This window comes from Streptomyces spinoverrucosus (genome assembly GCF_006539505.1).
In the GTDB taxonomy this organism is placed as follows: domain Bacteria; phylum Actinomycetota; class Actinomycetes; order Streptomycetales; family Streptomycetaceae; genus Streptomyces; species Streptomyces spinoverrucosus.
Window position 1 is genome coordinate 1 of record NZ_BJND01000025.1, and the last position, 115,343, is coordinate 115,343.

Annotated in this window: 84 protein-coding genes and 4 pseudogenes (1 of these 88 running past the window's edge); 53 read left to right on the plus strand and 35 right to left on the minus strand. The window is 70.4% G+C overall.

The annotated features are described in order from the left end of the window. Positions 1-105 precede the first annotated feature (105 nt). From SSP24_RS18360 to SSP24_RS18385, 5 genes are all read left to right on the plus strand, one after another. Positions 106-2,292, plus strand: a complete 2,187-nt coding sequence (locus SSP24_RS18360; RefSeq protein ID WP_141310722.1) for a trypsin-like peptidase domain-containing protein — start codon at positions 106-108, stop codon at positions 2,290-2,292. Between the two features lie 62 nt (positions 2,293-2,354). Continuing rightward, entirely contained in the window at positions 2,355-2,651 is a 297-nt protein-coding gene (locus tag SSP24_RS18365; RefSeq protein WP_141310723.1) for a hypothetical protein, read from the plus strand. A 50-nt stretch (positions 2,652-2,701) separates the two neighbouring features. Then, positions 2,702-2,926 carry a hypothetical protein gene (locus SSP24_RS18370; RefSeq protein WP_141310724.1) on the plus strand — a complete coding sequence of 75 codons (225 nt, stop codon included), beginning with the start codon at positions 2,702-2,704 and terminating at the stop codon, positions 2,924-2,926. Positions 2,927-3,245: 319 nt separating this feature from the next. Beyond that, entirely contained in the window at positions 3,246-4,673 is a 1,428-nt protein-coding gene (locus SSP24_RS18380; RefSeq protein WP_189986360.1) for a hypothetical protein, read from the plus strand. Continuing rightward, positions 4,670-5,818 (plus strand): hypothetical protein, encoded by a 1,149-nt coding sequence (locus SSP24_RS18385; RefSeq protein ID WP_141310727.1) that lies wholly within the window; start codon positions 4,670-4,672, stop codon positions 5,816-5,818. The genes SSP24_RS18380 and SSP24_RS18385 overlap by 4 nt, the downstream gene beginning before the upstream one ends. 280 nt (positions 5,819-6,098) lie before the next feature. Here SSP24_RS18385 and SSP24_RS18390 read toward each other — a convergent pair whose 3' ends face one another. The 4 genes from SSP24_RS18390 to SSP24_RS18405 all read right to left on the minus strand — a co-directional run bounded on the left by SSP24_RS18390 (position 6,099) and on the right by SSP24_RS18405 (position 13,987). Next, positions 6,099-8,453 carry a VPS10 domain-containing protein gene (locus tag SSP24_RS18390; protein WP_141310728.1) on the minus strand — a complete coding sequence of 785 codons (2,355 nt, stop codon included), beginning with the start codon at positions 8,451-8,453 and terminating at the stop codon, positions 6,099-6,101. Positions 8,454-9,180: 727 nt separating this feature from the next. Then, positions 9,181-10,692, minus strand: a complete 1,512-nt coding sequence (locus SSP24_RS18395; RefSeq protein WP_141310729.1) for a glycoside hydrolase family 43 protein — start codon at positions 10,690-10,692, stop codon at positions 9,181-9,183. A 452-nt stretch (positions 10,693-11,144) separates the two neighbouring features. Continuing rightward, positions 11,145-13,130 carry a beta-galactosidase gene (locus tag SSP24_RS18400; protein ID WP_141310730.1) on the minus strand — a complete coding sequence of 662 codons (1,986 nt, stop codon included), beginning with the start codon at positions 13,128-13,130 and terminating at the stop codon, positions 11,145-11,147. Between the two features lie 218 nt (positions 13,131-13,348). After that, the gene (locus SSP24_RS18405; RefSeq protein ID WP_141310731.1) at positions 13,349-13,987 is read right to left on the minus strand and encodes an expansin EXLX1 family cellulose-binding protein; all 639 of its coding nucleotides are present in this window, start codon (positions 13,985-13,987) and stop codon (positions 13,349-13,351) included. Between the two features lie 442 nt (positions 13,988-14,429). Here SSP24_RS18405 and SSP24_RS18410 point away from each other — a divergent pair, with 442 nt between their 5' ends. The 4 genes from SSP24_RS18410 to SSP24_RS44170 all read left to right on the plus strand — a co-directional run bounded on the left by SSP24_RS18410 (position 14,430) and on the right by SSP24_RS44170 (position 17,353). Beyond that, the gene (locus SSP24_RS18410; RefSeq protein ID WP_141310732.1) at positions 14,430-15,218 is read left to right on the plus strand and encodes a GH12 family glycosyl hydrolase domain-containing protein; all 789 of its coding nucleotides are present in this window, start codon (positions 14,430-14,432) and stop codon (positions 15,216-15,218) included. A 473-nt stretch (positions 15,219-15,691) separates the two neighbouring features. Then, positions 15,692-16,534 (plus strand): nickel pincer cofactor biosynthesis protein LarC2, encoded by an 843-nt coding sequence (gene larC2, locus SSP24_RS18415; RefSeq protein WP_229866193.1) that lies wholly within the window; start codon positions 15,692-15,694, stop codon positions 16,532-16,534. Continuing rightward, positions 16,524-16,994 carry an adenine nucleotide alpha-hydrolase family protein gene (locus SSP24_RS44165; protein ID WP_229866191.1) on the plus strand — a complete coding sequence of 157 codons (471 nt, stop codon included), beginning with the start codon at positions 16,524-16,526 and terminating at the stop codon, positions 16,992-16,994. Before larC2 ends, SSP24_RS44165 begins: the two co-directional genes overlap by 11 nt. 11 nt (positions 16,995-17,005) lie before the next feature. Continuing rightward, the gene (locus SSP24_RS44170) at positions 17,006-17,353 is read left to right on the plus strand and encodes an adenine nucleotide alpha-hydrolase family protein (RefSeq protein WP_229866189.1); all 348 of its coding nucleotides are present in this window, start codon (positions 17,006-17,008) and stop codon (positions 17,351-17,353) included. A 116-nt stretch (positions 17,354-17,469) separates the two neighbouring features. Here the strand turns inward: SSP24_RS44170 and yicI are convergent, their stop codons facing one another. Continuing rightward, entirely contained in the window at positions 17,470-19,752 is a 2,283-nt protein-coding gene (gene yicI, locus SSP24_RS18425) for an alpha-xylosidase (protein WP_141310733.1), read from the minus strand. A gap of 171 nt (positions 19,753-19,923) precedes the next feature. Here yicI and SSP24_RS18430 point away from each other — a divergent pair, with 171 nt between their 5' ends. Then, positions 19,924-22,065, plus strand: a complete 2,142-nt coding sequence (locus tag SSP24_RS18430; RefSeq protein WP_141310734.1) for a beta-galactosidase — start codon at positions 19,924-19,926, stop codon at positions 22,063-22,065. Between the two features lie 195 nt (positions 22,066-22,260). Here SSP24_RS18430 and SSP24_RS18435 read toward each other — a convergent pair whose 3' ends face one another. Beyond that, entirely contained in the window at positions 22,261-25,104 is a 2,844-nt protein-coding gene (locus SSP24_RS18435) for a glycoside hydrolase family 3 C-terminal domain-containing protein (protein ID WP_141310735.1), read from the minus strand. 317 nt (positions 25,105-25,421) lie between these two features. Here SSP24_RS18435 and SSP24_RS18445 point away from each other — a divergent pair, with 317 nt between their 5' ends. The 5 genes and pseudogenes from SSP24_RS18445 to SSP24_RS18465 all read left to right on the plus strand — a co-directional run bounded on the left by SSP24_RS18445 (position 25,422) and on the right by SSP24_RS18465 (position 30,205). Then, entirely contained in the window at positions 25,422-27,095 is a 1,674-nt protein-coding gene (locus tag SSP24_RS18445) for an extracellular solute-binding protein (protein WP_141310736.1), read from the plus strand. Further along, on the plus strand, positions 27,095-28,147 hold the full coding sequence (locus SSP24_RS18450) for an ABC transporter permease (RefSeq protein WP_141310737.1): 1,053 nt from the start codon (positions 27,095-27,097) through the stop codon (positions 28,145-28,147). The genes SSP24_RS18445 and SSP24_RS18450 overlap by 1 nt, the downstream gene beginning before the upstream one ends. Then, positions 28,144-29,070: a carbohydrate ABC transporter permease gene (locus SSP24_RS18455; RefSeq protein ID WP_141310738.1), complete on the plus strand. Its 927-nt coding sequence runs from the start codon at positions 28,144-28,146 to the stop codon at positions 29,068-29,070. Before SSP24_RS18450 ends, SSP24_RS18455 begins: the two co-directional genes overlap by 4 nt. A gap of 132 nt (positions 29,071-29,202) precedes the next feature. Beyond that, positions 29,203-29,813, plus strand: a pseudogene (locus tag SSP24_RS18460) (1,4-beta-glucanase); the annotation flags it as partial. A gap of 143 nt (positions 29,814-29,956) precedes the next feature. Beyond that, the gene (locus SSP24_RS18465; protein ID WP_141310739.1) at positions 29,957-30,205 is read left to right on the plus strand and encodes a hypothetical protein; all 249 of its coding nucleotides are present in this window, start codon (positions 29,957-29,959) and stop codon (positions 30,203-30,205) included. Between the two features lie 124 nt (positions 30,206-30,329). Here the strand turns inward: SSP24_RS18465 and SSP24_RS18470 are convergent, their stop codons facing one another. The 6 genes and pseudogenes from SSP24_RS18470 to SSP24_RS18495 form a co-directional block, all read right to left on the minus strand. After that, on the minus strand, positions 30,330-30,584 hold the full coding sequence (locus SSP24_RS18470; RefSeq protein ID WP_141310740.1) for a hypothetical protein: 255 nt from the start codon (positions 30,582-30,584) through the stop codon (positions 30,330-30,332). Positions 30,585-30,734: 150 nt separating this feature from the next. Beyond that, positions 30,735-31,007: pseudogene (locus SSP24_RS18475) on the minus strand (family 43 glycosylhydrolase); the annotation flags it as partial. 22 nt (positions 31,008-31,029) lie between these two features. Then, positions 31,030-33,165, minus strand: a complete 2,136-nt coding sequence (locus SSP24_RS18480) for an alpha-galactosidase (RefSeq protein WP_141310741.1) — start codon at positions 33,163-33,165, stop codon at positions 31,030-31,032. 16 nt (positions 33,166-33,181) lie between these two features. Continuing rightward, positions 33,182-35,167, minus strand: coding sequence for a beta-galactosidase (locus SSP24_RS18485; RefSeq protein WP_141310742.1), 1,986 nt, complete (start codon positions 35,165-35,167; stop codon positions 33,182-33,184). Next, positions 35,164-36,201: a LacI family DNA-binding transcriptional regulator gene (locus SSP24_RS18490; RefSeq protein WP_141310743.1), complete on the minus strand. Its 1,038-nt coding sequence runs from the start codon at positions 36,199-36,201 to the stop codon at positions 35,164-35,166. The genes SSP24_RS18485 and SSP24_RS18490 overlap by 4 nt, the downstream gene beginning before the upstream one ends. Before the next feature lie 362 nt (positions 36,202-36,563). Beyond that, positions 36,564-37,370: a GNAT family N-acetyltransferase gene (locus SSP24_RS18495; RefSeq protein ID WP_308794206.1), complete on the minus strand. Its 807-nt coding sequence runs from the start codon at positions 37,368-37,370 to the stop codon at positions 36,564-36,566. 263 nt (positions 37,371-37,633) lie between these two features. Between SSP24_RS18495 and SSP24_RS18500 the strand changes: the two genes are divergently transcribed. Beyond that, positions 37,634-39,940: a beta-L-arabinofuranosidase domain-containing protein gene (locus tag SSP24_RS18500; RefSeq protein ID WP_141310744.1), complete on the plus strand. Its 2,307-nt coding sequence runs from the start codon at positions 37,634-37,636 to the stop codon at positions 39,938-39,940. A gap of 480 nt (positions 39,941-40,420) precedes the next feature. Continuing rightward, on the plus strand, positions 40,421-41,962 hold the full coding sequence (locus tag SSP24_RS18505) for a protein-arginine deiminase domain-containing protein (protein ID WP_229866186.1): 1,542 nt from the start codon (positions 40,421-40,423) through the stop codon (positions 41,960-41,962). A gap of 27 nt (positions 41,963-41,989) precedes the next feature. Here SSP24_RS18505 and SSP24_RS18510 read toward each other — a convergent pair whose 3' ends face one another. Both SSP24_RS18510 and SSP24_RS18515 read right to left on the minus strand, forming a co-directional pair. Then, on the minus strand, positions 41,990-43,042 hold the full coding sequence (locus SSP24_RS18510) for a glycoside hydrolase N-terminal domain-containing protein (protein WP_229866184.1): 1,053 nt from the start codon (positions 43,040-43,042) through the stop codon (positions 41,990-41,992). Between the two features lie 137 nt (positions 43,043-43,179). Beyond that, positions 43,180-45,411 (minus strand): alpha-L-fucosidase, encoded by a 2,232-nt coding sequence (locus SSP24_RS18515; protein ID WP_141310745.1) that lies wholly within the window; start codon positions 45,409-45,411, stop codon positions 43,180-43,182. 464 nt (positions 45,412-45,875) lie between these two features. On the opposite strand from SSP24_RS18515, the gene SSP24_RS18520 reads away from it, so the two are divergent. From SSP24_RS18520 to SSP24_RS18575, 12 genes are all read left to right on the plus strand, one after another. Then, on the plus strand, positions 45,876-46,940 hold the full coding sequence (locus SSP24_RS18520) for a sugar ABC transporter substrate-binding protein (RefSeq protein WP_141310746.1): 1,065 nt from the start codon (positions 45,876-45,878) through the stop codon (positions 46,938-46,940). A gap of 45 nt (positions 46,941-46,985) precedes the next feature. After that, the gene (locus SSP24_RS18525) at positions 46,986-48,548 is read left to right on the plus strand and encodes a sugar ABC transporter ATP-binding protein (protein ID WP_141310747.1); all 1,563 of its coding nucleotides are present in this window, start codon (positions 46,986-46,988) and stop codon (positions 48,546-48,548) included. Beyond that, the gene (locus tag SSP24_RS18530; protein ID WP_141310748.1) at positions 48,541-49,584 is read left to right on the plus strand and encodes an ABC transporter permease; all 1,044 of its coding nucleotides are present in this window, start codon (positions 48,541-48,543) and stop codon (positions 49,582-49,584) included. Before SSP24_RS18525 ends, SSP24_RS18530 begins: the two co-directional genes overlap by 8 nt. Positions 49,585-49,685: 101 nt before the next feature. Continuing rightward, entirely contained in the window at positions 49,686-51,020 is a 1,335-nt protein-coding gene (locus SSP24_RS18535; protein ID WP_141310749.1) for an L-fuconate dehydratase, read from the plus strand. Continuing rightward, positions 51,013-51,915: an amidohydrolase family protein gene (locus SSP24_RS18540; protein ID WP_141310750.1), complete on the plus strand. Its 903-nt coding sequence runs from the start codon at positions 51,013-51,015 to the stop codon at positions 51,913-51,915. The genes SSP24_RS18535 and SSP24_RS18540 overlap by 8 nt, the downstream gene beginning before the upstream one ends. Next, positions 51,906-52,343 (plus strand): RbsD/FucU domain-containing protein, encoded by a 438-nt coding sequence (locus SSP24_RS18545; protein WP_141310751.1) that lies wholly within the window; start codon positions 51,906-51,908, stop codon positions 52,341-52,343. Before SSP24_RS18540 ends, SSP24_RS18545 begins: the two co-directional genes overlap by 10 nt. Beyond that, positions 52,340-53,383: a zinc-dependent alcohol dehydrogenase gene (locus tag SSP24_RS18550; protein ID WP_141310752.1), complete on the plus strand. Its 1,044-nt coding sequence runs from the start codon at positions 52,340-52,342 to the stop codon at positions 53,381-53,383. The genes SSP24_RS18545 and SSP24_RS18550 overlap by 4 nt, the downstream gene beginning before the upstream one ends. Next, complete coding sequence (locus tag SSP24_RS18555; RefSeq protein WP_141310753.1) at positions 53,380-54,141, plus strand: SDR family NAD(P)-dependent oxidoreductase; 762 nt, start codon at positions 53,380-53,382, stop codon at positions 54,139-54,141. Before SSP24_RS18550 ends, SSP24_RS18555 begins: the two co-directional genes overlap by 4 nt. After that, the gene (locus SSP24_RS18560) at positions 54,138-54,779 is read left to right on the plus strand and encodes a bifunctional 4-hydroxy-2-oxoglutarate aldolase/2-dehydro-3-deoxy-phosphogluconate aldolase (protein WP_141310754.1); all 642 of its coding nucleotides are present in this window, start codon (positions 54,138-54,140) and stop codon (positions 54,777-54,779) included. The genes SSP24_RS18555 and SSP24_RS18560 overlap by 4 nt, the downstream gene beginning before the upstream one ends. Further along, positions 54,776-55,813, plus strand: a complete 1,038-nt coding sequence (locus SSP24_RS18565) for a sugar kinase (RefSeq protein ID WP_141310755.1) — start codon at positions 54,776-54,778, stop codon at positions 55,811-55,813. The genes SSP24_RS18560 and SSP24_RS18565 overlap by 4 nt, the downstream gene beginning before the upstream one ends. Before the next feature lie 38 nt (positions 55,814-55,851). After that, positions 55,852-56,865: an aldo/keto reductase gene (locus SSP24_RS18570; protein WP_141310756.1), complete on the plus strand. Its 1,014-nt coding sequence runs from the start codon at positions 55,852-55,854 to the stop codon at positions 56,863-56,865. Further along, on the plus strand, positions 56,856-57,578 hold the full coding sequence (locus SSP24_RS18575; RefSeq protein ID WP_141310757.1) for a FadR/GntR family transcriptional regulator: 723 nt from the start codon (positions 56,856-56,858) through the stop codon (positions 57,576-57,578). The genes SSP24_RS18570 and SSP24_RS18575 overlap by 10 nt, the downstream gene beginning before the upstream one ends. Positions 57,579-57,748: 170 nt before the next feature. Here the strand turns inward: SSP24_RS18575 and SSP24_RS45325 are convergent. Both SSP24_RS45325 and SSP24_RS18585 read right to left on the minus strand, forming a co-directional pair. Then, positions 57,749-57,895, minus strand: a pseudogene (locus SSP24_RS45325) (transposase); the annotation flags it as partial. An 18-nt stretch (positions 57,896-57,913) separates the two neighbouring features. Further along, positions 57,914-59,866 (minus strand): RICIN domain-containing protein, encoded by a 1,953-nt coding sequence (locus SSP24_RS18585; protein ID WP_229866183.1) that lies wholly within the window; start codon positions 59,864-59,866, stop codon positions 57,914-57,916. 880 nt (positions 59,867-60,746) lie between these two features. Here SSP24_RS18585 and SSP24_RS18590 point away from each other — a divergent pair. The 4 genes and pseudogenes from SSP24_RS18590 to SSP24_RS18600 all read left to right on the plus strand — a co-directional run bounded on the left by SSP24_RS18590 (position 60,747) and on the right by SSP24_RS18600 (position 66,050). Continuing rightward, positions 60,747-62,177, plus strand: coding sequence for a glycoside hydrolase family 43 protein (locus tag SSP24_RS18590; RefSeq protein ID WP_141310758.1), 1,431 nt, complete (start codon positions 60,747-60,749; stop codon positions 62,175-62,177). A gap of 240 nt (positions 62,178-62,417) precedes the next feature. Continuing rightward, positions 62,418-63,280, plus strand: a pseudogene (locus SSP24_RS18595) (family 43 glycosylhydrolase); the annotation flags it as partial. A 72-nt stretch (positions 63,281-63,352) separates the two neighbouring features. Further along, complete coding sequence (locus SSP24_RS44175) at positions 63,353-63,733, plus strand: AbfB domain-containing protein (protein WP_229866197.1); 381 nt, start codon at positions 63,353-63,355, stop codon at positions 63,731-63,733. 49 nt (positions 63,734-63,782) lie between these two features. Continuing rightward, a complete protein-coding gene (locus SSP24_RS18600; RefSeq protein ID WP_141310759.1) occupies positions 63,783-66,050 on the plus strand; it encodes a glycoside hydrolase family 97 protein in 2,268 nt (755 codons plus the stop codon). Between the two features lie 107 nt (positions 66,051-66,157). Here SSP24_RS18600 and SSP24_RS18605 read toward each other — a convergent pair whose 3' ends face one another. Beyond that, complete coding sequence (locus tag SSP24_RS18605) at positions 66,158-68,179, minus strand: glycoside hydrolase family 31 protein (RefSeq protein ID WP_141310760.1); 2,022 nt, start codon at positions 68,177-68,179, stop codon at positions 66,158-66,160. Positions 68,180-68,420: 241 nt separating this feature from the next. Next, positions 68,421-69,527, minus strand: coding sequence for an SGNH/GDSL hydrolase family protein (locus SSP24_RS18610; RefSeq protein WP_141310761.1), 1,107 nt, complete (start codon positions 69,525-69,527; stop codon positions 68,421-68,423). Positions 69,528-70,350: 823 nt separating this feature from the next. On the opposite strand from SSP24_RS18610, the gene SSP24_RS18615 reads away from it, so the two are divergent. The 3 genes from SSP24_RS18615 to SSP24_RS18625 all read left to right on the plus strand — a co-directional run bounded on the left by SSP24_RS18615 (position 70,351) and on the right by SSP24_RS18625 (position 76,695). Continuing rightward, the gene (locus tag SSP24_RS18615) at positions 70,351-72,567 is read left to right on the plus strand and encodes a serine/threonine-protein kinase (RefSeq protein ID WP_141310762.1); all 2,217 of its coding nucleotides are present in this window, start codon (positions 70,351-70,353) and stop codon (positions 72,565-72,567) included. Between the two features lie 52 nt (positions 72,568-72,619). Beyond that, a complete protein-coding gene (locus SSP24_RS18620; RefSeq protein ID WP_174864672.1) occupies positions 72,620-74,191 on the plus strand; it encodes a phytoene desaturase family protein in 1,572 nt (523 codons plus the stop codon). Positions 74,192-74,304: 113 nt separating this feature from the next. After that, on the plus strand, positions 74,305-76,695 hold the full coding sequence (locus SSP24_RS18625; RefSeq protein WP_141310764.1) for a SpoIIE family protein phosphatase: 2,391 nt from the start codon (positions 74,305-74,307) through the stop codon (positions 76,693-76,695). Positions 76,696-76,751: 56 nt separating this feature from the next. Here SSP24_RS18625 and SSP24_RS18630 read toward each other — a convergent pair whose 3' ends face one another. Beyond that, on the minus strand, positions 76,752-78,530 hold the full coding sequence (locus tag SSP24_RS18630) for a serine hydrolase domain-containing protein (protein WP_141310765.1): 1,779 nt from the start codon (positions 78,528-78,530) through the stop codon (positions 76,752-76,754). A gap of 130 nt (positions 78,531-78,660) precedes the next feature. Between SSP24_RS18630 and SSP24_RS18635 the strand changes: the two genes are divergently transcribed. The 3 genes from SSP24_RS18635 (at position 78,661) to SSP24_RS18645 (ending at position 82,677) form a co-directional block, all read left to right on the plus strand. Further along, positions 78,661-79,773 (plus strand): nitronate monooxygenase, encoded by a 1,113-nt coding sequence (locus tag SSP24_RS18635; RefSeq protein WP_141310766.1) that lies wholly within the window; start codon positions 78,661-78,663, stop codon positions 79,771-79,773. After that, positions 79,770-81,317 carry an acyl-CoA synthetase gene (locus tag SSP24_RS18640; protein ID WP_141310767.1) on the plus strand — a complete coding sequence of 516 codons (1,548 nt, stop codon included), beginning with the start codon at positions 79,770-79,772 and terminating at the stop codon, positions 81,315-81,317. Before SSP24_RS18635 ends, SSP24_RS18640 begins: the two co-directional genes overlap by 4 nt. Before the next feature lie 91 nt (positions 81,318-81,408). Beyond that, positions 81,409-82,677, plus strand: coding sequence for a DUF418 domain-containing protein (locus SSP24_RS18645; protein ID WP_141310768.1), 1,269 nt, complete (start codon positions 81,409-81,411; stop codon positions 82,675-82,677). 4 nt (positions 82,678-82,681) lie between these two features. Here the strand turns inward: SSP24_RS18645 and SSP24_RS18650 are convergent, their stop codons facing one another. Further along, positions 82,682-85,093 (minus strand): penicillin acylase family protein, encoded by a 2,412-nt coding sequence (locus SSP24_RS18650; RefSeq protein ID WP_141310769.1) that lies wholly within the window; start codon positions 85,091-85,093, stop codon positions 82,682-82,684. A gap of 110 nt (positions 85,094-85,203) precedes the next feature. Between SSP24_RS18650 and SSP24_RS18655 the strand changes: the two genes are divergently transcribed. Continuing rightward, positions 85,204-86,703, plus strand: coding sequence for an acyl-CoA synthetase (locus SSP24_RS18655; protein WP_141310770.1), 1,500 nt, complete (start codon positions 85,204-85,206; stop codon positions 86,701-86,703). A gap of 1 nt (position 86,704) precedes the next feature. On the opposite strand, the gene paaK is transcribed toward SSP24_RS18655, so the two are convergent. Then, a complete protein-coding gene (gene paaK / locus SSP24_RS18660) occupies positions 86,705-88,000 on the minus strand; it encodes a phenylacetate--CoA ligase PaaK (protein ID WP_141310771.1) in 1,296 nt (431 codons plus the stop codon). Between the two features lie 169 nt (positions 88,001-88,169). Here paaK and SSP24_RS18665 point away from each other — a divergent pair, with 169 nt between their 5' ends. Then, on the plus strand, positions 88,170-89,021 hold the full coding sequence (locus SSP24_RS18665; RefSeq protein ID WP_141310772.1) for an alpha/beta fold hydrolase: 852 nt from the start codon (positions 88,170-88,172) through the stop codon (positions 89,019-89,021). Between the two features lie 557 nt (positions 89,022-89,578). Here SSP24_RS18665 and SSP24_RS18670 read toward each other — a convergent pair. Continuing rightward, positions 89,579-91,195 (minus strand): acyl-CoA synthetase, encoded by a 1,617-nt coding sequence (locus tag SSP24_RS18670; protein ID WP_141310773.1) that lies wholly within the window; start codon positions 91,193-91,195, stop codon positions 89,579-89,581. A 187-nt stretch (positions 91,196-91,382) separates the two neighbouring features. Here SSP24_RS18670 and SSP24_RS18675 point away from each other — a divergent pair, with 187 nt between their 5' ends. The 8 genes from SSP24_RS18675 (at position 91,383) to SSP24_RS18710 (ending at position 98,101) form a co-directional block, all read left to right on the plus strand. Further along, positions 91,383-92,183 (plus strand): crotonase/enoyl-CoA hydratase family protein, encoded by an 801-nt coding sequence (locus SSP24_RS18675; protein ID WP_141310774.1) that lies wholly within the window; start codon positions 91,383-91,385, stop codon positions 92,181-92,183. A gap of 132 nt (positions 92,184-92,315) precedes the next feature. Next, positions 92,316-93,257: a Zn-ribbon domain-containing OB-fold protein gene (locus tag SSP24_RS18680; protein ID WP_141310775.1), complete on the plus strand. Its 942-nt coding sequence runs from the start codon at positions 92,316-92,318 to the stop codon at positions 93,255-93,257. Continuing rightward, entirely contained in the window at positions 93,254-94,303 is a 1,050-nt protein-coding gene (locus tag SSP24_RS18685) for a thiolase family protein (RefSeq protein WP_141310776.1), read from the plus strand. The genes SSP24_RS18680 and SSP24_RS18685 overlap by 4 nt, the downstream gene beginning before the upstream one ends. Further along, on the plus strand, positions 94,300-95,466 hold the full coding sequence (locus SSP24_RS18690) for a thiolase family protein (RefSeq protein WP_141310777.1): 1,167 nt from the start codon (positions 94,300-94,302) through the stop codon (positions 95,464-95,466). The genes SSP24_RS18685 and SSP24_RS18690 overlap by 4 nt, the downstream gene beginning before the upstream one ends. 82 nt (positions 95,467-95,548) lie before the next feature. Continuing rightward, positions 95,549-95,791: a DUF397 domain-containing protein gene (locus SSP24_RS18695; RefSeq protein ID WP_141310778.1), complete on the plus strand. Its 243-nt coding sequence runs from the start codon at positions 95,549-95,551 to the stop codon at positions 95,789-95,791. A 117-nt stretch (positions 95,792-95,908) separates the two neighbouring features. Beyond that, complete coding sequence (locus SSP24_RS18700) at positions 95,909-96,814, plus strand: universal stress protein (RefSeq protein WP_141310779.1); 906 nt, start codon at positions 95,909-95,911, stop codon at positions 96,812-96,814. A 46-nt stretch (positions 96,815-96,860) separates the two neighbouring features. Beyond that, on the plus strand, positions 96,861-97,463 hold the full coding sequence (locus SSP24_RS18705) for a CGNR zinc finger domain-containing protein (RefSeq protein ID WP_141310780.1): 603 nt from the start codon (positions 96,861-96,863) through the stop codon (positions 97,461-97,463). 140 nt (positions 97,464-97,603) lie between these two features. Next, the gene (locus tag SSP24_RS18710; protein WP_141310781.1) at positions 97,604-98,101 is read left to right on the plus strand and encodes a hypothetical protein; all 498 of its coding nucleotides are present in this window, start codon (positions 97,604-97,606) and stop codon (positions 98,099-98,101) included. Between the two features lie 4 nt (positions 98,102-98,105). On the opposite strand, the gene SSP24_RS18715 is transcribed toward SSP24_RS18710, so the two are convergent. Both SSP24_RS18715 and SSP24_RS18720 read right to left on the minus strand, forming a co-directional pair. Continuing rightward, a complete protein-coding gene (locus SSP24_RS18715; RefSeq protein WP_141310782.1) occupies positions 98,106-100,067 on the minus strand; it encodes an N-acetylmuramoyl-L-alanine amidase in 1,962 nt (653 codons plus the stop codon). 264 nt (positions 100,068-100,331) lie between these two features. Beyond that, on the minus strand, positions 100,332-101,513 hold the full coding sequence (locus SSP24_RS18720; protein WP_141310783.1) for an aminoglycoside phosphotransferase family protein: 1,182 nt from the start codon (positions 101,511-101,513) through the stop codon (positions 100,332-100,334). 244 nt (positions 101,514-101,757) lie between these two features. On the opposite strand from SSP24_RS18720, the gene SSP24_RS18725 reads away from it, so the two are divergent. Next, complete coding sequence (locus SSP24_RS18725) at positions 101,758-103,251, plus strand: DNA-binding protein NsdB (protein ID WP_141310784.1); 1,494 nt, start codon at positions 101,758-101,760, stop codon at positions 103,249-103,251. A gap of 44 nt (positions 103,252-103,295) precedes the next feature. Here SSP24_RS18725 and SSP24_RS18730 read toward each other — a convergent pair whose 3' ends face one another. Beyond that, on the minus strand, positions 103,296-104,717 hold the full coding sequence (locus tag SSP24_RS18730) for a PP2C family protein-serine/threonine phosphatase (RefSeq protein WP_141310785.1): 1,422 nt from the start codon (positions 104,715-104,717) through the stop codon (positions 103,296-103,298). Between the two features lie 305 nt (positions 104,718-105,022). Between SSP24_RS18730 and SSP24_RS18735 the strand changes: the two genes are divergently transcribed. Beyond that, positions 105,023-105,436 (plus strand): SsgA family sporulation/cell division regulator, encoded by a 414-nt coding sequence (locus SSP24_RS18735; protein ID WP_141310786.1) that lies wholly within the window; start codon positions 105,023-105,025, stop codon positions 105,434-105,436. Between the two features lie 8 nt (positions 105,437-105,444). Here SSP24_RS18735 and SSP24_RS18740 read toward each other — a convergent pair whose 3' ends face one another. From SSP24_RS18740 to SSP24_RS18750, 3 genes are all read right to left on the minus strand, one after another. Beyond that, positions 105,445-106,470 (minus strand): Gfo/Idh/MocA family protein, encoded by a 1,026-nt coding sequence (locus SSP24_RS18740; RefSeq protein ID WP_141310787.1) that lies wholly within the window; start codon positions 106,468-106,470, stop codon positions 105,445-105,447. A 61-nt stretch (positions 106,471-106,531) separates the two neighbouring features. Then, positions 106,532-107,626 carry a baeRF3 domain-containing protein gene (locus SSP24_RS18745; RefSeq protein ID WP_141310788.1) on the minus strand — a complete coding sequence of 365 codons (1,095 nt, stop codon included), beginning with the start codon at positions 107,624-107,626 and terminating at the stop codon, positions 106,532-106,534. Between the two features lie 52 nt (positions 107,627-107,678). Next, positions 107,679-109,292, minus strand: a complete 1,614-nt coding sequence (locus tag SSP24_RS18750) for an alpha/beta hydrolase (protein WP_141310789.1) — start codon at positions 109,290-109,292, stop codon at positions 107,679-107,681. 303 nt (positions 109,293-109,595) lie between these two features. Between SSP24_RS18750 and SSP24_RS18755 the strand changes: the two genes are divergently transcribed. Continuing rightward, the gene (locus tag SSP24_RS18755) at positions 109,596-110,249 is read left to right on the plus strand and encodes a chaplin family protein (RefSeq protein WP_141310790.1); all 654 of its coding nucleotides are present in this window, start codon (positions 109,596-109,598) and stop codon (positions 110,247-110,249) included. 110 nt (positions 110,250-110,359) lie between these two features. Here the strand turns inward: SSP24_RS18755 and SSP24_RS18760 are convergent, their stop codons facing one another. Next, complete coding sequence (locus SSP24_RS18760) at positions 110,360-110,842, minus strand: nucleoside deaminase (RefSeq protein ID WP_141310791.1); 483 nt, start codon at positions 110,840-110,842, stop codon at positions 110,360-110,362. 23 nt (positions 110,843-110,865) lie between these two features. Beyond that, entirely contained in the window at positions 110,866-111,129 is a 264-nt protein-coding gene (locus SSP24_RS18765) for a GlsB/YeaQ/YmgE family stress response membrane protein (RefSeq protein ID WP_141310792.1), read from the minus strand. Between the two features lie 153 nt (positions 111,130-111,282). On the opposite strand from SSP24_RS18765, the gene SSP24_RS18770 reads away from it, so the two are divergent. Beyond that, entirely contained in the window at positions 111,283-112,050 is a 768-nt protein-coding gene (locus SSP24_RS18770) for an ArsR/SmtB family transcription factor (RefSeq protein WP_141310793.1), read from the plus strand. Between the two features lie 79 nt (positions 112,051-112,129). On the opposite strand, the gene SSP24_RS18775 is transcribed toward SSP24_RS18770, so the two are convergent. The 5 genes from SSP24_RS18775 to urtB all read right to left on the minus strand — a co-directional run. After that, on the minus strand, positions 112,130-112,570 hold the full coding sequence (locus SSP24_RS18775; RefSeq protein WP_141310794.1) for an SPW repeat protein: 441 nt from the start codon (positions 112,568-112,570) through the stop codon (positions 112,130-112,132). A 130-nt stretch (positions 112,571-112,700) separates the two neighbouring features. Then, positions 112,701-113,393, minus strand: a complete 693-nt coding sequence (urtE, locus tag SSP24_RS18780) for an urea ABC transporter ATP-binding subunit UrtE (RefSeq protein ID WP_141310795.1) — start codon at positions 113,391-113,393, stop codon at positions 112,701-112,703. Then, positions 113,393-114,154, minus strand: a complete 762-nt coding sequence (gene urtD, locus SSP24_RS18785) for an urea ABC transporter ATP-binding protein UrtD (protein WP_141310796.1) — start codon at positions 114,152-114,154, stop codon at positions 113,393-113,395. The genes urtE and urtD overlap by 1 nt, the downstream gene beginning before the upstream one ends. Beyond that, positions 114,151-115,233, minus strand: a complete 1,083-nt coding sequence (urtC, locus tag SSP24_RS18790; RefSeq protein ID WP_141310797.1) for an urea ABC transporter permease subunit UrtC — start codon at positions 115,231-115,233, stop codon at positions 114,151-114,153. The genes urtD and urtC overlap by 4 nt, the downstream gene beginning before the upstream one ends. Continuing rightward, on the minus strand, positions 115,230-115,343 hold the end of the coding sequence (gene urtB, locus SSP24_RS18795; protein WP_141310798.1) for an urea ABC transporter permease subunit UrtB. 783 nt of this gene lie beyond the right edge of the window; the window shows 114 of its 897 coding nt (coding positions 784-897); the start codon falls outside the window, past its right edge; its stop codon occupies positions 115,230-115,232. Before urtB ends, urtC begins: the two co-directional genes overlap by 4 nt.

Sequence of the window (115,343 nt, forward strand, 5' to 3'; positions counted from 1 at the left end):
GCTCACTGAGGCGAACTTTGAAATCACCCTAACGTGGCCGGGGACGACGCCGGACGCAGTGTGAGTACGACGGACAGCAACGCGCGGCCCCCAGCGGAAGGTTGGGTGGCTGCGATCCACGCCGGGGCAGCGGACCGCCGCCCGCTCGGGTCTGGTTTCCTGATCGACGGGCGACGGGTGCTGACCTGCGCACATGTGGTGTTCGAGGGTGGGCGGCAACGAGCAGAGTTGTGGGTAGCGTTTCCCAAGGCACAGGCCCTTGGGCGGCGCCGTCGCGTCCGAGTACACGAAGTCGTAGCTCCTGCGGTTGAGGAGCACGACATTGATGATGTCGCGGCTCTAATCCTTGCCGAGCCGGTCCCCGAGGAGTATGCGGCCCGTTTGCGGGAGCCAGAGATCGGGAGCCTTGTCCAGCGTCGGTGGTGGGCGTTCGGGTTTCCCGACGGGATGCTGGGCAACTCCTCCGACGGAGTTGTCGGAGAGGAACTTGGGTACGGCTGGGTACGCCTGGACACCGGCTCCCGCTACGGCGTCAAGTCCGGCTTCAGCGGGGCAGCGCTGTGGTCGCCGGACTACGACGCTGTGGTGGGCATGGTGGGCCAGGCCCAGGGAGCAAACGGCGACGCCCGAGCGATCACCGTCCGCGCTATCGGCGAGTGCCTGCCAGACCAAAAGCTTCATCTACTGACTGGCTGGTCCGCAGAGGCCGCTGGCGAGAGCGCACTGGCTGCTTGGGGCTGGAGCCTGGCCGAGGATGCGGAAGCAGGGCGGCACTGGCGCCCGCGTGCCCGCGGCGTGAGCACGGATACTGAACGCGGCTTCCGTTTCCGCGGGCGTACGGCCGCGCTGAACGAGGTGAGCGACTGGCTCACCAGCACGCTTGCTAGGCGCCAAGTGTTGGTCGTGACCGGCTCGCCAGGAGTAGGCAAGTCGGCCGTGCTGGGCCGGATCGTCACCACCGCCGATCCTGGGATCGCCGCAGCCCTCCCACCCGGCGACGACGCCGTGCGCGCATGCGCGCGGTCAGTTGCCTGCGCGGTGCATGCCAAGGGAAAGACTGCCCTGGAAGTGGCAGGTGAGATCGCCCGCGCCGCATCCGCGCAGCTCCCGGCCACGATCCGCGACTTTGCCCCCAGCTTGCGTGACGCGCTGGAAAGCACTGGGCGCACTGGGTTCACCGTAGTCATCGATGCCCTTCACGAGGCGGCCAGCCCGCAGCAGGTTCGCCTGATCATTCATCACATCGCGCGGCCCCTGGCTGAGAACCTCGATCGGCTGGGCGTACGCGTTGTCGTCGGCAGCCGACGACAAGACGACGCCGGCCCTCTCCTGCAGGAGTTCGGCAATCCCCGCGTGGTCGACCTCGACACACCTGAATTTTTCGAGTTGGCCGATCTCACCGCCTACGCACTGGCCACCCTCCAACTCCACGGCGACGAACGCCACGACAATCCCTACAACACACTTGAGACCGCAGAACCCGTCGCCGAACGGATCGCCTTCCTCGCCGAGGGCAACTTCCTCGTCGCCGGTCTCGTCGCCCGCGCCCACGGCATGCATGACCAACAGCCTGTGCCCGCCGAAGCACTCACCTTTCCCCCCACCGTCGATGCGGCCCTGAGCGAGTACCTCGCCCTGCTCCCCAGCGTCGAGGGCGTGCCCGCTGCGGCGCTCCTGACAGCCCTGGCATACGCCGAGGCGCCCGGGATGCCGGTGGACCTCTGGCGCGCCACCGTCGCCGCCCTGGGTCACAAAGCCCCCACCGAGCAACGACTACGGGCATTCGCCCAGTCCTCCGCAGCCAACTTCCTCGTCGAAACCAGCACGGCGCAAATCCACGCACCTGTCTTCCGGCTTTTCCACCAAGCGCTGAACGAGGCGCTGCGACGCCACCGCAACACCATCGAAGACGAGAAAACCATCACCGCAGAACTCCTGCGCGCAGGACAGGCGAAAGGTTGGGCCCACGCTCCCGCCTATCTACTGCGTTCTTTGCCCGGCCACGCGGCCCGCGGCCGAACATTTGACGAGTTGCTGCGCGATGACACCTTCCCCCTCTACGCGGATTTGCGGCGCCTCATCTCTGTCAGCGGGGCAGCGACCAGCCGTGTAGACGTCTCCCTCTATCGCAGAGCCACATCGGATCGCGTTGCTGTCCTGCGTAAAACCCCACGCGCCATCGACGCTCCGCCAGCCGAACGCGCCATTCCTCGCGGGTGTGGGTGGTCCGCAAGGCCCAGCAGGCCGACCGGTACGAACAGCTTCCGCAGCTGCGGCTGGTCACCGAAGTGACGCGCGGGTTGAAGCCGAAGGTGCGGTGGCGCGATCGGCATGGTGTCGTTGGGGAGCGGGAGTTGAATCTGCTGTCCGTGCACGAGCGGATGCTGATGTTCACTGAGGGGCCGCAGGGTCCGGAGCCGCTGTGGCTGTGGCTGAACGAGCAGGGGATGCCGTTTCGGCCGCACTCCTGGGACGGCGTCTTCCGTACGGCGAACGAGCGGTGCGCGAAGGTGCTGACGCCGCCGAGGTACCTGGGGATGGATCCGCATCAGGTCTTCGCCCCATACGCGACCCCGCACTCGGCACGGCACTCGTTCGCCCTGTACATGCTCGTGGTGCTGAACTACCTGATGGACCGGCGGTCGGGCTGAGTCCGGCCGAGCGGCGGGACTTCCGTCTGCTGTACGGGGATCCATGGTTCATGGTGCAGAACCTGCTGGGACACGCATCGCGGCAGACCACCGTCGACATCTACCTCGCGCCCGTGGCCGATCTGCACTTGCGGGCGATGCTGACCACGGCCGACGACGATCCGGAGCAGGCGCCGATGCCGGAGCTGGATGAGGTCTTCGCGCGCATCGCCCGGGAGTCGGACGGCATCCAGGACCTCGACGACCGCCTCGACCCCTTCGGGGGTGTGGCGTGAACCGACGGGGACGCCGGGCCGCCCTTCCCCCAGGCGACCATGCACGCCCCGAACCCCTGGATCCGGGCGGGCTCGTCGTACGGCACGTCGACCGCAATGGCCGGGTGCGGGCGTACGACTTCGCGACGCTGCCGGTCGCCGAGCCGATGCAGCGCTCCCTGGCTGTGTTGTTTGCCGCGCGCTGTCATCCCAACCGGTGGGGTAGCCACCGCTCGTCGAGACTGATGTTCGAGCTCCTGGAGAAGTTCACCGTGTTTTTGTCCGGGCTCGAGCGGCCGCCCAGGGACGTGGAGGAGCTGACCACGGCGCAGGTCAAGCAGTGGCGGCTGAGCGAGGCGGGCACGGCGGGCGGCTACAACGCCATCACCCGGGTCGGCAGCCTGCTGCGGCAGGATGCCCGGCTGGTGAGCGGGCCGGTGGCGGACGAGCTGGCTGTGCGTACTCAACGGCCGAAGAGCCAGACGCAGTCTTACAGCGAGGAAGAGTTCGACCGCATCAAGCGGGCGGCGAGGCGCACCTTCCGCGCCGCGCTGCTCTGCGTATCAACGACAACGCGGCGCACCTGGAGCGGTGGCGGGCGGGCGCCTTCGCGCCGGGCAGCCACGACTTCATCCTGGGCGAGGCGCTCGCCTCTCTGGCCCGCACGGGCGACATCCCGCGCCGGGTCAGCGCGAAGGGAGCACGGAATCCGGTCTGGCGGTTCCATCCCGTCCTGGGCAACACCAGCCCGGCCGCGACCTGGCAGCGGCTGTTCCTGTCCCGGCTGGAGGCCGCTGCCCTGGGCGTGCTGCTGATGGCCGAGTTCGGCTGGAACCTGTCCGTGATCCACCAGGCCAAGGTCCCCAAGGCCAGCCCCGACCCCGGGGAGGACGGGCACCCGACGTACCGCATCCCTGTGGTGAAGTACCGGCGCGGCGGCGGCCGCTACTTCGAGAGCCGCAATGTCACCGACGACGGCGCCGGCTCCCCGGGACGGCTGATCACCGAAGCCCTGCAGGCCACCCGCTTCGCGCGTGCCGTCGTCGAGGACCTCGCGCCCGGCACCGACCTGCTGATCGTGTGGCGCTGGGCGCAGGGTGGGCACGCCATCACCACCTCCGATCACCACCCACCGGTCGGACTCTTCCGGTTCGGCGTGATCGATGGCGCTGGCAGCGCCTGGGCCCGGGCCGAAGGACTGGCCGGTTCGCCCTTCCGCCGCGGGCGGCGCACGGTCAATGCGCTGGTGCGGCGCGAGCCCGGGCAGAACAGCCAGGCCACCCATGGCCGTGACTACGTGCTGGTCGACCAACGGGTGCAGCAAGAGGCCGCGGACATCATCGCGGCCGGCGCCGAGGACGCCGCCGAGCGCGCCCGCCAGGCAGTCCTGGTCGCCGAACTCCGTGCCATTCCCGATCCCGACGACCGGGAGACCGCGACGGCGGATTGCCACGACTACGGGCACAGTCCCTTCACCGGGCCGGGCGAGGGCTGCCGTGCCTCGTTCCTGATGTGCCTGGGTTGCACCAACGCCCGCATCCACACCGGCCACCATGCGCGCCTGGCCCATCTGCACCGGGCGCTGAACCACCTGCGCTCGGCCCAGCCGCCGACGGTGTGGGAGGCCGACTGGGGCGAGGCCCACGCCCGGCTTGAGGACCTCAAGCGCCGCCTCGGCGAGCCGGTCTGGGCTCAGGCCCTGGCCCGCGTCACCGACGCCGTCCGTGATCTCATCGACTGCCTGCTGAACGGAGTGCTCGACGCGTGACCACCGCAGCCCACCACGATCCCTACATCCTGCCCCTGCCCGCACCGGACACGCCCGTCGTGCTGCCGCACCGTGTCCTGCCCATGCACGCGCACATCAACGGCTGCTACGCGGACTGGATCTGGCCGCTGGCTGCGTTGACGGAGAACCCCAGCCGCCACAAGGCCAGCATCCGCTGGCGTCAATGCCCCGTGGCCTTCCGGGACGAACTCCGGCTTGCTGCCTGGACCATGATTAACGGTGAGTTGCGGCCCACTTTCCTTGCCGAGCGCGCCACCCGGCTGCGGGCTCGCGTCAGCCTGAGTGACCTGACCGAGGCGGTACGGCAGTGGATGTACCTGGCGGCCTGGCTCGACGAGCGCGGGCTGACCTCGCTCGCCCAGTGCACCACCGCCGTCTGGACCGCCTACGACCAGCACCTGCTCGCCGCCGGCTCCAGCCGGGAGCGCGTGCTGGAGGTCCTCGGCACCCTCACCCGCCTGTGGGCGTTCGACCAGCTCTCCGCCCGCCCCACGGGTATCTCCCGGCCGCCGTGGGACGAACTCGGTGCCGACGACTACCTGCCAGCCGCCTCCGCCGCCGGGGGTGGGGATAACGCCAGCGAGCCGATCGCTGAAGGGACCATGGGGCCACTGCTGGTCTGGGCCCTGCGCATGGTCGACGACCTCGCCGACGACATCTTCGCCGGACACGCCGACACGAAACGGCTGGCGGAGGCTGGCCGGACGATCCCCAGCATCCCAGCCGGCCAGGCCGCCCTCGAGGCATACCTGGATCCGCTGGTCGCTGCGCGGGCGCCGCTGCCCGCCGTCCGGCTCAAAGGCCGCGAGGGATACGGCTTCGCCCGGTACTACGTCGGCGGACTCACCGGCGCTTCCCGCCACCAAGTCGCCCTTTACGTCGAGCGCCACGGCCTGGTGGCCGCCGCCGCGCAACGGCCTGGCCCCTGCCCACTGCCCACCCCCATCACCGGCCTTCCGCAGCCGGTTGTAGACGCCTCGCCAGTTGCCGTACTTCTCTGGCAGGTGCACTCACTGCGTGCTGGTCTGGAACTTGTAGGCGATCGCGTCGATCACCTTGCGGTGGTCCCGCCAGCGGCCACCCCTCTGCGGCGTCCGGTTTGGGAGCTCAATCCGCGCCCCTGATGATCAATGGCACACCCGAACCAACGACCGACTGATCCAAACGAAACTGCCTGGGCGCTGCCCTTGCGCGTCCGCGATCAGCAGCTGTGCGGTCGGCAGAGACCTCGTGCCCCGAGACTCGTAGTGTCGTCCCGGGGCCGGGCTGTCCGCTGGGAAACCCCAAGACAGGGTGGTCCGTTCCTCCGGAGATCTGCGATGTGCTTGGTTGCTGACGGACCGGGGTCCTGATCGGCGACGCCGGTGAGGTCAACGGCCGGACAGGTAGTGGGCGGCGGTGGCCTCAGCCGACGATGTCGCCGTAGATTATGCCGCGGGCACTGAGGTAGACGCGGCCGTAGATGAGCGGGTCGCCGGTGATGGCGGACCCGGCGAAGCCCCACTGGTGGTCGTCGTCGTTGATGCGGATCCAGGATTTGCCGCCGTCGGTCGAGCGGAAGATGCCGTCCTGGCCTTCGACCGTGGCTGAAGTGTAGATCGCCGGGTAGCCGGATCGTTTGGCGGCCTTGCCGAAGCCGACCGAGATCGCCAAGTCGATCGTGCGGATGCGCTTCCAGGTTGTGCCGCCGTCCTTGGATTGCCACAGGCCCGTCTCGACGTCGTCCTTGTCGCTACGGCCGGCGAGCCAGATGTGGCCCTTGTGGCCGGGGGCGACCCTGAAGTCGTCGACGCCTTCGGCGGGCAGGCCGGTCGCTCCGGTGTCGGAGAACGTCCGGCCCGCGTCGGTGCTTCGGTAGAACGTGCCGCTGGAGAAGGCGTACAGGACGGACGGGTTGACGCGGTCGGATCGGATCCTGGTGCCTGCCGGGAGTCCCCGGACCGGGTTCCACGTCTTGCCCAGGTCGGTGCTGTAGACCGGGGTGACGTCGGTGTTGCTGGGTGACCACAGGAGCGCGGAGGCGTTGGCGGTGATCGCGATGACGCCGCCGTGGTTGTTGGCCGGGAGGCCTGCGAGTCGCGTTGCGGCCCGCCAGGTCTTGCCGCGGTCGGTGGAGACGATGACGTGGCCGGACGTGTCGCCGTGCACGTCGCCGCTGCCGACGATGATGTCCGGGTTGGACTGGGCGTAGTCGAGACTGGTGCCGCCCCAGTCGGGGTGGATCATCTCCTCGGCCCGGTCGAGGTCGGTGTGGACGAAGCCGTTGACGTCGCCCATGGCGGAGACGAGGGTGCCGCCCACGGCGGCGAGGTCGCGGACCCACGTCATTTCCACGCCTTCGGCCCGCACCCCGACCGTGAACCGCTCGACGGGCAGCGCGATCCGCTCGCCGGCCTCGTTCTTGCCGATCAGCTCGCCTTGGGCGTCCCACTGCGTCAGGTCCTCGGTGCCCCAGATGGTGGCGCCGGTGCCCCACATGATGCGGTCGGAGTTGTGCGGGTCGATCGCCAGGCCGTCGATCATCCACCCGTGCTTGACCGCGTACGCGGGCCCCTCGTCGACGCCGCCCCAGTCCAGCCACGGCGTGCCGGTGTTGTCCATGACGAAGCGGTCGGTGCGCTCGGTGCCTTCGGCGTAGTCCCAGCTGAGCTGCCAGGTCTTGCCGGAGTCCGTGGAGCGGTAGAGGATCTCGTCGGGGTACCAGTTGTTGCACGTGGCCGCCATGAGCGTGCCGGGGTTCTGGCGGTCGACGGTCAGACCGCCGAAACCGGGGATCGGGCCTCTGGGGTTGTACGCGGGGGTGATGTCGGTCCATTGGCCGGTCCGGGTCTCCAGCCGCCAGATCTGGCCGCCGTTGCCCGAGGCGGGTGCGCCGTTGTAGGGGCCGGGGTCCCAGCCGGTGACGATGTAGAGGTACCCGTTCGAGTTGTCCACAGCGGACTGCTTGGGGATGGTTCGGTTCCCGTCGACCTCGCCGAGCGCTTCGGCCGCGCCGGGCACGGGCTGCCAGGTGGCTCCGCCGTCCTTGGACACATAGAGCGGGTCGTCCGGATCGGCCACGCCCACGTAGATGTCGCCGCCGATCCGGTCGAAGTCGATCCAGATCACGCCCTGGTTGTCGGCGAGGTAGTCGTTGGTGGGGTCGATGACGAAGTTGCCGGGGTTGGGGAAGTTCTCGACCGCGGCCCAGGTGCGGCCGTAGTCGGTCGAGCGCCACAGGCCGTTCCCGCTGGGGGCGCCCAGGTACAGCTGTGCGTTGTCGGCCGGGTTGACGACCAGGCGCTCGCCCATGCCGCGGCCGGGCATGTTGCCGCCCTGTTTGAAGGGCAGCGGTGCGACGCCCCAGGTCTCGCCGTAGTCGTCGGAGTAGAGGACGGCGCCGTTGTTGGGGTCCCAGTCGGTGGTGTAGGCGCCGACCGCGGCGTAGACGCGGTTGGTTTCGACTGGGTCGGTGGCCATCGAGACCACGTACTGGTAACCCCACTTGTCGCGGCCGACCCAGTCCATCAGCGGCTTCCAGGTCCGGGAGTCCTCCTGCCAGCGGAAGGCGCCGGCGACGTCGGTGCGGGCGTAGATCAGGTTGCGCTCGCTCTCGTTGAAGATGATGCCGGGAACGTAGCCGCCGCAGTTGACGGCGACGTTCTTCCAGGTGTAAGCGTCCTTGCCTCTCGGATCGGCCTTGGCGAAGGCAGGGGCGGGCAGGGCACCGGCCGTGACCGTGGCCGCGCCGAGGGAGGCGATGAACGTGCGTCGTCGCATGACGTTCTCCTTTGCGATGGAAACGAGAGGCTGGTTTTCGACTCGCCCGGCACACGGAAATCGCCTAGCGCAACCTCGCCGGGTTCCTGCATTGGTGTTGTGCGGACTCGGGAATACAGGCGTCTGGCCCGGCTACTCCTCGTGGGGAGGGAACCGAAGCCATCGGGGGCCGGCATGGAGCCTTCTCACGCGTGACGTCGTGAGAAGGCGGCGGCGAACCGAGGCCGCGTCTGGTGGGCCGAGTTTCGCGTGTTGCCGGAATGTAGAAAGTGAGCGTCACGTTTGAGGTGTCGTTGACATCGTCGAAGAACCGCTGGGACAGGGTGATCTCGCCGGCGGCGTACTCCGGCGTGATGGCGACACGGAACTTTCTTGATCGAGGTCCAGCCATGCGGGCCGGCGTTGGTGCCGTCGGCGTAGACCGCCTCCCGGTGACGTTCGGGCTGCCCCAGTTCGTCTAGGCGGAACCGTGTCCAGGGTGTTGCCGGAGTTCCAGCAGGGGCTGCATCGCCGCTACAGCGTCCATGACGCCCCGTTACACGGAGGCGGACCGTGTCGTCGGTCGAGGCCGTCGACGTGGCGCCGGCCACTCCCGGCTCGACGGCGAGCGCCAGGAGCAGGGAGGCCACGCGGCCGGGGCCGAGGCTGCGACGGTGGGGTGCGGTGCCGTATGCCCTTCATGTTTTGTCCCATTCGGTCGGTCATGCCTTTCCGTCCTTCGGTCGGTTCACACTTCGAGGGGCTCGTAGTCGAACCAGTCGAAGTGGACGGTGCCTGCAGCTGCGTACATGCCGATGACGCGTCCGGTGAAACCGCCGGCGACCTCGGTCGACAGGTAGCGGCCGTCGAGGGCGGCGAGTTGGGTGAACGTGCCGTCGGGTTGTTCGATGCCGAGGGAGACGACGTCGGGTCCGGTGCACGGCGCGTGCGGGGGCGGTGGGTCCGTGATGGTGACGGCGAGGACCAGGGGCCCGGCGGCTACGGAGTGTTCGGCCACGACCGTGCGCAGGGAGCCGACGCGGGCGATCACCCGGACTTCCGTGGCGGATGCCTCGATCGCGTAGTGGTGCCGTTCGTCCAGCCGGACGGCGAGGCCGCCGCGCCCCTCGGACGGGTCGATCAGGGTGCGTGTCCCGCAGGCGAGGTGCTGCTGGCGGCGGCCGGTGAACACCACGTCGGGTGCGTCCAGGGAGTCGCCCCGCGCGCGGAGCGTCAGCCAACCGGGGCGCTCCTTGGTGGTGCAGAGCTCGGCAGGGCGGTCCCGCACGGAGATCCAGGCCGGCCCGAGTTCGCTGAGCCTGAAGTCGTCCCGTCGCTCTTCGGCGGGGGCGGGGGAGAGGGGCCAGGGGAGCGCGGACAGGTCCAGGGTGACCTCGCCGACGACCGGCCAGCCGTCCTCCCAGGTCACGGGGGCCAAGAAGGTTTCCCGGCCGAGTACGTGCCAGCCCGGGGTGCCGCCGCGCGGCCGGACCCCGAGGAAGACCATCCACCAGGAGCCGTCGGGGCCTTGGACCAGGTCCGCGTGGCCGGTGTTCTGGATGGGGTGGTCGGTGCCGCGGTGGGTGAGGACCGGGTTGGCCGGGCACGGCTCGAACGGGCCGGCGGGTGTACGGCCTCGGGCGATCGACACGCCGTGGCCGCGCTCGGTGCCGCCCTCGGCGATGAGCAGGTACCAGTAGTCGCCGATCCGGTACAGGTGCGGTGCCTCCGGGGCCTTGGCGCCGGGCCCGCCGGACCAGAGCCGGTGCGCTTCGCCGTACGTCTTACCGGTCGACGGGTCGATGCGGACCTGCGCGACCCCTGCGACCGTGCACCAGCAGGTGCCGCCCTCGTCCCAGGCCAGGTCGGGATCGATACCGTGCACGCCTGGCGCCGGGATCGGATCCGACCACGGCCCGGCCGGGTCGGTCGCCGTGACGATCAGGTTGCCGCCCCCTTCACGGGCGTTGGTGACGATCAGCCAGAACCGGCCGTCGTGATGGCGCAGGGTGGGGGCGTAGATGCCGCCCGAGGACGGCATGGAGGCCGGCAGACGCAACTGCTCCGGCCGGTCCAGCACATTGCCGATCTGCCGCCAGTGCACCAGGTCACGGCTGTGGAAGAGCGGTACGCCGGGGAAGTACTCGAAGCTGGAGCAGGCGAGGTAGTAGTCGTCGCCGACCCGGCAGATGCTCGGGTCGGGGTGGAACCCCGCGAGCACGGGGTTGGCGGCGGGGGCGGGCCGGTTCTCAGCGGGCACCCTCGGTCGTCCTTTCGTCGAGTGGGCGGCAGGGTCGGTGCTTAGGAAGCGTCCGGCCGCGTGCGGATGATGCGGAGCAGCGCCGCGGAGGGCACGGTGGACAGTTCAAGGTGAGGTCAGCCGTGGCCGGGTGTCAGACGGCAACGGCCTGACGGCGGGGTACAGCACCTCGGCACGGGCCGCACCGCCCGCCCGTTCGGGCAGCCGGAGGGTGGTGGTGGCCGCACCGCCCGGGCGGCGCCAGACGGTGAGGTAGGTGGGGGCGGGGCAGGTGCCCGCAGTTGGACCAGGAGCCCTGTCCGGTCAGTTCGAAGCCGGCCTTGCCGTGCCCGTACCGCACGAGATGCGTCAGGCGGACGCTGCCGTCGTCGTCGAGGACGAAGTGGAGTTGTAGGGCCTCGTGACCCCAGCGCAAGCTCCGCTGTTCGTTTTCCATGCTGTCCTTTTCCAGGTCAGTGGCCGCGCAGGACGGCGCAGCCGCCGGGCGGCAGTTCGTGGGCTGTGGTGCCGGTGAGCAGCTCGTGGGCGGGCTCCGGCAGCGGCACGGCGTCCTCGGTGTGGTTGATCAGGACGTGCCAGCGGCGGCCGTCGGCTGCGTGCCGGGTGACGGCTTCCACACCGGCCGGCAGGCCGGGTACGTCCGGTTCGACACCGGCTTCCTTCAGCAGGTGGCCGACGAGAGCGCCGTAGTCGGCCTCGTCCAGACGCGTGGAGACATACCAGCCCTGCCCGGTGCCGAAGCGGTGCCGGGTGAGTGCCGGGCTGCCCGCGAGCATGCCGTGGGTGTAGGCGGCGAGTGTTTCGGCGCCCTCGGCGCGCAGGGACTCGCTCCAGACGGTGCCGTGCGAGCCGTCCGACAGGGTGATCCGCTCGTCCGTACGTAGCGGCCGGTGTTCCTCGACGCGGATGCCCAGCGCCTCGCGCAGCGGTCCCGCCGGATAGCCGCCGAGGCGGGCGTGCATGCGCTCGTCGACGTATCCGGTCGCGTGCTGGACGAGGAGGGTCCCGCCGCCGGCGATGTAACGGCGCAGGTTCTCGGCGCCCTTGTCGGACATCAGGAACAGGGACGGCGCGATGACCAGCCGGTAGCGGCTCAGATCGTGCTCCGGGTGGGTGAAGTCGACGGTGGCGCCCGCGTCCCACAGCGCGCGGTGTGCCCCGGCGAGCGGCGCGTGGTAGTCGAGGCGGGAGGAGGGCAGGCCGTCCACCTCCAGTGCCCACATGGCGTCCGGGTCGTCGAGCACGGCCACGGACGCGGTGACCGTCGATCCGGCCAGCTCCCCGAGTGCGGCGACCGCCTCACCGGTCTGTGTGACCTCGCGGAAAATTCGGCTGTCGGGACCCGCGTGCGGAAGCATCGCCGAGTGCCAGGTCTCGGCGCCCGCCCGGGACTGCCGCCACTGGAAGAACAGGGCGCCCTCCGAACCGCGCGCGATGTGGCCGAGGCTGTGGCGCAGTACGTCACCCGGCTCCTTGCCGATCACCTGATCGCCGTCGTAGACCGTGCTGGTGCCCTGCTCCATCAGCAGCCACGGGCGGCCGTCGGCCAGGGAGCGGGAGCGGTCGGCGTAGAAGGCCACATGTGCGGCGCCGTCGAGGCCGTTCGCGTCCGGGTACTGGTCGGAGGTGACGACGTCGAGTTCGCGGGCGAAGGCCCACAGGTTGAGCCGTAGGCAGTAGGGCAGCATCAGGTTCGTCGTCACCGGGCGGTCGCTGTGCTCGCGGATCGCGGCCCGCTGCTCGCAGTAAGCGGCGATGATCTCGTCGGCCCAGAAGCGGTGGAAGTCCAGTGTCTGGCCGGGGTTTTTGTGCCACTGCGTCGCGCGCGGGGGCAGCACCTGCTCCCAGGAGGAGTAGCGCTGGCTCCAGAAGGCCGTGCCCCACGCCTCGTTGAGGGCGTCCAGCGAGCCGTGGCGGGCGCGCAGCCACACCCGGAAAGCCGCGGCCGCGTGGTCGCACCAGCAGAGCGTGCCGTACTCGTTGTGCACGTGCCACAGCGCGAGCGCGGGGTGGTCGCCGTACCGTTCTGCCAGGGCGGAGGCGATACGGCGGGCCGCGCTGCGGTAGGCGGGGGCGGCGAGGCAGTAGGTGTCGCGGCTGCCGTGGACGAGGCGGGTGCCGTCGGCCCTGACCGCCAGGGCCTCGGGGTGGGCGAGGGTGAACCAGGGCGGCGGGGAGGCGGTCGGGGTGGCGAGGTCGACGGCCACACCGTTCGCGTGCAGGCGTTCGATGTGGGCGTCCAGCCAGGAGAAGTCGTAGCGTCCTTGCTCGGGTTCGAGCAGGGCCCAGGAGAAGACTCCGAGGGTGGCCAGGTTGACCCTGGCCCGGCGCATGAGCTCGTCGTCCTCCTTCCAGACCGGTTCGTCCCACTGCTCCGGGTTGTAGTCCCCGCCGAAGGCGAGGCCGCCCAGGCGGTCGGTGATCCTGCGTGCCGTCATGACGGCTCCTCGATTATGGAGAGTCGCGTGGCGATCTGATGGAGCGTCAGCCCACCTGTGAGGAGGCCCTCCACGGAGTCGAAGCGCTTCACCTCACGAGGAAGTTAACGGACATGTTTCATGCGAAACAAGAGCTTCGACGCGAAGAAAGATTCCCTGTCCTCCTCCGTTCCCGGCCTACTGGCGGAAAGGCCGGTGTCGATGCGCTTCGACAACTCTCAGTGCCGGGCGAACTGGGCCCCGGTCGACTGCACGATGTCCGGCCGCAACGCGATCCCGGTGATGGTCAGTCGTTCGCCGTAGATGTCCGTGATCCTGATCGAGTTACCGCACCCGCTGCCGCCGGCGGAAAGGAAGTAGTTGTCCTCGGTGCGGGGCAACCGCAGCCAGTCGTCGCCGGTCTTGACCTCCAGGCCCGCGACCGGGTTCCGGTGGCCGATCGCCTGGATGCCGCCCCAATAGGAACTGGACCCGGTCTTGTACTTGATGGAGATCGTGTCGGACGTGCTGGGACTCACCATCTGCCAGGTGATCGGGATCCGGCCGACCTCGAGGTCGGCGAGCTCGGCGAACGCCTCCTGGTTGAGGTCGAGTTGCCCGTGTGCGCAGGGCAAGGGGCACTCGCTGGTGATCCGTACCCTGATCGTCTTGCTGTTGGCCGCGCGGACCAGCACGTACGCGCCGCATGCCCTGGACGTCTCGTAGTCAGTGGTGTTCATGGCCGCGATCATGAGGTCGAGACTCGGGCCGAACAGGCAGGCGCCGTTTCCGTCCCCGGCCTCGTAGGCGGTGGCGACCCCGGTGCAGTGGTGCCGGGGTGGATCCGGCCCAGCCGACGATGCCGCGATGGACGCCATTCGCGGGGATCTCGGGGTGCTGTGGCCGACGGTTGCGAGCGCGGCCGACAGCGGGCCGGCCGCCCCGAGTTAGGTGCGACAGGAAGAGCAAGCCCGCGACCACCGCACCCCGGGGACTCCCACTGGGGCACCTGGTCCGGGCGCGGAAGGCCCACGGTAGGCCGCCAGTACATGCGCGCCAAACAGGATGCAACAAACTCCGACAGAAATATTGCGTCATTGTGTCGCCCGTCCTATCGTGAGCGTCGAAGCGCTTCGACTGCCGGTCCGCACTTGCGCAACTCCCTGCACCGGCCTGCCTTTTCAGTGCCTCCTTCCCTGATCCGCCTATCCCGTCGGCCTGCGATCCGTGCTGTCCATTGCCGGATCCCCGCGCCTCGTCGTATCGGCGCACGCGACCGGACCTGTGTCACGAAACCCGCAATCATCCGGAGAGTGATCCATGCTCAGGAGACATCGACCGCTGCGCTCAGCCCTGATCGCGGTAGTGCTCAGCGCCACCGCCGTGCTGGGGATGCCCTCGACCGCTTCAGCCGCCCACACATGCGCCGCGTACGAGACGATCACCCAGGGCAAGTACTACGTGAACAACAACCTGTGGGGGCAGGACAACGGGAACGGCTGGCAGTGTGCCTGGGACACCTACCAGTCCGGCGACACCATCGGCTGGGGCACCAGCTGGGACTGGACATCCAAAGCAGGCCAGAACAGTTCCGTCAAGTCATATACCAGTTCGGTCCTGGGCTGGCACTGGGGGTGGAAGACGCAGAACACCCAGCTGCCCACCCAGTTGTCCGCCAACCGGCCGGTGCGGACCTCCTGGAACTTCAACGTCACCCAGAGCAACATCAACACGCTCAACGTGGCGTATGACCTGTGGCTGCACGACATCCCCAACCCCGACTGGCAGAGCCAGCCCACCGACGAGGTCATGATCTGGCTCTACACCGCGGGCGGCGCCGGCCCCGTGGGGTCCAAGGTCGCCACGCTCAACGTCGGCGGTGCCAGCTGGGACCTGTACCAGGGCGACATCGGCTGGAAGGTCCACTCGTTCGTCCGCACCAGCAACACGACGTCCGCGAACCTCAACCTCGCCGACTTCACCAACGCACTGGTGAACCGTGGGTCGATAGCGAACTCCAAGTACCTTTCCAGCGTCCAGGCCGGGACCGAGGTCTTCAACGGCCGCGGACAGCTCGACACCAACTCCTACACCGTCACGGTGGGTTGAGGCAGTCGGCAACGACCCGGGCACTGCCGGAGCGGCCAGCCGGCGCCGACCGCTCCGCGCACCCCGGCCAGGCCCTCGTTCGGCCCCACCCAGGGCCTGGGCCTGTGGTGGAGCGGCAGGCACAAGCGACACGGTGGTAACGTCCAGGTCCTCTCCACCCCCAGGGCTTCCCGGATCCGGACCTCCCCGGGCCGTCCCGGCGCGTGCGACATGTCCAACGGCGCGCACTCACGGCCTGCTCGCCGCACTCGACACGGCAGCCGCCGGAGGCGGGCCTCTCACGATCACTGACACCGGTGACGAGGGCACCCCGGCGAGCTTCCGCATGCCTCTCAGGAAACGCAAGGGGCGACTCACCGCGCGGCAGAAGCAGTACGACAAGGTCGTCGGCGCGGTCCGGGCGATGGCGGAAAGGCTGCGGGAGGGGCGGGCTGGAAGGCGAGGACGCTGCCGGGATCGGTGCGCTGGCCGTGTTGAGCGTCGGCGCCGCCGCCGCGCCGGGGCGCCGACGGTGCGGCGGCGGGGGGCGGGAGTCGTCAGGGGTCGGGCACGCCCTGCACGCCCTGGGCGTCACCGAGGTGATCAGCTCACCCCTGCCCCTCGGCCGGGGACAGGTGAACTCCGCGCACGGCGTGCTCCCTTGCCCGGCACCGGCCACACTCGCCCTGCTGAGGGGAGCGGCCGTGACCGGCACCGACCTGCCGGGGGAGACGGTGACACCCACCGGCGCCGCCCCCCTGCGCGCCACCGGCGCCCGTTACGGCCCGCCGCCGCTCCTGACCGTGGGCCCCACGGGCTACGGCGCGGGCACCCGACGCCTGCCCGACAGGGCCAACGTCGTGTCCGTGACCCTCGGGGAGCCTGTCGCGTCCCCGTCCGCGGAGGACGTCGTCACGCTGGAGACCAACCTCGACGACGTCACGGGCGAGGTTCTCGGCCACGTCATCACCCGTGCGCTGAACGCCCGCGCCCTCGACGCCTGGACGACCCCGGCGGTGATGAAGAAGGGCAGACCCGCTCAGGTCCTGCACGTCCTGACCACCCCACAGCACGAGCGACGGCTGCGGGACCTGGTGCTGGCCGAAACCGGCAGCCTCGGCATCCGCCGGGTCGCCGCCACCCGCACCACGCTGCCGCGCACCTTTGAGACCGTCGACGTCGAGGAGCACCCGGTGCGCATCAAGCACGGACCGCACGGCGCCAAGCCCGAACACGACGACCTGGTGGCTGCCGCGGCGGCGCTGAATCTGCCCCTGCCCGCTGTCGCCGCACGCGCAGCGCGCCTGAGCCGAAGAGGACACCACGGTGACGAGTGACCACACCCCGGAGCACCGGCTCCTGAGCCGCATACGGGAACTCGACGGCCGGGTCGTGCGGTCGCCTACTCGGGCGGCGCCGACTCCGCTCTGGTCCTCGCCGCCTCCGTACAGCGCCCTCGGCCCCGACCGTGTCCTGGCCGTCACCGCCGTGTCGGAGAGCCTCGCCGAGGGCGAACTCCCGCACGCCCGTCGACTCGCCGAAGAATTCGGGGTCGTTCATCTGACGGCCTGGACCAGCGAGTTGACCCGCCCCGGCTACCGTGCCAACGGCCCCGACCGCTGCTACTTCTGCAAGTCCGAGGTCCTGGACACCATCGCCGCACTCGCCCACGAGCACGGCTTCGACGACCAGGTGGCCACCGGCACGACGCCGACGACGCCGTCGACCCGTACCGCCCCGGTATCCGCGCAGGGCGGGAGCGCGGCATCCGGACCCCGCTCCTCGATGCCGGCCTGAGCAAGGAGGACGTGCGCGAACTCAGCCGGCACTGGTCGCTGCCGACCTGGAACAAACCGGCAACCCCCTGCCTCGCCAGCCGCGTTCGCTACGGCATCGAGGTCACCCCCTACCGCCTGGCGCGCGTCGACCGGGCCGAAACGGCCGTACGGGCGCTGCTCGCCGAGGCCGGAATCGACGTCACGGACCTCCGCGTCCGCGACCTCGGCGACAGCGCCCGCGTCGAGGCGGATCCGCCGCTGGTCGTCCGGATCGCGGCGCTTGCGGGCCTGGCGGAGGCACTTGCCGACGCGGGTTTCGCCGAACTGCCCTACAGCGTCGAGCCCTTCCGCTCGGGGCGGCTCAACACCGAGGCCTGAGCGGCAGCTATGAGACGCGGCGGGCGGTACTGGACACCGCCCGCCGCGTCTCGTGTCACTTCATGCGGTGCGTCGCTGGAACTGCTGCTTGGTGCCGCTGCCGCAGGTCCACCGGATCATGCGGGGTACGGCACATCGGCCTCCGTGGTGCCGGCGGGCTGGATGTGCACGGTTCCGTCCGGGCCGCCGAAGCGCAGCTGCCACGGCTGCGCGCTGTCGGTGGTCACGTGCAGCCTGCCGCCCCGGCGGCGCAGGTGGAAGCGGGCCGTCTCACCGGGGCCGTCGGTGCTCGGGATCACCACGGTGCGCTCGGCGCCGTCGGCGAAGGCGTGCACCCGCAGCTCGACGCCGTCCGCCCAGGCGGAGACCGGGTGCTGGTCGTCGGCGGCCAGCGGGATGACCGAGTTCGGGCGGGCCAGCAGCGGCAGGGTGTGGAAGCCGTGCTGCTCGCGGACCCAGCGGGGGCCGGTGACCTGAGCGCCCGTCAGCACATTGGTCCACGTGCCGTCCGGCACGTAGTACTCGACCGTGCCGTCGTCGGTGAAGACGGGCGCGACGAGCAGGTCGTCACCGAGCATGTACTGCCGGTCGAGGGTGGCGGCGGCCGGGTCGTCGGGGAACTCCAGCACCATGGCGCGCATCACCGGGGTACCCGCGGTGTGCGCCTGCTGCGCGGCGCGCTGGAGGTACGGGGCGAGGCGGTGCTTGAGGAGGGTGAACTCGCGGGTGACGTCGACAGCCTCCTCGCCGTAGTCCCACGGCACTCGGTACGACTTGCTGCCGTGCAGGCGGCTGTGCGAGGAGAGCAGCCCGAACTGCACCCAGCGCTTGAACACGGCCGGGGTCGGGGTGCCCTCGAAGCCGCCGATGTCATGGCTCCAGAAGCCGAAGCCGGACAGGCCGAGGGAGAGCCCGCCGCGCAGGGACTCGGCCATGGCCTTGAAGTGGGACTCGCAGTCGCCGCCCCAGTGGACCGGATACTGCTGGCCGCCCGCCGTGGCGCAGCGGGCGAACAGCAGCGCCTCGCCCTCGCCGCGCTCGGTGCGCAGCAGGTCGAAGACGGCCTGGTTGTAGAGGTGGGTGTAGTAGTTGTGCATCCGCTCGGGGTCGGAGCCGTCGTGCCAGACGACGTCGGTGGGGATGCGCTCGCCGAAGTCGGTCTTGAAGCAGTCCACGCCCTGGTCGAGCAGAGTCTTCAGTTTGCCGGTGTACCAGTCGCGCGCGGCCGGGTTGGTGAAGTCCACCAGCGCCATGCCGGGCTGCCACAGGTCCCACTGCCACACGCTGCCGTCCGGGCGCCTCACCAGGTGGCCCTCGCGCATACCCTCCTCGAACATCGCCGACTGCTGCGCGATGTAGGGGTTGATCCAGGCGGAGATCCGCAGCCCCTGCTGCTTCAGCCTGTTCAGCATGCCCGCCGGGTCGGGGAAGGTGTCGGAGTCCCATGCGAAGTCGCACCACTGGTAAGCGCGCATCCAGAAGCAGTCGAAGTGGAAGACGCTCAGCGGGATGCCGCGTTCGGCCATTCCGTCGACGAAGCGGTTGACGGTGACCTCGTCGTAGTCGGTGGTGAAGGAGGTGGTCAGCCACAGGCCCAGCGCCCAGGCCGGGGGCAGGGCGGGGCGGCCGGTGAGCGCGGAGTAGCGCTCCAGGATCCGCTTCGGGCTCGGGCCGTGGACGACGAAGAACTCCAGCGACTGGTCCTCGACGCTGAACTGGACCTGGCCGACGGACTCGGAGCCGACCTCGTAACTGACCTTGCCCGGGTGGTTGACGAAGACGCCGTAACCGCGGTTGGTCAGGTGGAAGGGGATGTTCTTGTACGCCTGCTCGCTGCTGGTGCCGCCGTCCGCCTGCCAGATGTCCACCACCTGCCCGTTCTTGACGAAGGGGGTGAACCGTTCCCCCAGCCCGTATACCAACTCCCCTACATCCAGGGAGAGTTGCCCGAGCATGAAGTGCCGGCCGTCGGCGTCTGTGACGAAGCCGGTGCCGCGCTCGCCGACGGAGGTCAGCACTCGCCCGTCGGCGGTGAACTCCAGGTGCCACGGCTGGGAGGTGTCCACCCGCAGCGACAGCTCACCGGATCTGAGCTCGACCACGGCGCCGTCCCAGTGCACCTTTCCGGCGTCCGGTTGCGCGCCCGGCAGCGCGAACTCCGGCCCGCGCCGCACGGAACCGGCGTGGTGGGTGGCGCGCACCCCGATCACTCCCTCGGCCGGCGACCAGCATGCGACGGTCAGCAGCGGGCTGTTGAGCGTGCCGCCCCGGCTGAGCACCTGCTTCACCGGCGCGTAGAGGGTCATTCGGTGCTCGTCGGCCCGGACGTCCGCGACCTCGGTGGCGTAGCGCGCGGTGACGCCCGGTCGCGACAGCCAGTAGCCGTCGGTGAACTTCATCGAGTGGTTTCCTCCGTCCGCGCACAGTGCGCGGTGATCAGGCCCCGGCACCAGTAGCGGTGGCTGTCCCTGGGCGCGTTGGTGAAGCGCTTCGACGCTGCCATTGCATGAGATGTGGTGTCAATGCTTGCATTGCGAAGTGAAGCGCTTCGACTCCAGAGGGGACTTCGCATGACCGCTCTGCCCGCGCGCGTGATGTTCGGCGCCGCCTACTACCACGAGTACCAGCCGTACGAGCGACTCAAGACCGACCTCGATCTCATGACGGAGGCGAAGTTCACCGTCATCCGCGTCGGCGAGTCGGTCTGGTCCACCTGGGAACCGGAGAACGGCCGCTTCGAACTCGACTGGCTGCAACCCGTCCTCGACGGCGCCCACGAGCGCGGCATCTCCGTCGTCCTCGGCACCCCCACCTACGCGGTGCCGCCGTGGCTGGCCCGGCAGTACCCGGAGATCGCCGCCGAGGACGCCACCGGGCGCCGCGCCGCGTGGGGCGGCCGGCAGGAGGTCGACATCACGCACCCGGCCTTCCGTTTCCACGCGGAGCGGGTGATCCGCGCGATCGTGGCCCGTTACGCCGGCCACCCCGCGGTCATCGGCTTCCAGGTCGACAACGAGCCGGGCCCGCGACTGCCGCACAACCACGGTGTCTTCCAGCGGTTCGTCGACGACCTGCGGCAGCGATACGGCGATGTGGAGACCCTCAACCGCGAGTGGGGGCTGGTGTACTGGTCGCACCGGCTGTCCACCTGGGCCGACCTGTGGACCCCGGAGGGCAACGCGCAGCCGCAGTACGACCTGGCCTGGCAGGCGTTCCAGGCGCGTCAGACCACCGAGTTCATCGCCTGGCAGGCGGGCATCGTGCGCGAGTACGCGAGGCCCGACCAGTTCGTCACCACCTGCCTCGCCTACGGTTCTCCCGGCCTGGAGGACGACGAGCTCACCGACAGCCTGGACGTCACCGCGGGCAACCCGTACTACGACATGCAGGACAGCCTCACGATGCCCGAGCCGCCGCGCGAGAAGCTGCCGCAGCAGTGGATGGCCTACGGCGCGTGGGCACTGCACCAGAGCGCCGACCGGATCTACTCCTCGCGCCAGGAGCCGTTCCTCATCACGGAGACCAACGCCCAGGCCATCGGCGGCCCTTCGGACAACCGGCCCGCCTTCGACGGACAGTGGCGGCAGGCCGCCTGGGCGCTGGTCGCACGCGGGGCCCGCATGATCGAGTACTGGCACTGGCACACACTGCACTTCGGTGCCGAGACGTACTGGGGCGGAATCCTCCCGCACAGCGGACGACCGGGGCGAGCGTACGGCGAACTCGCCCGACTGGGCGCCGAGTTCGAGCGGGCCGGAGACCTGGTCGCCGGCATCACACCGGACGCCGACATCGCGATGCTGTACTCGGCGCCGAGCAAGTGGCTGATGCGCAAGAACCCACCGCTCGCCGCCCCCGACGGCGGTCCGGACGCGGGTGCCTACGAGGGCATCTTCGACCCGTTCTACCGGGGCGCGTTCGAGGCGGGGCGCCAGGTACGGATCCTGCACGCCCGCCAGCTGCACGATCCGCGCGGCGAACGCCCGGGGCTGCCACCGGAGTCGGCCGCCGAGCTGCACCCCGTACTCATCGCCCCCGCGCTGTACGTGGCGGACGACGGGACGCTCGACTGGCTCGGCGCCTACGCGGAGGCGGGCGGCCACCTCGTCCTCGGTCCCCGCACCGGTTACGGCGACCACGAGGCGCGGGCACGCCACGAGGTGACACCGGCACGCCTGGTGAAGGCCGCGGGCGTCCGGTACGACGAGTTCAGCAACCTGCACGCCGACCTGCCGCTGCGCGCCGCGCCGGACAGCCCGCTCCAGCTGCCCGCCGACGCGGTGGCCACCCGCTGGGTGGAGGGCCTGGCCGTCGAGGACGCCGACGTCCTCGCCGAGTACGACCACCCGCACTTCGGGCGCTGGCCCGCCGTCACCACCCGCCGTCACGGCGCGGGCCGCGTCACGTGCGTGGGCACCGTGCCCGGCCGCGATCTGGCCCGCGCGCTCGCCGCGTGGCTCGCGCCCTCCCCGTGCAGTGGCTGGCAGGACCTGCCGGACTCGGTCACCGTCGCCACCGGCGCGGCCCCCGACGGCCGGCGCGTCCATGTCGTCCACAACTGGAGCTGGCAGCCGGCCACCGCCCAGGCGCCGGTGGACCTGACCGACGCCCTGGACGGCAGCGTGGTCCCGGCCGGTACGCCCGTGCGGCTCGGTGCCTGGGACGTCCGCGTCCTCGCCGCCGCACCGGGGGCTGCCGCGGAGGCCCGCTGACATCCGCCACCGTGGCACCGGAAACAGGCCGGCAGGTCGGCAGGCCGACAACGAGCCCGGCGCCGGTCTCCGGCACACCCGGTGCCATGCTGTGAGGAGTTGAGCCGCCCCGGGCGAAGCCGAGTCCGGCACCGAAGTCTTTCGGTGCCGGACTGCTGCGCATCGACTCCCATACCCGTGGCGTCGAGGCGGACCTCAGACGGTGAAGGCGACGCGCGCGAGCCGCACCGGGCCACGCAGCCCCAGGCGGACGTCGTGCACACCGGCCGCCACGACGGCGGGGGCGTTCACCGTGGCGTAGTCGTAGGGCCCGGCCGTAGCCGGGGAAAGCGTGAGCACGGCCAGGACGGGACCGTCACCCAGCGAGAGTTCGACCGTGCCCTCACCCGCGGCCTCCATGGTGATCCCGGCAGCCCCCTTTCCGAAGTCACAGTCACGGAACAGCAACTCGCCCCTGCGGCCGGCCACCGGGGCGACGGAGTCACCCGATGTCTTCGTGCGGTCCACGATCTCCGTGTCGCTCTGCTCGTCGAAGTCCACCGCGTCCAGGCCGCCCACCATGACCGGCTGGGGGACGGACGGCTCGCCGTCGAGGTCGATGGTCTCGGTCAGACGGATGTCCTCGCTGGATGCTCCGACGAGGATCTCGTAGAGGCCGGGCGCCACCCGCTGACGTCCCTGCGCCACGTCCCAGAACGCGAACGCCGACTCCGGCACCCGGAAGGCGATCTCCGTGACCTCGCCGGGCGCGAGCGTCACACGCCGGTGCGCGGCCAGTTCCCTGCGGGGCCGTGGCACCGACGGGTCCATGGCCCGGGTGTAGAGCTGGGCGACCTCGTCCGCGGTGACGTCACCGGTGTTGGCGACCGTGAAGGACACGTGCAGTGTCCCGTCCTCGACTCGGGTCGTGAGGCCTTCGTAGGAGAACGACGCGTACGACAGGCCGTGGCCGAAGGGGAAGAGCGGTGTGCCTTCGAAGTAGAGGTAGGTCTGGCGGCTGCCGATCACGTCGTAGTCGAGGAGGTCGGGCAGGTCGGAGTCGTCGGCGTACCAGGTCTGGGGGAGGCGGCCGGCAGGGGAGACGTCCCCGGCCAGGATGCGGGCCAGGGCGGTGCCGGCCGCCTGGCCGCCGTGTGCCGTCCACAGCAGCGCCGGCACCTCCGCGTGATCGATCGCGTACGGGTACGCCGACACGAGTGCGAGGACGGTGTTGGGGTTGGCGGTGCGGGCGGCGCGCAGGAGGCGTTCCTGGTGGGCGGGGAGGGCCAGGGTCGTGCGGTCCTCGGTCTCGCGGCCATGGATGTGCGGGTCGTTGCCCGCGACCACCAGCACCACGTCCGCCCGCTCGGCGACCCTGTTCACCGCGTCCACGCCGCTTTCGACGACGACGATTTTGAAGATCTCTTCGTTCCCTTCGGCAACCTTGAGGCCGTCGGCGGCGACAGAGACATGGCGACCGGTTCCGATGTGCAGCAAGAGGTGCCCGTGCTCGTGGGGTTCCAGGCGGAAGGTTTCCTGGACGAACCAGCCTCCGGGCTGGTCGGCGGAGGCGCGCACGTAGCCGTCCTCGGCGACCGAGAGGTAGCGGCCGTCGGGTGCGCGCAGCGTGAGCACGCCCTCGCCCCAGTCGACGAGGGCGAACTCCGTGCCGGTTGCGTCGGTGGTCAGCGGGGGCAGGTCGGTGCGGCCCGTCAGCAGGGCCGGGTCCAGGGCGCCCTCGGCGCCGCGCACCTCGTCGTCGGCGTCCGTCGCGGGGACGTGCAGGAAGGATCCGGCCGATGTCTTGAGCCGGATGCGGTCGACGCCCTCCGCGAACTGCACCTGCTCGGTGCCGAACCGCTCGTACAGGCCCTCCAGGGGTGTGGAACGGTGGATGAGGGTGCCGCTGTACCAGTCGAGTTTGCACTCGTCGGCGAGCAGGCCGACCACCGCGATCCGGGTGGCGGGCGCGAGCGGCAGCAGCCCGCCGTCGTTCTTGAGTAGCACGACGGCCTGCTCGGCCGTCTCCTGGGCGAGGGCCCGGTGGGCGGGGGTGTCGAAGTCGTGGGTGAGCGCGTGCGGGTCGTGCTCCGGGTCGAACTCGCCCAGGCGGAAACGGACCGAGAGCTGGCGGCGCACGGCGGTGTCGATGTCCGCCTCGGTCAGCAGGCCCCGCTCCAGGGCACCGCGGACCCGCGCGGTGATCTGGGTGCTGTCGGTGTTGTGGTCGGTGAAGCTGTCGACGCCGGCCAGCAGGGAGGCGGCGGTGGCCTCCTCGTGGGTGTCGAAGTAGTGCTCGGAGTCGACCAGGTTGGACGGCGCCCCCGCGTCCGAGCAGACCAGCAGGTCCTCCTCGGTCCAGGTGCGCAGGTGCTCGCGCAGGTACGGGGAGACGTGGTTGGGGCGGCCGTTGACCAGGTTGTAGGCCGGCATGACCCCGGCCACGGCGCCGGCCTCGACGGTGTCGCGGAAGGCGCTCAGGTCGTACTCGTGCAGCACACGCGGACGCACCGAGGAGGACGTGATGTCGCGGTCCGTCTCGTTGTTGTGCGCGAGCCAGTGCTTCAGGACGGGTGCGGTGCGCCAGTACGTCGGGTGCTCGCCGCGCAGGCCGTGGGTGTAGGCGGTGGCGATGGCGGAGGTGAGTTTGGGGTCCTCCGAGTAGCCCTCCTCGTTGCGGCCCCACAGCGGGTGGCGCAGCAGGTTGACGGTCGGGGCCCACACGTTCAGGCCCACACGGTCGTCGCGGGCGCGCATCGCCCGGACCTCCTTGGACACCGCCTCGCCGACCCGTCGGACGAGATCCGTGTTCCAGGTCGCGCCCAGACCCACCGCCTGCGGGAACACCGTGGCCGGACCCATCCACGCCACGCCGTGCAGCGCCTCCTGGCCGGTACGGAACGCGGCGATGCCCAGGCGCTCCACGGCCGGGACGTACTGGTGCAGGAACCCGATCTTCTCGTCGAGGGTGAGCCGCGACAGAAGGTCGTCGATGCGCTTCGCGAACGGCAGCTGCGGATCGCGGAAAGGAGCTGGTGTGTGCGGCCGGTGTGCGGACACGTGGGATCCCCTTGAGATGGAGAAGTAAGTGCTTTCGAAGCGCTTCGATGCTCATTCGCCACCGGGGCGGGTGTCAAGAGATCAACGCTGTTACATCAAGCAGGACATACGGATAGTCCCCTCTGTGCCTCACAGGAATCTTGGCAGCGACTCTTGTGCGCCCCTGGGCGTTCACTTAACCTCGCAGCAACATCGAAGCGCTTCGACGGCGAACCGCGTCGTAGTCATTGGATGTCCATTTTCAGCTCAGCCAGTCCCAGTCACCACACCGCAGCCGACGGCCTTCCGCCGGGTGTGTGCCATGAAGGGTTGACGCAATGACGCCGAACGCCGCCTCCGCCGGACCCAGCCGGAGAAGCTTCCTCGCCTCCACGGCGGTCGCCACCGCAGCGGTGGCGGGAGGAATGCCGCTGCTCACCGCCTGCGGCGGTTCGGACAGCGGGAAGCGCGAAGGGGCCACATCGGGGAAGGCAGCCGACAAGCTGCTCCCCACCTACGTCGCCAGCACGATCGCCAAGCCGGACCTTCCGTCGAAGAACGGCTCGTCGGCCGGCTACACCAGCAAGGTCGACCTCGCGACCCTCGCCACCTCGGTCCCGAAAAAGCTCGGCACCGGCGCTCCCCTCAAGGTCATGTCCCCGTTCTGGGGAACCCCGCCGAAGCCCGGGTGCGCGTACTACACGGCACTCGACGCCACGGTGGGCACCAAGATCACCTGGCAGAACCAGGACGGCAACACCTATGGTGAGAAACTCGGCGCCGTCCTCGCCTCCAGCTCCATACCCGACATGGTGGTCGTGCCCGGCTGGGAACTGGTCGGCAAGATCTCGAACGCGGTCACCGCGAAGTTCATGGACCTCGGCCCCTACCTGGCGGGCGACAAGGTCAAGAAGTACCCGAACCTGGCCGCGATCCCGTCCGACTCCTGGCGCATGAGCATCTTCGGAGGCGCGCTGCGCGGCATCCCGATGCCCGCCGCTCCCGCGAGCTTCATCACGCCCTACTACCGCAAGGACATCTTCGACAAGAGGGGCTACACCGTCCCCAAGTCGGCCGATGAGTTCCTCAGCTGGGCCAAGGAGGCCACCAGCGCCAAGGCCAAGGTGTGGGCCTGTGGTGACATGAGGTGGAGCTCGGCGGGCATCTTCGGTGTCCTGCCCTCCGGGACGCTCGGCTGGAACATCGAGGACGACGGCAAGCTGACGAACCGCATCGAGCATCCTGAGTACCTCGAATCCCTGGAGTGGGTCCGCAAGCTGTTCGCCGCGGGTGTGGTTCATCCCGACGACAAAGCAAACACGGGCGACCCGGGCCAGCGGTTCACCGCCGGGCAGGTCCTGGTCTACAACGGCAACGGGGCCGACTGGTGGGGCAAGACCGTCGAACAGGCTCAGTCCAACCCGGACTTCCAGATCGAGGGCATGGACTACTTCGGCGCCGACGGCGGCAACCCGACGCTGTACGCCGCCCAGCCCGCCGGCATCTGGTCGATGATCCGCAAGGGCGCCTCGAAGGAGACGGTCGAGAACGCGCTGGCCGCCGCCAACTTCGCGGCAGCGCCCTACGGCACCAAGGAGCGGATGTTCGTCGAATACGGCGTCGAGGGCACCCACTACACCGTCAAGGACGGCGTACCGGTCAAGAACGAGCGGGGTATCCAGGAGGTGAACAGCGCCTGGGCGCTGCTGGCGGCCCCGGCTCCTTTCACCGCCCACCCCGACTTCCCCGAGATCGCCCGCAAGCAGGTCGAGTGGCAGCAGCGGCAGGGTGCCTTCATGAAGAAGACGTCCACGTACGGCATGAACATCGTCGAGCCAACCCGCTACGCCACCCTCTCCAGCCAGTTCGAGCAGCTGGAGATCGACTTCGTGCGCGGCCACAAGAAGCTGTCCGACGTGCAGCAGGCCATCTCCACCTGGAAGTCCTCCGGCGGCGACAAGCTGCGCGACTGGTACAAGCAGCTCCTCGACAAGAACGGCAGTGGCAACTGATGTCCCTCACGGCCGGAAGCAGGCCCGACGGGACACGTCCCCCCGCGGCCGTCGAGGAACCGACGGCCGCGGTCGCCGCGGCCACCGTGAAGGAGAGCGTGACGCGCAGGGCCGGAAAGGCCGGAAAGGTTCCCTTCCGGGTCCGGTGGCGCCGCGACCGCACGCTCATCCTGATGACGCTGCCCGTCATCCTCCTGCTCCTGCTCTTCAACTACGTCCCGCTGCTCGGCAACGTCGTCGCCTTCCAGGACTACGACCCGTACGTCTCCAGCAACGGCATCACGGCGATCTTCCACAGCCCCTGGGTCGGCGTGGAGCAGTTCTCGCGGATGCTGGACGACCCGCTGTTCTGGAGCGCCACGAAGAACACCATCGTGCTGTTCGTGCTGCAACTGGTGCTGTTCTTCCCGATCCCCATCGCCCTCGCGCTGGTCATCAACAGCGTGATCCGGCCCCGGGTGCGGGCCGTGGCACAGGCGATCCTGTATCTGCCGCACTTCTTCTCGTGGGTCCTCGTGGTCACCGTCTTCCAGCAGATCCTCGGCGGCGCGGGCATCATCGCGCAGACCCTGGAGAAGCACGGGTGGAGCGGCTTCGACCTGATGACCGACGCGGACCTGTTCAAGTTTCTGGTCATCGGGCAGGCCGTGTGGAAGGACGCCGGCTGGGGGATCATTGTCTTCCTCGCCGCCCTGTCCGCGGTCAGCACCGACCTGTACGAGGCCGCCGCCATGGACGGCGCGGGGCGCTGGCGACGCATGTGGCATGTCACGCTGCCCGCGCTGCGCCCGGTGATCGCGCTGTTGCTCGTCCTGCGGGTGGGCGACGCGCTGAGCGTGGGATTCGAGCAGTTCCTGCTCCAGCGGTGGGCGGTCGGTGCCGGGGCCAGCGAGGTCCTCGACACGTACGTGTGGAACGTGGGTATCCAGAACGGCGACTTCAGCTACGCGGCCGCGGTCGGCCTCGTCAAGGGAGTCATCGGAGTCTGCCTCGTCCTGGGTGCGAACAAGGTCGCGCACCTGCTCGGCGAGCAGGGGGTGTACAAGAAATGAGCCTCAACACGACGCTCATCCGCAGCCTTAAGGCTCCCGCCCGCCCCGTGTGGGAGGAGCCGCCCAGCAAGGCGGGACTGATCGCCAAGAGCGGCTTCCTGGCCCTGTGCTGTCTCGGGGTCCTCGGACCGCTGTGGATCGTGATCGTCACCAGCCTCTCCCCGAAACCGGTGATCGACCGGGTCGGCGGCCTCGTCGTGATCCCCCAGGGCATCACCTTCGTCAACTACACCGAACTGCTCAGCGGCGGCCAGGTCAGCCGGGCGATCATGGTGTCGGTCGGCGTCACGCTCTTCGGCACGCTGTTCTCGATGACGGTGTCGGTACTCGCGGCCTACGGACTGTCCAGGCCGGGCAGTCTGGGGCACCGGTTCTTCCTGATGGTCATGATGGCGACCATGTTCTTCGGAGCCGGGCTCATTCCGACGTACCTGCTGGTGCAGTCGCTGGGCCTCACCGACACCTACCTGTCCTTGATCCTGCCGAGCGCGGTCAGCGTCTTCAACATCCTCGTGCTGCGGGCCTTCTTCATGGGAATCTCTCCCGAACTCACCGAGTCCGCCCGCATCGACGGGGCCAGTGACCTGCGCATCCTGCTGACCATCATCATGCCGCTGTCGCGTGCCGTGCTGGCCGTCATCTCCCTGTTCTACGCAGTCGGCTACTGGAGCGCCTGGTTCAACGCCTCCATCTACCTCACCGACCAGCAGATGATGCCGCTGCAGAATGTGCTCATCCAGCTGGTCCAGAAGAACACGGAGGCCCCCACCGGCCTCTCATATGCGGTTCGCACCGGTCAACTTTCCTCGCTGGGACTGCAGATGGCGGTCATGGTGCTCGCCCTGATCCCCGTCGCCGTCGCCTCCCCCTTCGTCCAGCGGCACTTCAAGAAGGGCATGCTCACGGGGGCCATCAAGGGCTGAAGCCCGAGCGGGTGGCGTGAGCGGGAGCTTCCGCGGGTCTTCCGGGCTGCGGATCCGTCGTGGCTGGTCGCGCAGTTCCTCGCGCCCCTAGGCAGATCTCCCCCCTTCCTTTCACAGAATGAGGTATGTGTCATGCACGCGTCCCGCCTGAGTAGGCGTGCCGTTCTCGCCGGGACCGCGGCCGCCGCCGCGCTCACCACCGTCCCCTCCTTCGCGGGGCACGCTCACGCCGCCGAACCCGCTGCCACCGCCGGCCGGGCGTACCGCTGGCGCAACGTCGTCAGGGCGGCACCGGATTCGTCACCGGCGTCCTCTTCCACCCTTCCTGCCGCGGCCTCGCCTACGCCCGCACCGACATCGGCGGCGCCTACCGCTGGGACGACCGGACCGACCGCTGGATCCCGCTGACCGATCACCTCGGCTCGGACGACTGGAACCTGCTCGGGGTCGAGGCCATGGCCGTCGACCCGGCCCACCCGAACCGGGTGTACCTGGCCCTCGGCGCGTACACGCAGTCCTGGGCCGGCAACGGGGCCGTGCTGCGGTCCGACAACCGCGGGGCCACCTGGAAGCGCACCGACCTCACCGTGAAGCTGGGCGGCAACGAGGACGGGCGGGGATGCGGTGAGCGCCTGCTCGTCGACCCGCGCGACAGTGACACCCTATGGCTCGGCACCCGGCACGACGGGCTGCTCAAGTCCACCGACCGCAGCGCCACTTGGCAGCCCGCGGACTTCCCGGCAGCCCGGCGGGACACACCCATGACTCACTGAGCCGTAGTCCGCGGACCCGCCTCGGAGGGGCGCGGTCCTCGCTACAGTGCCCCGGACGCCTGGCTCGTGCCCGTGACTGGCGCGGTTGATGAAGTGGAGCATCCGCTGATGGGTTGCACACTGGAGCCCGGTGGTGGGCGTTCATCGACGACCGGCTCGACGAACGGATGCACGCGGAGTATCCCGAGGGCCTCAACGCCTACCATGCCGACTGGCATGCCGCCCACTCACTGGTTCAGGACCATGCCCAGGCTGTCGCACGAGGTGATGACGACCAGGCCGGTCGGCTCATTCAGCAGATGCGCGACGTCGCGGCCGACTGGGACGGTCACCCCGACCACCCCGACCACGCTGTCGCGTAACCGTCGCACCACGAGCTGTAGAGCCAGCCGCTACACGCAGCTCAGTTCCGGCCCTCCCTTCAGTCCCCGTCCGGCGCACACAGAAGGGCTTCCCCAGGAGAGCCACGGCCCGACGATGAGTGCCTCATCCGGCGGGCTCGCTCGACGCTGCTGACGGGTTCCGCGGCCTCGGGCGGGGCAAGCGCCAGCGGTCCGCCCGATAGCGGGCCGGGGTGCTGTGACCTGGCTGTGGCGGGTTGAGGGTCCGGACCATGGCGCGGTCGGGCGTGAAGGTCAGGGTCACCTTCTGACCGGTGACCGTGATGGCGCCGGGGTCGATGCTCACCGTGCCCTTGGTCGAGGCGCGCAGCAGTTTGTCGACGACGCCGCGCATAGCCACAGCCCGCTGCTCGGGCGGGACATCCCGGAAAAACGGCTCGCTCAGAGCGTCGGCGTGGAAGAGAACCCATGGTCGTCGCCGTTCCGGCGGATGACGTCCTCATCAGTGATGGGGCGCCGGGGGCGCGGAACGGGGACGGCACGCCCCTCCCAGGGTGGGGGCGTAGATGCCGTCCGAGGACGGCATGTCGGCCGGCAGGCGCAACTGCTCCGGACGGTCCAGTACGTTGCCGATCTGCCGCCAGTGCACGAGGTCACGGCTGTGGAAGAGGGGTACGCCGGGGAAGTACTCGAAGCTGGAGCAGGCGAGGTAGTAGTCGTCGCCGACCCGGCAGATGCTCGGGTCGGGGTGCAACCCGGGGAGCACGGGGTTGGTCACGCGGGCGGGCTGGTTCTGAGCGGGCACCCTTGGTCGTCCTTTCATCGGGTGGCTGCAGAGACGGCGCTCAGGGAGCGTCCGGCTCCGTGCGGGTGATGCGGAGCAGCGCCGCGGAGGGCGCGGTGGGCAGGGTCACGGTGAGGTCGACGGTGTCCGGGTTCCAGACGGCAACGGCCTCACGTGCGGTGGGGTACAGCACCTCGACACGGGCTGCGCCGCCGTCCGCCCGTTCGGGCAGCCGGAGGGTGGTGGTGGCCGCGCCGCCCGGGCGGCGCCAGACGGTGAGGTAGGTGGTGGTGGGGGTGTGCAGGGCGAGAGCGATCCAGGGGTCGTCCCAGCCGGGCAGCCCCAGGGGCCAGGACGGCACGGCTTGCGGCAGGTCGGCGCGGATGGCCTTGTACACGGCGACCGCCTCGTGGACGAGGGCGAGGGCCTCGGGCCCCAGCTCCGGCAGGCGGCCGGAGAGGTGGATGCGGCCGAGGAGGCCGCTCGCCATGGTGAAGGCGACCTCGTCGAGTGAGTCCTCCGGCTGCGGGTAGGCCCAGACGGCGCCCTGCTCGGGGGTGACGGCGGTGGGTGCGGAGGCCGCGATGGGCGCGTAGAGGTTGAGGTTCTGCTGGTCGCTGGTGGACTGCAACTGCAGCCGCGACAGCAGGGCGTGGTCCCAGCGCATGCCGCCCGAGGAGCAGTTCTCCACCACCAGGTGCGGATAGCGGTCCAGGATGCCGTCGAGCCAGTCCAGGTGGGCGCGGTTGTGGCCGAGCAGGCCGGCGCCCGGGGTCTCGCCGGGGTGGGCGCTGGTGCCGGAGCCGGGGTCGATGTTGTGGTCGAGCTTGAGGTAGCCGACGCCCCACTCGCCGACCAGGCGGTCCACGACCTGGTCCAGGTGGGCGCGGGCGGCGGGGTGGCGCAGGTCCATGTGGTGCCGGCCGGACTCCACGAGGCGGACGCCGTCGCGGCGGAAGAACGCCTCGTCGGGCAGGGACTTGGCCATGGGGCTGTGGACGCCGATGACTTCCGGCTCCAGCCACAGGCCGGGCACCATGCCGCGTTCGCGGATACGGTCCAGCACCTCGTGGATCCCCTTCTCGCCGGGGAAACGTGAGGCGGATGGTTCCCAGGCGCCGACGCTGGTCCACCAGCCATCACTGTCGTCGTACCAGCCGGCGTCGATGACGAAGTACTCGGCGCCGGCCTCGGCCGCCGCGTCGATGAGCGGCAGCAGCTTGTCGGTGGTGGGGTCTCCCATCAGGCAGTTCATGTAGTCGTTGAAGATGACGGGCAGACCCCGGTGGTCGGGATGCGGGCGGCGTTGGGCGCGGCGGTAGCGGGTCAGCGCGGCGAACGCGGCGTCGGGGCCGCCGTCGGCGCTGTAGGACAGGGCCACGGGTACGGTGCGGAAGGCGGCGCCGGGTTCCAGGGGATGCCGCCAGCCGTGGTGGGTGTCGGTGGGACCGAACAGTGCCGCGTAGGCAGCGTTGTCGTGCTCTTGGCACTCCCAGCGCCAGCCCCCGCCGTTGTGCTCGATCTGCCACATCCAGGTGCGGCCGAAGTGGCGGTCCGTGAGGCCGCCCATGGGCAGGTGTCCGCAGCTGGACCAGGTGCCCTGTCCGGTCAGTTCGAAGCCGGCCTTGCCGTGCCCGTACTTCACGCGTCCGCTGGGGTCGGGTGTGGTCCGGCGCATCGGCTGTCGCTGCCAGCGGCATTCGGCGAGCCAGTCGTTGTCCGCCCACAGCAGGTCGGCGGCGTCGAGGGCTGCCGGGTCCGGCGAGGTGAGGCAGCCCACCGCGAGCGAGCTGACCGACTCCAGGTGCAGCGTGGTCTGCCCTTCGTTGCGCAGGGTCACCTCGCTGCGGAGTACGGGCACGCCGTCCGGTGACCGGTAGGTCACCTCCGCGACCAGTCCGGTTTCCGGGTCGTGGAGGTGGACGGTCAGCGTGTGCCAGTCGCCGTCGCGGGTCGCGTGGTGGGTCCGGTGGCGCAGACGCCCGCCGAGAGCGGTCCCGATCAGGCGGCTGCCCGACCAGCCCCGGCCGTGACCCGCGGCCGTCACCTCCACCAGAGGAAGGGCGGCACGGGGGTCGCTGCCCGCTTCGCCGGGCAGTCCGAGATGCGTCAGGCGGGCGCTGCCGTCGTCGTCGAGGACGAAGTGGAGTTGTAGGGCCTCGTGACCCCAGCGGAAGCTCCGCTGTTCGTTTTCCATGCTGTCCTTTTCCAGGTCAGTGGCCGCGCAGGACGGCGCAGCCGCCGGGCGGCAGTTCGTGGGCTGTGGTGCCGGTGAGCAGCTCGTGGGCGGGCTCCGGCAGCGGCACGGTGTCCGCGGTGTGGTTGATCAGGACGTGCCAGCGGCGGCCGTCGGCTGCGTGCCGGGTGACGGCTTCGACACCGGCCGGCAGACCCGGCGGCTCCGGCTCGATGCCGGCCTCCTTGAGCAGCCGGCCGACCAGGGCGCCGTAGTCGGCGTCGTCCAGGCGGGTCGAGAGATACCAGCCCTGCCCGGTGCCGAAGCGGTGCCGGGTGAGTGCCGGGCTGTCTGCGAGCATGCCGTGGGTGTAGGCGGCGAGTGTCTGAGCACCCTCGCAGTGCAGGGACTCGCTCCAGACAGTGCCGTACGACCCGTCCGACAGGGCGATCCGCTCGTCCTGCCGCAGCGGCCGGTACTCCTCGACGCGGATGCCCAGCGCCTCACGCAGCGGTCCCGCCGGATAGCCGCCGAGGCGGGCGTGCATACGGTCGTCGACGTATCCGCTCGCGTGCTGGACGAGGAGCGTCCCGCCGCCGGCGATGTAACGGCGCAGGTTCTCGGCGCCCTTGTCGGACAGCAGGAAAAGGGCCGGGGCGATGACGAGCCGGAAGTGGCTCAACTCGTGCTCCGGGTGGGTGAAGTCGACGGTGGCGCCCGCGTCCCACAGCGCCCGGTGCGCCCGTACAAGTACCGCGTGGTAGTCGAGGCGGGAGGAGGGCAGACCGTCCACGCCGAGCGCCCACCAGGCGTCCGGGTCGTCCAGCACGGCCACGGACGCGGTGACCGTCGATCCCGCCAGCTCGCCGAGCCGGGCGACCGCTTCACCAGTCCGCGTGACCTCGCGGAAGACACGGCTGTCGGGCCCCGCGTGCGGGACCATCGCCGAGTGCCACGTCTCGGCGCCGGCCCGGGACTGCCGCCACTGGAAGAACAGGGCGCCCTCCGAACCGCGCGCGATGTGGCCGAGGGTGTGGCGCAGGATCTCCCCGGGGTCCTTGCCGAGTACCTGGTCGCCGTCGTAGACGGTACTGGTGCCCTGCTCCATCAGCAGCCAGGGGCGGCCGCCGGCCAGGGAGCGAGTGCGGTCGGCGTGGAAGGCGGCGTCGGCGGCGGCGTCCAGGCCCGGTGCGCTCGGATACTGGTCGGACGTGACGACGTCGAGTTCGCGGGCGAAGGCCCACAGGTCCACGTTCTGGTAGGCGGGGAGCATCAGGTTGGTCGTCACCGGCCGGTCGCTGTGGGCGCGGATCGCGTCGCGCTGCTCCCGGAAGGCGGCGATGATCTCGTCCGACCAGAACCGGTGGAAGTCCAGCGCCTGGCCGGGGTTCTTGTGCCACTGCGTCGCGCGCGGGGGCAGCACCTGCTCCCAGGAGGAGTAGCGCTGGCTCCAGAAGGCCGTGCCCCACGCCTCGTTGAGGGCGTCCAGCGAGCCGTGGCGGGCGCGCAGCCACACCCGGAAAGCCGCGGCCGCGTGGTCGCACCAGCAGAGCGTGCCGTACTCGTTGTGCACGTGCCACAGCGCGAGCGCGGGGTGGTCGCCGTACCGTTCTGCCAGGGCGGAGGCGATACGGCGGGCCGCGCTGCGGTAGGCGGGGGCGGCGAGGCAGTAGGTGTCGCGGCTGCCGTGGACGAGGCGGGTGCCGTCGGCCCTGACCGCGAGCGCGTCGGGGTGCGCCAGGGTGAACCACGGCGGCGGGGAGGCCGTCGGGGTGGCGAGGTCGACGGCCACGCCGTTCGTGTGCAGGCGATCGATGTGGGCGTCCAGCCAGGAGAAGTCGTAGCGTCCCTCCTCCGGTTCGAGCAGGGCCCAGGAGAAGACGCCCACCGTGGCCAGGTTGACCCTGGCCCGGCGCATGAGCTCGTCGTCCTCCTTCCAGACCGGCTCGTCCCACTGCTCGGGGTTGTAGTCCCCGCCGAAGGCGAGGCCGCCCAGGCGGTCGGTGATACTGCGTGCCGTCATGACGGCTCCTTGGGTACGGAGAGGCGAGCTGTGCTCTGGCGAGGCGTCAGGGTGGGTGTGAGCAGAGGCCGTTCGTCCTCGGGTTGCGCGCCGCGCCGCGCGTCGGTCAGCCGGCGGATCATCTGGTCGACCGCCACGCGGCCCAGTTCCCGCGTCGGGCCGGACACGGCGGTGAGGGCGGGCGCGTATTGCTCGGCGAGCTGCTCCGGGCACAGGGCCACCACCGAGGCGTCCTCGGGCACGGACCGCCCGCTGCTGTGCAGCAGGCTGAGCAGCGGGCCGATCGCCGCCTCGTTCTGCACCACGAAGCCGGTGGTGCGTGGGCGGTCGGCGACGATGCGGGCGAGGGTCCCGGCGGTGCTTTCGTACGTGCCCTCGCAGGGTCGGTCGAGGAAGCGCAGACCGCGCTGCCCGGCGCGCTCGCGGAAGCCCGTGAGGGTACGTTCGGCGTATCCGGCGTGCCGCTGGTAGACGCCGGAGCCGTAGCCGATGAAGGCGATCTCCCGGTGGCCGAGGTCGGCGAGGTGCTCTGCGCACAGGGCGCCGGCGGCGGCGAAGTCGTGGTCGACGCAGGACAGTCCGTGCGGGTCGTCGGGCAGGCCGATCAGCACGGCCTGCGTGCCCTGGGCGCGCAACGCCGGGATGCGCTGGTCGTCCAGTTCGACGTCCATGAGGATCACGCCGTCGGCCAGCCCGCTCGCCGCGACGCGCCGCACTCCCTCGGGGCCCTCATCGTTCGTGACCAGCAGGACGTCGTAGCCGTGCCGCCGTGCCGTCGTCGTGACGGAGATGGCGATCTCCGTCATGATCGGGACGTACACGCCGCGATGCAGCGGCATCACCAGCGCGATGATGTGCGAGCGGCGGCCGGCCAGCGTCCTGGCCCCGGCGTTGGGGTGGAAGCCCAGTTCCGCCACTGAGCGCAGGACGCGGCCCCGGGTCGCTTCGGAGATCCGTCGTGTGCCGTTGAGGACGTAGCTGACCGTGCTGGACGAGACACCCGCGTGTCTCACCACGTCGAAGATGGTCACCATGGGTGTGTCGAGGTTCCTTCCTGGTCATTGACCAGCCCTTGATCGCCCAGTGAGCACACCGGTCCGGAAGTGCTTCGAAGCTTCTGCGGTTCAACTCATGACTCATGGCGGCGGCCTTCCCTTGGCAGAGCTGTCGAAGCGCTTCACCTGGCAGGCGAAGGTAACGGACGAGTTTCGTGCGAAACAAGGGCCTGTACAGCGAGAAACTTTCTGTTCTTGGCGCAATGACGGCCCCATTGGGGGCGATGGCACCGTCGATGCGCTTCGACGCGCACGCTTCAGAGTCGGCTTCGCGCCCCGGGATGTCCATGAAACTTTCCTCCGTCGCTCGGCCGAGCACGGGGCATGAGGGGCTCAGCGGGTCAGCGCACCCGCCTTGACATGAAGAGAGCCTGCTCGCCGGTCGAGGCGGTGCCGTCGTAGAGCGTGGTGTCCAGACCGCAGAAGGTGAACCCCATACGGAGATAGGCACGGACTGCGGGAGCGTTGATATTGGTGACCTCGAGCCACACATGCCTCGCCCCGAGCTCCTTCGCGCAGTCGAAGGCGTGATTCATCAGGGTGCGCCCAACTCCCTTGCCCCGCCACGCCGGTGCGACCTCGATGTCGCAGATGGTCAGCCGTGCGTTCCACGGATCGAAGGAGGTCTCGATGAATCCACACAACTCATCCCCGTCGAAGGCGACAACCGTTCGGCTGAGCTCGGGATCGCCGTCATCATCGTCACTGCCGTCCTCATCGGGGAAGGTCTTGTGGACCGGAGGGGCCACCGGCGTCTCACGGATCCTGAACTCGCCGCCCGCCACGGTCACTTCGAACACGGAATCCGTTGTGAACGACCCGTCCAGCCCCGCCAGAGCCTCGTCGTCCTCGCGTCGCGCCAGCCTGTAGACGACGGTTCCCACCACGCCGAGCACAGCCTCGTCATCCGCAGGCCTCTTCATGGCACGACCGTAGTCCGCCTCCAACAGCGACGATCGGCTTCCGGCCGGCGGGGGCTGGCCGTCGTACGACCGGACGCTGCCGCCTTCTCCGCGGTCGGTCACCGACGACAACGCGGCAGACGCGCGTGCCGGGCACCGCGACGCCGGAATGTTGGCACTGGTCTGGGTGCGGTCGCACTCCTCACACTCCTGCTCGACACATCCAATGTCTGGCTTGGCTGTCACGGTGCTGATCGGACGCTCATCCGGTAATGAGTATGGAACTTGCGCCGCAAGACTAGACACAAGCAACGTTCATATCCGTTAATCCATCCCATGTGTCGTGGAGCGGATCGATGGGGCCGATACCCCTCTGGGCCTCGGACCTCTGGCCGAGCCGCGCTGCCGCCTTGCCGGCCCGTGACGTGCTGCACCCGACCGCCGGACATGTGAGCCCACACATCAACGACCAAGCAATCCCTGTCTCGTCACCGAAAGGGTGGTGCAAGATGTCTTCCTCCGTCAGCAGACGGCGCCTCATGCAAATGGCCGGGGCCACCGCCGCCGCCTCTGCCACCGGATCCTTCATCGGCAGTTCTCCCGCCCACGCGGCCATACCCCCCGCGAGGGCCGACATCGGAGTCTCCGCGCACCCCTTCGAACTCGGCCAGGTCCGGCTCACCGCAAGCCGGTGGCTGGACAACCAGAACCGTACGCAGAACTACCTGCGGTTCGTCGATGTCGACCGGCTGCTGTACAACTTCCGCGCCAACCACCGGCTCTCCACCAACGGCGCGGCCGCCACCGGCGGCTGGGACGCGCCGACGTTCCCTTTCCGCACCCACGTCCAAGGGCACTTCCTCACGGCGTGGGCACAGCTGTACGCCGTGACCGGGGACACCACCTGCCGGGACAAGGCAACCACCATGGTCGCGGAGTTGGCCAAATGCCAGGCCAACAACGGCGCCGCAGGTTTCAACGCCGGGTACCTCTCCGGCTACCCCGAGTCCGACTTCACCGCTCTCGAGCAGCGGACCCTGAGCAACGGCAACGTGCCGTACTACACCATCCACAAGACCCTCGTCGGCCTGCTGGACGTATGGCGCCACATCGGCAGCACGCAAGCCCGTGACGTGCTGCTCGCCCTGGCGGGATGGGTCGACTGGCGCACCGGCCGGCTGAGCAGCCAGCAGATGCAGGCCATGCTGCAGACCGAGTTCGGCGGCATGAACACCGTGCTGACCGATCTCTACCAGCAGACAGGCGACGCACGGTGGCTCAACGTCGCCCGGCGGTTCGACCACGCCGCGGTGTTCGACCCCCTGGCGTCCAACCAGGACCAGCTCAGCGGACTGCACGCCAACACCCAGGTACCCAAGTGGATCGGGGCCGCCAGGGAGTACAAGGCCACCGGCACGACCCGCTACCGGGACATCGCCACCAACGCCTGGAACATCTGCGTCAACGCGCACACCTATGCCATCGGCGGCAACAGCCAGGCGGAGCATTTCCGCGCCCCGAACGCCATCGCCGGCTACCTGAACAACGACACGTGCGAAAGCTGCAACACCTTCAACATGCTCACCCTCACCCGGGAACTGTTCGCGCTGGACCCGAACCGAGTCGCACTGTTCGACTACTACGAGCGGGCGTGGCTGAACCAGATGATCGGCCAGCAGAACCCGGCCGACAACCACGGCCACGTCACCTACTTCACCCCGCTCAACCCGGGAGGCCGACGCGGTGTGGGCCCGGCGTGGGGCGGCGGCACCTGGAGCACCGACTACGGCACCTTCTGGTGCTGCCAGGGCACGGGCCTGGAAATGCACACCAGGCTGATGGACTCCATCTACTACCGCAGTGACAACACCCTGATCGTGAACCTGTTCGTACCCTCGGTGCTCAACTGGTCAGAGCGCGGAATCACGGTCACCCAGACCACGTCGTACCCGAACAGCGACACCACGACCCTGCAGGTCACCGGCAATGTCAGCGGAACGTGGGCGATGCGCATCCGCATCCCGAGCTGGACCACCGAGGCCACCGTCAGCGTCAACGGCACGGCGCAGAACATCACCACCACCCCCGGCAGCTACGCCACCCTGACCCGCTCGTGGACCTCCGGCGACACGGTCACCGTCCGCCTGCCCATGCGGATCGTCATGCGAGCGGCCAACGACAACGCGAACGTCGCCGCGATCACCTACGGCCCGGTCGTCCTGTCCGGCAACTACGGCAACTCCTCGCTCAGCTCCCTCCCGTCGCTGAACACGTCCTCGATCACACGGACCAGCAGCAGTTCGCTCGCCTTCACCGCCACCGCCAACGGCTCCACCGTCAACCTGGGCCCGTTCCACGACGCGCATGGCCACAACTACACCGTCTACTGGAACACCAGCGGCACCGTCCGTCTCGCCAATGTGGGCAGCGGTCTCGTGCTGGGCATCCAGAACATGTCCACGGCCGACGGTGGCCGCGCTCTGCAGTGGAACGACTCGGGCACCGCCGACCACAACTGGCAAATGATCCCCGACGGAAACGCGGTCCGCTTCCGCAATGCCCACAGCGGCAAGGTGCTCGGCGTCTTGAACATGTCCACGACGGACGGCGCGACCGTCCTGCAGTGGTCGGACAACGGCACCGCCGACCACATATGGACGCTGCTCGACCAGGGAGACGGGACCTACAAGATCCGCAACGCGCACAGCGGCAAGTTGCTCGCCATCGCGAACAACTCCACCGCTGTCGGCGCGTTCGCAGTCCAGGACTCGGACAACGGCACCGCCGACAACCGGTGGCGCATCTTGGTGAACTAGGCGGACGCACCAGTTGCCGTTCGGTGTACTCCTGGATCCGGGTGTACTCGCGCGGTCGCCGACGAGGTCGGGGAGTGACCCTGCGACCGGGTAGTCGGCGTCGCCGAGTTCCGCGGGTCCCACTTTCGGATGGTCGGATTCCGGCCTGTCGGCGGGGGTGCCTCCGCCGATCGGCGGAGTGAACGCCCAAGTGAGCTGCGACGGGATGGAGGTGCAGGTCAAGACCACGAGGAGTACGTGAATGAACAGAGTGAGCCTCAGGGCGGCGACAGCGTTGGCGATCGCCCTGGCGGCTGTCTCCGGCACGGTGACGGCCGCCACCGCTGCCGCCACCGGCGGAATACGGGCGGACATCCGCGCCGATGTGAACCGTGACGGTGCCGTCGACGTCACCGGGGATTCCGACGCCGCGGGCAAGACGACGTGGAACAGCGGGCGGGGCGCGATCTTCCTGCCGAACCTCGGTGACAAGCAGCGGCGTTGCAAGACGAGGACAGCGGATGGCCGCTGGCTGTCCAACGCCGGCTCCAGGCGTGCAACGACGCCCAGGGCAACGTCGTGCGGGCGCCCGAGTACCTGGCACCCGTGCGCACGGTCCCGGTCGCCAACGTCTCGGACGCCGCCACCGGCAGCCTCCAACTGGTCGGTGAGGGCAACTCCAAGGTCCGGCTGTTCCTGAAGCGCGGCGACTCCTGGACCTACGTCACTGACAGCACCCGCGTCACCGCCGCCGAACTGCGCGCCGGGCTGCGGCTCGGCCTGGACGGGCGGGACGTCATCCGGGAGGGCTGGGACGGCCGGGTCACCGTCCGGTTCACCGTCACCGACGGCGACCGCACCTCCACGGACGAGGTGATGCTGCGGGCCGCCCCGGTCCTGACACAGCACCACCTGCAGCGCGTCGAGCAGGCGCTGGTCGTGGACGGAAACCGCAATGGCCCCAACCAGCGGAAGTTCGCGCGAGAGTTCGCCAAGGAAGTGCGCGAGGCCGGTATCACCAAGCCGACGTACAAGTTCAAGGACGGCTCGGACATCTGGGCGCAGGACTTCATCGAACCCGGCTATGTCAGCATGCCCGGCCCCGGCGGCAAGCCGCGCGTCCTGCGCACGATGATCCGCTCGGGACAGATGGACCGCGACGCAGGCAAGCAGGTCTTCGAGCTACGTGGTCCCGGTGTCGGGGCCGTACAGATCAACAAGGGGCGGTACGACCAGATCAACTCCACGGGCAACCTGGAGACCATCCCGCCGTACGCCCACAACGGCAAGTCCTACCCGGCGGGCCGGATCATCACCGGCCGGCATGGCTCCCGGCTGCCCGCGCACACGGCCTTCCTCAAGGCCCAGCAGGCGCAGGACCCGCTGGTGCTCGACACTGGATGGCTCGGCGTCGGCCACGTGGACGAGTTCGTGCAGTTTCTGCCCGCCGACACCCCGCGCGGCTGGAAGATCGGAATCGCCGATCCGGAGGGCGGGCTCGCCCTGCTGCGCAAGGCGCAGCGCGACGGGCACGGGCACACGAAGGTGTTCTCCATTCCGCGTTCCTACGCCGATGGCCGCGTCCCGACGATCGATCAGGCCCTGTCCGGCGGTCAGTTGCTGAAGGACAACGCCTTCGCGGCCCGGAAGATCAAGGAGAGCCTGGCGCTGCTGAAGCGCGAGACCGGCGTCACGGACGCCGAGCTCGTGAAGATCCCGGCGATGTACGAGGGTGGCTTCGGCGGCTTCCCCGGTCAGCGTCCCGCGCCGGCGCAGAACCGCCCGGTCGGCGCCTACCACCCCGGTGCCGTCAACGGCGTCGTCCTGACCCCCGCCACCTACCTCGCCCCCGAGCAGTGGGGCCCGGTCGTGGACGGCAAGGACATCCTCGCCGAGGCGGTGACCAAGGCGTACGCCAAAGGCGGTATGCGGGTGCGCTACCTGGACGACTGGCGTACCCACCACGTCATGGGCGGCAAGGTGCACTGCGGCATCAACACGATCCGCGCCGCCGGCACCGCCTGGTGGAACTCCACCAAGTAACACCGGACCTGACCGTACATAGGAGACTCAAGTGAGATACCGCAAGACTCTGCCCAGCTGCCGGTCGGCAGCCGGGACGTTCAGATCGAGGCGGGAACGGTCGTAGAGACCGGTGTGCAGGGTGGTGTGCCGCGAGCGGAGGGTGACGTAGTCGGTGCCGAGCGCGGCCAGTTGGGTGTGCAGGGGCTCGGAGGCCCAGCCGGTGGACGTCTCGTAGCGGCCCAGCTTCGTCAGCAGCAGCACCCTGGCCGCCCTGGCCACCACGATCGTGGAGCCGTTGACGGTGACCGTGGCGCCGGTTCCCGAGGCGACGACACGGGTGACGCCCTCGTAGCCGAAGGCGCCCTGTCCCGAGGGGTAGGTGCCGCGCAGATTCAGGTAACCGGAGCCGGCTGTGACGGTGGCCCGCGTGGTGAAGCTCAGGCTGGTGGGCAGCCCGTCGAGCGCGGTGTGGACGCTCAGTGTGGTGTCGACGGTGCGGCCGGAAGCGGGTATCAGCTCATGGACGATCACCTTGTCGGCCCGGGAGACGAACGCCCGGCGGGTCCAGGTGCCGTACTGGTCGGTCCAGCTCGAACTCACCTCTCCGGTACGGAAGTCGGTGATCCGGCCGTAATTGTTGACCGTGGTCATGCCCGGGGTGTCGATGCGCAGTTCGTAGGCGGGATGGTAGGCCTGAGTCCAGCGCAGCGACCAGCCCGCGGCGAAGTCCCGGTTGGCTCCCGCGTAGTCACCCGCGAGTGCCTTGTCGCGTGCGCCTTTCAGGCGGCCGGAGATCACCGGCGGGGCCACGTCACGGGTGCCGTTGGGCAGGACCAGCCGGTGGTGGTTGAGCACCACCTTCTCCAGGGCGGGAGCGCCGTACAGCACGGCCCCGTATTCGCCGTTGCCGGTGAGGAAGCCGTCGGTCCAGGATGAGGCAGGGGAGGTGTCGTATATGCCGCGCTCGGGGAGTGTGATCTGCGGCGGGACGGCCGCGGCCGCCCTGCCGGCGAACAGGCCGCCGGGCAGGGTGGTGGCTCCCGCTGTCAGTGTGGCGGCGGTGAGGAACCGTCTGCGGTCGAGGGAACTGCCCGTCACGGGGACTCCTTGGTCCGGAAGGCGCTGCGGGGTAGTGGGGGAGGCAGTGGTGGCGAGCCGAGCCGGGCGGCAGGGTGACGGCGGCTGCGGCAGCGTACGAGGAGTACGCTGCCGCAGCCGCTCGCACAACCCGGGGATCAGAGGGCCGTGAAGGTCCACAGCAGGTTGGTGCTGCTGCCGTAGGCCCACTGCTTGGTGACGGAGCCCGAGTCGACGTTGCCACCGCCGTCGAGGACCAGGCCGGTGGTGCGGTTGGCGATCGAGTAGCGGTCGCTGCCCCGGTGGGTGATGGTCCACTGCTGGTTGGTGCCGCCGTTCCAGGGGGCCTGTCGGGCTGGAGAGCCGTTGGCGGTGGCGCCCCAGCTGTCAGCGACCATACCGTTGGTGCGGTTGACCAGCCTGTAGTAGCCGCCTCCGACCGGCTCCGCCTGCCATTGCAGGTTGGTGCTGCCGTCCCAGGTCCACTGCTTGAGGTTGGACCCGGAGGCGACGTTGCCGCCGCTGTCCAGGGCGAGTCCGTTGGTGGCGTTGGTGATCCGGAAGTACGTCGCCGGGTTGAACTGGACTCTCAGCGAGGTGATCCGGTCGTTGTTGCCGGTGACCCGCAGGTCGGGGTTCTCGGCGGTGAACGTCCAGGAGGTGCCGGTGAAGTTGTCTCCGGAGTAGCCGACAACCTGGTAACCGGGGGCCGGCCGCAGGGAGGAGAGCGTGCCCGCGCCCAGTCCGGCCGTGGTCAGGTCGGCCGCGGTGTAGTGGCCGACGGCGAACACCCCTGAGCTGCCGCTGTAGTTGACGTCCGCGAAGGCGACGGCGCCGGAGAGCGGCCGCAGGCCCGGGATCGTGCCGGAGAAGGTGAGCTTCAGTACGTAGGCGCCCGCGCTGTAGGGCGCCGAGGAGGGCAGGGTGACCGTGAGGCCGGAGGAGTTCTGGGTCGGCGTGGGCAGGTCGATGTAGGTGCCGGCGGTGGTGCCGAGGAGCTTCACCGAGGTCAGCGAGGAGAGGTTGATCCGGTCCGAGCTGAGGGTCTTGATCGTCAGCGAGCTGCCGGGCCAGCCGAGGACGGTGGCGTACAGGACGGTGTTCGCCTTGTTCCGGGTGAAGCGGATGTCCTGTGGCGTGCCGGCGTGCGGGGTGGTGAACGAGCCGCCGCCCATCTTCGTCGGGCCCTCGCCGTACGTGGTCCAGGCGCGGGTCGCGTACACCGACTCGCCGAAGCGCTTCAGGTGGTCTCCGATACCGAGCAGGATGTCCTTCTGCGCCTGGGGGATGGCGCCGTCGGCCATCGGCGCGATGTTCAGCAGTACGTTGCCGTTCTTGCTGACCCGGTCGATGAACGAGTGCAGCATCTGCTGGAAGGTGTAGTAGCCGATGCCCTGCGTGTAGCACCAGCTGCTGCTGGAGATGCTGTCGTCGGTCAGCCAGTACGGAGTGGTGAGGTCGGCCGGGCCGCCGCGCTCGTAGTCGAAGACCTCGCCCTTGCCGTTCATGCCGTCCTTGTAGGTGGTGACGACCTCACGACCCCAGCTGTTGGCCTGGTTGTAGTAGTACGCCAGGAAGTTGAGGCGCTGTTGCTCGTCGACGTCGTCCAGGTTGAAGTCCTGCCACAGGATGTCGGGCTGGGCGTGGTCGATGACCTCCTTGAGCTTGTCGAACCAGAGCTGGTTCGCCGCGGTCGAATCCAGCTGCCCGTAGAGCTTCTTGAGGCTCGGGTCCGTCTGGGCGGGGACGTGCTCGTAGAAGCCGGTGAAGTTGTACGCGTGGTGCATGGCCACCAGCAGCTTCAGGCCCTTGGCGCGGATGGCCGTGGAGAAGAGCTTCAGCAGGTCAAGGCCTGGGCCCTTCTTCACCGAGTTCCACTCGTTGACCTGGCTGTCCCACATGGAGAAGCCGTCATGGTGCTCGGCGACAGGGCCGGCGAACCTGGCGCCGGCGTCGACGAACAGCTGCACCCATTCGTCCGGGTCGAACTTCCCACCAGCCGACTTCAGCTTCGGCGCGAACTTCACGAAGTTGCCCGCCAGGTCCTGAGCGCCGTTGATGAAGTTGTGGTACGGCCACGCCGATGGCTGGCCGTAGGTCGCGATGTGGTGCTGGTTGGCGTTGTCGCCGGCCCGGTACATGTTGCGCGGGTACCACTCGTTGCCGAAGGCCGGGACGCTGAAGACGCCCCAGTGGAAGTAGATCCCGAACTTCGCGTCCTGGAACCACTCCGGAGCCGGCGGGTGCTGGTCGACCGAGTTCCAGTCGGGCGTGTACGTGCTGGGTGCCGCGTGGGCGACACCGGCGCTGAACAAACCTCCGGCCACGGCCGCCGCGGCCACACAGGTGGCGCCGGCCAGGAAGTGGCGTCTGTTGATCGGACTCGGCATGGACACATCCCTGGTGCAGAGGAGGACAGGGGAAGACAGAGGAAACGAGTCTGCGTGGCCGCTGTGCATAGGGCGCCACGTGTTACGCATGAAGGTCGGTCATGTCTCCCTGGGATGTCAACCAGCGTGCAGGGATGAAAAGCGCTGAGGGGTCAGGCCCTTTGTCACGTATGAGTCCCTTCTGAGAGGAATTGTCGTCAGTCAAACATCGCATGTCTGACAGTGCTCCATGACCAGTTCGAGTCATCGAGTGGCGCCGATTGATGGGATGGATCTTCCGCTTCTCGGATGCTGGATCAGCTCCTGGGTGACCTTTGACCTGGGACCTCTTTGGGATTCGAGGGAGGGTCTGGACAGCACGCCAGAGGTGCCTCTATAAACATCCCATCTCTACCGCGCGGCGATACACAGATGTCGTCGAGGCGAAACATCTCCCGCTACGGGACCGGCGCGAGGAAGCACCGATGAGACTCAGAACCGCCCTCTGTTCCGCCGTCTCCGCTCTGTCCGCACTGGCGCTGCTCAGCGCGTGCGGCAGCGGCCCCACCACCGCGGCGTCGTCGAGTGGCACGCCGCTGGTCGGCGTCGACTACCCGCGCTCCGACACCGACTTCTGGAACTCCTACATCAAGTACACACCCCAGTACGCCAAGGAGCTGGGGCTGGACCTGAAGACCACCAACTCGCAGAACGACGTCGCCAAGCTCACCGCCAACGCGCAGACGTTCATCAGCCAGGGCGTCAAGGGCCTCGCGATGGCCCCGCAGGACACCGCCGCCATCGCCCCGACCCTCGCGCAGATGGAGGCGAAGAAGATCCCCGTCGTCACCGTCGACACCCGCCCCGACACGGGCAAGGTGTTCATGGTCGTACGCGCCGACAACCGCGCCTACGGCGAGAAGGCCTGCCAGTACCTGGGCACGAAGCTCGGCGGCAAGGGCAAGGTCGTCATGCTCCAGGGCGGTCTGGACTCCATCAACGGCCGTGACCGCACCGAGGCGTTCAACGAGTGCATGAAGAAGAACTACCCGGACATCACGGTGTTCGGTGAGGCCACCAACTGGGACGGTGCGGTCGCCGCACAGAAGCTCCAGACGCGGCTGACCCAGCACCCGGACATCAAGGGCGTCTACATGCAGTCCAGCTTCGCCCTGTCCGGGACCCTCCAAGTGCTCAAGCAGAAGGGCCTGTTGGTGGGTCCGGAGGACAAGAAGCACGTGTTCGTCGTCTCCAACGACGGCATCCCCGAGGAGCTCAAGTCCATCGCAGAGGGCAAGATCGACGCCACCGTCTCCCAGCCGGCCGACCTCTACGCCAAGTACGCCCTGTACTACCTCAAGGCCGCGATCGACGGAAAGACGTTCAAGCCCGGCAAGACCGACCACGACAGCACCATCATCCAGGTCCGCGACGGCCTGCTCGAGGACCAGCTCTCCGCCCCGCTCGTCACCGCCGACGGCGGCACCTACGGCGGCGTACCCAGCGTCAAGAGCGACGACAAGTCGCTGTGGGGCAACAACCTCGGCTGATCCCTCACCTCGAATCCAACAGCTCTCGAGAACAAGGCGGTTGACATGAGCGACGGGGAGCGATCAGTCACCCCCGCGCCCGCCCCGGCGGACGACGGGCGGGTCCCCTCGGACCCGCCCGTCGTGGAGGCGACGGGCATAGTCAAACGATTCGGTCCGACGGTGGCCCTGAACGGCGCCCGGATCACCATCAGGCCCGGCGAGACCCACGCGCTCGTCGGCCGCAACGGAGCCGGCAAGTCGACCCTGGTGTCGGTCCTCACGGGCCTGCAGGCCCCCGACGAGGGAACGGTGACCTTCGTCGGCGCACCGGCCCCCCGGCTCAGCGACCGCGACGCCTGGCGGCAACGCGTGGCCTGCGTCTACCAGAAGTCGACGATCATCCCCACACTGACCGTCGCCGAGAACCTCTTCCTGAACCGGCACGACCACGGACGAGGCCGGCTCATCAGCTGGCAGGCCACCCGCCGCCGCGCACAAGAGCTGCTGTCGACGTGGTCGGTGAACGTCGACCCGCAGACCCTGGCCGGTGAACTGAGCGTCGAGCAGCGGCAGTTCGTCGAGATCGCCCGGGCGCTGTCCTTCGGGGCGCGGTTCATCATCCTCGACGAACCGACCGCCCAACTCGACGCCGCTGCCATCAACCGCCTCTTCGACCGTATCCGCGACCTGCAACGCCAGGGCGTCACCTTCCTGTTCATCAGTCACCATCTCCAGGAGATCTACGAGATCTGCGACATGGTGACGGTGTTCCGCGACGCCCGGCATATCGTGACCGCACCGGTCGCGGAACTGGGCCGCGCCGACCTGGTCGCCGCCATGACCGGCGAGGCGGCGGCCGACCGGCGCGAGGAACGGGCCACCACCCTCGACTCCGGCGCCACGGCCGCACTGAGCGTCCGCGCGTTGGGGGGCGACGGGTATGACGACGTCAGCTTCCAGGTCGGGGCCGGCGAGATCGTCGGCCTCGCGGGCGCCGCCGGCAGCGGGCGCACCGAGGTCGCCGAGACCGTCGTAGGGCTGCGAGCGGCAACGGCGGGCGACGTGGAGATCGCCGGGTCGCGGCCCCGGCCGGGCAGCGTGCCCGCGGCGCTCGCCGCCGGCGCCGGGTTCGTCCCCCAGGACCGGCACCACCAGGGCTTCGTTCCCGACATGTCGATCGCGGACAACGCCACACTGTCCATCCCGAAGCGGCTGGGCCCCAAGGGGTTCCTGAACCGCAGCCGCCGGGACCGGCTGGCCGAAGGCCTGATCGACAACCTCGCGATCAAGACCCCCGGCCCCGAACTGCCCGTCTCCGCCCTCTCCGGAGGCAACCAGCAGAAGGTCGTCATGGCCCGCGCCCTCGCCGACGACCCACGGCTGCTGGTCCTGATCAACCCGACCGCGGGCGTGGACGTGCGCTCCAAGGAGTTCCTCCTCGACAAGGTCGAGGAAACCGCGGAAACCGGCACCGGAGTGCTCATCGCCTCCGACGAACTCGACGACCTGCGCATGTGCGACCGGGTCCTGGTGATGTTCCAGGGCCGTGTGACCTCAGAGATCGCCCGCGGCTGGCACGACCACGACCTCGTGGCCGCGATGGAAGGAGTGGACCTGCATGCCTGAAACCGTCCTCGCGGACACCGCCGCGGCCAAGGGCGCGGAGCCGGAGCCCAGGCGGACCGCACTGCTCGGCGGCCGGATACCCCTGGCCCGGCTGCGTGACCTCGCGCTCGTCCCGGCCATCGTGGTCATCGCGATCGTCGGACAGATCGTCAACCCGGTCTTCCTGCAGGCCGACAACCTCATCAACGTCCTGCAGACCATGTCCGAGATCGCCCTGCTGGTCCTCGCCCAGACGATGGTCCTGATCGTCAAGAAGATGGACCTGTCGCTGGAGTCCACCATGGGCCTCGCGCCCGGGGTCGCGGCCTGGCTGGTGGTGCCGGTCGGCGCGGGCCACGGACTCGGACTGCTCCCCGGCGCCTGGGCCATCCCCGTCACCCTCGCCGTGGGCGCCCTCGTCGGCGTGATCAACGCCCTGCTGATCATCCGCTTCGGCCTCAACGGCTTCATCGTCACCCTCGGCATGCTGATCGTGCTGCGCGGGGTCCTCACGGGCATCTCCGGCGGCCAGACCTTCTTCCAGCTGCCGCCGTCGATGCTCTACCTCGGCACCGCACAGTGGTTCGGTATGCCCGCGTCCATCTGGATCTGCCTGGTGCTGTTCGCCGTCGCGATCGTGGTGCTCGGCTGGACCAGCTTCGGCCGCTCGCTGTACGCCATCGGCGGCAACGTCGACGCCGCGAAGGCGGCCGGCATCCGCACCGACCGGGTGCTGTGGATCGTCATCGTCACCGGCAGCGTGCTCGCCGCCCTCGCCGGACTGATGCTCTCCGGACGCCTCGCCTCCGTCGCCTCGGCCCAGGGCAACGGCTACATCTTCACCGTCTTCGCCGCCGCTGTCATCGGAGGGATCAGCCTCAACGGCGGTAAAGGCACCATGTTCGGGGCGTTCAGCGGCATCCTGCTGCTGTTCATGATCCAGAACGTGCTCACCCTCGCCGGCGTCCCCGCGCAGTGGATCGGCGCCCTCAACGGCCTGATCATCCTGGTCGCGCTCACCATCTCGCGCATCACGGGCGGCAAGGTCCAGGAGTGAACCGGGCGGCCGTCCGGGCCGCCCGACACCCTCCGCAGCACGCCACATCTCGTCGCAAGGGGTCGTATCGATCGCCCCTGCACCTCACAGGAGTTGCCGCCATGTCATCCGCCCTGTCCGCTTCCCCGGCCTCTGCCCGCATCACCGCCCTCGACGTGCTGGACGTGCGTTTCCCGACCTCCGAGCACCTGGACGGGTCGGACGCGATGAACCCCGAACCCGACTACTCCGCCGCCTACGTCGTCCTGCGCACCGACGCCGGCGACGGTCTGGAGGGCCACGCCCTGGCCTTCACCACCGGCCGCGGCAACGATGTCCAGGCCTCCGCCATCGCCGCCCTCGCCCCGTACGTGGTGGGCCGCTCGGTCGAAGAAGTCTGCGGTGATCTCGGCGCGTTCTCCCGCTCCCTCGTCCACGACCCCCAACTGCGCTGGCTGGGACCGGAGAAGGGCGCCACCCACATGGCCACCGGAGCGGTCGTCAACGCCGCCTGGGACCTGGCCGCCAAGCGGGCCGGCAAGCCCGTGTGGCGCTTCCTCGGCGAGATGTCGCCGGAGGACCTGGTCGCCCAGGTCGACTTCCGCTGGCTGTCCGACGCCCTCACCCCCGAGGAGGCACTGGAGATCCTGCGCCGCGCCGAGCCCGGCCGCGAACAGCGCATCGGTCACCTGCTCGACCGGGGCTACCCCGCCTACACCACCACCCCCGGCTGGCTCGGCTACTCCGACGAGAAGCTGGCCCGCCTCGCCCGCGAGGCCGTCGCCGACGGCTTCACCCAGATCAAACTGAAGGTCGGCGCCGATCTGGAGGACGACGTCCGGCGCATGCGCACCGCCCGCGCGACGGTCGGCGACGGCATCCGCATCGCGGTGGACGCCAACCAGAGATGGGACGTCCAGCCCGCGATCGACTGGATGAGCGCCCTGGCCCCCTACCAGCCGTACTGGATCGAGGAGCCGACCTCCCCGGACGACATCCTCGGCCACGCCGCCGTGCGCAAGGCCGTCAGCCCCATCAAGGTCGCCACCGGCGAGCACATCGCCAACCGGGTCGTCTTCAAGCAGTTCCTGCAGGCCGGCTCGGTCGACATCGTGCAGATCGACTCCGCGCGGGTCGGCGGCGTCAACGAGAACATCGCGATCCTGCTGCTCGCCGCGAAGTTCGGCGTGCCGGTCTGCCCGCACGCGGGCGGCGTCGGCCTGTGCGAGATGGTCCAGCACCTGTCGATGTTCGACTACGTCGCCGTATCCGGCACGACCGAGGACCGCGTCATCGAGTACGTCGACCACCTGCACGAGCACTTCATCGACCCGGTGCGCATCGCCGACGGCCACTACCTGGTGCCGACCGTTCCCGGGCTGAGCGCGCAGATGCACCCCGAGTCCCTCAAGGAGTACGCCTACCCCGACGGCCCCGTCTGGACCGCTCGTGTCTGACACGCAGGCCCTCGTCGACGCCCACCACCACGTGTGGGACCTGGACGTCCGGCCGCAGCCCTGGCTGGACGAACCGGGCCACGAGCCGATCCGCCGCAGCTTCAGCTCGCACGCCCTGCGATCGGCAGCGACCCGGCCGATCGACGGACGGCGACTGACGAGCACGGTGGTCGTCCAGTGCATCGCCTCCGTGCCCGAGACCCGCGACCTCCTCGCCCTGGCCGACGGCGACCCGCTGATCGGCGCCGTCGTCGGCTGGGCGGACCTGACGTCCCCCGCGATCGGCGATGTACTCGACGACCTGCGGTCCGGGCCCGCGGGCCGGTACCTGCGGGCCTTACGGCACGTCGTACAGGGCGAGTCAGACCCGCACTGGCTCCAACGGCCCGACGTCGAGCGCGGGTTGCGAGCGGTCGGGGAGCGCGGGCTCGGATACGACGTGCTGATCCGCAGCCACCAGCTCCCGCAGGCGATCCGCCTCGCGGAACGGCTCCCCGAGCTGCCGCTCGTCCTGGACCATGCCGGCAAGCCCCCCATCGCGCGGCGGGAACTGACCGACTGGGCACAGCAGTTGCGGACACTGGCCAGGCACCCCCAGGTCCGCTGCAAGGTGTCGGGTCTCGTCACAGAGGCCGACCACGAGAAGTGGACCGTCGACGACATCCGCCCGGTGTGGGACGTCCTGCTCTCCGCCTTCGGTCCCGACCGGCTGATGTTCGGCTCCGACTGGCCGGTCTGCGTCCTCGTCGGCGGCTGGAACCGCTGGGCCGCCACCGTCGAGGAACTCCTGGACGGCTGCTCCGGCACCGAGCTCCACGCGGTGCTCGCCGGCACCGCGACCGCCTTCTACGAACTGACCCCTGCCCCGACGAAGGAAGGGACGCCGTGCTCCTGACCGAACTGCTGCATCCCGGGATCCTCGAATCCCTGGCCGGAGCCGGCCACGGCGCCCGCGTGCTGCTCGCCGACGGCCACTACCCGGCGAGCACCGCCACCGGCGAGCGCGCCAGGACCGTCCACCTCAACCTGGCACCTGGCCTGCTGGACGTCACCACCGTCCTCGACGTCCTGCTGCGCGCCCTGCCCGTCGAGGCGGCCCATGTGATGGTGCCGCCCGAGGGCGAACCGGAGCCGCCCGCCATCGCCGAGTACCGCTCGATGCTGGCGCCCGTCCCGATCGACACGCTCGGCCGCTTCGAGTTCTACGACGCCGCCCGCTCGCCCGACCTGGCACTGGCCATCGTCACCGCCGACACCCGGACCTACGCCAACCTGCTGCTGACCATCGGTGTCCGCGCTGAAGGGACCCTGACGACACGATGACACTCGCCGTCCGTTACACGGCCGCCCGCACCTTGGACACGGCTCCCGCACGCAGTGTCCCGCCCGGTCCCGGCAAGGTGGAGCTGGCGCCCGCCTTTGTGGGTATCTGCGGCACCGATCTGCATATCTTCCACGGTGACATGGACGCCCGGGTGTCCGCGCCCGCTGTCCTGGGGCATGAGATGTCCGGCCGCGTCGTACGCGTCGGCCCCGACGTCGAGGGCTGGCAGACCGGCGACGCGGTCACCGTGATGCCGCTGCGCTGGGACGACACCTGCCCGGCCTGTCGCAAAGGTCATCAACACATCTGCCAGCACCTCGACTTCATCGGCATCGACTCCCCGGGCGCGATGCAGCAGCGCTGGATCGTGCCCGCCTCGACGCTCATCCGGCTGCCCGACTCCCTTCCCCTGGACCGTGCCGCGCTCGTCGAGCCGACGGCGGTCGCCGTGCACGACGTGGGCCGGGCCGGGGTCGCCGAGGGCGAGAAGGTGGTCGTGGTCGGTGGTGGCCCGGTCGGCATCCTCATCGCGTTGGTCGCGCGGGCCTCGGGTGCGGAGGTGCGGGTGGTCGAGCTGAGTGCCCACCGTCGGCTTCTGGCCGGGGAGTTGGGGCTGACGGCGTGGAATCCGGCCGAGGTCGATGTGCCGGAGCTGGTGCGGCAGTGGAGTGGGGACGCGGGTGCGGATGTCGCCTTTGAGGTGTCCGGTGCGGCGGGCGGCGTGGACACGGCGGTCGACGTGCTGGGCGTGCGCGGCCGGTTGTGCCTGGTCGCCATTCACCCCCGTCCCCGGGAGGTGAACCTGCACCGCTTCTTCTGGCGTGAACTCACCCTGGTCGGGGCCCGGTTGTACGACCATTCCGACTTCGAGCGCGCGGTGGCCCTGGTGGCCGACGGCACGATCCCGGCCGAGCGGCTGATCAGCAAGGTCGTGCCGCTCACGCAGGCGCCCGCCGCCTTCGAGGCCCTGGAGGGCGGCGGCGATGTGATGAAGATCCTCGTGGACTGCACCGACGACTCCCAGGGAGCCACCCAGTGAACGCCTTCGACCTGACCGGGAAGCTCGCCGTGGTCACCGGGGCCCGGCGTGGCATCGGACGGGCCATGGCCCGCGCGCTCGCCGAGGCCGGCGCGGACGTCATCGGCGTCAGCGCGGCGCTGGAGGAGTCCGGCAGTGCGGTGGAGAAGGACGTCGTCGCCGCGGGCCGTACGTTCGAGGCGATCCGCACCGACTTCGCCGACCCCGCCGCCGTACGGGCTCTGGGTGCGGAGTTGGCCGGGCGGGAGCGGCCGGTGGACATCCTGGTCAACAACGCGGGCACGATCCGCCGCGCTCCGGCCGCCGAACACAGCGACAGCGACTGGGAGTTGGTGCTCCAGATCAACCTCAACGCGCAGTTCGCGCTGACCCGTGCGGTGGGCGGGGCGATGGTGGCCCGTGGCCGGGGGAAGGTCATCTTCACGGCGTCGCTGCTCAGCTTCCAGGGCGGCATCACCGTCCCCGGCTACACGGCCGCCAAGCACGGCATCGCCGGGTTGACGAAGGCGCTGGCCAACGAGTGGGCCCCACGTGGGGTGAACGTCAACGCCCTCGCGCCCGGTTACATCGCGACCGACAACACCCAGGCACTGCGGGAGGACCCGGTGCGCAGCAAGGCGATCCTGGACCGCATCCCGGCCGGCCGCTGGGGTGACGCGGACGATCTGGCGGGTGCCACGGTGTTCCTGGCCTCGGACGCCGCCGCCTACGTCCACGGTGTCGTCCTGCCCGTCGACGGCGGATGGCTCGGCCGATGAGCGCCGAACCGACCGCCGACCTGGCCTGCGTGCTGGCCGGAGCCCGCGTCATGCCGGTGCTGACCGTGCCGTCTCCGGCGTCGGCCGGCCCGCTGGCCGAGGCGCTGGCGGCGGGTGGTGCCCGGTGCGCGGAGGTCACCTTCCGCACACCGGGCGCCGAGCAGGTCCTCAAGACGATGGCCGCCCACGGCGGGCTCACCGTAGGCGCCGGGACGGTCCTCACGGCCGGGCAGGCGGAGCGGGCCGTGGCGGTGGGGGCCCGCTTCGTGGTCTCGCCCGGCTTCGACGAGGAGGTCGTCGCCAAGTGCCGCGAGCTGGGGGTACCGGTGGTGCCCGGCATCGCCACCGCCACCGAGCTGATGCGCGCCCTGAAGGCAGGCCTGGACACCGTCAAGCTCTTCCCCGCCGAACCGCTCGGCGGCCTGCGGACGCTGCGAGCGCTCGCGGCGCCCTTCCCTGGGACGCACTTCGTGCCGACCGGCGGCATCGACGCTCCTCGCCTGGCCGCCTACCTCGCCCACCCGGCGGTCCTCGCCGTGGGCGGCAGCTGGATGGCCACCGCCGACCACCTGGACCGGGGCGACTACGCGGAGATCCGCCGGCTGACCGCGGAAGCGGTGGACAGGAGCATGACGTGATCGACGTGGTGGCCCTGGGTGAGGTGATGCTGCGCTTCGACCCGGGCGAGGGACGGATCCGCACCGCCCGCACCTTCCAGGTCTGGGAGGGCGGCGGCGAGTACAACGTCGTCCGCGGACTGCGCCGCTGCTTCGGCCTGCGCACAGCCGTCGTCACCGCCCTCGCCGACAACGCAGTCGGCCGGCTCGTGGAGGACCTGATCCTCCAGGGCGGCGTCGACACCTCACTCATCCGCTGGGCGCCCGACGACGGCATCGGCCGCACGACCCGCAACGGCCTCAACTTCGTCGAACGCGGCTACGGCATCCGCGGCGCCCTCGGCGTCAGCGACCGCGCGCACACCGCCGTCTCCCAGCTGCGCAAAGGCGACGTCGACTGGGACACCGTGTTCTCGGCCGGGGTGCGCTGGTTCCACACCGGCGGCATCTTCGCCGGCCTGTCCGACACCACGGTCGGCGTCGCCGACGAGGCCATGGCCGCGGCCCGCCGCCACGGGGTCACCGTCTCCTACGACCCCAACTACCGCCCCAGCCTCTGGGCCGGCCGCGGCGGCGCCGACGCCGCCCGCGAGGTCGACCTGCGCCTCGCCCGGCACGCCGACGTCGTCGTCGGCGCCCTCGGCCTGGCCGGAACACACCCGGGACAGACGCGCATCGGACACGACGAGGTGCCCGGCGCACTCGCCGAGGTGGCCGTCCTCCTGCCCGAGGCGAAGGTACTGGCAACGACCCTGCGCGACGTCCCCTCGGCCGGCGTCAATGACTGGTCCTCGGCCGCCTGGTCCACCGAGACCGGCTTCGTCACCGGCCCACGGATGCCCGGCCTGCAGGTCCTGGACCGTATCGGCTCCGGCGACGCCTTCGCCGCCGGCCTGATCCACGGACTGCTCACCGACGCCGGCCTGGAGCGCGCCCTGGCCTACGGCACCGCCCACGGCGCGCTCACCATGACCACGCCCGGAGACGTCTCCATGGCCACGCTCGCCGAGGTCGAGGCCCTCATCGCGGGCGGATCAGCCCACGTCAGACGCTGAACCCGCGCCCCCTCACCCGCGTATCCCAGGAGCACGCCTTGCACCAGCGGAAGATCCACAACACGTCCGTCTCCCTCACCGAACTCGGCTTCGGGGCATCCGTGATCGGCAACCTCTACCGCGTCACCCCGATCGACGACGCGACAGCCGCGATCGACGCGGCCTGGGAAGCCGGCCTACGGTACTTCGACACCGCACCGCACTACGGCCTCGGCCTCTCCGAACGCCGCCTGGGCGCCGCCCTACGAGACCACCCGCGCGAGGAGTACGTCATCTCCTCCAAGGTCGGCAGACTCCTCGTGCCCAACGAGGAGCCACGCGGCGTCGACACCTGGGGCTTCGTCGTACGCGACGACCTGCGCCGCCAGTGGGACTTCAGCCGCGACGGCGTACTCCGCTCCCTCGAGGACACCCTGGAGCGCACCGGCCTGGACCGCCTCGACATCGTCTACCTCCACGATCCCGACGACCACTGGCGGCAGGCCGCCGAGGAGGCCATGCCCACGCTCGCGGAGTTGCGCGACCAGGGCGTGATCGGCGCGATCGGCGCCGGCATGAACCAGTCGGCGATGCTCGCCCGCTTCCTGCGCGAGACCCCCGCCGACGTGGTCATGCTCGCCGGCCGCTACACCCTCCTGGACCAGTCCGCCCTCGACGACGTCCTGCCCGCCGCACAGGAACACGGCAAGAGCGTGGTGGCAGTCGGCGTGTTCAACTCCGGACTGCTCTCCCGCGACCGGCCCGCCGAGGGGATGAAGTACGACTACCAGGACGCCCCGCCGGAGCTCGTCGCCCGCGCCCGGGAGATCGCCCAGGTCTGCGAGGCGCACGGCACCACCCTGCCCGCCGCCGCCATCGCCTTCCCATACACCCACCCCAGTATCATGAACGTCACCCTCGGCATGCGGACTGCGGAACAGGTCGGACGAAACGTGGAACTCCATGATCAGCCCGTCCCCGACGGCCTCTGGGACGATCTCCGCACTCAGGGGCTGATCAGGTCGGACGTGCTCGCGGGGCACGGTGGGGGGAGGGATGAGCGATGTCTCTGACGGACAAGGCCATTGAGCGGATCCGTGAGCTGATCCGGACCGGTGCGCTGCCTCCGGGGTCGAAGCTACCGCCGGAGCCGGACCTGGCCGCCCAGCTGGGACTGTCCCGCAACCTCGCCCGGGAAGCGGTCAAGGCACTGGCCGTCGCGCGGGTTCTGGAGGTCCGGCGAGGCGACGGCACCTATGTGACCAGCCTGCAGCCGAGCCTGCTCCTGGAGGGTCTCGGCGGCGCGGTGGAGCTCCTGCAGGGCGACTCGGTCGCCCTGCAGGACCTCATGGAGGTACGGCGGCTCCTCGAACCGATGGCCACGGCCCTTGCCGCCACCCGGATCTCCGACGCCCAACTGGCCGAAGTGAAGCGGCACTTGGACGCCATGCGCGAGGCCCGCGACGACGTGGAACAGCTCAACGCCCACGACGCCGCCTTCCACCGCGCCGTCGTCTCGGCCACGGGCAACGAGACCCTCCTCACCCTCCTGGAAGGGATCTCCGGCCGCACCCTTCGCGCCCGCATCTGGCGCGGTCTGGTCGACGACAAGGCCGCGGGCCGCACCCTCGCCGAGCACGAGGCGATCTTCAACGCCCTGTCCACCCGTGACGCCGCCCTCAGCCAGGCCGCCGCACTGCTGCACGTGAGCAACACCGAGCAGTGGCTGAGGGAACACCTGCGTTCGGGCGAACCCCTCCCCGTCGGGACGACAGCACGGAAGTGAGGGGCGGGCGTCGGGCCATTCGGCCGGCAGCCGCCCCCCCCCGGGCAGGACGCCGTCGCACCGGCCGTGCTCGGCCACCGCGGCTGCCTGTGCCAGCCGACGCGGGCGCGCCCCGGCCCGCGAGGAAGCGCGAGGTCCTCGGGCCCGGCAGCCTTCCCGCCAGGTCACCTCCCTGCGCGGAAGTCGGCGTTCTGGCAGTAGCCGGCATCAGCCACCACGACCGGCGGCACCAGTTGCCATCCGGCCAGGTCATCCAGGGCGTCCAGCCGCCACTTCTCCAGATAAAAGCCGACCGACGACCGGCGTCGTGAGGCGTCGCCGGTCGTCCGGGATCGTCAGAGGGCGATGATCTGCCACTGCTTCTCAGGCGCGCGGTTGTACGTGGACTGGTTGATGTTGGCCCCGTCGGCGGTCGAGCCTCCGTCGACGTTGAGCGACAGCCCGCTGAACCGGTTGGTGAGGTAGTAGTAGCCGTCGCCGGTCGGCGTGACCGCCCAGTGCTGCTGGGGAACGTTGTCGTCCCTGTAGATGGCGACGTTCCCGCCCTCCACCCGCGAGAGTCCGGCCACCTCCATCAGCTTGCCGCTGTTCACGTTCTTGATCTCGTAGTAGCCGTCTCCAGTGGAGGCGAAGGTCCACTTCTGGGCGGTGTTGTTCAGCCACGGCCACTGCTGGATGTTGGTGCCGTTGGCGGTGCCGAAGTTGAACACGTCGGCGACTTTGCCGCTCTTGCGGTTGACGATGCGGTAGACCGTGCCGTCGCCCGGCAGGACTTTCGACACCAGTACCGGCTTGGCCGTCCGGCCGCCGATCCTGACGCCGCCCATGTTGGCGTAGCCGCCGGTGGCCGCGTTGGCCTGGATCCGTACGAAGCCCACGTTCCGGGCGGGCCATTCGGCCACCTTGGTGGCGCGGTCGCCGGCCCAGGTGCCGGTGGCGACCTGGGTGAAGTTCGTGCCGTCGGTGCTGGTGGAGATGGTGTACGAGGTGATGTCGCCGTCGGTTGAGTTGCTGCGGTTCCACTGCTTGGGCAGGTACTCCAGGGTGGAGACGTTGCTCCACACCCCGCCCAGGTCGATCGTGATCGAGTGAGGCAGGGCCGGGGACAGTCCCCACGTCGACCAGCAGGTCTCGTAGCCCCTGTCGCTCAGCCCGTCGATGGCGTGGAGCGGTCCCTCGCCGGTGCGGAATCCGGTCGCGTAGGCACTGAGGGGCGTCACGGGGTGCTCGACGCGCAGCATCTGCGTCGGCAGTGGCGGCCTGGACGTGTTGGGGCTCCATGCCGCACCGACTTCGGCGAGTCGGTTGACGATGTTGGTGTCCAGCTTGCCGTTGCGGTTGGGCGGGCAGTTGAGGATGAACGAAGTGTACTTCGGTTCCAGGTCGGCCAGGTGGGACAGGATCGCATCCTTGCTCATCAGGCTCTCGGTCGGCGTGGCCGGATGCCAGAACCAACCGTTGCTGATCGTCTGTCCCTGCGTGGCGGCGTAGGTGTTCCCGGCCGGCGCCGAGACGCCCAGCGGCTCCTCGAAGTAGATCGCGTCGCCGAGGAACGGCACCGACAGCGCACCGTGGTCGATCATGACGATGTCCGGCTGGAGGGACTTCACGTGCTCGCGGATGCGCTGGTACGAGACGGCCTGCTGGCCCATCTGCCACGCATAACCGTCGGTGATGAACATGTCGATGGTGCCGTAGTTGGTGAGCAGCTCGGTGATCTGACCGAGCATGAAGGTCATGTCGCTGGGCTGGATGGCATCGGTGATCTCGAGACCGGACACCTTGTGCCGGCTCTCCCACGCCTCGACGCCGAAGGTGCGGTCCCATATCGAGTAGTAGAACCCGACCCTCAGCCCCTTCGCCCGGAAAGCGTCGCAGTACGCCTTCACCACGTCCTGCTTGTAGGAGCTGTTCGCGACGTTCTGGGTGCCGTAGGCGCTCGGCCACAGGGCGAAGCCGTCATGATGCTTGGTTGTCAGGATGCCGTAACTCATCTTCGCCGCCGCGGCGGCGGCCGCCCACTGGGCACAGTCCACGGCCGTGGGGGCGAACAGAGCGGGGTCCTGGTTGGGGGCGGCCCACTCCTCGTTGGTGAACGTGCCCAGACTGAAGTGGTTGAACATGCCGAACCGCATGTTCACCAGGTTCTCCAGATTGGTCTGGGGATCCGCGGCGGCCGCCTCCGCCAGCAGGGGCGACAACGCGGGGACCACGGGCAGCGCGGTCGCGGCCACAGCGGCGCCCGCGGCACCCAACAGGGTGCGACGGGACAGTCTTCCTGACGACATGGGCTTACTCCTACGTCCAGGGGAATTCGGCGCCTGCATCCACGGGAAACCGCTTCGTCCGTTCGCGGGAGGGAAGCGGCACTCCCGACGATTTGGGCACGAGGGCGTGCCTTGACGGGGAGAACACACGAGTGGCGCGGTACTCCTGGGTGTCGGGTACCGGATGTTACGCATGAAGTTCGGCCATGTAACCCGTCCATGTCAACGGGCGTGCAGGGATGAACTGCCTTTCACGAGAAGTCGTTTTGCCGGTTAACAGCAGTGATATTGCGATTCGCCCGTCGCTAGACATCGCATGTTTAGCGCGTCCTTGCGGGCCCCAGGGGCTACTGCTGCCGGAGGTGTTGACGCATCCTGCTTCCCGCACTTAACGTCTGCGCGACCGTACGAACATCGTTCGATTTATCGAACATCTCGCTTCGGTGGACTGGGGGCCGGCTACGGAGGCCTCCTTCCACCGAGCACTGGGAGGCGCACCGCACGGCGCGACAGCGGTCAGGACCTGGAGGCGGAGACCGGGTCGACCGCCGCTGATTTCGCCGTACTCCGAAAGCCGTTGGGCTTGGACAAGAGAGAAACGCAGGAGAGAAACAGGAGCCGCACGAGAACGGGACGCCGCAGTGGCACATGCGAAGAGCCGCCTCGCAGGAGCCGAAAGAACCACCAGACCGTCTCGCCGCACCGCGCCCACGCGCGCTCACCACGGCGAAGTGCACCCGCACACAGGAGACACGCCGCTACCCGGATCCAGCCGGCCCCTTCCGCGTCGTGTGGCAGCCGGTCCTGTCCCGCCAACACCGATATCGGAACTCCCCCCTGCCACCCCGATTTGGGCGCTTTTCGCCCGGTGATGGCCTTTGTGGAACGACGGGAGACGTACATGTCCGCGCTTCGCGCCCGGCTGTCGGCGATATTGCTCGCCGTATGCCTGCTCCTCACATCCCAAGCCTTGATCACACCGGACCGTGCGGCTGCTGCCGACCCGGGCTACCTGATGGTGCACTTCACCGGGGAGGGGGCGACCAACCAGCAGATGTACCTCTCGCACAGCACGGACGGCCTGCACTGGAACGACCTCAACGGCGGCGCCATGGTCCTGCGTTCCACGGTCGGTACGAAGGGGGTGCGTGACCCCGCACTGGTGAGATCCCCCGACGGCAGCAAGTACTGGATCATCGCGACCGACCTGTGCTGGGGCTGCGGGTCGACCGTGGACGGCTCCATCAACAACGGCAGCCGCAGCATCGTGGTGTGGGAGTCGACGGACCTGGTCAACTGGTCGCAGCCGTGGCTGCTCGACGTCGCCGGCGCGATCCCCGACGGGCGCAACGCCTGGGCACCGGAAGCGATCTGGAACCCGGCCACCAACGACTACGTCCTGTACTGGGCGACGAACGTGCCCCTCGACGGCAAGACGAAGCACCGCATCTTCTACGCCCGCACCAGCGACTTCCGCACCATCACCACCCCGCAGATCTACATCGACCGCCCCGGCACCCAGGAACTCATCGACACCCAGATCGTCGAGATGCCGGCCGGCGTCGGCAACTACCGCTACGTGCGGGCCTCCGGCGACGGACAGATCACCCTCGAAGGCAGCAACTCGATCCTCGGCGCCTGGACGAACCTCGGCAACCTCTCCGGCATCGGCCTGACCGGTGCCATGGTCGAGGGTCCGATGTGGATGAAGTTCCGCGACCGCAACGAGTGGGCCCTGTACCTCGACCAGTACGCCTCCCGCGGCGGGTACATGCCGGTCACCACGACCAACCCGTCCAGCCCCGGCAGCTACAAGCTCCCGGCCTCGGGAAGCTACAACATGGGCGGCACCAAGAAGCGCCACGGCTCGATCCTGCCCCTGACAGCCGCCGAGGAGGCCCGCGTCCTCGCCCGCTGGCCCAACACCCCGGCCAAGCGGCTCCAGTCGTTCAACTTCCAGGACCGGTACGTACGGCACGCCAACTTCGACGTGCGCATCGAGCAGAACATCACCGGTACGGACGCCCAGTTCCGGCTGCGGCCCGGCCTGGCAGGCTCCGACACCGTCTCCTTCGAGTCGGTGAACTACCCCGGCTACTTCCTGCGGCACTCCAACTACGACTTCCAGCTGGTCCACAACGACGGCACCGCCCAGTTCGCCGCGGACGCCACGTTCCGCCAGGTCGCCGGCCTCGCCGACTCGAGCTGGTCCTCCTTCCAGTCCTACAACCACCCCGACCACTACATCCGCCACCACTCCTACCAACTCCGCCTCGACCCGATCACCACCGCGACAGGACGCAGCGACGCCACCTTCCGCGTGACGAGCTGACCCGACGCCGACAGGGATGCCGGCGCCTTCACGGCGCCCCCTCACGCCAACCACCCGACCAGCGGAGGAGGCGCCGGCTTCCCCTCCACGTCGCGCACCCTGCCACAGCCATGTTTTCTTCAGGGATGTGAATCCATGCACAGCGTGACCCGCCGCGGATTCCGGCCGGGCGCTCTGGCCGCCGCGGCCGCCGCCTCACTGCTGTTGGGCCTTGCCGACCCTGCCGTACCCGCCCAGGCTGCCGAGAGCCCGGTCCTGCCAGGGCTCACCGCCGACCCGAACATCATCCGCTTCGGCGACACCTACTACATCTACCCGACCACCGACGGCTTCCCGAACTGGAGCGGCACGCAGTTCAAGGCGTACTCCTCCAAGGACCTGGTCAACTGGAAGGAGCACGGCGTCATCCTCGACCTGGGACCGGACATCAGCTGGCCGACATCCGGGCCTGGGCCCCGGCGATCGAGGCGAAGAACGGCAAGTACTACTTCTACTACTCCGCCGACACGAACATCGGTGTCGCGGTCTCCGACTCGCCCACCGGCTCCTTCAAAGACCCCCTGGGCAAGCCGCTGATCGCCCGCGGCGCGTACACCGGCCAGATGATCGACCCGGCGGTCTTCACGGACGACGACGGCCAGTCCTACCTCTACTGGGGCCAAGGCCGCGCCCGCGTGGTGCCGCTGAACGACGACATGATCTCCTTCGACGCCTCGAAGGTCACCGACATGACCCCACTCGGCTACAACGAGGGCACCTTCGTCATCAAGCGCAAGGGCGCCTACTACTTCATGTGGTCGGAGAACGACACCCGGGACGAGAACTACCGGGTCGCCTACGCCACCGGGCCCTCGCCCACCGGCCCCTGGACCAAGCAGGGCGTGATCCTGGAGAAGGACCTCTCGCTCGGCATCAAGGGCACCGGCCACCACTCCGTCGTCCAGATCCCGAACACCGACGACTGGTACATCGCCTACCACCGCTTCGCCATCCCCGGCGGCGACGGCACCCACCGTGAAACGACCATCGACAAGCTGGAGTTCACCTCGGACGGCCTGATCAAGAAGGTCGTCCTTACCCTGAGCAGCATCGACCCGGTCACCGCCGGCACCGCCCTGCCGACCAACACCACCCGCTCGCTCCGATCGGTCAACTTCCCCGGACGCTACGCCGTCGTGCGCTCGGACGGCCGCGGTTACCTCGACCCGGTGACGTCCTCCAGCGCCACGGCGGTCAAGCAGAGCGCCACCTTCACCATCGTCCCCGGCCTGGCCGACTCCAAGTGCTACTCGTTCCGTGACTCGTCCGGCCGCTACCTGCGCCACTTCGACTACCGGGTCCGCTTCGACGCGAGCAACGGCACGACGCTCTTCAACAAGGACGCCACCTACTGCGCCCGGCCCGGTTCGGCCGCCGGCTCGGTCAGCCTGGAGTCGTACAACTACCCCGGCCGCTACCTCCGCCACTACTTCTACGAGCTGCGCCTCGACGCCTACCAGGACAACGCCACCTTCCGCGCCGACAGTTCCTTCACGGCGGTCAGCCCCTGGTCCTGATCCATTCCCTCGCTCGCCAGTCACCCCCTGCAACCACCCGGAAGGCCGCATGAAACTCCTCCAACGAAGCGCGATTCGAGTCGCCGGTACGGCCGCCGCCGTCCTCGCCGTCACAGGCTCGGTCACTGCGGTGCCCGCATCCGCCGCCACGCCGGGGAACTGGACCTCGGTCCAGCCCGGTGTCGCACAGACCGGCTGTGACGGCGTGCGCGCCACCGTGGCGCTGGACGCGAACGGCGCCCTCTCGCTCGGCGCGACCTGGAACTGCCGCCAAGCCCTGATACCCGCTCCGATCGGGCTGGTGACCAGCCAGGTCGACTACACCACCGGACTGGAGTTCGTCAGACGCACGGATACGCCCATCTCGTACAACTACGAGGTCAAAGCGGGGAAGTCCCGCGTCCGGACGCGGTCCGCGACCGAGACGAGACTGGTGTTCGCGAAGGGCTCCGCCCAGATGACCGTGCACGTCCGCACGTCCGCGGACGGTATGGCGCTGCGCTACGAGCTGCCGTCGGGTGCGACGGTGCTGAGAGAGGCGACGTCGTTCGAACTGCCTACCGACGCCCAGCTGTCCCGGCAGGTGTTCAGTCCCGATCACGAGAGGGGTTATGTGACCTCTACGGTCGCCGACGTCCCGACGGGCTCCTACGACATGGGCATGTTGGCCCAGCAGACCAACGGCGCGCGGGTACTGCTCGCCGAGTCCGGTGTGGACGGTGACTATTCGGGTGGCTCGTTCACCCACACCCAGGGCACCGGCCGGTTCACGGTCGCGCTGGCCGACGCGCAGGTCGTGCGATCCGGCGCGTTCACCACAGCGTGGCGCACCGCCACCATCGGCAGCACGGCGACGGTCGTGGAGTCCACTCTGGTCGACGACGTCGCGCCCGCGTCGAAGATCTCCGACACCTCGTGGATCAAGCCGGGTGTCGCCGCTTGGCCGTGGCTGGACGGCATGTTCGCCACCCAGCGCGACCTGACCAAGCTCAAGCAGTGGGCCGACTACGCCTCCTCGCAGGGCTGGCCCTACCTTCTTGTGGACGACGGGTGGAAGGACAACCAGGCGATCATTCCCGAGCTCGTGACCTACGCCCGGGAGCGCGGCGTGCGGATCATGCTCTGGTACCACTGGCAGGACCTGGACACCGCCGCCGAGCGGGACGCCCAGTTCACCAAGATCACGGGGTGGGGTGTCGTCGGCGTCAAGATGGACTTCATGGGGTCCGAGACCCGGGCCCGTCAGCAGTGGTACGACGCGGCCCTGGCCGACACCGCCCGGTACAAGCTGATGGTCGACCTGCACGGCTCGCGCCTGTCCGTCGGTGTCCACCGCACCTGGCCGCACGTGCTGACCAATGAGGCCGTCCGGGGCGAGGAATACCCCGGCGGCCGGGACATCGGGCACGTGGCCGCGCTCCCGTTCACTCGCGGCCTGCTGGGCCCGGCCGACTACTCGCCGATGAGCTTCCAGCAGCGCAACCCGAACAGCGACGCCGCCGAACTCGCCCTCGGTGTACTCCTGGACAGCGGCATCATGCTGCCCGGCAGCCGCATCTCGGACTACCAGGCCCGGCCCGAGGCACAGCGGTGGCTGCGCATGCTGCCGACGGCGTGGGACGAGACGAAGTACGTCCAGGGCGACCCGCTCACCGGAGGCGTCATCGCGCGCCGCGACGGCGACCGGTGGTTCGTCGGCGCGCTCAGGCGCGGCGGCGCCACCACCATCAGCTACCCGACCACGTTCCTCGGCTCCGGTACCTGGCACGCCGAGATCACCACCGACGGCTCCAACGGCCTCACCCGCACCAGCAAGGTCATCCAGGCCGGTGACACGCTGAGCGTCCCGGTGGTCGCGGGCGGCGGACATGTGGTCAAGCTGACCAAGGTCCCGGTCATCCCGACCGGGAACCGCACGGTGACCATCGCCGGCAGCAGCCACGTACTCGACGTGAAGAGCGCAAGCCTCGCGAACGACGCCGCGATCATCCGCTGGCCCAGCGCCGGCGGCACCAACCAGCGCTTCGCGTTCGTGCCCCTCGGCGACGGATACACGCGGATCGTCAACCAGGCGAGTGGCAAGGACGTCGTCATCATGTGGGCCTCCCGCGACGCGGGCGCGAAGGCCGTCCAGTACCCGTACGAAGCCAACGCGAACACCAACGACGAATGGCTGGCGGAAGACGCGGGCAACGGCCGTATCCGGCTCCTCAACCGCCACAGCGGTCTCTACCTCACCGCGGGCAGCGCCCAGGGCGACCAGTTGGAGCAACGCCCGTTCGACGGCGCCGGCCACCAGATGTTCACCGTCTCCTGATGCCGCTGACATGCGAGAGGCGTTGACGGCGTTCACCGGTTCTCACATGTCGGCTCGCTCGACACTTCGACCTGTGTTCGGAGTGTCGAGCGAGCACACGGCAAGATCTACCGGGCGAGCATGCCCCGCGGCCACGCGCTGCCACCGCCGCACGCCGTCGGGGCGACATGGGCCCCCTCGCGGAGGAAGATGGGAACGCGTTCCAGCGGGGCGTCCGCGTCGAGTGTGGTACCGCCCTCCACCACGTGTCCGGTGACCGGGTCGCGCCAGCGCGCGCCGGACGGCAGGTAGACCTGGCGGGTCCGCGCGCCCGCCTCGTACACGGGCGCCACCAGCACATCGGGTCCGAGCAGGAACTGGTCGTCCACCTCCCAGGCGTGCTCGTCCTCGGGGAAGTCGAAGAACAGCGGGCGCATCGGCGGTGCGCCGGTGCGGTGGGCCTCCTCGGACAGCCGCGTCAGGTACGGGCGCAGGCGCTCGCGCAGCAGGAGGTGGTCGCGGAGGATGCCGTAGGCCTGCTCCCCGTAGGACCAGACCTCGTTCGGGCCGCCGGTCATGTCCGCTGAGAATGTGGGGTAGTTGGGCTTCCGGTCCCCGTGCAGCCGCATGACGGGGCTGAAGGTGCCGTACTGGAACCACCGGATGAGCAGCTCACGGTACGCGGGGTCGTCCGGGTCGCCGCCGCCGAAGCCGCCGATGTCGGTGTTCCACCAGGGGATGCCGCTCATCGCGACGTTCAGCCCGGCCCTGATCTGGCGCGCGAGGGAGTCGAAGGTGGTGGGGATGTCGCCGGACCACAGCAGGGCCCCGTGACTCTGGCTGCCCGCCCACGCGGACCGGACCAGGGAGAGCGGCCGGTCCTCGCCGGCCGCGCTCAGGCCCTCGGCGACCGCACGGGTGTGCAGCACGGGGTAGAGGTTCGCGACCTCGGCGGCCGGCCCGGCCGCGTAGACGGCGCGGTCGGCGACGTCCGGTGGCAGATCGGGTTCGCAGGCATCCAGCCAGAAGCAACCCACGCCGAGTGAACGGTAGTTGTTGTTCAGCCGCTGCCACAGCGCCGCGCGTGCGCCGGGGTGGGTGGCGTCGTAGTACGCCATCGGGCGTGTCAGCGCATCCCCGCCGTGCCGGGACGGCCACGGGAAGGTGAGCAGACCGCCGTCCTTGTCCTGTACGAGCTGCCCGGCCGAGCGCAGCGCGTCGTAGGTGTCGCTGCCGGGCTCGACGGTCGGCCACACCGAGACGGCGAGCTTCACCCCGAGGTCTGTCAGCTCCTTGACCATGGCGGCGGGGTCGGGCCACTCGCTCTCCTCGAAACGCCAGTCGCCCATCCTCGGCCAGTGGAAGAAGTCGCAGACGATGACGGACAGCGGCAGTCCGCGCTCCTTGTACTGCCGTGCCGCCGCGAGGAGTTCGTCCTGGGTGCGGTAGCGCAGTCTGGACTGCCAGAAACCTGACGCCCACTCGGGCAGGAGCGGCGGACGTCCGGTGGCCCGGGTGTACGCGTCCATGATCTGGGCCGGGGTGTCGCCGGCGGTGATCCAGTAGTCGACGCGCCCGCCGGCGTCGGCGGTCCACCGGGTGGTGTCGGCACCCAGTTCGACACGGCCCGTGGCGGGGTTGTTCCACAGCAGTCCATAGCCGCGCGAGGAGTGCAGAAAGGGGATGGCGGCCACGGTGTTGCCCTGGACGAGGTCGATCACACAGCCCTTCTGGTCCAGGCGTCCGTGCAGATGCTGCCCGAGGCCGTGCAGCCGTTCCCCGTCGTACGCCTCGAAGTGCTGCTCCGTCCGGCCGCCCGCCGCGTGCACGCGGGGGCCGGCGTGGTGGGTGTACGGGGTCTTGTCGGCGAGGAGTTCACGGCCCGAGGCGGCGTGCAGGAACCTCAGCCGGCCGTTCGCCGACGCCTCGACGGTGAGGCGGCCGTTGACCAGGTGGGCGGACCCGTCGTCCCGTATGGACGGTTCGGTGTGCGGGGAGGGGCAGGGGCTCTCCAGCGCTCCGGGAGCGGCGGGATCGATGGCCCCGGCCGAGGCCCGGACCCGCACCGCGTGCGGCCCCCAGGGCTCGATGCGGAGGATCTCTTCGGCGGTGTGGCGCTCCAGGCCGCCCGCGCGGATGCGGTACGTCATGGCGATTCCTCTGTTCTTCTCAAGGGCCCGGACACGTGCGTCAGCGCGGGCCGTGGTTACGGGCCGGTACCGTGTGCGGCGGTGCCTGGGGCGCCTCGGGCGGAAACGTAGAATCCCCGCCTTCTTGGCCGGAGTCCGCCCAGGACTACTGACCTCAGCCACGGCGGGCGCCGCACCCGGCGGTGCCCGCCACCGATGTTCTCCCAGGACCTGAGCCGGGCTCAGGCCCCGGGAGCGGAGGTCATCCGGCGGTCAGAGTGGTCCACTTCTGGTTGGCGCCGCCGTGGCAGTCCCACAGCTGGAGCTGCGTGCCGTCGGCCGTGGAGAAGCCCGGAACGTCCAGGCAGCGGCCGGAGGCGGGGTTGCGGTAGCCGCCGTTGTACGGCTGCCAGACCTGGTTGGCGCCGCCGTGGCAGGCCCAGAGCTGCACCTTGGTGCCGTTGGCGGTGGCCCCGCCGGCGGCGTCGTGGCACTTGCCCATGGAGCGCAGGGTGCCGTCGGTGTAGGCGGACCAGAGCTGGTTGACACTGCCGCTGCAGCCCCAGATCTGGACGGCGGTGCCGTCGGTGGTGGCGGCGCCGTTGACGTCCATGCACTTGCCGGAGGTGCCGGACTCCACGCGTGCGGCGGCGGGGGCGGGGTTCCTCAGCCACCCGGCGCTGTCCGCGGTCCGGATGCCGCGGTGGAAGGCGTCGGCCATCTTCTGGTAGCCCGAGTCGTTGGGATGCAGGGTGTCGGCCAGGTCCGCCGTGGTCAGGCTGCTCATGTCCACGTAGGCGACCTTCTTGCCCGCGGCCTGCGCGTCGCTCACGATCCGGGGAATGGCCTGGTTGTACGCGGCCCGGTACTGCTCCTCCGAGCCGCTGGTGGACACGACGAGGGAGGCCACGAGGACGGTTGCGTCGGGGGCGGCGGCGGTGATCTGGTTGACCAGTGACTTCAGCCGGGCGGTGGCCGTGGAGACCTGGTAGGACTCGTTGAGGTCGTTGGTTCCGATCATCAGCGTCACGACGTTGGGCCGGTAGCGGGTCAGCGGAGGATCTGCGAGTGCGGCGATCTGGTGGATCTTGTATCCGGAGTGGCCTTGGTTGTCGGGGTCGGACATCGAGCCGCCCCGCAATGTGCCCACGAAGTCCAGCGGATGGCCGTCCGTCGCAAGCTTGTTCCACAACGGCGCCCGGTAGCCGTTGCCCGTACTGCTTCCCACGCCCCAGGTTATCGAGTCTCCCAACGGCATGACCCGCAAGGGCGTGGTTGGGGCGGCGGAGGCAGGGGTCACACCTGTCACTGTCACCCCGAGCGCGGCGGCGACAAGCGAGATCAGCGGACGAAGCCACGGCTTTCTCATGCAGGCGTCCTCTTCTGCGAGTGAGTGATGAGACAACGGGGCTGATCGTCGTTCGCGTCAGCAACTCGGCCGTCGTGCCCTGTTGTTGGCGTCGGCGGCCGCCTGACGTACTGGCAGAACGGAGTGGATGGGCGGGTCGGCCCGAACCGGCCTCACAAGCGCATCCGTATAGATACCACGATCCCGGCTGGAACATCCCATGAATGCCCAGAAATCGTGGATCGGTGGCAATGGGCGAATCCTGCGCTGCTTCGCGCCAAGGGCGCTGCCTCTGCGGTTTGTTCGCCGCCCTCGCCCTCGCTGATATCGGCCCGCGAACATCCTATGTCTGGTTGCACGGGCCGCCGCCATCGCGCAGTGCCGGCTGTGTCTGGTACGGGATCTCGGTGTACGGGACGGGAAGGTCGCCGTACGTGGTCATCGTCAGGCTGGGGAGAGCCGTCCGGCGCCGTTGAGCGCGTTCGACACCCTGGCCCGTGCGGTCATGGCGCCGAGCGTGGGGGCCGCCAGACACGCGAGCCCGCCATGTGTGACTCAGAGCCCTGTGAGGGCTTGCGGTTAAGGCCTTAATCATTCAACCTGACCCAGCGACGGCGGCCGGGACGGCCGCCGGGTGAGGAATGATCAGATGCCAGATGCCTTCGGCGGCACCTCTGAAGGGCCCGCGAGTGGCCCGCCGCTCCGAAAGTCACACTGGAGTACTAGGGCCTGTCGTTTGGATCAGGTCGGCTGAGAGGGACTGCGCTTTTCGGACGCCGGCATGATCCAAACGACAGGCCCTAGGGGAGGGCATGGATGACAGCGACGGGGGCGACGGCACGCGATGGGGGAGACCAGGCTGATCCAGGGCCGGTACCGGCTGCTGGACGTGATCGGGCGCGGCGGCATGGGCGAGGTGTGGCGGGCGCGTGACGAGTCGCTCGGCCGGCACGTCGCCGTGAAGTGCCTCAGACCCCTCGGCCCGCACCACGACCAGTCCTTCACCCGCGTACTGCGCGAAAGGTTTCGCCGCGAGGCCCGGGTGGCCGCCGCGCTGCAACACCGCGGGGTGACCGTCGTCCACGACTTCGGCGAGTCCGACGGGGCGCTGTTCCTGGTGATGGAGCTGCTCCAGGGCCGCAACCTCAGTCAGCTGCTGGAGGACAACAAGAACCATCCGCTGCCGGTACCGGACATTGTCGACATCGCCGAGCAGGTCTCCGATGCCCTCGCCTACACCCACCGGCAGGGCATTGTGCACCGCGACCTAAAGCCCGCGAACATCGTGCGGCTGACCGACGGCACGGTGAAGATCTGCGACTTCGGCATCGCCCGCCTCGGCGCCGACATCGGCCACACCTCCCGGCTGACTGGCACCGGCGTCGCCATGGGCACCCCGCACTACATGTCGCCGGAGCAGATCGGCGGGGCCGAGGTCGACCACCGCAGCGACCTGTACTCGCTGGGCTGCGTGCTGTACGAACTCGCCACCGGAGTGCCGCCGTTCGACCTGGGCGAGGCGTGGGCGATCCTCGTCGGCCACCGCGACACCCCGCCCGAGCCGCCCCGCACCCACCGCGCCGACCTGCCCGCCTACCTGGAGCAGATCATCCTGGACCTGCTCGCCAAACTCCCGGAACAACGGCCATGCGACGCCACCGAGTTGGGCCGCCGGATCGGCGCGGCCCGGACCGTACCGGCGTATGTGCCGACCGTGATCAGCGCCGAGCCCGCCGCCCGTGCGGAGCGGCTGCCGTCCTGGACCCACGGCATGACCACCGGCCCCAAGGCGGTCGGCACCGCACTGCGCACCCCGCCGCCGGACGCCGGCGCCGGACTCGCCGGCGAGTGGATCGCCCGCCCCATCACCGGCCCCGCCCCCCTTCCGGTGCCGGACACCCCTCCCGACCCGCCGGAGGACGCGCTCACCACCCTCGCCGGGCGCCACAACGCGGGCCTCAGCCTGGCGCGCCTCGGCCGCTTCGCGGAGGCGGGCGAGGTGCACCGCGCGGTCGCCGCCGAGCGCGAGCACCTCCTCGGCCTCGACCATCCAGACACCCTCACCAGCCGCTACGAGGTCGCCTTCACCCTCAGCCGCACCGGCCGCGCCGCCGACGCCCTGCGCGAGTACACGCACGTCGCCCGCGTCCGCGAGCGGGTGCTCGGCGCCGAGCACCCGGACACGCTCGCCGCCCGGCAGGAAACGGCTTACGTGCTGGGCCAGTTGGGCCGTCCCCTGGAGGCGCACCAGGTGTACACGTCGGTGCTCGCCGTGCGGGAGCGCACCATGGGCGCCGACCACCCCGACACCCTGCGCTGCCGCCACAACCTCGCCTTCAACCTCAGCAGACTCGGCCGCCTGGAGGACTCGTACCGCATGGCCTGCGACGTGGCCGAGGCCCGCGCCCGGGTGCTCGGGCCCACTCACCCCGACACCCTGGTCACCCGGTACGAAGTCGCCTACGCGCTCGGCCAGTTGGGCCGCTGGCCGGAAGCGCTGGACACCTACCGCGAGGTCGCCGAGGCCCGCGCCCGGGCCCTCGGCCCCGACCACCCCGACACGCTCGCCGCCCGCTACGAGATCGGCATCAGCCTCGGCCGGCTCGGCCGCAGCGCCGAGGCGCTCAAGCTCTACCGCGACCTGATCGACGACCGCACCCGCGTCCACGGCCCCACCCACCCGGAGACCCTGCGCGCCCGGCACGGCCTCGGCGTCAACCTCGGCCGCCTCGGCCGCTGGGAGGAGGCCCTCACCGAGTCCCGTGACGTGGGCGCGATCCGCGAGCGCGTCCTCGGCCCCGACCACCCCGACACCCTGATCAGCCGCCGCGAGGTCGCCGTCGGTCTGGGCTGGCTCGGCCGCTGGGCCGACGCGCTCACCGAGTACCGCACGGTCGCCGACACCCGCGAACGCCTCCTGGGCGCCGACCACCCCGACACCCTCGCCGCCCGCAACGACGAGGCCCACTGCCTGGAGCAACTCGGCCGGGGAAAGGAGGCGGTGGAGCTGTACCGCAGGGTCGCGGAGTTGCGCAGGCAGCGGGACTCCCACGGGGGCTGACCGGGCCGGACCCGCTCTGGCCGACCCGGAACGGCGCGTGTTACCAAGAACCATGCCTGCACACGAGGGATCCCGCGCGTACGACGCCGTCATCGTCGGCGGCGGCCACAACGGCCTGGTCGCCGCCGCCTACCTGGCCCGCGCCGGACGGTCGGTACTGGTGCTGGAACGGCTGGACCACACCGGCGGCGCCGCCGTCTCCACCCGCCCCTTCCCCGGCGTCGACGCCCGCCTCTCGCGCTACTCCTACCTGGTCAGCCTGCTCCCGCAGAAGATCGTGCGCGACCTCGCCCTGGACTTCCGCCTGCGCACCCGCACCATCTCGTCGTACACCCCCGTCGAACGCGACGGCCGGCCGACCGGGCTGCTCGTCGGCGGTGGCGAGCAGCGGACCCGGGAGGCCTTCGCGCGGCTGACGGGCGGGGAGCGCGAGTACGAGTCATGGCAGCGCTTCTACGGCATGACCGGCCGCGTCGCCCAGCGCGTGTTCCCCACGCTGACCGAGCCGTTGCCCACACGGGACGAGCTGCGCAGGCGCATCGACGACGAGGATGCCTGGCGGATGCTCTTCGAGGAGCCGATCGGCGTCGCCGTCGAGGACAATTTCGCCGACGACCTGGTGCGGGGTGTCGTCCTGACCGACGCGCTGATCGGGACGTTCGCCGACGCGCACGACGGGGAGCTGCGCCAGAACCGGTGCTTCCTCTACCACGTGATCGGCGGCGGCACCGGCGCCTGGGACGTCCCCGTCGGCGGCATGGGCGCCCTGACCGGCGCGCTCACCGCCGCCGCCCGCGAGGCGGGCGCCGTCATCGCCACCGGCCACGAGGCCCTGCGGATCGACACCGACGGCCGCACCGCCGAGGTCACCTACCGCACGCCCGACGGCGAGGGCGTCGCCGTCGCCCGGCACGTCCTGGTGGGCGCCTCCCCGCAGGCGCTGGCCGCCCTCACCGGCGACACACCGCCCGCCCCCGCCGAGGGCGCCCAACTCAAGGTGAACATGCTCCTCACCCGGCTGCCGAGGCTGCGCGACACCTCGGTCGACCCGCGCGAGGCGTTCGCCGGAACCTTCCACATCGCGGAGGGGTACGTGCAGCTGGCCACCGCCTACGCCCAGGCCGCCGCCGGCGACCTGCCCGCCGCCCCGCCCTCCGAGATCTACTGCCACTCCCTGACCGACCCGTCGATCCTCGCCCCGGACCTGGTCGAACGCGGCTACCAGACCCTCACCCTGTTCGGTCTGCACACCCCCGCCCGGCTCTTCACCCCGGACAACGACGCCGTCCGCGACGCCCTGCTGAAGCCGACCCTCGCCCAGCTCGACGCCCACCTGGCCGAACCCCTCGCCGACTGCCTGGCCACGGATGCCGAGGGGCGGCCCTGCATCGAGGCGAAGACGCCGCTCGACCTGGAGCGCGACCTGCGGCTGTCCGGCGGCAACATCTTCCACCGCGAGCTGTCCTGGCCGTACGCCCAGGAGGGCACCGGCCGCTGGGGCGTGGAGACCCGGCACGCCAACGTGCTGCTGTGCGGCGCGGGCGCGGTGCGCGGCGGCGGGGTGAGCGGGGTGCCGGGGCACAATGCGGCGATGGCGGTGCTGGAGGGGGCCGAGGGCTTCTGAGCATGAGGGCGGTGCTGGACGGCGACGACAGCTCGTCCCGGTGACCCCTCTGTGGCCCCGTCCGCACCGGACCCCGCTTGATGCCGGTCCCGGTGCGCGCGATCCTCGTACACATGGTGACGTCGCCGCTCGACGATGCGGCGCGAGCGACCACGGCCGGGGACGCCGTGGCGGTGGTCGATACGCGCGGCATCATCACGGGCTGGAGTGAGGGGGCTCGCCTGCTCACCGGACACCCGGCCGAGGAGGTGACCGGCCGCCCGGCCGCCGACCTGGTGGACGGCGACGCAGTCACCGCCTGGCGCGCCCTGCGGGACACCGGCGCCGCCGTGGTGCCCGTACGGCGACGGGACGGACGACGCGCCGACCTGGCGCTGCGCGCCTGCCCACTTGCGGGCGCCGACGGGCAGGCACAGGCCTACGTCGTCACCGCGTCCCCCGACGAGCGGGCGCGCATGCTGGGCGAGCTGGCGTTCCAGCAGGCGTCCATGTCGATGTCCGTCTTCGACACCGGGCAGCGCTATCTGCGGATGAACGAGGCGGGCTGCCGGGTCATGGGCAGGCCCGAGGCGGAGTTCCTGCACCGCCACTTCCCGGACACCGTGGAGAACGCCGAGCACAGCCGCGGCTTCCTGCACCATCTGCAGCTCGTGGTGGACACCGGCGAACCGCTCCGCTACGAGAGCTGGACCCGCTCCCCGTCCGGCCGCCGTATGCACGCCTGGAACAGCGAGATGTGGCCGGTGCGGGACGCATCCGGCGAGCTGATCGGCACCGCGCTCGCCGCGTTCGACAGCAGCGAGCAGCACTGGGCCCGGCAGCGGCTGGCGATGCTGAACGAGGCCGCCGAGAGCATCGGCACCAAACTCGACGTCGTGCACACCGCCCGCGAACTGGCCGAACTCGTGGTACCCCGGCTTGCCGACTTCGCCAGTGTTGACCTGCTGGACTCGGTCCTGCAGGGCGAGGAGCCCGCCGTCGGCGTGGTCGGCGCCGACGTGGTGCTGCGCCGGGCCGCCCACCACTCGCTCACTCCCGGGGTGCCGGAGGCCGCGATCGACCTCGGCGCGGAGGACGTCTACCCGCCCGAGTCGCCCCCCGCCCGCGCCCTGGCCACCGGCGCCCCCGTGCTCACCCGGACCGGCGAGGCCGACCTCGACACCTGGCTCGCCCGGCACGAGGCCCGCACCGCCGTGCTGACCGACGCCGAGCGGCCGGAGTTCTCGCTGATGGCCGTCCCCCTGATCGCCCGCGGTACGACGCTGGGCGTGGCCGTCTTCGTCCGCAACCTCACGCCCGAGGCCCCCGACGCCTTCGACCGCGACGACGTCTCCCTGGCTCAGGAGCTGGCCAGCCGCGCCGCCGTGTGTGTCGACAACGCCCGCCGCTACACCCGCGAACGGACCACCGCCCTCGCCCTGCAACGCAGCCTGCTGCCGCAGGCGGTGACCGGACAGGCTGCGGTCGAGTGTGCCTCCCGCTATCTGCCGGCGCTGTCCCAGGCGGGCGTGGGCGGCGACTGGTTCGACGTGATCCCGCTGTCCGGGACCCGGGTGGCGCTGGTTGTCGGGGACGTCGTCGGCCACGGCATCCACGCCTCCGTGACGATGGGACGGCTCCGTACGGCGGTGTGGACCCTGGCCGACGTCGACCTGCCGCCCGACGAACTCCTCACCCACCTGGACGACCTGGTCGGCCACCTCGCCGGCGACGACAACCAGGCGGCCGGCGAGTTCGGCGCGACCTGCCTGTACGCGGTGTACGACCCGGTGTCCCGGCGCTGCACGGTCGCCGCCGCCGGCCATCCGCCGCCCGTCGTCCTGCTGCCCGACGGGACCGTCGAGGTCGTCGCGATGGCCGCCGGGCCGATGCTCGGCGTCGGCGGGCTGCCCTTCGAGGCCAGGGAACTGGAACTGCCGGAAGGCTCCGTGCTGGCCCTCTACACGGACGGCCTCATCGAGGCCCGCGACTTCGACGTGGACGCGGGCACGGACGCCCTGCGTGTCGCACTCGCCGCACCCGCCGAGAGCCTGGAGGGCATCTGCGACAGTGTCCTCAAGTCCCTGCTCCCCGACAGCCCGGCCGACGACGTGGCCCTGCTCATCGCCCGCACCCGCGCCCTGGACGCCGACCAGGTGGCCGTGTGGGACGTGCCCGCCGACCCGGCGATGGTCGCCACCGCGCGGCAGCACGCCACCGACCAGCTGACGAGCTGGGGGCTCGACGAGGCCGCGTTCGTCACCGAGCTGGTCGTCAGCGAACTGGTCACGAACGCCATCCGCTACGGCGGCGCCCCCATCCAGCTCCGGCTCATCCGCGACCGCGCCCTCATCTGCGAGGTCTCCGACGCCAGCAGCACCTCGCCCCACATGCGCCGGGCCCGCACCTACGACGAGGGCGGCCGCGGCCTGCTGCTGGTCGCCCAGCTGACGCAGCGGTGGGGGACCCGACCGAGCGGGACGGGGAAGACGATCTGGGCGGAGCAGGCGCTGCCGGTGACCTGAGATCTGGGGGTCTCGTCAGTCGGCCGAAGCCCCCACCCCGTCGGCGGCGTTCCCGGTCAGTCGGCCGAAGCCGCCCACCCCGTCGCCGTGATCCGCGCCGCGTCGGCGGGCCGCGCCTCGTCGAAGAGGACGGTGCGGCCCGCCTCGACGCGCAGACCGTCGACGTACGCCCCACGGCCGACGTACAGCCGGTCGGTGGTGTACCGCCAGCGCAGGGTGAGCCTCGGGTCCGCCGGGAGGGTCGCCGTGAGCCGGTGCCAGGTGCGGCCCGACCAGCCGGTGACCCGGCCGGACGAGTGTTCTTCGGGCTCCTCGCCGCGCCGGTCGGTCGTGAACGGGACCGGCTGCCAGGTCGCGCCGCCGTCCGTCGAAGACTCCAGGACCAGGCCGTCGGCCGCCGGTTCGGTGTCCCACCACAGGGCGCAGCGCAGCCGCGCCGCGCCGGTGGACGTGTCGAGCGCGGGCAACGTGAGGGTCGCGGTCGCGGAGCTCGCCATCCCGGAGAACCAGGCGGTACGACCCCGCACGGGCCGTACCGGTACCGCCCGCGCCAGATTGTTCGCGGCCGCGACCCGGGGCGCGGAGCCGGAGCGCCAGCTGCGCACCGGGTGCACCGAGTTGCCGAGCACGACGAGGAAGGAGTCGGTCGTCGGGTCGAGGACGAGGGAGGTGCCGGTGAAGCCGGTGTGGCCGGCGGTGCGCGGGGTGGCCATCGCGCCCATGTACCAGTGCTGGTAGAGCTCGAAGCCGAGGCCGTGCTCGTCGCCGGGGAAGGCGGTGTTGAAGTCGGTGAACATCAGCTCCACCGACTCCGGCCGCAGGATGCGCGCCCGGCCGTAGGCGCCGCCGTTGAGCAGCGTGCGGCCGAGCACGGCGAGGTCCCACGCGCAGGAGAACACACCGGCGTGCCCGGCCACCCCACCGAGGCTGTACGCGTTCTCGTCGTGCACCTCGCCCCACACCAGCCCCCGGTCCAGCCCCGACCACGGCTTGCGGGCGTCCTCGGTGGCCGCGATCCTCGGTCTCCAGGAGGGCGGCGGATTGAAGCGAGTGCGGTGCATCCCGAGGGGAGTGGTGATCTCCTTTCGGAGCAGGGCATCCAGTCCGCGAGCGGTGATCTTCTCCAGCACCAGCTGAAGCGAGATCAGATTGAGGTCCGAGTACAGATATCTGGTCCCCGGCGCGCTGACGGGCGCCTCGTCCCAGATGAGCCGCAGCTTCTCCTCGTAGGTCGGCGCGTTGTACAGCGGAATCCACGCCCGGAACCCCGAGGTGTGCGTCAGCAGCTGCCGCACCGTGATGTCCTGCTTGCCCGCACCCCCGAACTCCGGCAGATACGAGGCGACCGTCGCCTCCAGCTCCAGCGCTCCCCGCTCGATCTGCTGCACGGCCAGGATCGAGGTGAACAGCTTGGACACCGAGGCCAGGTCGAAGACGGTGTCCTCGGCCATCGGTATCTGCTGCTCGGCAGGGAACTCGACGCCGGTGTCGCTCTCCTCGTCGTACGCCGCGTAGCGCACCGCCATCCCGATCGGCTCGTGCAACGCCACGGTCCCGCCCCGCCCGGCGAGCAGCACGGCCCCCGCGTACCACGGGTGCTTGGGAGAGCGGCCGAGGAAGGCCTCCGCATCGGTGACGAGTTGGCGCAGGTGCGAGCCGAGCAGCCCGGCGCGTTCCGGGGAGCCGTGGCGCAGAGTGGGGTGCCGGTGCCCCGGACTGGCGGCCGCGGCCGGTCCCGCAGGCAAGGGGGCGAGGGCCAGGGCGCCACCCAGGGCCACGGCGGCTCTGCCGAGTTGACGACGGGTCACCGCTCTGTCTGCCATGCCTTCGGTCATCGAGGATCCTCCCGAGCGTGGGTCGGCCGCGGACGTACCCGAAAGCATGTCCATCACATTGGCCCGATAAATCTGACGCTCTGTCAGGAAACCTCTTCCGTCGTCCGGAGGACTGCGGCATCCTGCGCCCATGCAGACGGAGCTGAGCAAGCAACTGGGAGTCGAGCACGCCCTCTTCGGCTTCACGCCGTTCCCCGCCGTCGCCGCGGCCATCAGCCGGGCCGGCGGCTTCGGAGTGCTCGGCGCGGTCCGCTACACCGACCCCGACGACCTCAAACGCGACCTCGACTGGATCGAGGCGCACGCCGAGGGCCGCCCCTACGGCCTGGACGTCGTCATGCCCGCGAAGAAGGTCGAGGGCGTCACCGAGGCCGACGTGGAGGCGATGATCCCGGAGGGGCACCGGCGCTTCGTCGAGGACACCCTCGCCAAGTACGGCGTACCCGAACTCGCCGAGGGCGAGGCGTCGGGGTGGCGTATCACCGGCTGGATGGAGCAGGTCGCCCGCACCCAGCTCGACGTCGCCTTCGACTACCCGATCCGGCTGCTGGCGAACGCCCTCGGCTCACCGCCCGCCGATGTCATCCGGCGCGCCCACGACCGGGGCGTCCTGGTCGCCGCGCTCGCGGGCAGCGCCCGGCACGCGCGCAAGCACAAGGACGCCGGGATCGACATCGTCGTGGCCCAGGGGTACGAGGCGGGCGGCCACACCGGCGAGATCGCCTCCATGGTGCTCACGCCCGAGGTCGTGGAGGCCGTCGACCCGCTGCCGGTGCTGGCCGCCGGAGGCATCGGCAGCGGACAGCAGGTGGCCGCCGCGCTGGCCCTCGGCGCGCAAGGCGTGTGGACGGGCTCCATCTGGCTGACCACCACCGAGGCCGACCTTCATTCCCCGGCCCTCACCCGCAAACTCCTCGCGGCCGGTTCCGGCGACACCGTCCGCTCCCGCGCCCTGACCGGCAAGCCCGCCCGCCAGTTGCGCACCGAGTGGACCGACGCCTGGGACGACCCGGCCGGACCGGGCACCCTCCCGATGCCCCTCCAGGGTCTCCTCGTCGCCGAGGCCGTCTCGCGCATCCAGAAGTACGAGGTCGAACCCCTGCTCGGCACGCCCGTCGGCCAGATCGTCGGCCGGATGACCAGCGAAAGCAGCGTCCAGGCCGTCTTCGACGACCTCACCCGCGGCTTCGAGCGCGCCGTCGACCGCATCAACCGCATCGCCGGAAGGAGCGGCCCGTCATGAACCACCCCACCGGCTTCTGGGCCCAGGCCACCGCCGACCCCGACCGCACCGTCCTCGTCGCACCCGACGGCGAGGAGTGGACCGCCGGACGCCTGCACGCCGCCGCCAACCGCCTGGTGCACGGCCTGCGCGCCGCGGGCCTGGAACGCGGCGACGCCTTCGCCGTGGTCCTGCCCAACGGGCCCGAGTTCCTGACGGCGTATCTGGCCGCCACCCAGGCCGGGTTCTACCTGGTCCCCGTCAACCACCACTTCGTCGGACCCGAGATCGCCTGGATCGTCGCCGACTCCGGCGCCAAGGTGCTCATCGCCCACGAACGGTTCGCCGACCCCGCCCGCCAGGCCGCCGATGAGGCGGGCCTTCCGGCGACCCACCGGTACGCGGTCGGCACCCCGGCGGGCTTCCGCCCCTACGCCGAACTCCTCGACGGACAGCCCGAGTCACCGCCCGCCGACCGCACCCTCGGCTGGGTCATGAACTACACCTCCGGCACCACCGGCCGCCCCCGCGGCATCCGCCGCCCCCTGCCCGGCAAGCTCCCGGAGGAGTCCTATCTGGGCGGCTTCCTCGGCATCTTCGGCATCAAGCCGTACGACGACAACGTCCACCTCGTCTGCTCACCGCTGTACCACACGGCCGTCCTGCAGTTCGCCGGCGCCTCACTGCACATCGGCCACCGCCTGGTCGTGATGGACAAGTGGACGCCCGAGGAGATGCTCCGCCTGATCGACACCCACCACTGCACGCACACCCACATGGTCCCGACCCAGTTCCACCGGCTGCTGGCACTCCCGGAGGACGTCCGGCGGTCGTACGACGTCTCCTCCATGCGGCACGCCATCCACGGCGCCGCGCCCTGTCCCGACCATGTGAAACGCGCCATGATCGACTGGTGGGGTCACTGTGTCGAGGAGTACTACGCGGCCAGCGAGGGCGGCGGAGCCTTCGCCACCGCCGAGGACTGGCTCAAAAAGCCCGGCACGGTCGGCAAGGCCTGGCCCATCAGCGAACTCGCCGTCTTCGACGACGACGGCAACCGGCTGCCGCCCGGCGAACTCGGCACCGTCTACATGAAGATGAGCACCGGCGGCTTCGCCTACCACAAGGACGACGACAAGACCCGGAAGAACCGCATCGGTGACTTCTTCACCGTCGGCGACCTCGGCTGCCTCGACGAGGACGGCTACCTGTTCCTGCGCGACCGCAAGATCGACCTGATCATCTCCGGCGGCGTCAACATCTACCCGGCCGAGATCGAGTCCGTCCTGCTCGCCCACCCCGCCGTCGCCGACGCCGCCGCCTTCGGCATCCCGCACGACGACTGGGGCGAGGAGGTGAAGGCGGTCGTCGAACCGGCCCCCGGCCACGAACCAGGACCCGCCCTCGCCACCGCCCTCCTCGACCACTGCGCCGCCCGCCTCGCCGGCTACAAACGCCCCAAGAGCGTCGACTTCATCGCCGAAATGCCCCGCGACCCCAACGGCAAGCTGTACAAACGGCGGCTGCGGGAACCGTACTGGGAAGGGCGGACCCGGGCGATGTGACGCGGCGCCGCGGTCGGCCTCATTCTTTGGTCGGCCCGCGCTCGACCTTCGGCCGATGCCCGGCGATGCCCCGCCTTCCTAGCGTGGCGGTATGACGACCACGATCACGGAGGGCCGCCCGCGGCGCGGCGGCGTACGGCCCGGGGAACGAGCCCTCGCCCCCGATCTCGCCCGCGGGATCATGCTGCTGGGCATCGTCCTGTCCAACACCGCCTTCCATCTCTGGGCGGCCCGGCGCGGCCCCTCCGGATGGCAGCCCGTGGATGGCTCGTGGCTCGATCACGCAGTGCAGTTCACCATGATCACCGTGCTCGACCTGCGGGTCTACCCGCTCTTCGCGTTCCTCTTCGGCTACGGCATGATGCAGCTCTACCTCCGGCAGACCGCCGCCGGTACGGCGGAGCGCGATGCCGCGCGGATTCTGCGCCGGCGCAGTCTGTGGCTGATCGTCATCGGCCTGGCCCATTCCACTCTGCTCATGGCGGGCGACATCATCGGCTTCTACGGGGTGCTGAGCCTCGTCCTGGGCCTGGTCTTCCTCCGGCGCGGCGAACGCGCGCTGACCTGGTGGATCGGCATCGGAGTCGCCCTGCTGCTGTTCACCTCGGCCGAGCCCGTCGTGTCGGCGCTGCTCCGGGGCGAGTTGGGCACGCTCGGCGACGCCGGGGCGGAGCCCGGCTTCAAGGCGTACGCGCCGGACGAGGAGAACTGGCTCACCGCGGCGGGCATCCGGCTGGAGTCCGGCCTGTTCGTCACCTTCGTGGCCGCACCGCTGTCCCTCGTCGGCGGTGGGTTCGTGCTCTTCCTGCTCGGTTTCCTGGCCGCGCGGCACCGCGTGCTGGAGGAGCCCGGGCGCCATCGCACCCTGCTGCGGTCGACCGCCGTCATCGGCATCGCGCTCGGCTGGCTCGGCGCCCTGCCCGCGGCGCTCGCCCACGTCGGCGCCCTGGACGTACCGGCCGACGCGCAGAGCGAGTCGGGAGCGCTCACCATCCTCCGGGACGCCACCGGCAACGCCGCCGGACTCGGCTACGTCGCCGCCGTCGCCCTCTTCGCGCACTGGTGGATCACCCGCGAGCCCCGACGCGGCGCCACGGCGGTGGCCGCGGTGACCGCCGTGGGGAAACGCTCGCTGTCCTGCTACCTCGCCCACTCGCTGCTCTTCGCGCCGCTGCTGGCCGCATGGGGCCTCGGCCTCGGCGCACACCTCGGCAGCGCCACCATGGCCCTGTTCGCGACGGGCGTCTGGCTGGTCACCGTGGCCGCCGCCCACGCCCTGGAACGCGCGGGCCGCCGCGGCCCCGCCGAAGCGGTGCTGCGACGGCTGATGTACGGGTCCGTCGACGCCCGCGGGCGGTGATGGGTCAGCGGCGCTCGCGCACCGCGACCACCCTGAGCGCGGGCGAGGACAGGATGTCCTTCTCGCAGAACCTGGACGTCACCCACTTCTCGCCGGAGAACAGCCGGGTCTGGTCGGCGAAGTGGGCCGAGTGCGGGTTCGAGGACTGGGAGTACGACAGCAGGGTGCGGGCCACCGGGCAGGGGCCGCCGTCCCAGCCCACGGCCTGGATATAGCTGGAGCCGGTCGACACCTCCGCGTAGCCGCCGCTCGCCGGGGCCCACACCGGCTCGATCTTGTTCCACACGCCCAGCGATTCGGTGCCGCCGGGCACCGCGATGCGCTGCCCGTTCCGCAGGACGACCTGATGCTCACCGAGCCGGGAGTCCAGTGCGATGCCCGCCGCCCGCAGCTCGGCGACCGTGTCCGCGAGGGCGGTCGCGAAGCCGGGGGCCGTCGTGTCGAGCGTGTTCGGGGTACGGACCGGATCGGCGGCCGAGAACCGCACCTTCCAGAGGCGGGCCGCCGGAACCGAGGCCGTCAGCTTCCGCCAGAACCGGTCGAAGAGCAGCGCGCCCCGGCTGGAGCTGTCCATGGTGCGGTCCCAGCCCGCCAGCACCCGACACGCCTCGGTGACGTCAACGGCCTTGCCATCACTGCCGGTTGCCGTGCCCACCGGCAGCGCGGCACACGCCTTCGCCGCGTCGGCCGCGGCCAGATCCCCGGCGGGTACCCGGTTGGCGAACTGCTGCCGCTGCAGATCCCGTACCGTCAGACCGCCGCGCCCGGCCATCGCCGACACGTCCTCCAGCGCGCCGCGCGTCCGCAGTGTGCGGGCCGTGCCGATGGTCCCGAAGACCCGCTCGTACCCCGTCAGCGGCTGCTCGGCATTGGCCAGCCAGGCGCTGTCGTTGGAGTTCTCCGCGTACGGAGCGTCCTTGAGCACCGGCATCCTCGCCGGACCGAAGATCCCCGGCTGTACGGCGTCGGCGTCCCGGCCGAGCGCACAGTCGCCGCGCGATCCGTCCAGGACCGCGAGCCCTGACGAGGGGTACGTGACCTGGCCGAGCGGGGTGGAACAGCGCTGTGCCAGTTCGTCCGTGATGCGCGGCAGCACTTGGGACTGCGTGAAGAGGCTGTGCCCCTTGGAGTCGGCGGCGATGGTGTTCACCCACGGCAGGCCCTGGGTGCGGCGCAGGGCGGCGAGGACGTCGTCCGTGCCGCGCGCCCGGCTGAAGCCGAGGGCGGTGTCGGAGGCGCGCAGATTGGCCGCGTTGGGATCATGGAGCGCGTACGCCGTCGTACTGGTCCACGGCAGCGGCACCGACGCTCCGAGCGAGGTGACCACCGGGCCGTACCGGGTCCACCACTGTGTCCGCGTCACCGGCGGCCCGTCCTTGACGGCCACGGTGACACGACGCTGCTTCATCCGCTCGCGTCTGCCGTCGACGACGTAGACCGTCGGGTCGGCCGGATCCAGGGCCAGCTGATGCAGGTTGAGGGTGACGCCGGTGGCCACAGTGTGGCTCCACGCCACCTGTGCGTTGTGACCTATGGAGATCGTCGCCGTGCCCAGCAGTGAGCCGCCGGCGACGTTGAGGCGGCCGGGGATGGTCTGCTGCGACTGCCAGAAGCGGCGGCCGCCCTGCCACGGGTAGTGCGGGTTGCCGAGCAGCAGCCCACGTCCATTGGCCGTCGTGGCGCCGCTGAAGGCGACCGCGTTGGAGCCCATGTCGGCGCTGTCGGCGGCGAACAGCTCGAGGGCGGCCCGCGCGGTGTCGTCGGCGTCGGGCGCGGTTCCGGCGGCTGTCGTCGGCGGCTGTGCGGCCGTGATGCCGTCCACGCCCCGGCCCTGGCCGCCGAGTACCGCCAGCGCGTAGCCGCGCGCGGCGACGTCCAGGGTGCTGATCGGCCGTACCCAGGCGGCGTCCCGGCAGGCCGGGTCGGTGATCCGGTTCCGCTGCAGCCAGGCGTTGTAGCCGGCCGCGAAACCCCGCATCAGGTCCTTCACGGCCCGGCTCGGCCCGGCAGGCTCCGGCGTGGCGAGCAGCCGCTGCACCGTGCCGGCCTCGCGGACCCCGCGGAAGTACAGGTCGCTGGAGAGGTTGCGGGTCGCCGAGGAGAGCGCCGGGTCGGACGGCGCGTCGGCGCCGAAGTAGCGCGAGCGTTCGCCGCGTACGGTCACGAAGCCGTCGGCCAGTGTGCACACCTGGTCGGCGGCCTGGGCCCAGCCGGTGCCGAAGCCGAGGTCGGCGTAGCCGCGGGCGACGATGTGCGGAATGCCGTACTCGGTGTAGCGGATGACGGCCGACAGGCCGCCGTGCGAGGGGTGTTGTTCCTGGCGGTCGTGCTCCGGTGCCGCCGTGGCGGGCAGCGCGGTGGCGGCGGTGAGCAGGGCGACGGCCATGAGGGTGAACCGTCTCAGGCGGGTGCGCATCGTGCCTCCCAACGTCATTGAGCGAAGGGGCGGTTGAGCGTACCAACGGGTATGTCCGCTGCGGCCCGGTCACTTGACCTCCTCCGGACACGGACCGAGGATCAGCAGTCATGACGCCCGGACACGGCAGCACGGTTGACGGGGTGCTGCGGCGCAGCGCCCGCCGCACCCCGGCGCGCGTCGCGGTCGAGTACCGCGATCGCCGCTGGACGTACGAGGAGCTCGACGACGCCGTCTCCCGGGCGGCGAGCCTCCTGCTCGGTGAGGGCCTCGCTCCCGGCGACCGGGTCGGCGCCTACGGCCACAACTCCGACGCCTACCTCATCGGCTTCCTCGCCTGCGCCCGCGCGGGCCTGGTGCACGTGCCGGTCAACCAGAATCTGACGGGCGACGACCTGACGTACATCGTGGAGCAGTCGGGCAGCGGGCTGGTCCTCGGCGACCCGGACCTGGCGGATCGACTGCCTGTCGGCGAACGGGTGTTGCCGCTACGGGACGTCCATGACTCGCTGCTCGCCCGGCTGCCGTCCACGGACCCCTACGACGGTCCGGAGGCGCGCGCCGAGGACCTGACGCAGCTGCTCTACACCTCCGGTACGACGGCCCTGCCCAAGGGCGCGATGATGACGCACCGCGCGCTGGTGCACGAGTACCTCAGCGCGATCACCGCCCTCGACCTCAGCGCGGGTGACCGGCCGGTGCACGCGCTGCCGCTGTACCACTCGGCGCAGATGCACGTCTTCCTGCTGCCGTACCTCGCGGTCGGGGCAACGAACATCATCCTGGACGCGCCCGACGGCGACCGGCTCTTCGACCTGATCGAGGCCGGGCGCGTGGACAGCGTGTTCGCCCCGCCCACCGTATGGATCGGCCTGGCGAACCGGGCCGACTTCGCGACCCGCGACCTGAGCGGGCTGCGCAAGGCGTACTACGGGGCGTCGATCATGCCGGTGCCGGTCCTGGAGCGGTTGCGGGAGCGGTTGCCGAAACTGGCCTTCTACAACTGCTTCGGCCAGAGCGAGATCGGCCCCCTGGCCACGGTCCTCGGACCCGACGAGCACAAGGGGCGGCTCGACTCCTGCGGCCGGCCGGTGCTCTTCGTGGACGCCCGGGTCGTCGACGAGGACGGCGAGGACGCGCCCGACGGCACACCCGGCGAGATCGTCTACCGGTCCCCGCAGTTGTGCGAGGGCTACTGGAACAAGCCCGAGGAGACCGCCGAGGCCTTCCGTGACGGCTGGTTCCACTCCGGGGACCTCGCGGTGCGGGACGCGGACGGCTACTTCACGATCGTCGACCGGGTGAAGGACGTCATCAACTCCGGTGGTGTCCTGGTCGCCTCACGGCAGGTCGAGGACGCCCTCTACACCCATGAGTCCGTCGCGGAGGTCGCCGTGGTCGGCCTGCCCGACGAGAAGTGGATCGAGGCGATCACCGCCGTCGTCGTCCCGCGCGGCGAGGTGACGGAGGCGGAGCTGATCGCTCATGCGCGCGAGAAGCTGCCGCACTTCAAGGCGCCGAAGCGGGTGGTGTTCGTGGACGCGCTGCCGCGCAACGCCAGCGGCAAGATCCTGAAGCGGGAGCTGCGGGACCGGTTCGGGGACGGCTGAGTCAGCTCGGGCGCAGGTCCACGATCCGCCTGATCTTCCCCACGGACCGCTCCAGCGACTCCGGTTCGACGATCTCCACCGCAACCGACACGCCGATGCCGTCCTTCACGGCCGCCGCGATGGACCGCGCCGCGTCCTGTCGTGTCCCGGCGGCCGCGTCCGGGCGGGCCTCCGCCCGTACGGTGAGGGCGTCGAGCCGGCCCTCGCGGGTGAGGCGCAGCTGGAAGTGCGGGGCCACGCCGGGGGTGCGGAGCACGATCTCCTCGATCTGGGTGGGGAAGAGGTTCACGCCGCGCAGGATCACCATGTCGTCGCTGCGGCCGGTGATCTTCTCCATCCGGCGGAAGGTGCGGGCCGTGCCCGGCAGCAGCCGCGTCAGATCCCGGGTCCGGTAACGGATCACCGGCATGGCCTCCTTGGTCAGCGAGGTGAAGACCAGCTCGCCCCGCTCGCCGTCGGGCAGCACCTCACCGGTGAGCGGGTCGACGATCTCCGGGTAGAAGTGGTCCTCGTGCACATGCAGACCGTCCTTGGTCTCCACGCACTCCTGGGCGACCCCCGGGCCGATCACCTCCGACAGCCCGTAGATGTCCACCGCGTCGATCGCGAACCGCTCCTCGATCTCCCGCCGCATGCCCTCCGTCCAGGGCTCGGCCCCGAAGATCCCCACCCGCAGTGAAGTGCTCCGCGGATCGACGCCCTGCCGCTCGAACTCGTCCAGCAGCGTGAGCATGTAGGACGGCGTCACCATGATGATGCCGGGCTTCAGGTCCTGGATCAGCTGGACCTGACGGGCCGTCATTCCGCCGGACGCGGGGATGACCGTACAGCCGAGCCGCTCGGCACCGTAGTGGGCGCCCAGTCCGCCCGTGAACAACCCGTACCCGTACGCCACATGCACGGTGTCGCCGGGCCGTCCGCCCGCCGCCCGGATCGAACGGGCCACCACGTCGCCCCACATCGACAGGTCATTGTCCGTGTATCCGACGACCGTCGGGCGCCCGGTGGTGCCGCTCGACGCGTGAATGCGGCGGATGCGCTCCCGGGGTACGGCGAACATCCCGTACGGGTAGTGCTCGCGCAGGTCGGCCTTGGTGGTGAAGGGGAAGCGGGCGAGATCGGCGAGGGAGCGGCAGCCGTCCGGGTGGACTCCGGCCTTGTCGAAGGAGTCCCGGTAGAAGGGCACGTTGGTGTAGGCGTGCCGCAACTGGGCCCTCAGCCGATCGAGCTGCACCTGCCGCAGCTCCTCCGCGCCCAGCCGTTCTCCCGCGTCCAGCAGGTCCGTCGTCTCCGCCATGGGACCTCTCCTCGCCAACCACAGCAATCCGGGCGACCGATCATTCGGTCGAGGTGTTGTGGATCAGTAATCCAGTCCGGCGCGGCGGAGGCAAGGGCTCTGCCCGCACTTTCTCCGGCGGGCGTAACTCTGTTGCGGGGAGGCGTCACCGGCCCTGAGGATGACCGCCATGCCCACCTTCATCGCCCCCGACGGAACCCGTCTCGCCTATCACCTGCGCGGCGACGGCGACCCTCTGGTCGTCCTGCCCGGCGGCCCAATGCGGCCCTCCGCCTATCTCGGTGACCTGGGCGGACTCGCCGCCCACCGCCAACTGGTCCTGCTCGACCTGCGCGGCACCGGCGACTCCGCGGTGCCGGCGGATCCGGCGACGTACCGCTGCGACCGCCTCGTGGACGACGTGGAGGCGCTGCGGGTTCACCTGGGCCTGGAGCGGATGGACCTGCTCGGCCACTCCGCGGGCGGCAGCCTGGCCACGCTGTACGCCGCCCGGCACCCCGACCGGGTCGCACGGCTGGCGCTGATCACCGCGACGCCGTGGGCGCTGGGCATGCCGGCGACGACCGAGGACCGGCTGGCCGCCGCACGGCTGCGGGCGGGCGAGCCGCGGTTCGCGGAGGCGTACCCGGCGTTCGAGAAGTGGCTGCTCCAGGGCGGCGACTTCGACCCGAAGTTCATCCCGTTCTTCTACGGGCGCTGGGACGAGGCGGCCGCCGAGCATGCCCGGCGGGACGAGGACGAGGGCAACGAGGAGGCCGCGGAGCGGTACGGCTCCGAGGGCGCCTACGACCCACCCGCGACCCGCGCCGCACTGGCCACGCTGGCCGCCCCGGTCCTCGTCTACGCCGGCGAACTCGACGGCGGCCCGCGCCCCGACCTCGCCCGCCGCACAGCCGAGGCGTTCCCGAACGCCGAGGTCGCCGTACAGCCGGGCGCGGGGCACTATCCGTGGGTGGACGACCCGGAGTGGTTCGCGGCACGCACGGCGGACTTCTTCACCGGGAGCGGGAAGGGCGAGTAGCGGCTGATCGCGGCCGGGGCCTGTCCGGCGGATCATGCGGGGTCGCGGGGTCTGAAGAGCGCCGCACCACATGGCCGCGCGCCGCACCACATGGCCGCTACGTCGCATGGCTGCGCACCGCCCGACCGCCGCGCCGCGCAGGCGGCTTGATCCGTCGGGCGGGCCCTAGTCGTCGGCCGCGACGACCACCTCCCGCGCCCAGCGGTATAGCCGCCGCGCCGCTTGGCCGCGCCCGCCGCATCGCACAGGCGGTCTGTTCCGTCGGACGGCCCTAGTCGTCGGCCGCGACGGCCCCCCGGCGCCCAGGCGGCCTGTTCCGTCGGGCGGGTCCTAGTGGTCGGCCGCGACGGCCGCCTCCCGTACCCAGCGTTACAGCCGCCGTGTTGCACGGCCGCGCACCCCACAGCCGCCGCATCGCAGAGGCGGTCTGTTCCGTCGGACGGGCCCTAGTCGTCGGCCGCGACGGCCACCCTCCGCGTCCAGCGCTACAGCCGCCGCGCAGCTGCCGCACCCACAGCCGCCTCACCCCACAACCGCCCTGATCCGCCGGACAAGCCCTACTCGTCCGCCGCGACCGCCACCTCCCGCGCCCACCGGTAGTCCGCCTTGCCGCTCGGGGAGCGGCGGATGGAGTCGGTGATGACCAGTTGGCGGGGGATCTTGTAGCCCGCCAGGCGGTCCCTGCAGTGGGTCTGGATGTCCGCCAGGGAGGGGATCGGCGCGCCCTCGCGGAGCTGGACGATCGCCGCGACATGGTTGCCCCACTTCGCGTCCGGTACTCCGGCAACCAGGGCGTCGTACACGTCGGGATGGGACTTCAGAGCCTGCTCGACCTCCTCCGGGTACACCTTCTCGCCCCCGGTGTTGATGCACTGCGAGCCACGGCCGAGGACGGTGACCACGCCCTCCTCGTCGACGGTGGCCATGTCGCCGAGCAGTACCCATCGCTCGCCGTCCCTCTCGAAGAAGGTCTCGGCGGTTTTCACCGGGTCGTTGTAGTAGCCGAGCGGTACGTGGCCGCACTGGGCGATCCGTCCCACCTCGCCGCTGGTCACCGGCTCGTGCGTCGCCGGGTCCACCACCCGTGTGCGGGAGTTGACGCGGATGCGGAAGCCTCGTGCGGGTCCGGAGTCGTCCGTCGCCGTGCCGTTGAAGCCGGACTCGGAGGACCCGAAGTTGTTCAGCAGCATCACGTGCGGGACGAGCGCCAGGAACTGCTGCCGTACCGTCTCCGACATGATCGCGCCGGACGACGACACGCTGAACATCGAGGAGCAGTCCGTGCCCTTCATGGGCCCGGAGAGGGCGTCGATCAGCGGGCGCAGCATCGCGTCGCCGACCAGCGACATGCTGGTGACCTTCTCCTTCTCGATGGTCCGCAGGACTTCCTCGGGCACGAACTTGCGGTGCAGCACGACCCGTTGCCCGAAGTTGAACCCGATGAACGCCGTGAGGGTGGACGTCCCGTGCATCAGCGGGGGAGTGGGAAAGAACGTGATGCCCGATCCGCCCGCCGCGACCCGCTCGGCCAGCTCCTCCGGCGTCTTCACCGGCTCACCGGTCGGCGCCCCGCCGCCCAGCCCGGAGAAGAACAGGTCCTCCTGCCGCCACATCACGCCCTTGGGCATCCCGGTCGTACCGCCGGTGTAGATGATGAACTGGTCGTCCCCCGAGCGTGCCGGAAATCCGCGCTCAGCGGATCCGCTGGTCTCGGCCTCGGCGAACGGCACGGCGAACGGCACGCCCAGCGCGCCCCCCGCCCCCACCCGCACCAGATGCCGCACCTTCGCCACCCGGGGCAACGCCGCCGCCACCCGGTCCGTGAATTCCGCGTCGAACACCAGAGCCACCAGATCGGCGTCCCGGTAGAGATAGACCAGCTCCTCCTCGACATACCGGTAGTTGACGTTCACCGGCACGATCCGCGCCTTCAGGCAGCCGAGCACCGTCTGGAGGTACTCGACGCCGTTGTAGAGGTGCAGCCCGAGGTGCTCGCCGGGGCGGATGCCGCTGTCGAGCAGGTGGTGACCGATGCGATTGGCGGCCGCGTCCAGCTCGGCGTACGTCAGCCGGCGCTCCGCGCCCGTGCCCGGGTGGTCGACGTACACCAGCGCCTCGCGGTCCGGCACCACGTCCACGACCGACTCGAACAGGTCGGCAAGGTTGTACTCCACCGCTCCTCCTGACCTCGCTGTCCCTCGGTGCCGGTCATCAGAGCAAAGGGCGACACAACTGTGAAGGGTCCGCGCAGCAGAAATCTGACTGACTGTCAGAAAACCCTTGAAGCGCCGACCCGCCTGCTGCAACCTGTTCTCGTTCCTGCGGAACGTGCCCGACACGGCAGGACGGGGAGGACGATCCATGGGTGGCACCGAACACCTCACCGTGCAGCGCGAAGGCGCCACACTGGTGCTCACGCTCAACCGGCCCGAGGCCAAGAACGCGCTCTCGCTGCCGATGCTCGTCGGCCTGTACGACGGCTGGGTCGAGGCCGACGAGGACGACGCGATCCGCTCCATCGTGCTGACCGGCGCGGGCGGTACCTTCTGCGCGGGCATGGACCTCAAGGCCCTGGCCGGGAAGGGGATGGAGGGTGAGCAGTACCGGGACCGGCTGAAGGCCGACCCCGACCTGCACTGGAAGGCCATGCTGCGCCACCACCGGCCCCGCAAACCGGTGATCGCCGCCGTCGAGGGGCACTGCGTCGCGGGCGGCACCGAGATCCTCCAGGGCACCGACATCCGTGTCGCGGGCGAGTCCGCGACCTTCGGGCTCTTCGAGGTCCGGCGCGGGCTGTTCCCGATCGGCGGCTCGACCGTCCGGCTGCAACGCCAGATCCCCCGCACCCACGCCCTCGAAATGCTGCTCACCGGACGGCCGTACAGCGCCCGGGAGGCCGCCGACATCGGCCTGGTCGGTCATGTCGTCCCCGACGGCACCGCGCTGACCAAAGCCCTGGAGATCGCCGAACAGATCAACGCCTGCGGCCCGCTCGCCGTCGAGGCCGTCAAGGCGTCGGTGTACGAGACCGCCGAGATGACCGAGACCGAGGGCCTGGCCGCCGAACTCCGGCGCGGCTGGCCGATCTTCGACACCGCCGACGCCAAGGAGGGTGCCCGCGCCTTCGCGGAGAAGCGACCGCCTGACTACAAGCGCGCGTAGTCGCTGCGCTGGCTAGGCCGGTTCAGAGGGTGCGGGCCGTGTGTGGCTGGTCGCGCAGTTCCCCGCGCCCCTAGGGGGTTGTCCGTACCGATCCTGTTCAGTACTCAGACCTCTGGAGGAGGTACGCTCCCGATGCCCGAAGTTCTCAAGGCCCCGCTGACCGTCGAATTTCCCTTCACCCGCTCCCTCGGTCCCGTACAGAGCGCTTTCCTGACCGGACTGCGTGAACGCGTCGTCCTGGGCGTCCGCACCGGCGACGGGCGCATCCTCGTCCCACCGGTCGAGTACGACCCCGTCACCGCCGAGGAGATCCGTGACCTCGTCGAGGTCACCCCCACCGGCACGGTCACCACCTGGGCCTGGAACCACGCCCCCCGCCGAGGCCAGCCCCTCGACACCCCCTTCGCCTGGGCCCTGGTCCGCCTCGACGGCGCTGACACGGCCCTGCTGCACGCCCTGGACGCCCCGGGACCGGGGGACGTCCACACCGGCATGCGGGTCCGCATTCGCTGGGCGGAGCAACGCACCGGCGCCATCACCGACATCGCCTGCTTCGAGCCGTACGACGGCGAACGCGCCCAACCGACCGGCCACCTAGGCCAGTTCGAGGAGCCGATCACCGGCATCGTCGCGCCCGCCCGGCTCGACTACACCTACAGCCCCGGCCGCGCACAGTCCGCCTACATCAAGGCGCTCTCCGACCGGCGGATCGTGGGCGAGCGCTGCCCGTCCTGCCGCAAGGTGTACGTGCCACCCCGCGGCGCCTGCCCCACCTGCGGCGTCGCCACCGGCGAACAGGTCGAGGTCGGCCCGCGCGGCACCGTCACCACCTTCTGCATCGTCAACATCAAGGCCAAGAACCTCGACATCGAAGTCCCGTACGTCTACGCCCACATCGCCCTCGACGGAGCCGACCTCGCGCTGCACGGACGCATCGGCGGCATCCCGTACGACCAGGTCCGCATGGGCCTTCGGGTCGAACCCGTGTGGACCGAGGACAGCCGCTACCCCGACCACTACCGGCCGACCGGCGAACCCGACGCGGACTACGAGACCTACAAGGAGCTGCTGTGACCCGCGACATCGCCGTCGTCGCCTTCGCGCAGACCGACCACCGGCGCACCAGCGACGAGCTCTCCGAGGTGGAGATGCTCATGCCGGTCCTGCACGACGTGCTCGACCACACCGGCCTGCAGACCGCCGACATCGGCTTCACGTGCTCCGGCTCCAGCGACTACCTCGCGGGCCGCGCCTTTTCCTTCACGCTCGCCCTGGACGGCGTGGGCGCCTGGCCGCCGATCTCCGAGTCGCACGTCGAGATGGACGGCGCCTGGGCGCTGTACGAGGCCTGGACCAAGCTGCTGACGGGCGAGGCGGACACCGCCCTCGTCTACGCGTACGGCAAGTCCTCGCCGGGCTCGGTGCGTGACGTCCTCACCCGCCAGCTCGACCCGTACTACGTCGCCCCGCTGTGGCCCGACTCCGTCGCCCTCGCCGCCCTCCAGGCCCAGGCGCTCATCGACGCCGGCGAGACCGACGAGCCCGCCCTCGCGGCCGTGGCCGCCCGCAGCCGCACGGCAGCCCAGGACAACTCCCATGCCCAGCTGCGGGGTTCGGTGCCACACGGGGAGTACGTCGTACGGCCCCTGCGCACCGGCGACTGCCCGCCCATCGGCGACGGCGCCGCCGCCGTGATCCTTGCCGCCGGTGAGCGCGCCCGCGAGCTGTGCGCACGCCCCGCCTGGATCCGCGGCGTCGACCACCGCATCGAGGCCCACGGCCTCGGCGTCCGCGACCTCACCGACTCGCCCTCCACCCGCCTGGCCGCGGAGCGCGCCGGCGCCTTCGAACGGCCCGTCGACACGGCCGAGTTGCACGCGCCCTTCACCGCCCAGGAGCTCGTCCTGCGCAAGGCACTGCGGCTCGACGACACCGTGTCCGTCAATCCGTCCGGCGGCGCGCTGGCCGCCCACCCGATCATGGCCGCCGGACTGATCCGCGTCGGCGAGGCGGCCGCACGCATCCACCGGGGCGAGTCCGACCGGGCCCTCGCCCACGCCACGTCCGGCCCCTGTCTGCAACAGAACCTGGTCGCCGTACTCGAAGGGGATCCCCGATGAGCAAGGAGCCCGTGGCCGTCGTAGGCGTCGGTCAGACCAAGCACGTGGCCGCACGCCGGGACGTCTCCATCGCCGGGCTCGTCCGGGAGGCGGCCCGAAGCGCCCTCGACGACGCCGAGTTGACCTGGGCCGACATCGACGCCGTGGTCATCGGCAAGGCGCCCGACTTCTTCGAGGGCGTGATGATGCCCGAGCTGTACCTCGCGGACGCGCTCGGCGCGGTCGGCAAGCCGATGCTGCGCGTGCACACCGCCGGGTCGGTCGGCGGCTCCACCGCCCTCGTCGCGGCCCAGCTCGTCGCCGCCCGCGTGCACGCCACCGTCCTGACCCTCGCCTTCGAGAAGCAGTCCGAGTCCAACGCCATGTGGGGCCTGTCCCTGCCGATCCCGTTCCAGCAGCCGCTGCTGGCCGGGGCGGGCGGCTTCTTCGCCCCGCACGTACGGGCGTACATGCGCCGCAGCGGCGCACCCGACACCATCGGCTCGCTCGTGGCGTACAAGGACCGGCGCAACGCCCTGAAGAACCCGTACGCCCATCTCCACGAGCACGACATCACCCTGGAGAAGGTCCAGGCCTCGCCGATGCTCTGGGACCCGATCCGCTACTCGGAGACCTGCCCGTCCTCCGACGGCGCCTGCGCCATGGTCCTCACCGACCGCGCGGGAGCCGCCCGTGCGCCCCGCCCGCCCGCCTGGATGCTCGGCGGCGCCATGCGCAGCGAACCCACCCTCTTCGCCGGGAAGGACTTCGTCTCGCCGCGCGCCGGCCAGGACTGCGCCGCCGACGTCTACCGGCAGGCCGGGATCGCCGACCCGCGCCGGGACATCGATGCCGCCGAGATCTACGTACCGTTCTCCTGGTACGAGCCCATGTGGCTGGAGAACCTCGGCTTCGCCGCCGAGGGCGAGGGCTGGAAGCTCACCGAGTCCGGGGTGACCGAACTGGACGGGGACCTGCCGGTCAACATGTCGGGCGGCGTGCTGTCCACCAACCCCATCGGCGCCTCCGGCATGATCCGCTTCGCGGAGGCGGCCCTGCAGGTGCGGGGGCTGGCGGGGGAGCATCAGGTGGACGGCGCCCGCAAGGTGCTCGGGCACGCGTACGGCGGCGGCTCGCAGTTCTTCTCGATGTGGCTCGTGGGAGCACAGCCGCCGGACGCCTGAAAGGTCCCCCTCACGTGGCCTGTTGGCCCCGGGGACCGATCGCTAGGCTGGCCGCGGACGACGAGTCGGGAGGAGCACGGACGTGGCCGAGACCACCACCCGCCAGCAGCCGCTCAAGGGCTGGGACAAGCCGGAACTGGACCTGAGCAACGCCGAATGGCAGTCCAGCAGCCGCGGCCTGGGGGATGTCCAGATCGCCTTTGTCGAAGGTTTCATCGCCATGCGCAACAGCGGCCGCCCGGAGAGCCCCTCCCTGATCTTCACCCCCGCCGAGTGGGGCGCGTTCGTGTCGGGCGCACGGGAGGGCGAGTTCGATCTGACCTGATCCGGGGGTGTCGCACCCGAATTTCCGGACACGCGTCCCTGTGAGCCCTTCCGGGGCCGAGGCCTGAGCGAGGCTGGCACCGGGAAGTGGTGGGTCGCCACTCCGGAGGTGAGGAACATGAGCACCCTGCCGGTCATCGCGGCGTTCGACGGTTCGGACGACAGCCTGCGGGCCCTGGACTGGGCCCTCGACGCCGCCCGCAGGCGCGGTGCGCCGCTGCGGGTGGTGCATGTGCGGCAGTACGCGGTCCGGGTGCCCGCCGGTGTCGAGGTCGCCCGGCTGCCGGAGCCGGAGGACGATCCGGTGCTCGCCCGGGCCCGCGCGCACGTCGCAGGGCGCGACGGGGGGCTGGTCGTGGAGTACCTCGGCCCGGAGGGTGCCCCGGCCGCCGTACTTCCCGAACTGGGCGCCGAGGCCCAGCTGTTGGTGCTCGGCTCCCGGGGCCGGGGCGGCTTCGCGAGGCTCCTGCTCGGCTCCAACGGCCTCGCGGCGGCCCGGGACGCCGAGTGCCCGGTCGTCGTGGTGCCCCGGCCCGGCCGCGAGGTCGACGACGCCCCGCCGCAGGAACCGGGACCCCGGGTGGTCGTCGGCCTCAACGTGGACGGCCCGGACGACGCCGCCCTCACCTTCGCCTTCCAGGAGGCCGCCCTGCGCGACGCCCGCCTCCAGGTGATCGCCGCCTACCCGTGGCCGGTGCAGCTCTGGGCGGGCCCCGCGGGCGAACTGCTGCCGACCGGCATCGACCAGGACGCCGTCGAGAGCGAGACACGCACCCTCGCGGAGGGCTTCCTCGCCCCGCACCGCCGCCGCCACCCCGACGTCCGGGCGGAACCGTACGTGGCTCCCGGCGACGCCGCGGCGAACCTCGTGGCGAACTCGTTGGACACCGAGCTGGTCGTCGTCGGCCGCCATCGCCGCCGCCTGCTCGCCCCCGCCCGCATGATGGGCTCGGTCACCCATGCCGTGCTGCTCCACGCGGCGAGCCCGGTCGCGGTGGTGCCGCCCGCGCCGCCGGAGGAGTGAAGCCGCCCGCGAGCTAATGATTGCCTCGACCCATATCATTAGTGCCATGCAGGCCTCGATCAGCAGGGACGCCCGGCTCGCGCTCGACCTCGCCCTGACCATCCGGCACGACGGACACGGCGGCGTCGCCGACGACCTGACCGATGCCGAGGGGCTCACCACATGGGTGCGCTCCCACCCCGACGCCCTGCCGGACGCCGCCCCCTACACCGCCGACGCCGAGGCCCTGACCGCCGTACGCGAGCTGCGCGCGGCCGTCCGCGCCCTCTTCGCCCGCGCGGTACGCCCGGCCGCCCCGAGCCCCGCCGACGCGGCCCGCCTCCTGCCCGTCCCCGAGGCCCTGGCCCGCCTGAACGCCGCGGCCGCCCGCACCCCGACCGTCCCCGTCCTCGCCTGGCCCGACGACGCCGAACCCGCCGTACACCACCGATCCGCACACGGCGACGACGACCTCACCGCGGTGCTCGCGCAGGCCACCATCGCCTTCCTCACGAGCCCCGACCGCCACCGCCTGCGCGCCTGCCACGCACCTCGCTGCGTGCGCTACTTCCTCAAGGAACACCCCCGACAGGAGTGGTGCAAACCGTCCTGCGGCAACCGCGCCCGCGTCGCCCGCCACCACGAACGCCACAAGCGCACCTCAACCTGACAGCCAAGGCGGGGTGACCCACTTAAGGGGCGCGGGGAACTGCGCGACCAGCCCCGCAGCAGCCCGCACTCGAACCACGTCCTCGGCCCCTGGACGCTCCCTCCGCGTCACCGCCGGACGGCACGCCGTACCATGGCGGCATGTCGTTCCTCCGCCGCCGCAGTGCCACCCCCGCCGGGCCCGACTTCGACGTGCTGGCCATGGACCCGGGCGACTGGCCCGGCAATCTGGGCGCGGGCCTGCTGCCCGCCCCCGACGGCACCTGCCAGGGCGTCTTCCTGCGCTACGACCTGTTCGGCGGTCGCGGCCCCGCGATGATCATCGGTAATCTGCCCGAGGGCTCCCCGGCCCGCGAGGTCGCCGAGGGCCAGGTCCCGTTCGAGGTGGCCCAGCTGCTGCTGGCCCTGGAGAACGACGAGGAGGTGACGGTCGTCGGCACCGAGGACGTGCCGGTGATGCAGGGCGACAACCTCCTCATCGTGCGCCGCCTGAAGCTCTCCGAGAGCCGGATCTCCTGCGTGCAGTTCGACCGCAGCGACAACGTCCTGGTCACCATCGCCGCCTGGGACCGCCCCATCACCGACGACCTGTACGCCCTGCTGAAGCCGCTCCCGGCGGAACTGTTCCAGCAGGGCTGAGCCGCTACGACGAGACCTTCACGTCGGCCGCCCGGACGAACGCGACCCGGTGGCCGTACTGGATCTCGTAGTACTGGTCCTTGCCCACGACGACCTTGTGCCCGTCGGTGGCGAAGGTGACCGCGTAGTAGTACTCGCCGGGCACCTTGTCGCCGACGACGTACTTCTGGCCCTTGAGCAGCTTGTACGGCAGCGGGGACACCGACTGGGCGGGCACTCCCGCCGGGTAGGCGGACGCCTCCGGATAGGCACGGCCGTACACCGGGACGCTGTCCAGGCCGTCCCTCGGCGTGACGAGCAGGCCCCTCGCGGGTACCGCGGTCGGGGCCTTCGCCGGGTTGCGGAACCAGGCCTTCTGCCCCAGGTACCAGATCGCCGTCCAGTCGCCCTGGCGGCCGGCCACCGCGTACTGCTGGCCGGTGGAGACCCGTGAGCCGATGTCGTTGACGCCGGTCGTGGAGTCCTCGCCGCCCGGGCGCAGACCGATGTCCTTGATCAGCGGGTAGCTCTCGCCGGGCCCGGAGTACAGCCTTACCGCGCTCGAACCGTGCACCTCGCACGGCTCGCCCTGCGAGGTGCAGCCCGTGTACTGCGGCCGGTTCGAGGCGTAGTCCGGCAGGATCGTCACCAGGCCGCTGCCCGCGCGGGCGGTCGGGCCGAAGGGGCGGCCGAGCAGAGTGAAGTAGTGCCGCCAGTCCCAGTACGGGCCCGGGTCCGTGTGCATGCCCGGGACCGTCGCCGTGGTCGGGCCGGGCACGTTGTCGTGGCCGAGGATGTGCTGCCGGTCCAGCGGGATGCCGTACTTCTTGGCCAGGTACTTCACCAACCGCGCCGACGAGCGGTACATCGCCTCCGTGTACCAGGCGTCGGGCGAGGCCAGGAAGCCCTCGTGCTCCAGGCCGATCGACTTGGCGTTGACGTACCAGTTGCCCGCGTGCCAGGCCACGTCCTTCGCCTTGACGTGCTGGGCGATGTGGCCGTCCGTGGAGCGCAGGGAGTACTGCCAGGACACGTAGGTCGGGTCCTGCACCAGGTCCAGGACGCCCTCCCAGGCGCCCTCCGTGTCGTGCACGATGATGTACTCGATGCTCTGCGACGCCGGGCGCTCACCCAGGTCGTGGTTGCCGTAGTCGCCGTCGCCGAACTCCTCGTACGGCGCCGGGATCCACTCGCAGGAGACCGTGGCCGGGCATTCCGTGCCCTCGGTGGCCGTCTTGCGCAGGCCCGCCCGCCGCAACTGGGCAGTGTCGGGGGCGAGTCCGGGCTGCGCGGCCAGGGTGACCCGCTGACCGGCGTCCGTGCGGCGTTCCTGACCGGTGCGCAACACGTCGTACACATCGCCCGCGTACGTCGCCGCCGTCGCGGTGTCGTCGGCGCCCGAGAAACGGGCCACCGCCCCGTACCAGTCCGCCGGGTCGTCACTCGGCGGCTCGCCCAGCTCCCGCTGCGCGGCGGCGAGCAGCGCTGCACCGCCCGCCACATTGGCCGCCGGGTCGGTGCGCAACTCCTCGGCGCTGATGCCGGTCAGCTCGGCGGCCTTCGTCAAGGTCTTCAGGCGGACCGGGAGTTCGGCGTTCTCCGGGAGCTTCGCGTCGGGCAGCAGCGGCGGGCGGGCGTCGTCGCCGCGCGGGTCCTCCGTGCCCTCGCTGTGGTGGGGGGCGGTGGCCAGCGCCGTACGGGCGTCGGTGAGGTGCATCGGGCCGTAGCCGCCGGTCACGCTCGGCGCACCGCCGTGCGCGTCCCAGCGGGACTGGAGGTAGGAGACGCCGAGCAGCACGCTCTGCGGCACGTCGTACTCGGCGGCCGCCTGCTCGAACGCCTGTTGCAGCTCACCGTCCGACCGGGCGTCGGACGGGGCGGCGCCCAGCAACGGCAGCAGCAGCGCCGCGGAGGCCACGGCGCCGGCGGTCCGGCGTACGCGTCTCGGCCCGGCGGCTCGGTCGGGGTCGGTGGCGGATCCTCGCAAAGCAGCCTCCTGGGACGGTTGGGCGCGATGAGCCGTGCGGGGCCGGGCGTGTCAGTGGTACCGGCTCTCCGACGATCCGTCAATCATGCAATCAGGGGGGCGATTTCCCCGGTCAGGGCGGGGTTGCGGGAGTTTCGTGGCGGCGGCCGCCGGGCCTGCGGGGCGTCAGTGGCGTACACCAATGGACCCTCCACCAGGGCCCCGGACATGACGAGGCCCGCGGTGCGCCGCTGTCCCTGGCGCACCGCGGGCCGTGATCCCCCTTCAGCGAGTGCCGACCGCCGCACGCACGGCCCGGCGGGCCAGCTGGCAGTCGTCGTGCAACCGCCGCAGCAGCAGCCGCTGTTCCTCGCCGGACGGCGCGGCACCCGGCTGGGCCACACCCGGTGCCGCCGGGGCCGCGTCGTGCATCGAACGCTGCACGGCCGTCTCGTACGTACGGATCTCGCGGGTCAGTACGAGCATCAGGTTGACCAGGAACGCGTCCCGCGAGGCCGGCCCCGCGGACTGGGCGATCTGGCTGATGTGCCGCCGCGCCGCGGGGGCGTCGCCGAGCACCGACCACAGGGTGGCCAGGTCGTACCCCGGCAGGTACCAGCCGGCGTGCTCCCAGTCCACCAGGACCGGTCCCGCGGGCGAGAGCAGGACGTTCGACAGCAGCGCGTCGCCGTGGCAGAACTGACCCATGCCCTGCCGGCCCGCGGCGAGCGCGATGCCGTGCAGCAGCTTCTGCAGGTCGCCCAGGTCCCGGTCGGTGAGCAGCCCCAGCTCGTGATACCGGGAGATCCGGGCCGCGTAGTCCAGCGGCGCGTCGAACGTGCCCGCGGGGGGCCGCCAGGCGTTCAGCCGGCAGATCGCGCTCAGCGCCTGCCGGATGTCCGCCCTTGGCGGTGCCTCCGCCGGGTGCCGCTGGAGTGCCGCCGCCCGTCCCGGCATCCGTTCGATGACCAATGTGCAGTTGTCCGGGTCCGCCGCGATCAGCCGGGGCGCCCGCACGGGCGGGCGGTGCCGGACGAACGAGCGGTATGCCGCTATTTCGTGGCGGATCCGCTCCGCCCACGCCGGGGAGTGGTCGAGTAAACACTTGGCGACGGCCGTACTGCGTCCGGTGGTGCCGACCAGCAGCACGGACCGTCCGCTGCGCCGCAGCACCTGCACCGGGGCGAACTCCGGGCAGATCCGGTGCACCGAGGCGATCACCGTGCGCAGCTGGGCGCCCTGGGGGCCGGACAAGTCGAGTCTCCCGCTGAGCGGTTGGGTGCCGAGCCCCGCGGGGCGCCGCGCCCGGCCCGCACCGAGCACGGGGGCCGTCGGACGCGCGGGGGCGAGGTAGGGGCCGCCGCCACCCGGCAGGGGAGGCTCTCCCGGCCTGGGGGAGGCGGGAGACGCGGGGCGCGGGCGCAGCGGCCGGGGCGGGGCGGACACGGAGGACGATGCTGCGTACATGGGCGAGACAGATCCCTTCGTGTGCCTGCGAGTCATTACGCCACCCGAACCGACCGCCCGGGTGCACCCTGGGGAATGCACCAGCCGTATCTGGAAGGCGACCGGGTCGGGGTGGCGCGTTCCTACCTGACACCCGATGTGCAGTGGCACACCATCTGGCGGACCCTGGCGAACCCTGGCGAATAGTCGCCCGGCAACTCGCCCCGGGCTACTGTCAACTCAGCCGAGAACCTGGGGGCTTGATGTGAGCGGAGAACCCAACACCCGCCTTGCGGACCTGTTCGGCCTGGCCGGCTGGTCCAAGGGAGAGCTCGCGAGGCTGGTCAACAAGCAGGCGGCGGCCATGGGCCACCCCCAGCTGGCGACCGACACCTCACGGGTGCGGCGTTGGATCGACATGGGAGAGATCCCGCGCGATCCGGTGCCGCGGGTGCTGGCGGCTCTGTTCACCGAGCGTCTCGGCCGTGTCGTGACCATCGAGGACCTCGGTCTGGTCCGGCACGGGCGTACGGGGAAGCGGCAGGGCGGCGGGAGTGTGGAGCATCCCGACGGTGTGCCGTGGGCGCCCGAACGGACCGCTGCGGTCCTCACCGAATTCACGGGAATGGACCTCATGCTCAACCGACGCGGCTTGGTGGGCGCGGGTGCCGTGCTCGCCGCGGGATCCGCACTCAGCAGCGCCATGTACGACTGGCTGCACACCGATCCGGCCCTGGCGGCCGACGCTCCCCATCTCGACGACCCCCTGCACGCCGACCCCGCCGGGTTCGACCGCTACGAGGCCGCCCCCATCGGGTCGCAGGAGATCGAGGAACTGGAGCGCTCTGTCGAGGTGTTCCGCGCCTGGGACGCGGCCCGCGGCGGCGGGCTCCAGCGCAAGGCGGTCGTGGGCCAGCTCAACGAGGTGGGCGGCATGCTCGCCTACCGTCACCCTCCTCATCTGCAACGGCGCCTGTGGGGCGTCGCGGCCAACCTCGCCGTCCTCGCGGGCTGGATGTCGCACGACGTCGGCCTGGAGCCCACGGCCCAGAAGTACTTCGTCATCGCCGCCCATGCCGCGCGCGAGGGCGGCGACCGGCCCCGGGCCGGCGAGGCGCTCTCCCGGGCGGCCCGCCAGATGGTGCACCTGGGCCGGCCCGACGACGCGCTGGACCTGATGAAGCTCGCCCAGTCCGGCTCCGGGGAGGAGGTACTGCCCCGCACCCGGGCGATGTTCCACACCATCGAGGCGTGGGCCCAGGCGTCCATGGGCAAGGGCCAGGCGATGCGCCGCACTCTCGGCCAGGCGGAGGACCTGTTCGTCTCCGACAGGGGGGACGTGCCGCCGCCCAGCTGGATGCAGCTGTTCAACGAGGCGGACCTGTACGGCATGCAGGCCCTGGCCTACCGCACGCTGGCGGAGTTCGAGCCGGGCGCGGCGGCGCACGCTCAGCACTTCGCGGACAAGGCGCTGGCGCTGCGGGTCGAGGCACAGCAGCGGTCGAAGATCTTCGACTTCCTGTCCATGGCATCGGCCTGCTTCATCGCCGACGACCCCGAACAGGCGGACCGGTTCGCCCGTCTCGCCCTGATGTCGATGGGGCAGAACTCCTCCCGCCGCACCTGGGACCGGCTGCGCCAGATGTACCGGCTCACCGCCGAGTACGCCGAGTACCCGAAGATTCAGGAGCTGCGGGAGGAGATCAAGCTGGCGCTGCCGAAGACGAAGGGGAGGGGCGGCAACAGCTCACAGGTGTAGTCCGACTGTCCCCGCCTACTATCACGCCTACTATCAACTGACCCCTAAGACGTGACCTTGGCGATCAGTACACAGGCGTCGTCCTCGCGTTCGGTCTCGCCGAACTCCTCCACGACCGTCCGCACGCAGTCCTGTGCGGTCCGTGCCTCTGCGAAGCGCGGGGCCAGGTCGGTGAGGCGGTGGGGGGATCCCCAGTCCCTGGGCACCAGTCCGTCGGTGTGCAGCAGGACCAGGTCGCCCGCTTCGAGGGTCTCCTCGGCCTCGCCGTAGGCGGCACCCGAGGTCGCGCCGAGCAGGACGCCGTCCGGTGCGTTCAACCTGCGCCCCGTCCCGTTGCGGAACAGCAGCGGGGCGGGGTGTCCTGCTTGCGCCCACACCAGCGTGCGGGTCTCGGGGCGGTAGCGGCAGCAGACGGCGCTGCCGAGGGTCGGCTGGACGGTGGAGTCCAGCAGCTGGTTGAGCCAGGCCAGCAGCTTGCCCGGCCGGGTGCCCGCCATCGCCATGCCGCGCATCGCGCCGAGCAGCATGGCCATGCCCGATGTCACCGTGACGCCGTGGCCGGTGAGGTCGCCGACGCTGAGCAGGGTCTCGCCGTCGGGCAGTTCCAGTGCGTCGTACCAGTCGCCGCCGATCAGTGCGCTGGTCGAGGAGGGCAGATAGCGGGCGGCCAGATCCAGGCTGCGCGGGCCCTGGCGCGGGAGCCGCAGGGTGCCGTGCCACGGTGGCAGCACGGCCTCCTGCAACTCGACCGCAAGCCGGTGCTCGGTCTGTGCGACGTGCCGCCGACGCTCCAGCGAGTCACGGGTCTCGCTCACCGCCTGCTGGCTGCGGCGCAGTTCACTGACGTCGCGCAGCACCGCCCACATCGAGGCGGTGCCGCCGTCAGCGTCGAGCACGGGCTCGCCCATCATGTGCACGGTCCGCACCTCGCCGTCCGGCCGTACGATCCGGAACTCGCCGTCGATGCGCTTGGCGTCGACCAGGCAGTCCGTGACCATCGCGGTCAGCTGCGGCCGGTCCGCGTCCAGCACCAGCGAGGGCAGCTCGTCCAGGGTGAGCGGGGGAGCGGCGGGGTCGCGGCCGAGGATCTCGTACAGCTCGCCGGACCAACTGGCCTGGTCCGTCAGCAGGTTCCACTCCGCGCTGCCGACCCGGCTGAGCAGCGACTCGCCCCGGGGAGCGGGCGATGCCGCCGGGACCGGCTCGGCCGGTGCCGCGGATGTCACGGGCGGTGGGCCGTCGCGCAGCTGGGCCAAGTGCTCGTCGAGGTCGTTGAGTTGGTGCAGTGCGAGGTCGTAGAGTGCGCGCTGCCAACGATCCCGCGGGTCCGAACCGTCACTGGGCGCGTCCCGCCGTACGGCGTCCACCTCGCCCTTGAGCCGCCGAGTCTGCGATATCAGCGCGTCGACCGAGCCGCGTCCTGGCGGCTGGGCGGCTGGGCGGTCCGCAGAGAGATGGGACGGCATGACGCACTCCGATGCGGGGGGACGGTACGACCAAGGCTGACGGTGGGACCGTTACGACTGTTGCACAGCCCGCGACGCCCTGTAAGGGATTTGGCAACACACGATACGGTGGTGCTTCTGGCATATGCCACCGTCTTCACGGAGTGCTTGTGGCGTAGGTGGGGCGTACGTCGGGCGGTGGTGCAAGTCGTAGACGGAGTACGCAAATTGACGGGCCGTAAGGCCGAGCGTCTCGCACTCATTCGGGTGTTCGACGCACGTGTGTTCAAGGTGTACGTCAGACGCCGGAACGAGCTCTTAAGAGCATGGACATCACCCTCCAGCAGCCCGCCCACGCCCGGCTGATCACGGCGGAGGAGCGGGACGTTCCCGTCCCCGTCACGCTCCGCTACCTCTCCACCGACCCGCTGGCCGTGCACCTCGACTTCCCGCCCGAGGTGTGCCTCGACGGCGAGGCGCTCAGCTGGACCTTCGCCCGGTCCCTGCTCCAGGAAGGGGTGCGCGGCCCGGCCGGGAGCGGTGACGTGCACATCTGGCCGTGCGGGCGGGCCCGTACGGTGCTGGAGCTCCACTCGCCGTTCGGGCTGGCGCTGCTCCAGTTCGACACCGCGGCCCTGCGTCGCTTCCTGCTGCGTTCGTACGCGGTCGTCGCGGCCGGCGAGGAGGACGTCGCCGACGCCGTCGAGCAGGGGCTGAGCAGCCTGTTCGACGGCGTCTGACGTCGACGTCAGACGCCGTCGTCCGCGTACAGCTCGGGGCGCGCCGCGAGCTCGACGGTCACCCGGCCGCCGCTCACCAGCGCCCGGACCCCGGCCTCGGCGACGGCGGAGGCCGCGTATCCGTCCCAGGCGCTCGGGCCGGTGACCCGCCCCTGCCGGGTAGCGTCGACCCAGGCCTGCACCTCGCGGTCGTAGGCATCCGCGAACCGTACGAGGTAGTCCTGCGGCACCTCCTCACGGGCGCCGCCGTCCGAGGTGACGACCATCGTGTGGCCCTCCCCGATCCGGGCGCTGCCCGCCTCGCAGACGGCCTCGCAACGCACCTGGTAGCCGAAGCCACAGTTGACGAAGACCTCCACGTCGACCAGGGCGCCGCCCGCGGTCTCGAACAGCACGAACTGTGGGTCGAGCAGGCCCTCGGGGGCGTTCCCGGAGGAACGGGGGCGCAGCACGGTCACGGCAGTCAGCTCCTGGCCGAGCAGCCAGCGCGCCGCGTCGATCTCGTGCGAGACCGAGCTGTTGACCAGCATCGCGCTGGTGAAACCGGGCGGGGAGGAGACGTTGCGGTGGACGCAGTGCAGCATCAGCGGCCGCCCCAGACGACCGCTGTCCAGCACCGACTTGAGCTGCCGGTACTCGGCGTCGTACCGCCGCATGAAACCGACCTGCGCCAGCCGCCGCCCGAGCCGCGCCTCCGCCTCCACCACCCGCAGCGCCCCCGCCGACTCGGGCACCATCGGCTTCTCGCACAGCACCGGAAGGCCCCGCGCGAAGGCCGCGAGCAGTGCCTCCTCGTGGGCAGGGCCGGGGGAGGCGATCAGCACGGCGTCGACGCCGGGCGCGTCCAGCGCGGCCTCCGCCTCGGCGTGCACCGCGACCCCGTCGATACCGGCCGCCGCCTCCTTCGCCCGTGCCGGGTCCGGGTCGGCCACGGCGGCCACCCTGGCACCGCTCACCACCCGGTCCAGCCGCCGTATGTGGTCGGCTCCCATGTGTCCCGCGCCCAGCACCGCCACGCCCAGCAGCTCACCCACGTGCACCCTCCCGCTCCGCCGACTGTCCCGGCGTAGCGTAGGCGGAAGGGCACGGGTGCTGTCAGTAGCGCAGTACGCCCGCGATGCCGTTGGCGTCGGCCAGCGTGCCGTCGGGCACGAAGCGGACGTCGGCGCCGGTCTCCAGGCACTGCTCCACGATCTCGTCGATGATGTCCTCGCGGGCGTCGCGGTCGTCACTGGAGGCCGGGACGAGATGGCCGCCGTCGTCGCGCACGGTCACCCGGTAGTTCTCCTCGACGGCGAGCAGCCGCACCCGGGCCTCCCGGGCGTTCTGCCAGACCTCGTCCACGCCGGCCACGAACTCCTTGCGGCCCCGGGCCGATTCGAGTTCCTTCGTCACGGTGTCGATCGTCCTCAGGTCCTCGGCGTCGACCACGGGGCGCACGGCCTGCCACACGGCGTCCGGCGTGCCGTGCGAGAGGCCGCCGTGCGGGATGTGCACGGCGCGCCGGGTGACGTCCCCGATCTCGTCCAGGCAGGACAGCGCCGCCTGCTCACCGGTCACGTACAGCGGCCGCGGATTGTCCCGCAACACCGCGCCCATCGCCGTGTCGGTCTCCCGCAGGAAGTGCCGGGTGCCCTCGTCGCGGAACGTGCTCGGCATGTCACCGAACCGTTCCAGGCGCTCGGGGTCGAAGTTCTCGTTCCTGCGGGTCAGCGGGAAGCCGCCGGTGCGCTCCTCGGTGACCCGGCCCCCGCCGCCGTTCCAGAGGGTGGCGCGGTCGGCCGAGACCGACAGCACCCAGAACGGCCGTTCGGACACCTGTGCGGAGACGAGATTGCGGGTGAGGAAGGTGTCGGAGAGCACCACCCGCTCGGGCACGGCGCGGCCGAGCGACCACACCTGGTGCTCACCCGGCGCGGCGAAGATCACCAGGCCGTCCTCGGCGTGCGTCAGGTCGACCTCGCCGAGCGCCTGGTCGAGCTGGGCCGCCACATCGACACGCCGTTCCCGGGTCACCTCGGGATCGGTCTCCAACTGCTTCTTGGCCTCGGCCACCGCATTGCGCAGCCGGACCCGGTCCTGCGCGTTGTACGGCTCCCTGCGGTGCGTCGGCGTCAGCACGGACACCGCGGGATACGGGCGCGGTCGGCGCAGCTCGGCCAGGGTCGTGGGACTGAGTGCGTGCTCCATGACAGCACCATAGGGCCGATTCGCGTATCGGGCATTTGGGGCGCGATGATCGTCATGGCGCCGCCCGCTCGCCGTTCTCGGGCCCGCAGGAGCTTCCGTTCGGGGGCAGGGTGCCGTAGAGCAGGAAGGCGTCGACCTTGCCGTGCACGCACTTGGACGAGGTGTAAGCGGTGTGGCCCTCGCCCTTGTTGTCGAGCACCACGGCCGACGGACCCAGCCGCTTCGCCGTCTGCACCGTCCAGCGGTACGGCGTCGCCGGGTCGCCCCGGGTGCCGACCAGCAGCATCTTGGGACTGTCGACGTCCTTCACCTTCTCGCGGATGAAATCGGTACCCTTGGGGCGGCCGTAGCACAGCAGTACCTGGGTGAGGCGGAACCGGCCGAAGACCGGGGAGGCCTCCTCGTACATGGCGCGCAGCCGGCCGAGGTTCGCGGTGATCTCGCGGGCCGTGGGGCGGTCGGGGTCGTCGGCGCAGTTGATCGCGAGCAGTGCGGCCGTGAGGTTGTCCAGCGGGACGTCCTCCTGGTCCACGAGCCCGCCGTCGGCGGGCGGCGAGGGCTTCTGCCGACCCTGTCGCAGGCCCGGGAGGGCGAAGCCGCCGGTGGCGAAGGCCTCCACCCCGCTCGTGTCCCCGTCCTCGATCAGCTGGGCCAGGGCGCGCTCCAGCGACGGCCATGTGTCCGTGCTGTAGAGCGCCTGACTGAGCGCGCCGACCAGGTCCTGACCGGTGAACTCGCCGCTGAACGCGGTCGGGACCGGGTCCTCGTCCATCGACCGGATCAGGCGTACGACTTCTTCCCGGGCGGTCCGCGCATCCTGGCCGAACGGACAGGCGACGTCCTTCACACACCAGTCGAGGAAGTCGTCCAGCGCGACCTGCTGTCCCGCGGCACCCGTCACGCCCTGCCGGGCGAGCGACTCCGTCAGCGTGTCCACCCCGTCCAGCGCCACCCGGCCCACCTTGTCCGGGAACTGGGTCGCGTACACCGCGCCGAGGCGCGTCCCGTAGGAGAAGCCGAGGTAGTTGAGCTTGTCGTCGCCGAGCGCCTGGCGTATGACGTCCATGTCCCGGGAGACGTTCACCGTGCCTATGTGCGCCAGTACGGGCCCGGAGCGCTTGGCGCACTCCTCGGCCGCCGCCTTCAACTGCCGCAGCACCGCGTTGGGATCGCGGAGCGTCTCATCGGTGCCGGCGCTGACGCCGGCGCCGCCGTACGGGGCGTTGCCGCAGCTGACCGGGGAGGACCGGCCGACACCGCGCGGATCGAAGCTCACCACGTCGTAGCCGTCGGTCAGGTCCATGAAGTCGTCGTCGCTGAAGGCGAGTTCGCTGACGCCGGAGCCGCCGGGCCCGCCGAAGTTCAGCAGCAGTGAGCCGCGTTTCTCGCCGCTCGCCCGGTATCGGGCCAGGGCAAGATCGAGCGTTCCGGCGCCGGGGCGTGCGTAGTCGAGGGGTACGGTGACCTTTCCGCATTGCAGGTCGTCGGGGGTCGCCATGCCCTCGCACGCCTTCCATACGACCTTCTGGCGGTAGAACCGGGTCAGGTCGGGCTGCGGCTCGTCCGCGGCCGTCGCAGGCAGGCCGGCGCCCAGCATCGCCAGGCCGATGGCTCCGGCGACCGCGTGGCGCCGCAGCCTGCGCCGCGGTGACAGCTTGGCCAGCATCGATGCCTCCAGGGCGCGCCCCACTGGGGACCGGTGGACGGCGCCCTCGCTCACGATAAGCGGCGCTTGGAGGCGCCGCCTCCGGGCCAGCGGGCCGCCCCGGGCTGCCGTACCCTGCCCGCTCACGCGTCCGATGCGGACGGTTACGGACTGTGCTGACTGATTCGGACGGCTTTACTGCTAGTTCGACAACCGTGCCACTCGATGGGGTGAAAGGCGGATAAGCCATAACTCGGATGGTTCAACTGCGTTTTACCCGATGCGGGTGAGTGCCCGCGACCACGTCTGGAAGGTAGGGACCCTATGAAACGGGTTACCCGAAACGGTGTGATCGCCGTCGCCGCCGCCTCGGGCGCGATGGCTGTGACGTTTCCGGCGCACGCCGACTCCGCGGCCGACGGAGCCGCGGTCGGCTCGGCGGGGGTGATCTCCGGCAACACCGTGCAGCTCCCGGTGCACGTCCCGGTGAACGTGTGCGGGAACACCGTGAACGTGGTGGGGCTCCTCAACCCCGCCGCGGGCAACCGCTGCGCCAACGTCAGCGAGGCCGAGGACCAGGACTCCGGGTCGTCGGCCGCGTCGGGCGGGGGAGCGGCCGCCGAGAGCAGCGGAAAGGATTCGCCGGGGCTGATTTCCGGCAACGGGGTGCAGCTCCCGGTGCATGTGCCGGTCAACGTCACCGGCAACACGGTGAACGTCGTCGGCGTCGGCAACGGGGCCGTCGGCAACGAGTCCGAGAACACGTCCGGCGACCGCCCCGCGTCACCCAAGCCATCGGTCCCACCGAAGACCCTCCCGGCCCCGAAGCCGGTGGCCCCGCAGCCCGCGCCGCCCACCACCTCGGGCCTCGCGGACACGGGCGCGGACGCGACGCTGCCCGTCGGGATCGGCGCCACGGCAATGATCCTGGGCGGGGCACTCCTGTACCGACGCTTCCGCCCCCGGACGGTGCGCTGAGCCCACCCGGCTCTTGTCGCGCATGAGGGTAGGCCCCATCGGGGGGTGATCACCGGTGGGGTCTGGGCCAGCGGCTTGAGGGCTTGGGCATGAAGCCAGGGGATGGTGACTCAGGCCCTCGTTCGGTAGTAGCGGCGGTGCAGGGTTCGTACCTCTTCCGTTAGTTCGGGAACCGGCCCCGTCACGGCAACCCCGGGTGCGACCTCGTTGATCGGCAGCGTGCGTACTGGAGGCGGTGGTACGCCCAGCTCTGTCAGCCATGAGGTGAGCTGCTCGGAGGACGCCACGTAGACGATGCGGCCGAGGCCCACCCAGGCGTGCGCGGCCGCGCACATCGGGCAGTGCTCGCCGGAGGTGTACACCGTTGCCGCCGCGCGTTGCTCCGGGGACAGGTGTGCCGCCGACCAGCGTGCCAGCTCGAACTCCGGGTGCCGGGTGCGGTCGCCGGAGGCCACCCTGTTGTGGTCCTCCGCGAGCACCGCGCCGTCCGCGCCGACCAACACCGAGCCGAACGGCTCGTCCCCCGCGTCCAGCGCCTGGGTGGCCAGTTCGACACACCGGCGCAGATACGGCAGCTCGGCGTCGCTCACCATGCCGTACGTCCTCCTCGTCCCCGTCAGCGACGCCCGCGCGCCCGGTCCAGAGCCGCGACGCCGAGTGCGGCGAGGCCGATCTGGATGAGCCACTCGATCCAGTCGACACCCTCGGTGTCGGCCACGTCGAACGCTGTGGCGATCGCCGTGCCGATCAGCGCGGCTGCGATACCGACCAGGATCGTCCACAGGACTCCTATGCGCTGCCGACCCGGAACGACGAGTCGGCCCAGCACGCCGATGACGACGCCGATGACGACGGCGCTGATGATGCCCGAGATCTCCATCTCCGCCCCTCTTTGTCAGAACACCCGCTGCTTGGTGTGTGCCCGCTGAGGCCGAGGACAGTCCGATTCCAGGCCAGGCGCCCGCCTGTCGTTGACATGCAGGTAGTTGCCTGCATAACGTTGAGTGTGCGATCAGAAGACGACGACTTCCGGATGGACAAAGTCTTCAAGGCCCTGGCCGACGAGACCCGCAGGCGCCTGCTGGACCGGCTGCACGAGGAGAACGGGCAGACGCTCGGTGAGCTGTGCGAGCACATCGAGATGACCCGCCAGTCGGTGACCCAGCACCTGGCCATCCTGGAGGCCGCCAATCTGGTCAGCACAGTGCGACGGGGGCGGATGAAGTTGCACTACCTCAACCCGGTGCCGCTCCACGAGATCCAGGAGCGGTGGATCGACAAGTTCGAGCGCCCACGCCTGCGTGTGCTCGGCGCCGTGAAGCGACTAGCCGAGGAAGCCATGACCGACAAGCCGACCTTCGTGTACGTCACCTACGTCGCGAGCACCCCCGAGAAGGTCTGGGACGCGCTCACCGACGCGGACCTCACCGCCACCTACTGGGGTCACCGCAACGAGTCCGACTGGCAGCCGGGGTCCCGCTGGGCCCACGTCCGTACGGACGGTTCCGGCGTCGCCGACGTCGTCGGCACCGTCGCCGAGAGCGAGCGCCCGACCCGGCTGGTCACCACGTGGGCCGCGCCCGAGGACGAGGGGGACGAGACCAAGCACTCCCGCGTCACCTTCGACATCCAGCCGTACGACGACATCGTCCGCCTCACCGTCACCCACGAGGACCTCGCCGACGAGAGCGAGCGCGCCCAGGCGGCCTCCGGCTGGGCCGCGGTGCTGTCCAACCTCAAGTCGCTGCTGGAGACGGGCAGCCCGCTGCCGCAGAAGCCCTGGCTGGTGCCCAGCCGCTGAGGCACGGAAAGGGCCGGTCCGCGAGGGCCGCGGGCCGGCCTGGGTGTAACTCATCGACTCCCTTCCTGATAGGGGCTACCTACGGCTTGGGGGCGCTCTTCGCCGCCGTACCGGCGCACACCAGGCCCAGGATCACGGCCAGAGCGCCGATGATGACGTTGTTCCAGACGACGCCGGCATCCGGGCTGGCGCCGACGATCCACGGGGAGATGATCATCCACACACCCAGCGCGCACATGGCCCAGCTGAGGCCATACATGCGTTCGGGTGCCCGTGTGAACCCAAGTGCCAGCAGGCCGATCGCGATCCCGATGATCAGGTTGTGGGTCGCGAGTGCGGGCTGGCCGGCGCTGTAGTGGACCACCCAGGGGGACACGGCACAGTACAGACCGAGCAGGAACACCGGTCCGTCCACGAGTGCCACATCACGACCGCCGAGCATGCGGGCGTACCGATCCCGCATTTCGAGTGCATCGGGGTGGCTGGTTATGTCACCTCTGGTGGGCTGGACGTTGGCCATGACTCGTCTCCTTTGACTTCGCTGGCCTGACCGCGTCTGGTGCGGTATGCGGTAAGCGCCGCGTAAGTCCATTCTGCTCTTATTTCGCCTTTATGTGTAGAGCTCACCACATGGTCGGGAAGGACCGACCTCACACGCTGAGCGCTTCCCGTACCGACGCCTCCGCCTCCCGTCCGCCCGTGCCGGACGAGGTGACCCGGCCGGACTCCAGGACGTAGTACCGCTGGGCGGCCCGCATCGCGAAGCCGACGTGTTGTTCGACCAGCAGTACGGAGAGGCCGCCCCGCCCGGCCAGGGCGAGGATCGTCTCCTCGATCTCGGTCACGACCGACGGCTGGATGCCCTCCGTCGGCTCGTCGAGGAGCAGGACCCGAGGGCCCGTAACCAGAGCGCGGGCGATGGCGAGTTGCTGCCGCTGCCCACCCGACAGCAGGCCTGCGCGGCGGCTCGCCAGCGTCCGCAGCGCCGGGAACAGGTGCAGCGCCTCGTCGACCGCCGCCTTCCCGCGCCGGCGTCCGTCCGCGACGAGCCGGAGGTTCTCGGCGGTCGTCAGGTGCGGGAACGCCTGCTGGCCCTGCGGGACGTACGCCATCCCGCGCGCCACGCGCTCGTGCGGCCTGCGGCGGGTGATGTCCTCGCCGTCGAGACGGACACGGCCGGCGGTCGGGGTGAGCAGGCCGACGGCGGCCCGCAGGAGGGTGCTCTTGCCCGCGCCGTTGTGTCCGAGGACCGCCGCCACCCCGTCCTTCGGCACCTCGACACTCACGCCGTGCAGGACGGTGCTCCGGTGGTAGCCGACCCGGACGTCGTCGATCTCCAGCATCACGCCTCCTGTACGACGGTGGCGTCCTCGGTCGCGGCAGCGTGCCCCAGGTACACCTCCTGCACCTTGGGATCCGCCTGCACCTCGGCCACCGTCCCCTCGCTGAGCAGTCGGCCGGCGTGCAGCACGCTCACGCTGCGCGCGAAGGACCGCATGAAGTCCATGTCGTGCTCGATCACGACGACGGTCCGCTCCTCGCTGATGCGCCGCAGCAGCGCGCCGGTCGCCTCGCGCTCGTCGTGGCTCATCCCGGCGACCGGCTCGTCGAGCAGCAGCAGCCGTACGTCCTGCACCAGCAGCATGCCGATCTCCAGCCACTGCTTCTGACCGTGCGCGAGCGTCCCGGCGGGGGAGTCGGCGAGGTCCGTCAGACCGATCGTCTCCAGTGCGCGGACCACCGACTCCGGTACGTCCTTGCGGCGGCGCAGCATGGTCCACATGCTGCGGCCGGCGCCCGCCGCGATGTCCAGGTTCTGCAGCACCGTCAGCTCCTCGAAGACCGTGGCGGTCTGGAACGTGCGCCCGATCCCCGACCGGGCGATCCGGTGCACGCTCCGCCCGAGCAGCTCCTCGCCGTCGAAACGCACCGAGCCCTCCGCCTTCACCAGGCCGGTGACGGCGTCGACGAGGGTCGTCTTGCCGGCGCCGTTCGGCCCGATGAGGAACCGCAGGTCACCGGGGCGCACGTCGAGGTCCACGCCGTCGACGGCGGTGAAACCGTCGAAGGAAACCCGCAGTCGCCGTATCTCCAGTCCGCTCATGCCGCTTCTCCCACCGCGACGACCGTCGCCTTGCGCTGCCGGGCCCTGCGCCGCCGCAGCATCCCGGCCAGCGAGGCGAGCCCACCCGGCAGGAAGGCCAGCGCGACGATGAACAGCAGCCCCTGGAAGTACGTCCACGCCGCCGGGAACTCCTCCGACAACGCGGTTTTCGCCCAGACCACGCCGATCGCGCCCAGCACCGCGCCCACCAGGCTGGCCCGGCCGCCGACCGCTGCGCCGATCACGAACTCGATGGACGGCACGATGCCGATCATCGCCGGTGAGATGATGCCGACGGCCGGCACGAACAGCGCGCCCGCCAGCCCCGCCATGCCCGCCGCCACGACGTACGCGACGAGCTTGACGTTCGCCGGGTCGTAGCCGAGGAAACGCACCCGCTCCTCCGAGTCGCGCACGGCGACCAGGAGTTCGCCGTACCGGCTGTGGATCAGCTGCCGGGCGAGGGCGATCAGGGCCAGCAGGGCGGCGGCGATGATGAAGTACACCGTCCGCTGGTTGACCGGGTCGTCGAGGTCGTAGCCGAAGAAGCCCTGGATGTCGGTGAGCCCGTTGGTGCCGCCGGTCGTCGCCTGCTGGCCGATCAGCCAGATGGCGAAGGCGGCGGCGAGGGCCTGGCTGAGGATCGCGAAGTACGCGCCCTTCACCCGGCGCCGGAAGACGAACAGACCGAGCAGCGCGGCGACCGCCATCGGCAGCAGCACGGTCGCGGCGAGGGCGAACGCCGGGTTGGCGAACGGCCGCCACCACCAGGGCAGTTCGGTGGCGGTGCCGTACAGCTGCATGAAGTCGGGCAGGTTGCCCGGCCCCGCGTCGGCGATCTTCAGGTGCATCGCCATGGCGTAACCGCCCAGCCCGAAGAACACGCCCTGCCCGAGTGTCAGCAGCCCGCCGCGGCCCCAGGCCAGACAGATGCCGACCGCGACCATGGCCGTGCACAGGTACTTCGCGAGCAGCCCGAGCCGGAAGTCGGTGAGCGCGAGCGGGGCGACGGCGAAGAGCAGGACGGCGGCGCCCGCGAAACCGGCGACCGGCCGCAGCGATCCCTTCAAGGGGTTCATACGAGACTCCTGGTGCGCAGCGTGTACAGCCCCTGCGGCCGCCACTGGAGGAACGCGACGATGGCGACGAGCACCAGCACCTTGGCGACGCTGACGGTGGTGGAGTACTC

Coding starts and splice junctions, on each gene's coding strand:
- SSP24_RS18370 (WP_141310724.1), top strand. CDS start 2,702: ATGGTGCAGAACCTGCTGGGACACGCATCGCGGCAGACCACCGTCGAC.
- SSP24_RS18390 (WP_141310728.1), bottom strand. CDS start 8,453: ATGCGACGACGCACGTTCATCGCCTCCCTCGGCGCGGCCACGGTCACG.
- SSP24_RS18400 (WP_141310730.1), bottom strand. CDS start 13,130: ATGACGGCACGCAGGATCACCGACCGCCTGGGCGGCCTCGCCTTCGGC.
- SSP24_RS18405 (WP_141310731.1), bottom strand. CDS start 13,987: ATGGCGTCCATCGCGGCATCGTCGGCTGGGCCGGATCCACCCCGGCAC.
- SSP24_RS18410 (WP_141310732.1), top strand. CDS start 14,430: ATGCTCAGGAGACATCGACCGCTGCGCTCAGCCCTGATCGCGGTAGTG.
- yicI (WP_141310733.1), bottom strand. CDS start 19,752: ATGAAGTTCACCGACGGCTACTGGCTGTCGCGACCGGGCGTCACCGCG.
- SSP24_RS18430 (WP_141310734.1), top strand. CDS start 19,924: ATGACCGCTCTGCCCGCGCGCGTGATGTTCGGCGCCGCCTACTACCAC.
- SSP24_RS18445 (WP_141310736.1), top strand. CDS start 25,422: ATGACGCCGAACGCCGCCTCCGCCGGACCCAGCCGGAGAAGCTTCCTC.
- SSP24_RS18450 (WP_141310737.1), top strand. CDS start 27,095: ATGTCCCTCACGGCCGGAAGCAGGCCCGACGGGACACGTCCCCCCGCG.
- SSP24_RS18455 (WP_141310738.1), top strand. CDS start 28,144: ATGAGCCTCAACACGACGCTCATCCGCAGCCTTAAGGCTCCCGCCCGC.
- SSP24_RS18480 (WP_141310741.1), bottom strand. CDS start 33,165: ATGGAAAACGAACAGCGGAGCTTCCGCTGGGGTCACGAGGCCCTACAA.
- SSP24_RS18485 (WP_141310742.1), bottom strand. CDS start 35,167: ATGACGGCACGCAGTATCACCGACCGCCTGGGCGGCCTCGCCTTCGGC.
- SSP24_RS18490 (WP_141310743.1), bottom strand. CDS start 36,201: ATGGTGACCATCTTCGACGTGGTGAGACACGCGGGTGTCTCGTCCAGC.
- SSP24_RS18500 (WP_141310744.1), top strand. CDS start 37,634: ATGTCTTCCTCCGTCAGCAGACGGCGCCTCATGCAAATGGCCGGGGCC.
- SSP24_RS18515 (WP_141310745.1), bottom strand. CDS start 45,411: ATGCCGAGTCCGATCAACAGACGCCACTTCCTGGCCGGCGCCACCTGT.
- SSP24_RS18520 (WP_141310746.1), top strand. CDS start 45,876: ATGAGACTCAGAACCGCCCTCTGTTCCGCCGTCTCCGCTCTGTCCGCA.
- SSP24_RS18525 (WP_141310747.1), top strand. CDS start 46,986: ATGAGCGACGGGGAGCGATCAGTCACCCCCGCGCCCGCCCCGGCGGAC.
- SSP24_RS18530 (WP_141310748.1), top strand. CDS start 48,541: ATGCCTGAAACCGTCCTCGCGGACACCGCCGCGGCCAAGGGCGCGGAG.
- SSP24_RS18535 (WP_141310749.1), top strand. CDS start 49,686: ATGTCATCCGCCCTGTCCGCTTCCCCGGCCTCTGCCCGCATCACCGCC.
- SSP24_RS18550 (WP_141310752.1), top strand. CDS start 52,340: ATGACACTCGCCGTCCGTTACACGGCCGCCCGCACCTTGGACACGGCT.
- SSP24_RS18560 (WP_141310754.1), top strand. CDS start 54,138: ATGAGCGCCGAACCGACCGCCGACCTGGCCTGCGTGCTGGCCGGAGCC.
- SSP24_RS18575 (WP_141310757.1), top strand. CDS start 56,856: ATGTCTCTGACGGACAAGGCCATTGAGCGGATCCGTGAGCTGATCCGG.
- SSP24_RS18585 (WP_229866183.1), bottom strand. CDS start 59,866: ATGTCGTCAGGAAGACTGTCCCGTCGCACCCTGTTGGGTGCCGCGGGC.
- SSP24_RS18590 (WP_141310758.1), top strand. CDS start 60,747: ATGTCCGCGCTTCGCGCCCGGCTGTCGGCGATATTGCTCGCCGTATGC.
- SSP24_RS18600 (WP_141310759.1), top strand. CDS start 63,783: ATGAAACTCCTCCAACGAAGCGCGATTCGAGTCGCCGGTACGGCCGCC.
- SSP24_RS18605 (WP_141310760.1), bottom strand. CDS start 68,179: ATGACGTACCGCATCCGCGCGGGCGGCCTGGAGCGCCACACCGCCGAA.
- SSP24_RS18610 (WP_141310761.1), bottom strand. CDS start 69,527: ATGAGAAAGCCGTGGCTTCGTCCGCTGATCTCGCTTGTCGCCGCCGCG.
- SSP24_RS18615 (WP_141310762.1), top strand. CDS start 70,351: ATGGGGGAGACCAGGCTGATCCAGGGCCGGTACCGGCTGCTGGACGTG.
- SSP24_RS18620 (WP_174864672.1), top strand. CDS start 72,620: ATGCCTGCACACGAGGGATCCCGCGCGTACGACGCCGTCATCGTCGGC.
- SSP24_RS18625 (WP_141310764.1), top strand. CDS start 74,305: ATGGTGACGTCGCCGCTCGACGATGCGGCGCGAGCGACCACGGCCGGG.
- SSP24_RS18630 (WP_141310765.1), bottom strand. CDS start 78,530: ATGACCGAAGGCATGGCAGACAGAGCGGTGACCCGTCGTCAACTCGGC.
- SSP24_RS18635 (WP_141310766.1), top strand. CDS start 78,661: ATGCAGACGGAGCTGAGCAAGCAACTGGGAGTCGAGCACGCCCTCTTC.
- SSP24_RS18640 (WP_141310767.1), top strand. CDS start 79,770: ATGAACCACCCCACCGGCTTCTGGGCCCAGGCCACCGCCGACCCCGAC.
- SSP24_RS18645 (WP_141310768.1), top strand. CDS start 81,409: ATGACGACCACGATCACGGAGGGCCGCCCGCGGCGCGGCGGCGTACGG.
- SSP24_RS18650 (WP_141310769.1), bottom strand. CDS start 85,093: ATGCGCACCCGCCTGAGACGGTTCACCCTCATGGCCGTCGCCCTGCTC.
- SSP24_RS18655 (WP_141310770.1), top strand. CDS start 85,204: ATGACGCCCGGACACGGCAGCACGGTTGACGGGGTGCTGCGGCGCAGC.
- paaK (WP_141310771.1), bottom strand. CDS start 88,000: ATGGCGGAGACGACGGACCTGCTGGACGCGGGAGAACGGCTGGGCGCG.
- SSP24_RS18665 (WP_141310772.1), top strand. CDS start 88,170: ATGCCCACCTTCATCGCCCCCGACGGAACCCGTCTCGCCTATCACCTG.
- SSP24_RS18675 (WP_141310774.1), top strand. CDS start 91,383: ATGGGTGGCACCGAACACCTCACCGTGCAGCGCGAAGGCGCCACACTG.
- SSP24_RS18680 (WP_141310775.1), top strand. CDS start 92,316: ATGCCCGAAGTTCTCAAGGCCCCGCTGACCGTCGAATTTCCCTTCACC.
- SSP24_RS18690 (WP_141310777.1), top strand. CDS start 94,300: ATGAGCAAGGAGCCCGTGGCCGTCGTAGGCGTCGGTCAGACCAAGCAC.
- SSP24_RS18700 (WP_141310779.1), top strand. CDS start 95,909: ATGAGCACCCTGCCGGTCATCGCGGCGTTCGACGGTTCGGACGACAGC.
- SSP24_RS18705 (WP_141310780.1), top strand. CDS start 96,861: ATGCAGGCCTCGATCAGCAGGGACGCCCGGCTCGCGCTCGACCTCGCC.
- SSP24_RS18710 (WP_141310781.1), top strand. CDS start 97,604: ATGTCGTTCCTCCGCCGCCGCAGTGCCACCCCCGCCGGGCCCGACTTC.
- SSP24_RS18720 (WP_141310783.1), bottom strand. CDS start 101,513: ATGTACGCAGCATCGTCCTCCGTGTCCGCCCCGCCCCGGCCGCTGCGC.
- SSP24_RS18730 (WP_141310785.1), bottom strand. CDS start 104,717: ATGCCGTCCCATCTCTCTGCGGACCGCCCAGCCGCCCAGCCGCCAGGA.
- SSP24_RS18735 (WP_141310786.1), top strand. CDS start 105,023: ATGGACATCACCCTCCAGCAGCCCGCCCACGCCCGGCTGATCACGGCG.
- SSP24_RS18745 (WP_141310788.1), bottom strand. CDS start 107,626: ATGGAGCACGCACTCAGTCCCACGACCCTGGCCGAGCTGCGCCGACCG.
- SSP24_RS18750 (WP_141310789.1), bottom strand. CDS start 109,292: ATGCTGGCCAAGCTGTCACCGCGGCGCAGGCTGCGGCGCCACGCGGTC.
- SSP24_RS18755 (WP_141310790.1), top strand. CDS start 109,596: ATGAAACGGGTTACCCGAAACGGTGTGATCGCCGTCGCCGCCGCCTCG.
- SSP24_RS18760 (WP_141310791.1), bottom strand. CDS start 110,842: ATGGTGAGCGACGCCGAGCTGCCGTATCTGCGCCGGTGTGTCGAACTG.
- SSP24_RS18765 (WP_141310792.1), bottom strand. CDS start 111,129: ATGGAGATCTCGGGCATCATCAGCGCCGTCGTCATCGGCGTCGTCATC.
- SSP24_RS18770 (WP_141310793.1), top strand. CDS start 111,283: ATGGACAAAGTCTTCAAGGCCCTGGCCGACGAGACCCGCAGGCGCCTG.
- SSP24_RS18775 (WP_141310794.1), bottom strand. CDS start 112,570: ATGGCCAACGTCCAGCCCACCAGAGGTGACATAACCAGCCACCCCGAT.
- urtE (WP_141310795.1), bottom strand. CDS start 113,393: ATGCTGGAGATCGACGACGTCCGGGTCGGCTACCACCGGAGCACCGTC.
- urtD (WP_141310796.1), bottom strand. CDS start 114,154: ATGAGCGGACTGGAGATACGGCGACTGCGGGTTTCCTTCGACGGTTTC.
- urtC (WP_141310797.1), bottom strand. CDS start 115,233: ATGAACCCCTTGAAGGGATCGCTGCGGCCGGTCGCCGGTTTCGCGGGC.